The 115,343-nt window shown below is 63.3% G+C and carries 101 protein-coding genes, 1 tRNA gene and 1 riboswitch (2 of these 103 cut by a window edge); of the genes, 32 read left to right on the forward strand and 70 right to left on the reverse strand.

The genetic code is table 11. The annotated features are described in order from the left end of the window. Nucleotides 1-665, reverse strand: partial view of a serine hydrolase domain-containing protein gene (locus C8J98_RS10255; RefSeq protein WP_107913114.1) — the start only. 880 nt of this gene lie to the left of the window's left edge; only the first 665 of its 1,545 coding nucleotides appear in the window; the start codon lies at nt 663-665; its stop codon lies beyond the left edge, outside the window. A 463-nt stretch (nt 666-1,128) separates the two neighbouring features. Here C8J98_RS10255 and C8J98_RS10260 point away from each other — a divergent pair, with 463 nt between their 5' ends. From C8J98_RS10260 to C8J98_RS10270, 3 genes are all read left to right on the forward strand, one after another. Continuing rightward, nucleotides 1,129-1,665, forward strand: coding sequence for a hypothetical protein (locus C8J98_RS10260; protein ID WP_107913115.1), 537 nt, complete (start codon nt 1,129-1,131; stop codon nt 1,663-1,665). Between the two features lie 319 nt (nt 1,666-1,984). After that, on the forward strand, nt 1,985-2,656 hold the full coding sequence (locus C8J98_RS10265) for a dienelactone hydrolase family protein (protein WP_107913116.1): 672 nt from the start codon (nt 1,985-1,987) through the stop codon (nt 2,654-2,656). After that, nucleotides 2,653-3,063 (forward strand): HIT family protein, encoded by a 411-nt coding sequence (locus C8J98_RS10270; protein WP_107913117.1) that lies wholly within the window; start codon nt 2,653-2,655, stop codon nt 3,061-3,063. Before C8J98_RS10265 ends, C8J98_RS10270 begins: the two co-directional genes overlap by 4 nt. Before the next feature lie 272 nt (nt 3,064-3,335). On the opposite strand, the gene C8J98_RS10275 is transcribed toward C8J98_RS10270, so the two are convergent. The 3 genes from C8J98_RS10275 to apbC all read right to left on the reverse strand — a co-directional run bounded on the left by C8J98_RS10275 (nt 3,336) and on the right by apbC (nt 5,641). After that, nucleotides 3,336-3,845: a hypothetical protein gene (locus C8J98_RS10275; protein WP_107913118.1), complete on the reverse strand. Its 510-nt coding sequence runs from the start codon at nt 3,843-3,845 to the stop codon at nt 3,336-3,338. Between the two features lie 86 nt (nt 3,846-3,931). Next, nucleotides 3,932-4,498 (reverse strand): dCTP deaminase, encoded by a 567-nt coding sequence (gene dcd, locus C8J98_RS10280; protein WP_107913119.1) that lies wholly within the window; start codon nt 4,496-4,498, stop codon nt 3,932-3,934. A 57-nt stretch (nt 4,499-4,555) separates the two neighbouring features. Continuing rightward, a complete protein-coding gene (apbC, locus tag C8J98_RS10285) occupies nt 4,556-5,641 on the reverse strand; it encodes an iron-sulfur cluster carrier protein ApbC (protein ID WP_107913120.1) in 1,086 nt (361 codons plus the stop codon). A gap of 164 nt (nt 5,642-5,805) precedes the next feature. On the opposite strand from apbC, the gene C8J98_RS10290 reads away from it, so the two are divergent. From C8J98_RS10290 to nth, 4 genes are all read left to right on the forward strand, one after another. After that, entirely contained in the window at nt 5,806-6,258 is a 453-nt protein-coding gene (locus C8J98_RS10290) for a DUF2147 domain-containing protein (protein ID WP_107913121.1), read from the forward strand. Nucleotides 6,259-6,508: 250 nt separating this feature from the next. Next, the gene (gene metG / locus C8J98_RS10295; RefSeq protein ID WP_107913122.1) at nt 6,509-8,617 is read left to right on the forward strand and encodes a methionine--tRNA ligase; all 2,109 of its coding nucleotides are present in this window, start codon (nt 6,509-6,511) and stop codon (nt 8,615-8,617) included. A 25-nt stretch (nt 8,618-8,642) separates the two neighbouring features. Next, the gene (locus C8J98_RS10300; protein ID WP_107913123.1) at nt 8,643-9,251 is read left to right on the forward strand and encodes an RnfABCDGE type electron transport complex subunit B; all 609 of its coding nucleotides are present in this window, start codon (nt 8,643-8,645) and stop codon (nt 9,249-9,251) included. Continuing rightward, a complete protein-coding gene (gene nth / locus C8J98_RS10305; RefSeq protein WP_199229877.1) occupies nt 9,248-9,886 on the forward strand; it encodes an endonuclease III in 639 nt (212 codons plus the stop codon). Before C8J98_RS10300 ends, nth begins: the two co-directional genes overlap by 4 nt. Nucleotides 9,887-10,044: 158 nt before the next feature. Here nth and C8J98_RS10310 read toward each other — a convergent pair whose 3' ends face one another. The 4 genes from C8J98_RS10310 to C8J98_RS10325 form a co-directional block, all read right to left on the reverse strand. Beyond that, nucleotides 10,045-11,562 carry a SulP family inorganic anion transporter gene (locus tag C8J98_RS10310; protein ID WP_107913124.1) on the reverse strand — a complete coding sequence of 506 codons (1,518 nt, stop codon included), beginning with the start codon at nt 11,560-11,562 and terminating at the stop codon, nt 10,045-10,047. Between the two features lie 15 nt (nt 11,563-11,577). After that, complete coding sequence (locus tag C8J98_RS10315) at nt 11,578-12,267, reverse strand: carbonic anhydrase (protein WP_107913125.1); 690 nt, start codon at nt 12,265-12,267, stop codon at nt 11,578-11,580. A gap of 132 nt (nt 12,268-12,399) precedes the next feature. Next, nucleotides 12,400-12,753, reverse strand: a complete 354-nt coding sequence (locus tag C8J98_RS10320) for a hypothetical protein (protein WP_107913126.1) — start codon at nt 12,751-12,753, stop codon at nt 12,400-12,402. Nucleotides 12,754-13,013: 260 nt separating this feature from the next. Next, nucleotides 13,014-14,399 carry a porin gene (locus C8J98_RS10325; RefSeq protein ID WP_107913127.1) on the reverse strand — a complete coding sequence of 462 codons (1,386 nt, stop codon included), beginning with the start codon at nt 14,397-14,399 and terminating at the stop codon, nt 13,014-13,016. A gap of 208 nt (nt 14,400-14,607) precedes the next feature. On the opposite strand from C8J98_RS10325, the gene rnt reads away from it, so the two are divergent. The 6 genes from rnt (at nt 14,608) to phoU (ending at nt 20,000) form a co-directional block, all read left to right on the forward strand. After that, nucleotides 14,608-15,267, forward strand: a complete 660-nt coding sequence (gene rnt, locus C8J98_RS10330) for a ribonuclease T (RefSeq protein WP_107913128.1) — start codon at nt 14,608-14,610, stop codon at nt 15,265-15,267. Between the two features lie 146 nt (nt 15,268-15,413). Continuing rightward, complete coding sequence (pstS, locus tag C8J98_RS10335) at nt 15,414-16,430, forward strand: phosphate ABC transporter substrate-binding protein PstS (protein WP_255417735.1); 1,017 nt, start codon at nt 15,414-15,416, stop codon at nt 16,428-16,430. Nucleotides 16,431-16,544: 114 nt separating this feature from the next. Further along, nucleotides 16,545-17,576 (forward strand): phosphate ABC transporter permease subunit PstC, encoded by a 1,032-nt coding sequence (gene pstC, locus C8J98_RS10340; RefSeq protein WP_107913129.1) that lies wholly within the window; start codon nt 16,545-16,547, stop codon nt 17,574-17,576. Continuing rightward, nucleotides 17,576-18,445 (forward strand): phosphate ABC transporter permease PstA, encoded by an 870-nt coding sequence (pstA, locus tag C8J98_RS10345; RefSeq protein ID WP_107913130.1) that lies wholly within the window; start codon nt 17,576-17,578, stop codon nt 18,443-18,445. Before pstC ends, pstA begins: the two co-directional genes overlap by 1 nt. A gap of 82 nt (nt 18,446-18,527) precedes the next feature. Beyond that, nucleotides 18,528-19,271, forward strand: coding sequence for a phosphate ABC transporter ATP-binding protein PstB (gene pstB / locus C8J98_RS10350; RefSeq protein WP_233260206.1), 744 nt, complete (start codon nt 18,528-18,530; stop codon nt 19,269-19,271). 21 nt (nt 19,272-19,292) lie between these two features. After that, entirely contained in the window at nt 19,293-20,000 is a 708-nt protein-coding gene (phoU, locus tag C8J98_RS10355) for a phosphate signaling complex protein PhoU (RefSeq protein ID WP_107913132.1), read from the forward strand. A 209-nt stretch (nt 20,001-20,209) separates the two neighbouring features. Here phoU and sugE read toward each other — a convergent pair whose 3' ends face one another. The 4 genes from sugE to rnr form a co-directional block, all read right to left on the reverse strand. Next, a complete protein-coding gene (sugE, locus tag C8J98_RS10360) occupies nt 20,210-20,524 on the reverse strand; it encodes a quaternary ammonium compound efflux SMR transporter SugE (RefSeq protein WP_063571070.1) in 315 nt (104 codons plus the stop codon). A gap of 138 nt (nt 20,525-20,662) precedes the next feature. Continuing rightward, on the reverse strand, nt 20,663-20,947 hold the full coding sequence (locus C8J98_RS10365) for a hypothetical protein (RefSeq protein ID WP_107913133.1): 285 nt from the start codon (nt 20,945-20,947) through the stop codon (nt 20,663-20,665). Then, complete coding sequence (gene rlmB / locus C8J98_RS10370) at nt 20,944-21,690, reverse strand: 23S rRNA (guanosine(2251)-2'-O)-methyltransferase RlmB (protein ID WP_107913134.1); 747 nt, start codon at nt 21,688-21,690, stop codon at nt 20,944-20,946. Before rlmB ends, C8J98_RS10365 begins: the two co-directional genes overlap by 4 nt. Further along, a complete protein-coding gene (gene rnr / locus C8J98_RS10375) occupies nt 21,687-24,374 on the reverse strand; it encodes a ribonuclease R (protein ID WP_107913419.1) in 2,688 nt (895 codons plus the stop codon). The genes rlmB and rnr overlap by 4 nt, the downstream gene beginning before the upstream one ends. Nucleotides 24,375-24,560: 186 nt before the next feature. Between rnr and C8J98_RS10380 the strand changes: the two genes are divergently transcribed. Next, a tRNA-Leu gene (locus tag C8J98_RS10380) sits at nt 24,561-24,645 on the forward strand. A gap of 83 nt (nt 24,646-24,728) precedes the next feature. On the opposite strand, the gene C8J98_RS10385 is transcribed toward C8J98_RS10380, so the two are convergent. The 3 genes from C8J98_RS10385 to C8J98_RS10395 all read right to left on the reverse strand — a co-directional run bounded on the left by C8J98_RS10385 (nt 24,729) and on the right by C8J98_RS10395 (nt 26,531). Then, a complete protein-coding gene (locus C8J98_RS10385) occupies nt 24,729-25,034 on the reverse strand; it encodes a hypothetical protein (protein ID WP_107913135.1) in 306 nt (101 codons plus the stop codon). Between the two features lie 164 nt (nt 25,035-25,198). Further along, a complete protein-coding gene (locus C8J98_RS10390) occupies nt 25,199-25,840 on the reverse strand; it encodes a dihydrofolate reductase family protein (RefSeq protein WP_107913136.1) in 642 nt (213 codons plus the stop codon). Beyond that, complete coding sequence (locus C8J98_RS10395; RefSeq protein ID WP_107913137.1) at nt 25,833-26,531, reverse strand: aspartate/glutamate racemase family protein; 699 nt, start codon at nt 26,529-26,531, stop codon at nt 25,833-25,835. The genes C8J98_RS10390 and C8J98_RS10395 overlap by 8 nt, the downstream gene beginning before the upstream one ends. Nucleotides 26,532-26,672: 141 nt before the next feature. Here C8J98_RS10395 and C8J98_RS10400 point away from each other — a divergent pair, with 141 nt between their 5' ends. Then, the gene (locus C8J98_RS10400) at nt 26,673-27,101 is read left to right on the forward strand and encodes a hypothetical protein (protein WP_107913138.1); all 429 of its coding nucleotides are present in this window, start codon (nt 26,673-26,675) and stop codon (nt 27,099-27,101) included. 52 nt (nt 27,102-27,153) lie between these two features. Here the strand turns inward: C8J98_RS10400 and C8J98_RS10405 are convergent, their stop codons facing one another. After that, complete coding sequence (locus C8J98_RS10405; protein ID WP_107913420.1) at nt 27,154-27,831, reverse strand: NAD(P)H-binding protein; 678 nt, start codon at nt 27,829-27,831, stop codon at nt 27,154-27,156. Nucleotides 27,832-27,886: 55 nt separating this feature from the next. Beyond that, nucleotides 27,887-28,135: a hypothetical protein gene (locus C8J98_RS10410; RefSeq protein ID WP_107913139.1), complete on the reverse strand. Its 249-nt coding sequence runs from the start codon at nt 28,133-28,135 to the stop codon at nt 27,887-27,889. Nucleotides 28,136-28,323: 188 nt separating this feature from the next. Between C8J98_RS10410 and C8J98_RS10415 the strand changes: the two genes are divergently transcribed. The 4 genes from C8J98_RS10415 to C8J98_RS10435 all read left to right on the forward strand — a co-directional run bounded on the left by C8J98_RS10415 (nt 28,324) and on the right by C8J98_RS10435 (nt 31,231). Then, a complete protein-coding gene (locus tag C8J98_RS10415; RefSeq protein ID WP_107913140.1) occupies nt 28,324-28,902 on the forward strand; it encodes an isochorismatase family cysteine hydrolase in 579 nt (192 codons plus the stop codon). After that, complete coding sequence (locus tag C8J98_RS10420; protein ID WP_107913141.1) at nt 28,895-29,437, forward strand: hypothetical protein; 543 nt, start codon at nt 28,895-28,897, stop codon at nt 29,435-29,437. Before C8J98_RS10415 ends, C8J98_RS10420 begins: the two co-directional genes overlap by 8 nt. Nucleotides 29,438-29,848: 411 nt before the next feature. Continuing rightward, the gene (locus C8J98_RS10430; RefSeq protein WP_199229878.1) at nt 29,849-30,787 is read left to right on the forward strand and encodes an alpha/beta hydrolase; all 939 of its coding nucleotides are present in this window, start codon (nt 29,849-29,851) and stop codon (nt 30,785-30,787) included. A 63-nt stretch (nt 30,788-30,850) separates the two neighbouring features. Beyond that, nucleotides 30,851-31,231, forward strand: coding sequence for a VOC family protein (locus C8J98_RS10435; RefSeq protein WP_107913143.1), 381 nt, complete (start codon nt 30,851-30,853; stop codon nt 31,229-31,231). A 6-nt stretch (nt 31,232-31,237) separates the two neighbouring features. On the opposite strand, the gene C8J98_RS10440 is transcribed toward C8J98_RS10435, so the two are convergent. The 5 genes from C8J98_RS10440 to C8J98_RS10460 form a co-directional block, all read right to left on the reverse strand. Continuing rightward, nucleotides 31,238-31,888, reverse strand: a complete 651-nt coding sequence (locus C8J98_RS10440; RefSeq protein WP_107913144.1) for a TetR family transcriptional regulator — start codon at nt 31,886-31,888, stop codon at nt 31,238-31,240. Nucleotides 31,889-31,905: 17 nt separating this feature from the next. Continuing rightward, entirely contained in the window at nt 31,906-32,685 is a 780-nt protein-coding gene (locus C8J98_RS10445; RefSeq protein WP_107913145.1) for an SDR family oxidoreductase, read from the reverse strand. Nucleotides 32,686-32,781: 96 nt separating this feature from the next. Next, nucleotides 32,782-33,306, reverse strand: coding sequence for an HPP family protein (locus tag C8J98_RS10450; protein WP_199229879.1), 525 nt, complete (start codon nt 33,304-33,306; stop codon nt 32,782-32,784). An 11-nt stretch (nt 33,307-33,317) separates the two neighbouring features. Beyond that, entirely contained in the window at nt 33,318-34,478 is a 1,161-nt protein-coding gene (locus C8J98_RS10455; protein ID WP_107913147.1) for an NAD-dependent formate dehydrogenase, read from the reverse strand. 145 nt (nt 34,479-34,623) lie between these two features. Continuing rightward, nucleotides 34,624-35,553 carry a LysR family transcriptional regulator gene (locus C8J98_RS10460; RefSeq protein WP_107913148.1) on the reverse strand — a complete coding sequence of 310 codons (930 nt, stop codon included), beginning with the start codon at nt 35,551-35,553 and terminating at the stop codon, nt 34,624-34,626. Between the two features lie 280 nt (nt 35,554-35,833). Here C8J98_RS10460 and C8J98_RS10465 point away from each other — a divergent pair, with 280 nt between their 5' ends. Beyond that, the gene (locus C8J98_RS10465) at nt 35,834-36,247 is read left to right on the forward strand and encodes a transcriptional regulator (RefSeq protein ID WP_107913149.1); all 414 of its coding nucleotides are present in this window, start codon (nt 35,834-35,836) and stop codon (nt 36,245-36,247) included. Here the strand turns inward: C8J98_RS10465 and C8J98_RS10470 are convergent. Beyond that, the gene (locus C8J98_RS10470; protein ID WP_233260188.1) at nt 36,244-37,014 is read right to left on the reverse strand and encodes a LysR substrate-binding domain-containing protein; all 771 of its coding nucleotides are present in this window, start codon (nt 37,012-37,014) and stop codon (nt 36,244-36,246) included. The two genes, C8J98_RS10465 and C8J98_RS10470, sit on opposite strands and share 4 nt — an antisense overlap. Nucleotides 37,015-37,038: 24 nt before the next feature. Here C8J98_RS10470 and C8J98_RS10475 point away from each other — a divergent pair, with 24 nt between their 5' ends. Further along, nucleotides 37,039-37,698 carry an SDR family NAD(P)-dependent oxidoreductase gene (locus tag C8J98_RS10475; protein WP_107913151.1) on the forward strand — a complete coding sequence of 220 codons (660 nt, stop codon included), beginning with the start codon at nt 37,039-37,041 and terminating at the stop codon, nt 37,696-37,698. 47 nt (nt 37,699-37,745) lie between these two features. Here the strand turns inward: C8J98_RS10475 and C8J98_RS10480 are convergent, their stop codons facing one another. Continuing rightward, nucleotides 37,746-40,010: an RICIN domain-containing protein gene (locus C8J98_RS10480; RefSeq protein ID WP_146171621.1), complete on the reverse strand. Its 2,265-nt coding sequence runs from the start codon at nt 40,008-40,010 to the stop codon at nt 37,746-37,748. Nucleotides 40,011-40,292: 282 nt separating this feature from the next. Next, nucleotides 40,293-40,388: riboswitch (glycine riboswitch) on the forward strand. Between the two features lie 41 nt (nt 40,389-40,429). On the opposite strand from C8J98_RS10480, the gene gcvP reads away from it, so the two are divergent. The 4 genes from gcvP (at nt 40,430) to C8J98_RS10500 (ending at nt 47,590) form a co-directional block, all read left to right on the forward strand. Further along, entirely contained in the window at nt 40,430-43,300 is a 2,871-nt protein-coding gene (gene gcvP, locus C8J98_RS10485) for an aminomethyl-transferring glycine dehydrogenase (RefSeq protein ID WP_107913153.1), read from the forward strand. A gap of 227 nt (nt 43,301-43,527) precedes the next feature. Further along, entirely contained in the window at nt 43,528-44,199 is a 672-nt protein-coding gene (locus C8J98_RS10490; protein ID WP_107913154.1) for a carbonic anhydrase, read from the forward strand. Continuing rightward, on the forward strand, nt 44,196-45,074 hold the full coding sequence (locus C8J98_RS10495) for a bestrophin family ion channel (RefSeq protein ID WP_107913155.1): 879 nt from the start codon (nt 44,196-44,198) through the stop codon (nt 45,072-45,074). Before C8J98_RS10490 ends, C8J98_RS10495 begins: the two co-directional genes overlap by 4 nt. A 113-nt stretch (nt 45,075-45,187) precedes the next feature. Then, nucleotides 45,188-47,590: a GH92 family glycosyl hydrolase gene (locus tag C8J98_RS10500; protein ID WP_233260189.1), complete on the forward strand. Its 2,403-nt coding sequence runs from the start codon at nt 45,188-45,190 to the stop codon at nt 47,588-47,590. A gap of 93 nt (nt 47,591-47,683) precedes the next feature. On the opposite strand, the gene C8J98_RS10505 is transcribed toward C8J98_RS10500, so the two are convergent. From C8J98_RS10505 to C8J98_RS10550, 8 genes are all read right to left on the reverse strand, one after another. Further along, on the reverse strand, nt 47,684-49,861 hold the full coding sequence (locus tag C8J98_RS10505) for a copper-translocating P-type ATPase (RefSeq protein WP_107913156.1): 2,178 nt from the start codon (nt 49,859-49,861) through the stop codon (nt 47,684-47,686). Beyond that, on the reverse strand, nt 49,858-50,274 hold the full coding sequence (locus tag C8J98_RS10510) for a heavy metal-responsive transcriptional regulator (RefSeq protein ID WP_107913157.1): 417 nt from the start codon (nt 50,272-50,274) through the stop codon (nt 49,858-49,860). The genes C8J98_RS10505 and C8J98_RS10510 overlap by 4 nt, the downstream gene beginning before the upstream one ends. A gap of 595 nt (nt 50,275-50,869) precedes the next feature. After that, nucleotides 50,870-51,745 (reverse strand): RHS repeat-associated core domain-containing protein, encoded by an 876-nt coding sequence (locus C8J98_RS10520; RefSeq protein ID WP_158272672.1) that lies wholly within the window; start codon nt 51,743-51,745, stop codon nt 50,870-50,872. Between the two features lie 163 nt (nt 51,746-51,908). Next, nucleotides 51,909-52,253 (reverse strand): hypothetical protein, encoded by a 345-nt coding sequence (locus tag C8J98_RS10525; protein ID WP_107913160.1) that lies wholly within the window; start codon nt 52,251-52,253, stop codon nt 51,909-51,911. 27 nt (nt 52,254-52,280) lie between these two features. Further along, nucleotides 52,281-53,186 carry an RHS repeat-associated core domain-containing protein gene (locus tag C8J98_RS10530; RefSeq protein WP_107913161.1) on the reverse strand — a complete coding sequence of 302 codons (906 nt, stop codon included), beginning with the start codon at nt 53,184-53,186 and terminating at the stop codon, nt 52,281-52,283. 4 nt (nt 53,187-53,190) lie between these two features. After that, on the reverse strand, nt 53,191-58,935 hold the full coding sequence (locus tag C8J98_RS10535) for a hypothetical protein (protein ID WP_158272673.1): 5,745 nt from the start codon (nt 58,933-58,935) through the stop codon (nt 53,191-53,193). Between the two features lie 970 nt (nt 58,936-59,905). Next, nucleotides 59,906-60,964: a nuclear transport factor 2 family protein gene (locus tag C8J98_RS22295; protein ID WP_233260190.1), complete on the reverse strand. Its 1,059-nt coding sequence runs from the start codon at nt 60,962-60,964 to the stop codon at nt 59,906-59,908. A 20-nt stretch (nt 60,965-60,984) separates the two neighbouring features. After that, a complete protein-coding gene (locus tag C8J98_RS10550; RefSeq protein WP_107913424.1) occupies nt 60,985-61,719 on the reverse strand; it encodes an SDR family oxidoreductase in 735 nt (244 codons plus the stop codon). A gap of 111 nt (nt 61,720-61,830) precedes the next feature. Between C8J98_RS10550 and C8J98_RS10555 the strand changes: the two genes are divergently transcribed. After that, a complete protein-coding gene (locus C8J98_RS10555; protein ID WP_107913163.1) occupies nt 61,831-62,193 on the forward strand; it encodes a helix-turn-helix domain-containing protein in 363 nt (120 codons plus the stop codon). 34 nt (nt 62,194-62,227) lie between these two features. Here C8J98_RS10555 and C8J98_RS10560 read toward each other — a convergent pair whose 3' ends face one another. The 4 genes from C8J98_RS10560 to C8J98_RS10575 form a co-directional block, all read right to left on the reverse strand. Then, complete coding sequence (locus C8J98_RS10560) at nt 62,228-62,593, reverse strand: cupin domain-containing protein (RefSeq protein ID WP_107913164.1); 366 nt, start codon at nt 62,591-62,593, stop codon at nt 62,228-62,230. An 88-nt stretch (nt 62,594-62,681) separates the two neighbouring features. Next, on the reverse strand, nt 62,682-63,824 hold the full coding sequence (locus C8J98_RS10565) for an acyltransferase (RefSeq protein WP_107913165.1): 1,143 nt from the start codon (nt 63,822-63,824) through the stop codon (nt 62,682-62,684). Nucleotides 63,825-63,964: 140 nt separating this feature from the next. After that, nucleotides 63,965-64,615 (reverse strand): alpha/beta hydrolase, encoded by a 651-nt coding sequence (locus tag C8J98_RS10570; RefSeq protein WP_158272674.1) that lies wholly within the window; start codon nt 64,613-64,615, stop codon nt 63,965-63,967. A gap of 122 nt (nt 64,616-64,737) precedes the next feature. Next, the gene (locus C8J98_RS10575) at nt 64,738-65,340 is read right to left on the reverse strand and encodes an EAL domain-containing protein (protein WP_107913167.1); all 603 of its coding nucleotides are present in this window, start codon (nt 65,338-65,340) and stop codon (nt 64,738-64,740) included. Between the two features lie 294 nt (nt 65,341-65,634). Between C8J98_RS10575 and sthA the strand changes: the two genes are divergently transcribed. Then, entirely contained in the window at nt 65,635-67,155 is a 1,521-nt protein-coding gene (gene sthA, locus C8J98_RS10580; protein WP_199229880.1) for a Si-specific NAD(P)(+) transhydrogenase, read from the forward strand. A 922-nt stretch (nt 67,156-68,077) separates the two neighbouring features. Here the strand turns inward: sthA and C8J98_RS10590 are convergent. From C8J98_RS10590 to C8J98_RS10620, 7 genes are all read right to left on the reverse strand, one after another. Further along, nucleotides 68,078-68,356, reverse strand: coding sequence for a hypothetical protein (locus C8J98_RS10590; RefSeq protein ID WP_107913170.1), 279 nt, complete (start codon nt 68,354-68,356; stop codon nt 68,078-68,080). A gap of 514 nt (nt 68,357-68,870) precedes the next feature. Continuing rightward, nucleotides 68,871-70,613: a sugar-binding domain-containing protein gene (locus C8J98_RS10595; RefSeq protein ID WP_158272675.1), complete on the reverse strand. Its 1,743-nt coding sequence runs from the start codon at nt 70,611-70,613 to the stop codon at nt 68,871-68,873. A gap of 189 nt (nt 70,614-70,802) precedes the next feature. After that, complete coding sequence (locus tag C8J98_RS10600) at nt 70,803-73,187, reverse strand: GH92 family glycosyl hydrolase (RefSeq protein WP_107913172.1); 2,385 nt, start codon at nt 73,185-73,187, stop codon at nt 70,803-70,805. Between the two features lie 66 nt (nt 73,188-73,253). Continuing rightward, the gene (locus C8J98_RS10605) at nt 73,254-76,445 is read right to left on the reverse strand and encodes a TonB-dependent receptor (protein WP_107913173.1); all 3,192 of its coding nucleotides are present in this window, start codon (nt 76,443-76,445) and stop codon (nt 73,254-73,256) included. A gap of 809 nt (nt 76,446-77,254) precedes the next feature. Next, the gene (locus C8J98_RS10610) at nt 77,255-78,100 is read right to left on the reverse strand and encodes an SAM-dependent methyltransferase (RefSeq protein ID WP_107913174.1); all 846 of its coding nucleotides are present in this window, start codon (nt 78,098-78,100) and stop codon (nt 77,255-77,257) included. Continuing rightward, nucleotides 78,097-79,911 (reverse strand): GGDEF domain-containing protein, encoded by a 1,815-nt coding sequence (locus tag C8J98_RS10615; RefSeq protein WP_107913175.1) that lies wholly within the window; start codon nt 79,909-79,911, stop codon nt 78,097-78,099. The genes C8J98_RS10610 and C8J98_RS10615 overlap by 4 nt, the downstream gene beginning before the upstream one ends. A 12-nt stretch (nt 79,912-79,923) precedes the next feature. Continuing rightward, nucleotides 79,924-80,253 (reverse strand): hypothetical protein, encoded by a 330-nt coding sequence (locus C8J98_RS10620; protein WP_107913176.1) that lies wholly within the window; start codon nt 80,251-80,253, stop codon nt 79,924-79,926. Between the two features lie 253 nt (nt 80,254-80,506). Between C8J98_RS10620 and C8J98_RS10625 the strand changes: the two genes are divergently transcribed. Next, the gene (locus C8J98_RS10625; protein ID WP_107913177.1) at nt 80,507-81,094 is read left to right on the forward strand and encodes a nucleotidyltransferase family protein; all 588 of its coding nucleotides are present in this window, start codon (nt 80,507-80,509) and stop codon (nt 81,092-81,094) included. A gap of 12 nt (nt 81,095-81,106) precedes the next feature. On the opposite strand, the gene C8J98_RS10630 is transcribed toward C8J98_RS10625, so the two are convergent. From C8J98_RS10630 to C8J98_RS10670, 9 genes are all read right to left on the reverse strand, one after another. Then, nucleotides 81,107-82,414 (reverse strand): DUF58 domain-containing protein, encoded by a 1,308-nt coding sequence (locus C8J98_RS10630; protein ID WP_107913425.1) that lies wholly within the window; start codon nt 82,412-82,414, stop codon nt 81,107-81,109. Then, entirely contained in the window at nt 82,414-83,421 is a 1,008-nt protein-coding gene (locus tag C8J98_RS10635) for a MoxR family ATPase (RefSeq protein WP_107913178.1), read from the reverse strand. The genes C8J98_RS10630 and C8J98_RS10635 overlap by 1 nt, the downstream gene beginning before the upstream one ends. Continuing rightward, on the reverse strand, nt 83,418-84,503 hold the full coding sequence (locus tag C8J98_RS10640) for a hypothetical protein (RefSeq protein WP_107913179.1): 1,086 nt from the start codon (nt 84,501-84,503) through the stop codon (nt 83,418-83,420). Before C8J98_RS10640 ends, C8J98_RS10635 begins: the two co-directional genes overlap by 4 nt. Beyond that, complete coding sequence (locus C8J98_RS10645; RefSeq protein WP_107913180.1) at nt 84,500-86,014, reverse strand: DUF4129 domain-containing protein; 1,515 nt, start codon at nt 86,012-86,014, stop codon at nt 84,500-84,502. The genes C8J98_RS10640 and C8J98_RS10645 overlap by 4 nt, the downstream gene beginning before the upstream one ends. After that, nucleotides 86,004-86,981 carry a stage II sporulation protein M gene (locus tag C8J98_RS10650; protein ID WP_107913181.1) on the reverse strand — a complete coding sequence of 326 codons (978 nt, stop codon included), beginning with the start codon at nt 86,979-86,981 and terminating at the stop codon, nt 86,004-86,006. The genes C8J98_RS10645 and C8J98_RS10650 overlap by 11 nt, the downstream gene beginning before the upstream one ends. Beyond that, nucleotides 86,978-87,658, reverse strand: a complete 681-nt coding sequence (locus tag C8J98_RS10655) for an RDD family protein (RefSeq protein WP_107913182.1) — start codon at nt 87,656-87,658, stop codon at nt 86,978-86,980. Before C8J98_RS10655 ends, C8J98_RS10650 begins: the two co-directional genes overlap by 4 nt. Next, nucleotides 87,658-88,143 (reverse strand): RDD family protein, encoded by a 486-nt coding sequence (locus tag C8J98_RS10660; protein WP_158272676.1) that lies wholly within the window; start codon nt 88,141-88,143, stop codon nt 87,658-87,660. The genes C8J98_RS10655 and C8J98_RS10660 overlap by 1 nt, the downstream gene beginning before the upstream one ends. A gap of 26 nt (nt 88,144-88,169) precedes the next feature. Next, nucleotides 88,170-88,676, reverse strand: coding sequence for an RDD family protein (locus C8J98_RS10665; RefSeq protein ID WP_107913184.1), 507 nt, complete (start codon nt 88,674-88,676; stop codon nt 88,170-88,172). 88 nt (nt 88,677-88,764) lie between these two features. Further along, a complete protein-coding gene (locus C8J98_RS10670) occupies nt 88,765-89,418 on the reverse strand; it encodes an SMEK domain-containing protein (RefSeq protein WP_107913185.1) in 654 nt (217 codons plus the stop codon). Between the two features lie 129 nt (nt 89,419-89,547). Between C8J98_RS10670 and C8J98_RS10675 the strand changes: the two genes are divergently transcribed. Next, complete coding sequence (locus tag C8J98_RS10675) at nt 89,548-90,426, forward strand: NmrA family NAD(P)-binding protein (RefSeq protein ID WP_107913186.1); 879 nt, start codon at nt 89,548-89,550, stop codon at nt 90,424-90,426. 31 nt (nt 90,427-90,457) lie between these two features. Then, complete coding sequence (locus C8J98_RS10680; protein WP_107913187.1) at nt 90,458-90,985, forward strand: carbonic anhydrase; 528 nt, start codon at nt 90,458-90,460, stop codon at nt 90,983-90,985. A 37-nt stretch (nt 90,986-91,022) separates the two neighbouring features. Here C8J98_RS10680 and C8J98_RS10685 read toward each other — a convergent pair whose 3' ends face one another. The 18 genes from C8J98_RS10685 to C8J98_RS10770 form a co-directional block, all read right to left on the reverse strand. Then, a complete protein-coding gene (locus tag C8J98_RS10685; protein WP_107913188.1) occupies nt 91,023-92,894 on the reverse strand; it encodes a cation-translocating P-type ATPase in 1,872 nt (623 codons plus the stop codon). Then, entirely contained in the window at nt 92,891-93,931 is a 1,041-nt protein-coding gene (locus tag C8J98_RS10690; protein ID WP_107913189.1) for an SPFH domain-containing protein, read from the reverse strand. The genes C8J98_RS10685 and C8J98_RS10690 overlap by 4 nt, the downstream gene beginning before the upstream one ends. Then, on the reverse strand, nt 93,928-94,872 hold the full coding sequence (locus tag C8J98_RS10695) for an SPFH domain-containing protein (protein WP_199229883.1): 945 nt from the start codon (nt 94,870-94,872) through the stop codon (nt 93,928-93,930). Before C8J98_RS10695 ends, C8J98_RS10690 begins: the two co-directional genes overlap by 4 nt. Further along, nucleotides 94,869-96,746 (reverse strand): SPFH domain-containing protein, encoded by a 1,878-nt coding sequence (locus tag C8J98_RS10700; RefSeq protein WP_107913191.1) that lies wholly within the window; start codon nt 96,744-96,746, stop codon nt 94,869-94,871. Before C8J98_RS10700 ends, C8J98_RS10695 begins: the two co-directional genes overlap by 4 nt. Next, a complete protein-coding gene (locus C8J98_RS10705; RefSeq protein ID WP_107913192.1) occupies nt 96,743-97,492 on the reverse strand; it encodes a ZIP family metal transporter in 750 nt (249 codons plus the stop codon). Before C8J98_RS10705 ends, C8J98_RS10700 begins: the two co-directional genes overlap by 4 nt. Then, complete coding sequence (locus tag C8J98_RS10710) at nt 97,489-99,417, reverse strand: CocE/NonD family hydrolase (protein ID WP_233260191.1); 1,929 nt, start codon at nt 99,415-99,417, stop codon at nt 97,489-97,491. Before C8J98_RS10710 ends, C8J98_RS10705 begins: the two co-directional genes overlap by 4 nt. Nucleotides 99,418-99,457: 40 nt before the next feature. Continuing rightward, on the reverse strand, nt 99,458-100,222 hold the full coding sequence (locus C8J98_RS10715) for a hypothetical protein (protein ID WP_146171622.1): 765 nt from the start codon (nt 100,220-100,222) through the stop codon (nt 99,458-99,460). A 6-nt stretch (nt 100,223-100,228) separates the two neighbouring features. Next, the gene (locus C8J98_RS10720; RefSeq protein ID WP_107913194.1) at nt 100,229-101,512 is read right to left on the reverse strand and encodes a GTP-binding protein; all 1,284 of its coding nucleotides are present in this window, start codon (nt 101,510-101,512) and stop codon (nt 100,229-100,231) included. Between the two features lie 24 nt (nt 101,513-101,536). After that, nucleotides 101,537-102,277 carry a DUF3299 domain-containing protein gene (locus tag C8J98_RS22300; RefSeq protein ID WP_233260192.1) on the reverse strand — a complete coding sequence of 247 codons (741 nt, stop codon included), beginning with the start codon at nt 102,275-102,277 and terminating at the stop codon, nt 101,537-101,539. Continuing rightward, a complete protein-coding gene (locus tag C8J98_RS10730) occupies nt 102,274-103,530 on the reverse strand; it encodes an ABC transporter permease (RefSeq protein ID WP_107913195.1) in 1,257 nt (418 codons plus the stop codon). The genes C8J98_RS22300 and C8J98_RS10730 overlap by 4 nt, the downstream gene beginning before the upstream one ends. Nucleotides 103,531-103,532: 2 nt before the next feature. Continuing rightward, entirely contained in the window at nt 103,533-104,168 is a 636-nt protein-coding gene (locus tag C8J98_RS10735; RefSeq protein WP_233260193.1) for an ABC transporter ATP-binding protein, read from the reverse strand. 77 nt (nt 104,169-104,245) lie between these two features. Beyond that, the gene (locus C8J98_RS10740) at nt 104,246-104,770 is read right to left on the reverse strand and encodes a DUF2796 domain-containing protein (protein ID WP_107913197.1); all 525 of its coding nucleotides are present in this window, start codon (nt 104,768-104,770) and stop codon (nt 104,246-104,248) included. A gap of 72 nt (nt 104,771-104,842) precedes the next feature. Then, the gene (locus C8J98_RS10745) at nt 104,843-106,135 is read right to left on the reverse strand and encodes a phospholipase D-like domain-containing protein (protein ID WP_233260194.1); all 1,293 of its coding nucleotides are present in this window, start codon (nt 106,133-106,135) and stop codon (nt 104,843-104,845) included. A 43-nt stretch (nt 106,136-106,178) separates the two neighbouring features. Further along, on the reverse strand, nt 106,179-107,693 hold the full coding sequence (locus tag C8J98_RS10750) for an efflux transporter outer membrane subunit (protein ID WP_199229885.1): 1,515 nt from the start codon (nt 107,691-107,693) through the stop codon (nt 106,179-106,181). A gap of 14 nt (nt 107,694-107,707) precedes the next feature. Further along, the gene (locus tag C8J98_RS10755) at nt 107,708-108,826 is read right to left on the reverse strand and encodes an ABC transporter permease (RefSeq protein WP_107913430.1); all 1,119 of its coding nucleotides are present in this window, start codon (nt 108,824-108,826) and stop codon (nt 107,708-107,710) included. Between the two features lie 5 nt (nt 108,827-108,831). Next, complete coding sequence (locus C8J98_RS10760; protein WP_107913198.1) at nt 108,832-109,962, reverse strand: ABC transporter permease; 1,131 nt, start codon at nt 109,960-109,962, stop codon at nt 108,832-108,834. Beyond that, complete coding sequence (locus C8J98_RS10765; protein ID WP_107913199.1) at nt 109,959-111,755, reverse strand: ATP-binding cassette domain-containing protein; 1,797 nt, start codon at nt 111,753-111,755, stop codon at nt 109,959-109,961. The genes C8J98_RS10760 and C8J98_RS10765 overlap by 4 nt, the downstream gene beginning before the upstream one ends. Continuing rightward, entirely contained in the window at nt 111,752-112,765 is a 1,014-nt protein-coding gene (locus C8J98_RS10770; RefSeq protein ID WP_107913200.1) for an efflux RND transporter periplasmic adaptor subunit, read from the reverse strand. Before C8J98_RS10770 ends, C8J98_RS10765 begins: the two co-directional genes overlap by 4 nt. Nucleotides 112,766-112,871: 106 nt before the next feature. Here C8J98_RS10770 and C8J98_RS22525 point away from each other — a divergent pair, with 106 nt between their 5' ends. Then, nucleotides 112,872-113,546 (forward strand): CerR family C-terminal domain-containing protein, encoded by a 675-nt coding sequence (locus C8J98_RS22525; protein WP_107913201.1) that lies wholly within the window; start codon nt 112,872-112,874, stop codon nt 113,544-113,546. A 104-nt stretch (nt 113,547-113,650) separates the two neighbouring features. Next, on the forward strand, nt 113,651-115,343 hold the 5' portion of the coding sequence (locus tag C8J98_RS10780; protein ID WP_107913202.1) for an excinuclease ABC subunit UvrA. Its footprint extends 944 nt past the window's final position; the window shows 1,693 of its 2,637 coding nt (coding positions 1-1,693); its start codon is at nt 113,651-113,653; its stop codon lies beyond the right edge, outside the window.

Here is a 115,343-nt window from a genome sequence, read left to right on the forward strand (position 1 = left end):
TGCTGCTCCACCTCGATGCCTCCTCCCGAATAGGCGTAGCGCGAGCCTGGCGAGTAGATAAGTCGAACGGCATGGTGTTTCGCAGGCGGCAGACCATCCAGCGTTTGCAGCAAGGTTGGCACTTGCTCCTGAGGCAGGAAATCAGGAAAGCCGCCCACGTTGAACCCGGAGGTATGCGACATCAGCATGCGCAGGGTTACGTCGGGATGGGGCGTGTCCTTGGTGGCCGGAACATGCCAGCTCGTCAGGTAGGTATCGATGTTGCGGTCAAGGTCCAGCTTCCCTGCCCGCACCATGCGCAGGATCATCATGGCCGTCGCTACCTTACTGATCGAGCCAGCCGAAAACAGCGTATCGCCATCGACTTTGTCATTCGTGCCAGCTTCCCGGAGCCCGTACCCCTTCACCTGCCAAACCTTGCCATTGCGCAGCACCGCGACGGCAACGCCGGGAATGTGGTAGTACGCCATCCGATCGTGAAGCGACCAGTGCGGAACGGGCCGACCGGCCTCCACGATCGCGGGGCGAAGGTTGTTTTCCCAAGAAGAATTATCGGTAGCTGACTCAGCAGCCGAAACGAGCGGAATCGAAAAAGAAACGAACGCAAGGACCGCCAGTTTCCCGAAGAAGCGAGGTGTCTGACGCTGCACAAACTTGATCGACATGTGGCAATTCTCCAGTCATCCATGAACGCCGGCGCAGTACGCCGACAGGTGGCTACCCTCTGCAAAAGGCAGGTAGATCATCACAAAAGAACGCGCTGAAGTGCTAGGCCTTGGATCGTGAATCGCAAGACCATCCACGAGGCCAAATTTGCTTAAGTAGCTCCGGCAATTGGACATGTCGGCAGGCGGCAGATTGGAAATATGGCCGACATCCTGGCGGCCAAAAACCAGCGCCCATTTCTGGCAAAGTCATGTCCGCTTTGGGTTGAAAGCGAACATGACCGAACAACGTAAACCTAACCGTAAAGCGCACGTCCGGGTATGGTACTCAGCTAAGATCAGTTCTACGCGCAAGAAAGCTCAAAAGCTCACCGGTGGTCAGATTGAACTGGGACGCCACTGACTTGTCCTCTATTCAGGTCAAGTCTCAGTGGGAGGCTTCCTTGTCAAGGAAGGGGATCGTATGAAATTCATTGCATCAATAATGCTTATTCTTGTGGGTATCGCTGCGCAGGCACAAGACTCCGCGCCTATCAGGCAGAACTCTGATCCATCTATCAGCGCTAAGGGAACGCATGACGTGGGGCCATCGGATGCTATTGCTCAGCTAAGGGAGTTGGCAGTTGCCTACAACCAGGCAATGGTCAAGAAGGACACAGCCAAGCTGCTCAGCTTTTATTACGACGGAAACGTCCCCGTGGTGGGAGCAGTAGGTTCAACCTCTTTCGCCAGAATGACTGCTGCCAGCGGCGGCAAAGCACCGAAGATTTACGCTAACTCGGCAGCCAAGCAGTCAGTCGGCGACACAGCAGCGCAGACTACGGCGGAAAAAATTTCCAATCTGACTGTGCATACTGACGGCGCCGCTGCCTCTATCGAGTACGACTATGAGATTCCCCAAGGATATGGGCATACGTACTGGACATTGGTCGCAACTAAGGACGCTTGGAAGATTACCTCTATTGCTTATTCGATCAACATAAGACCGTCAGCGAAGTAGTCCTTATTGAAGATCGCAGGGGCTTGATTAGTCCCAAAGGGGTCGTCGTGGCCTATGAACATGAACAGCGCCTCGATGGCCCAAATATCTCCTGCGCCCCATGACGAACCAAGCGATCTGTCAGTAGACAGCCCTGTATATATACAGTGCATTAGGCGCAGCCGAGGCTGACGAAACCGACTTTGGGTGCGGCCTGGGACATTGCCGTGGGTACCGGGGATGGGAAACCGGGCATTATAGCCCCCTCGCCGCCACACCATGGACACTCTCTGCCGGTTACGCTTGGGAACCTTTCTCACAGCCACGGAGATCCACCCTCATGGGCCGCACGCTTATCCTCGACACCTCCCGCCCACACGAGAGCATCGATGCCTATCTGGCCGAGCCGGTGGGCACGCCCAAGGGCGGCATCGTGGTCATTCAGGAGATTTTTGGCGTCAACGCCCACATCCGCAGCGTGGCCGACCGTTTCGCCGCCGAGGGCTATGTCGCCATCGCTCCTGCGCTCTTCGACCCCGTGCAGAAGGGCGTGGAGCTGGGCTACGACCAGGACGGCATGCAGAAAGGCGTGAAGTACATCGGCGAACTCGGCCTCCTGCGCCCCCTCCAAGACGTGGGCATCGCAGCCGCGCTCATCGCCGACCAGTACAAGGTCAAGGTGGGTACGGTCGGTTACTGCTGGGGCGGCACCGTGGCTGCGCTGGCCGCCCTGCGGCTCGGCCTGCCCTCCTCCAGCTACTACGGCTCGCGCAACCTGCCCTTCCTGACCGAACCGGCCAGAGCCAACGTGATCTTCCACTTCGGCGAACGCGACCACTCGATCCCGCCGGAGATGGTGGAAAAGCACCGCGAGCTGAAGCCGGAGATGGACACCTGGGTGTATCCCGCCGACCACGGCTTCAACTGCGATGTGCGCGGCAGCTATGACGAGCCCAGCGCGAAGCTGGCCTGGGAGCGCACCCTGTCGTTCTTCGCGCGCGAACTGGCGTGAGCGCGCCGTTCGAACTCGATGCCCGCCTCGCCGGTGACACCCTTGTCGTCGGCGACCTGGCGCTGTGCCGTGTGCTGCTGATGCGGGACAGCCGGTTCGCCTGGCTGGTCCTGGTGCCGCGCGGTTCCGCGCTGGTCGAGGTGTCAGACCTGGCGGAGGACGAGCGGGCGTTGCTCTGGCGGGAAGTCGATGCCGCTGGCCGCGCCCTGCGGGCCCTCGCACCGTGCGACAAGCTCAATATCGGTGCGCTGGGCAATATCGTGCGGCAGTTGCACGTCCACGTCGTGGCGCGCCGCGTTGACGATGCCGCGTGGCCGGGGCCGGTGTGGGGGTCGGGAAAGGCTGAGGCCTATGCCGAGGGCGAGGCCGAGCGTCTAGTCGAGGCGCTGCGGCGGAAGCTTTTGTAGGAGCCGATTCATCGGCGATGTGGGAGCCGATTCATCGGCGATGTGGGAGCCGATTCATCGGCGATGTGGGAGCCGATTCATCGGCGATGTGGGAGCCGATTCATCGGCGAAAGGCGATACGGCTATACCGCTCCGTTGGCTTTTCGCCGCTGAAGCGGCTCCCACATGTACCTTTTCGCCGCTGAAGCGGCTCCCACATGTCCTTTTCGCCGCTGAAGCGGCTCCCACATGTACCTATTCGCCGATGAATCGGCTCCTACAATTCCGAGGGTTTAGCGCTGGCCGGCCTGACCGCCGCCGTTCTGGGTGTCGTACGGGCTGCTGGACGCTTCCTTACCCTGCATGCGGTCGGGCAGCGTGCCCTTCTGCGGCGTGTCTTCCAGCTGGCGGGCGTCGGATTCGACGGCGTTCAGGCGAACCAGTTCGCCCTTCTTGTCGTAGTACACGGCAAAGTTGTAATCCAGCGCCATGCGGGCCATGAAGCCGAGATGGTTGTCACGGATTTTCGAGTCGTCGCTGGGCAGCACGAGCACGGTCTTCGGCAACTTGCCCTGGTCCTTCAGGTAGGCGAAGTGGCTGCCGGTATCGGCGGCCGACAGCACGGCACCGTCGACGATGAACTGGCCGCTCTTATACGCCTTGATGGTGTAGTCGAACTGACCCTGCGTCGTGGCGATGTGGTCGTTCTTCGAGACGCCACTGTGGCAGCCGGCAAGCACGAGCATGCTGGCGAGGAGAATCGCCGCGGCGGCGCGGGCCATCAGGGTGGGAACTCGGATCATGCGTGTCTCCGTGCATTCAGTAGGGCGTGGAAGGGGCGAGTTTAACCCGCGCCCGTGTCGGGCGCGTCTGCGACGTGAAGAGCCGTTCAGGTGCTCGGGAGCGTGACGCCGCGCTGTCCCTGGTACTTGCCACCGCGGTCGGCGTAAGAAACTTCGCATTCCTCGTCGGACTCGAGGAAAAGCATCTGGGCGACGCCCTCGTTAGCGTAGATCTTGGCGGGCAGCGGCGTGGTATTGGAGAACTCCAGCGTGACATGGCCCTCCCACTCCGGCTCCAGCGGCGTTACGTTGACGATGATGCCGCAGCGGGCATACGTGCTCTTGCCCAGGCAGATCGTGAGCACCTGACGCGGAATGCGGAAGTACTCAACGGTGCGCGCCAGTGCGAAGGAATTCGGCGGGATGATGCAGACATCCGAATGCACGTCGACGAAGCTGCGCTCATCGAAGGCTTTCGGATCCACGATGGTCGAGTTGATGTTCGTGAACACCTTGAATTCGGCGGCGCAGCGGACGTCGTAGCCGTAGCTCGAGGTGCCGTAGGACACCAGACGGTGGCCGTCGCGCTCCTTGACCTGGCCAGGGGCGAACGGCTCGATCATGCCGTGCTCCGCAGCCATGCGGCGGATCCACTTGTCGGACTTGATGCTCACTAACTGATCTCCCTCGCTGGAGCCGGAAAGGTATAGGAACGCCGTCGAACACGCTACTTACGTGTTCTGGATGACGATCTTGGGGAAGGAAATGGCCTTGTTGCGGGCCTGCAGCGACAGTCGGGCCGCGGTCGAGCGCGCAATAGCCCGGTAGCGGGCGGTCAGGTCGGAATCCGGGATGGCGGCCACGGTGGGCTTTCCCTCGTCCGACTGCTGGCGGATGCGGATATCCAGCGGCAGGTCGCCGAGGTAGGCGATACCGGCTTCCGCCGCCATGCGCGCCCCGCCACCCTGACCGAAGATGTGCTCTTCATGGCCGCAGTTCGAGCAGATGTGCGTCGCCATGTTCTCGACCACGCCGAGCACCGGCACCTCCACCTTGCGGAACATGCCCAGCGCCTTGCGGGCATCGAGTAGCGCGATGTCCTGCGGGGTGGTGACGATGACAGCACCGGAAACCGGCACTTTCTGCGAGAGCGTCAGCTGGATGTCACCGGTGCCCGGAGGCAGGTCGATGATCAGGTAATCGAGTTCTTCCCAGCGGGTGTCGGTCAGCAGCTGCATGAGTGCCTGGGTGACCATCGGGCCGCGCCAGATCATCGGCGTGTCCTCCTCGATCAGCACCCCGATGGACATGGCCTGCAGGCCATGGGCACGCATCGGCACGATGCTTTTACCGTCCGGCGAGCTCGGCTTGCCGGTGAGGCCAAGCATGCGCGGTTGGCTGGGGCCGTAGATGTCGGCATCCAGGATGCCTACCGTGGCGCCTTCGGCGACCAGGGCCAGCGCCAGGTTTACCGAGACAGTGGACTTACCCACCCCGCCCTTGCCTGAGGCGACGGCGATGATGTTCTTGACGCCCGGCAGGGGCGCCAGCTGGCCCTGAACCTTATGCGCGTGGACGCGCCACGTGACCGAGACGGCAGCCGTCTCGATGGCCGGATCGGCTTCCAGCGCAGCTTTCGCCTCGGCGGCAGCCCGCTCCACGTAGCCCACCGCGGGGTAACCGAGCTGGATGTCGACCGACACGCGGCTGCCGTCGACGCCCACGGCGCGGACCGCGGCGCTCAGGGCCTGGCCGGAATGAGGATCGATGACACGATCGAGCAGACCGCGTACGAGGGTTTCGGTGGGCTGGGTCATGGGGAGATTTGGGCAAAATCGGAGATCACCCATTATGCCAGTGCGTGCCCTCTCCCGCCGGGCTTGCCCATCGGGGCCGCCCTCTGGCGCGATGCAGCTTGACGCCCGCGATGGTCCTCGTCAGGCTCCGGCCATACCTGACCGTATGGGGAGTCCCGCAAGACATGAAGCCGCTGATCCGCGCCACCTTCGCCCTCGCCTTCGCCGCGAGCGCCCTCCCCGCCCTGGCTGCCAACGACACGCCGGTCGGCAAGTGGAAGACCATCGACGACGAAACCAAGCAAGTGAAGTCCATCGTGGAGATCACCGAAGAGGGTGGCCTGCTCCAGGGCAAGGTGCTCCAGGTACTCAAGCCGGACGACCCCAATGAGCCCCACCCTGTTTGCAAAAAATGCGACGGCGAGCGCAAGAACAAGCCCATCGAAGGCATGACCATCATGTGGGGCCTGAAGAAGGACGGCGACGAATGGTCCGGCGGCCAGATCCTGGATCCGGCCAAGGGCAAGATCTACAAGGTCACGCTCAAGCTCGAGGACAGCGGCAAGAAGCTCGACGTCCACGGCTACATCGGCTTCTCGCTGATGGGCCGCAGCCAGGAATGGGTGCGGGCCGAATAAGCCAGGCGTTCCACTCGTTGTAGGAGCCGATTCATCGGCGAACGGTGCTCGCGATAACTGTGGGAGCCGATTTATCGGCGATTAGGGGCTGCTGCATCTCCGCTCCGTTGGTTTCTCGCCGCTGAAGCGGCTCCCACATTGCCTCGATCGCCGCTGAAGCGGCTCCCACATTGCCTCGATCGCCGCTGAAGCGGCTCCCACATTACCCTCCATGCCATAATCCCCGGTCCATCAGCCGACCGCGCGAATCATGGCCCGCCGCATACTCGTAACGAACGCCCTCCCCTACGCGAATGGCCCGCTCCACCTGGGCCACATGCTCGGCTATATCCAGGCCGACATCTGGGCGGGTGCGCAGCGAATGCAGGGTAACGAGGTCTGGTATGTCGCCGGCGAAGACGCCCACGGCACCCCGATCATGCTCGCGGCCGAGAAAGTCGGTAAGACGCCCGAAGACTACATCGCGGACATCCGCGCGGGTCACGAAGCGGATTTCACTGACTTCCACTTCAGCTACGACCAGTACCACACGACGCATTCGCCGGAGAATCGCGAACTCGCGACTTCGATCTACACGCGCCTGCGCGACGCCGGTTATATCGCCCGCCGCGACATCCAGCAGCTATACGATCCCGAGCGCGACATGTTCCTGCCGGACCGCTACATCAAGGGCACCTGCCCGAACTGTGGCACGCCCGACCAGTACGGCGACAACTGCGAAAACTGCGGCGCCACTTATGCGCCCACCGACCTCATCAATCCCTATTCGGTGATGTCTGGTGCCACGCCCATCCTGCGCGACTCCGAGCACTACTTCTTCGAACTGGGCAAGTTCGAGCAGCTGCTGCGCGACTGGTTCGCCGGCAAGCTCACTGGCGGCAAATCTGTCGCCCACAGCAGCGTTTCGGCCAAGCTCGCCGAGTGGCTCGATGGCGGCCTGCGCGACTGGGATATCTCCCGCGACGCGCCCTACTTCGGCTTCCCGATTCCCGATGCGCCGGGCAAGTTCTTCTACGTCTGGCTCGATGCGCCGGTGGGTTATCTCGCCTCGTTCAAGGCCCTGTGCGACCGAACCGACCTGCGCTTCGACGACTTCCTCGGCCCTGACAGCACGGCTGAGATGCACCACTTCATCGGCAAGGACATCATCAACTTCCACGGCCTGTTCTGGCCAGCGATGTTGCATGGCGCGAAGATGCGCGTGCCGACGGCGCTGCACGTCAATGGTTACCTGACGGTAAACGGCGCGAAGATGTCGAAGTCGCGCGGCACCTTCATCCAGGCGCGAACCTACCTTGCATCGGGCCTGGATCCGGAAGCCCTGCGTTACTACTTCGCCACGATGCTCAGCGCCACGCCGGTCGACGTCGACCTCGACCTCAAGTCCTTCGAGGAGCGTGTCAACTCGCACCTGGTCGGCAAGTGGGCCAACATCGCCAGCCGCACCGCCGGGTTCCTGCACACGTATTTCGCCGGCAAACTGGCCGATGGTTTCGATGCCGAAGCCCAGGCGATCTGGCACGACCTCCTCGCGCAGTACGAAGGCATCGAAGCGGTCTACGAAGCGGACGACTTCGCCGAAGTGTCGCGCCGCTTCGTTGCCATGTCCGATGCCGTCAATGGGTATATCGCTGCCAAGGCGCCGTGGGTCATCGCCAAGGACGAAGCACGCCGTGACGAACTGCAGCAGGTCTGCTCGTTCGCGATCAACGCCTTCCGCCTGTTGTCCGGCCTGCTCAAGCCGATCCTGCCGACCACGGTCGCCGCTGCCGAGGCGTTCCTGGGTGCGCCGATCGGCGACTTCGCCGACGCGCGCCGCGAACTGCACGGCCATACCGTCAACGCGTTCTCCCCGCTGTTCGGCCGTCTCGATCCGAAGAAGATCGAAGCCATGGTCGAAGGATCGAAAGAATCGCTGACGCCTGCCGAGCAGGCCAAAGCCAATGCGCCAGCCGCCAAGAAACCGTTCAAGTCCAAAGAAGCCGCCAAGCCCATGACCGATACCGCTCCCGCCGCCGATACCGCCGCCACCATTTCGATCGACGACTTCGCCAAGCTCGACCTGCGCATCGGCAAGGTGCTGGCCTGCGAGTTCGTCGAAGGTTCCGACAAGCTCCTGCGCTTCGAGCTGGACGGCGGTCCGCTGGGCAAGCGCCAGATCTTCTCCGGTATCCGCGCCGCCTATGGCGAGCCGGAAACGCTGGTCGGTCGCAACGTGGTCTTCATCGCCAACCTCGCGCCGCGCAAGATGCGCTTCGGCTTGTCCGAAGGCATGATCCTTTCCGCGGGCGACGGTGGCGCGGACCTGTTCCTGCTCGATGCCGACCAGGGCGCGGCACCGGGCGCCACTGTCCGCTGATTCGCCGTTCGGCAACGCGCCAGCCATGACGCCAACGCTCGCCGACCGGATCGACGCACTGCTTCCGCAGACCCAATGCGAGCAGTGCGGCTTCCATGGGTGCCGCCCTTACGCGGACGCCATCGCCAAGGGCGAAGCAGGCATCGACCGTTGCCCTCCCGGTGGTCATGTCGGCATCGAGCGTCTTGCCGCCATGCTGGACCGCCCCGTCGTTCCGCTGGACACATCCCGCGGCATCGAGAAGCCGCGTACGCTGGCTCGCGTCGTCGAAGCGGATTGCATCGGTTGCACGAAGTGCATCCAGGCCTGCCCGGTCGACGCCATCGTTGGCGCAGCAAAGATGATGCACGCGGTAATCGACGACCTCTGCACGGGCTGCGAACTCTGCGTTCCCGCTTGTCCCGTCGACTGCATCACGCTGGACCCGATGCCGCTCGCACAGGCGGACGACCGCGGCCATGCCGATGCCGCGCGCATTCGCTTCGTGCGTCGTGAAGCGCGTCTCGGCCGCGAGCGCGCCGCACGCGAAGCACAACTTGCCACGAGCAAGACGGATGTCGCAGCCCCCACCGCGCGCAACGCCGTGCTCGAAGCCCTCGCGCGCGCCAAGGCGCGAAAAAAGGACAGCCCGTGAAGAAGGCCAATGTCGTCGAGATGTTCAGCCGTCTTCGCGAGCTGAATCCGCATCCGAAAACCGAACTCGAATACACCACCCCGTTCGAACTGCTCTCCGCCGTGGCGCTCTCGGCCCAGGCCACGGACGTCGGCGTGAACAAGGCCACGCGTAAGCTGTTCCCCGTGGCGAACACGGCACAGAAAATCCTCGATCTCGGCCTCGACAAGCTCAAGACCTATATCAGCAGCATCGGGCTCTACAACAACAAGGCGAAGAACCTCATCGCCATGAGCCAGATCCTGGTCGACCGCTACAACGGCGAGGTCCCGCAGTCACGCGAAGCCCTGGAAGAGCTGCCTGGCGTAGGAAGAAAAACCGCCAACGTCGTGCTCAACACCGCCTTCGGCCAGCCCACCATCGCGGTCGACACGCATATCTTCCGCGTCGCCAACCGCACCGGCCTGGCACCTGGGGCCGATGTGCGCAAGGTCGAGGACAAGCTGGAAAAGGTGATCCCCAAGGAATTCATCCAGGACGCACATCACTGGCTGATCCTGCACGGGCGCTACGTGTGCAAGGCGCGCAAACCGGAATGCCCGAACTGCGCGATCATCGATCTTTGTGCGTACAAGCAAAAAACAAAACCGGACTGAGGCCGGCTTGTCGATTCTTGTGGGAGCCGGCTATGCCGGCGATGTGGGAGCCGCTTCAGCGGCGATCCCGCGGCAGCGGCCAGGATGTCGCGAGCACCCATCGCCGCTGAAGCGGCTCCCACATATCGCCGATGAATCGGCTCCTACAACGGCTGGCGCTAGGCCGCTTGCCTGGAACCTTCAACGCGCCGGTTCAGCTCCTTCCAGTCGACCACCAGCTCGCAGCCGCGCTTGGACGCGTTCTGGCCCCATTCGCGCAGCAATTCCAGCGATGCCTGGTCCACGTGGTGAAGGCGATCCATCACCACACTCAGGCGCGTATTCGGCGGCACCGTTGCCAGCGTGCGCGCCATCCTAGGTACCTTCAGGAACGTGGCCGAGCCTTCGATGTGCAGCGTGGCGTTACCAGGCTCCTCATGATGTTCCACGTCCATACGCATTTTCGAAGAAAGCAGTGCAAGGCGGAACAGCGACAGGCCGAAGCCGACGATCACACCGGTGAGCAGATCGGTCGCGACGATAGCCACCGTGGTCGCCACATAGACCGCCGCGGTGCCCTTGCCGTAGGCGGCGAGATCCTTGATCTGCTTCGGGTTGACCATCTTCACGCCGGTATAGACGAGGATGCCGGCCAGGCATGACACGGGGGTCATCTGCATCAGCCACGGCAGCAGCATGACGAAGGCCAGCAACCAGGCACCGTGCATGATCGCCGCCATGCGGGTGGCCGAGCCAGCCTGCACATTCGCCGCGCTACGCACGATCACGCCGGTCATCGGCAAGGCACCAAGGACGCCGCAGATCATGTTACCCACGCCCTGGGCGGTCAATTCACGATCGTAGTTGGTGCGAGCACCGTTGTGCATGCGATCGACCGCCGCCGCTGAGAGCAACGTTTCCGCACTGGCGATGAAAGCGAACGTGACCGCTGCGACCAACAACGACGAGTCGAACAGGCCGAACAGGCTGCCCATGCTCGGCAGGGTCACCGCTGCGAACAGGTTGGCCGGAACATCCACACGCTTGACGTCGAAACCACCGAACTGCGCCGCCGCCGTCATGGCCACCACGGCGAGCAACGCGCCCGGAACGAAGCGCAACTTCGCAGGCCGCAATTTTTCCCAGAACAGCATGATCGCAATGGTGCCCAGCCCAATCATCAGGGCGGCAGGTGCCTGCCCTTCGGCCGCGCCCGTCACCGACTCCCACGCCGCGGCGGGGAGCGCGGCGAAGTTCTCCAGGCCGCGCGCCTTGGGAATGGCGTCGAGAAGTACATGCGACTGCGACGCCACGATGAGGATACCGATACCGGACAACATGCCGGCGACGACGGCCGGCGAGGTCATGCGAAACCACACACCCACCTTGCACAGGCCGGCGACGACCTGGATCAGGCCGGCCAGCAGCACGACGGGGCCGAGGGCGGCCACGCCGTGCTCACGCACCAGTTCGAAGACCAGGACCGCGAGGCCCGCCGCCGGCCCACTGACCTGCAGCGGCGAGCCGGCGATGGCGCCGACGATAAGACCACCAACGATGCCGGATATCAGCCCCGCGCTGGGCGGCATGCCCGACGCGATCGCGATACCCATGCACAACGGCAGGGCGACAAGAAAAACGACCACCGATCCGAGGAGGTCGCGGCCAAACAGGCCCTGGGAAAAATAAGCGCGCATGAAAAGCTTCCTGGGTTAAGCGGCAGACGCGATCGGCAGCGGGGTCGAGAAACGCGCGTGCGGGGTGGCATCCGGCACGTTCGAATCTTTCGAGTCCAGCGGACGGAAGCGTCCCTCGATCGGGTCGAAGGCGGTGATCTCCGTCTGCGCGATGTCGTAGATCCAGCCGTGGATACGCAGGCTGCCATTGGCCATGGCGGCCGCAACGGCCGGCAAGGTACGCATGTTTTCCAGCTGGCCCACGACGTTCTCCTCGGTGAGGTACCGCAGGCCTTCGGCGCCATGGATAGTCGGACGGTTCTTCTCGACCACATAGCGGGCGACATCGGCGTGCTTCAGCCACTGCTCGACGGACGGCTTGCCCTTGAGCGCGGCGGGATTCTGCAGGGCCTTCATCGCACCGCAGTCGGAATGGCCGCAGATGACGATGTGCTGCACGTTGAGTGCGGTGACCGCGTACTCGATGGCGGCGACGACGCCGCTCACATGCTGTGCATACGGGGGAACGATGTTCCCCACGTTGCGGTAGACGAAGAGGTCACCCGGCTGAGCGTTGAACATCAGCTCCGGCATGATGCGCGAGTCCGCGCAGGTGATGAACATGGTGTGCGGGGTCTGGCCCGAAGCAAGGCGCGCGAACAGTTCGCGGTGCTCCGAGGTCATGTCACGACGAAACTCTTCAAAACCCTGGATGAGACGTTCCATGGCAATTCTCTCTCTTTAGCGAGGATAAGGGGGCGAGCGCGCACGCTCGCTGGCGGCCGACTCATGTCGGCACGCGGGGGGAAAGGGGTTCGGTGTTACGAGGCGCACGCTGGATGCGCACGCGGCCTTCGATCAGGCGATGGGAGGACGCAGGTCGAGGCTGGGGTGATGCGCGTGCGGGGCCGGAACCACATGGAGATGGCCGGCGGCGACAAGGCGCGGCACGCTCATGGCGTGCTCGGTAGGCACGTCGAAGGTGTCATCGAGGCCGCCGCTGTTGTCTTCGAGCGACGGCAAGGTGTCATCTTCGGTCGACTGGGAGCCATCGTCGGCCACCAGTGCCGCGACATACCCGGCGACACTGTCGTGGCCCGTGTCGCGGTCGCAAGGTACGGCCTGGACACCCATGCAAGCGACGAACAACGCGATGAACACGAAGAACGTGCTCGCGAAGCGGCGCAGGGAGGATGTCGTTGACGTAACCATGTCGCCGAACCTACGCGAGGCATTGTGACAATCGCAAGTGCGGCGACGCAGCAAATTCAGACTTCTGCCTATTGCAATCCTGAAGGCATTGGGCCGCAAGGGGTTGCACCGCTTCCCGGAGGAGAACACGGCGTCCGCGATTCAGGAAATAGACGTCCAGACGGATCACACGTCTCTGAGACGATTCGCAGACAAAAGAAAACGGCGGGCTCGCGCCCGCCGTTTGATCGTCCTTGAGGAGAACTCCGTTCCGATGCTCGTTAGAAGGTCAGCATGCCCCAGAAACCCACTTCGTCGGTCTTGTAGTGGTACGGGGTTGCGAACGGGCCGTCCAGCTTGTTGTGCTTATAGACGAGCGCCAGCTTCAGGTTCTTCAGCACGTCGTACGAGACGCCGGCGTTGTAGTACTTGTCCTTGATCTTCTCTTCGACCTGGACGAGGTTGTTGTACTTGTAATCGAGGTTGTCGTAGCGAGCGAAGACAGCCCACTGGTCGTAGAAGTGCCAGTCAGCCCACGCCGAGTAACCGTCGGCCTTGTCCTTGGTCGTGCCCGCCGCAGCGCCCACGCCCGGACCGGTGCCGGCGTACTTCAGGATGTCGTCCCAGTTCTGCGAGTGGAAATACTCCACACCCGCGCCGAAGTTCGAGTCACGCCAGGCAACGAGCGCGTCGCCGCGGGTCGCCGTGCGGGTCGGAGCACCACCTTCGGTTTCGTTGCCGCGCTTGCCGGAGTAACCACCGACGGCGATGACCATCTGCTCGATCGGCGAGTAGCCGAAGCGGGCTTCCGTATCGACGCTCTTCGAGCGGCTCAGGTTGCGGTAACCACGGCCGTTGACCACGGACACCTGGTAGTTGACCGAGTTGTCGCCGGTCGTCGCGCCCAGGGCGTGGACACCCCAATCGGACGAGTTGCCGAAGGCGCCAACGCCGCCGGCGGTTGCGGTACCACCGCTACGACCACCTTCGAACGAACGGTCGGTGATGGTGTTCTCGACATAGCGGTAGCCGTACCACTTCTCGACGAACGGGATCCAGGGCATGTCGGCCGCACCGAAGCGGACCGTGAAGAGCGGATCGAACTTGCCCTGCACGTAGGCCTTCTTCACGAACAGGCTGGTGGACGCAATCGCCGACTGGTAGCTGAAGTCGGTGGTCAGGTTGGCCGACCAGGTGTCGTTGAACTTGTGGTCGACGGTCAGGTAGAAGCGCTTGACGTCGAAGCCGGTGCCGTTCGTGGAACCGTGGCCGTCCTTCTTGGCCGAGCTGTTGATGCCCGTCGCTTCCTTGTGGTCCTGGTTGGTCGCATCGAAGAACATCGTGCCGCCGATCTTCGTGTTGTCGACGATCTTGTTCAGCGCATCGAGCTTCTTCGAGAGGTCTTCGGTCGGCTTGGTAGCAGCAACCTGGACGTCATTGACGGCCTTGGCCGTCTCGACCTGCGCGTCAGCCTGGGCTTCCTGCTTGGACTGCAGGTCGGCGACCTGGGCCTGGAGCGCGGCCAGCTGCGCCTGCAGCTGCTGAAGGGTGGCGGCGTCGACCGTGACACGAGCCGGCGGCTGCGACTTGGAAGTCGCGGCGATGGCCGAGAAGCTCGTCACGCCCAGACCGGCAGCGATGGCCACCGTGAGCAACTTGGAACGCATGGGATTTCTCCGCTAGGTATGGATTAAGTGTTTTCCCCTGTCCCCCTCCTGAGATCTTTCTGTCCGAAAAACCTCAAGCGGGGCCAACGGCGCGAAGGATGAGCCGTGGCCTTTACCGTTCCATGCCTTTTTTGTTACAGAACGACGACACGAGTACATCCGCTTAACGCGAGCGCCTCATAAGGCCCCGGGCTGATATCCTTCGCGTATGGATACGACGAGTAACAGCACCGCTACGGCGATCGCCGGGCGGTTCAGGGGCTTCCTTCCCGTGATCGTGGATGTCGAGACCGGTGGTTTCGACTCCGAACGGGACGCGCTCCTGGAAATCGCCGTGGTCGCGGTAAAGATGGAGCCTTCGGGCCTTCTTGTGCCCCAGCCGGCGGTGGCGGCGAACGTGGAACCCTTTCCGGGCGCCAATATCGACCCCCGCTCCCTGGAAGTGACCGGCATCGACCCCGACCACCCGTTTCGTGGTGCCCTGCCCGAGCGCCAGGCGCTGGACCACATCTTCAATGCGGTGCGTGAGGCGGTGAAGGCCGCTGAGTGCCAGCGCGCCGTGCTGGTCGGCCATAACGCGGCCTTCGACCTCGCCTTCCTTAATGCGGCGGTGCGCCGGGTGGGCCACAAGCGCAACCCGTTCCACCCCTTCAGCTGCTTCGACACCGCCACCCTCGGCGGCCTGGCCTACGGCCAGACCGTGCTGAGCAAGGCCGTGATCGCCGCCGGGCTCGCCTTCGACACCCGCGAAGCCCATTCGGCCATTTACGACGCCGAGCGCACCGCTGAGCTGTTCTGCGAAATCGTGAACCGCTGGCGCCGGCTGGAGCTCTTCGAGCGCGACCAGGCGACCCCGATCGCCGTTTGAGGCGTTTCGTAAGTTCCTGAATATGACAGCAAAAAGGCGGCTGTCATCGCGTTGAAACATTCAGTACGTCTCATTGCAACACGGCAGGGCTGGAATACAGCCCCGGGCGGGCTTCGCCTGACACTCATTCTTCCGAGGACTACACCGTGTTCACTCGTAAACTCTGCATCGCCGCGTTGGTTGCTGCTTCGCTGTTCGGCATGTCCGCGCAGGCCACCGACATCACGGGCGCCGGCTCGAGCTTCGTTTACCCCGTTCTGTCGAAGTGGTCCGCCACGTACGCCGAGAAGACCGGCAACAAGCTGAACTACCAGTCCGTCGGCTCGGGCGCCGGTATCGCCCAGATCAAGGAAGGCACCATCGACTTCGGCGCCTCCGACGCTCCGATGAGCGCCGAAGACCTCACCAAGTTCGGCCTGGGCCAGTTCCCCTCGGTCGTCGGTGGCATCGTGCCGGTCGTCAACCTGCAGGGTATCGCTGCCGGCCAGCTCAAGCTGGACGGCAAGATCCTCGCCGACATCTACCTGGGCAAGGTCGCCCGCTGGAGCGATCCGGCCATCGCCGCCCTGAACCCGGGCGTGAAGATTCCCGATGTGAAGATCACCGTCGTGCATCGCTCGGATGGTTCGGGCACCTCGTTCAACTTCACCAACTACCTTTCGAAGGTCAGCCCGGAGTGGGCGTCGAAGGTGAAGTTCGGCACGGCCGTCGAATGGCCGGCCGGCGTGGGCGGCAAGGGTAACGAAGGCGTCTCGCAGTACGTTCGCCAGATCCCGGGCTCGATCGGTTACGTCGAATACGCCTACGCGAAGAAGAACGCCATCTCCTACGCGCAGATGCAGAACGCTGCCGGCAAGTGGGTCGAGCCGAGCGCCGAGACCTTTGCCGCCGCCGCGGCCACGGCCGACTGGAAGTCGGCCAAGGACTTCAACCTGATCATGACCAATGCCCCGGGCGACCAGGCATGGCCGATCACGGCGACGACCTGGATCATCATGTACAAGAAGTCCAAGAATGCCTCGCACACCAAGGTGGCTTTCGACTTCTTCAAGTGGTCGCTTGAGAACGGCCAGCCGCAGGCTGCCTCGCTCGACTACGTCCCCCTGCCGGCGCCGCTGGTCCAGCAGATCGAAGCCTACTGGGCTGCCGAGTACAAGAACTGATCCTTCTCGACAGGCCGGCTGACATATAAGCGGGCCAGAGTAGGAAACCGGGTTGCCGCTCCCTCGGGAGCGGTGACCCACAACTTTGCATAGGCCCGGGGAAACGCACTCATCATGCATGCGACCGTCAGCAGCAACGTTCCCACCACCGCACGTGCGGAGGAAGCGGCACGCAACGCGAGGGACACGCGCAATGACCGCCTGTTCGCCGGGCTGCTCAAGGCCTGCGCACTGCTCGTCCTGATTGCCCTGATCGGCGCCGCGACGTCCACCCTGTGGCTGGGTCGTGATGCGTTCGCCACCTTCGGCTGGGGTTTCCTTACCAGTTCCGCGTGGGATCCGACCAACAACCAGTACGGCGCGCTCGTGCCGGTCATGGGCACCGTGCTCACCGCGCTCATCGCGCTGGTTTTCGCCGTGCCGGTCAGCTTCGGCATCGCCCTCTTCCTTACCGAGATCGCACCCAACTGGTTGCGCGGTCCGGTCAGCTCCGCTATCGAACTGCTCGCCGGCATCCCGTCGATCATCTACGGCATGTGGGGCCTCTTCATCTTCGCTCCGTTCGTGGCCACCACGATCAAGCCGTGGCTGATGAACCACTTCAGCGCGGACCCGCCGGATGGCCAGGTTTCGTGGCTGGTGCAGCACGTGCCGTTCATCGCGAAGTTCTTCTCCAGCGAATACCCGTTCTTCGGCGCCGGCATTTTCACCGCAGGCCTGGTGCTCGCGGTGATGATCATCCCGTTCATTTCTTCGGTGATGCGCGAAGTGTTCCAGACCGTACCGACCCGTCTGAAGGAATCCGCGTACGCGCTGGGCTCCAGCACGTGGGAAGTGGTCTGGGACATCGTCGTGCCCTACACCCGCACGGCCGTGATCGGCGGGATTTTCCTCGGCCTGGGCCGCGCGCTCGGCGAGACGATGGCGGTCGCCTTCGTCATAGGTAATACCTTCAAGTTCACGCCGTCGATTCTCGAAACCGGCAGCACCATCGCATCGACCATCGCCAACCAGTTCGGTGAAGCCGAGGGCCTGCAGAAGTCGGCGCTCATGGCGATCGCGTTCCTGCTCTTCGTGGTGACCTTCATCGTGCTGCTGATCGCTCGCCTCATGCTCCGCCGCCTGGCGACGAAGGAGGGCTCCTGATGTCCGCCTCGCTGTATACAACGCGCCGCATCAAGAACGTCCTGGCCATGATCCTCAGCGTGGCCGCCACCGGCATCGGCCTGCTCTTCCTGGCCTGGATCCTGTGGGAGACGCTCAGCCAGGGCATTGCCGGCCTCAAGCCTGCCCTGTTCACCAAGATCACCGCGTACCGCGAGGAAGGCGGCCTGGCCAATGCGATGGTCGGCAGCCTGATCCTCAACGTGATCGGTATTCTCATCGCCACGCCGATCGGCGTGATGGCGGGTACATGGCTGGCTGAGTATTCACGCCGCTCGCGGCTCGGGCCCACCATCCGCTTTCTCAACGACATCCTGCTGTCGGCGCCGTCGATCGTGTTGGGCCTGTTCGTCTATACGATCATCGTGCTGCCCTCGCAGTGGCTGACGAATGGCGACGTGACGTTCTCCGGCATCGCCGGCGGTATCGCGCTGGCCCTGATCGCCCTGCCCGTCATCGTCCGCACCACCGACGAGATGCTGCGGCTGGTGCCCGGTACGCTGCGCGAAGCCGCACTGTCGCTCGGTGTGCCGCAGTGGAAGCTCACGGTGCAGATCCTGATCCGCGCCGCGCGTTCGGGCATCGTCACCGGTGTGCTGCTGGCCCTTGCACGCATCAGCGGTGAGACCGCGCCGCTGCTGCTCACGGCCTTCGGCAACAACTTCATGACATTCAATCCGCTCGACAAGATGCCGAGCCTGCCCCAGGTCATTTACGACTACACGAAGGACCCGAGCCCGGACATCAATACCCTCGCCTGGGCCGGCGCGTTCGTCCTGACCATGTTCGTGCTGGCGCTCAGCCTCGTCGCCCGCTTTGTATTCTCGCGCTCCAAGGTGTCCCATGACTAACATGAACGAAGTCGCCTCCAAGCCGGGTTTCGGAACCTCGCCGCATGAGTCGGGCGTCGATCTCGGCCAGGTGCCGGCGAAGATGACCGTGCGCGACCTCAACTTCCATTACGGCGAATTCCACGCGCTGAAAAGCATCGCGATGGATGTGCCGGAGAAGAAGGTCACCGCCATCATTGGTCCGTCCGGCTGCGGCAAGTCCACCCTGCTGCGCATCTTCAACCGTATCTATGCGATCTATCCGAGCCTGCGCGCCAGCGGCGAGATCGTACTCGACGGCGAGAACATCCTCGACCCGAAGTACTCGCTCAATCGCCTGCGCAGCAAGGTCGGCATGGTGTTCCAGAAGCCGGTGCCGTTCCCGATGACCATTTTCGAGAACGTGGCTTACGGCATTCGCCACCACGAGAAGCTCAACCGCACGGACATGGAAGGCCGCGTGGAACAGGCCCTGCGTGGCGCCGCGCTTTGGGATGAAGTCAAGGACAAGCTCAAGCAGAGCGCGCTAGGTCTCTCCGGCGGTCAGCAGCAGCGTCTGTGCATCGCGCGCGGTATCGCGCTGAAGCCGGAAGTGCTCCTGCTCGATGAGCCGACCTCGGCGCTCGACCCGATCGCCACGAGCCGTATCGAGCAGCTGGTGGAAGAGCTCAAGAGCCAGTTCACCATCGTCATCGTCACCCACAACATGCAGCAGGCCGCACGCTGCTCGGATATGACCGCCTTCATGTACATGGGTGAGCTGATCGAGTTCGACCGGACCGAGAAGATCTTCACCAAGCCGAACAAAAAGCAGACCGAAGATTACATTACCGGCCGTTTCGGCTAAGCCCCCCATTCGAGGCATGCGATGAACACTCCGCACCAGCACATCATCAAGAGCTATGACGACGAACTGAAGCGCCTCACCGGCGAAATCGTCAAGATGGGCGAGCTCGCCGTTGCCCAGCTCGAAGCCGCCATCGACGTGGTCCAGCGTCGTGACGAGCGCGCCGCCCAGCGCGTCGTCGACAACGACGAAGCCATCGACGCGCTCGAGCAGGAAATCAGCCAGGACGTCGTCCGCCTGCTCGCCCTGCGCGCACCGATCGCCGGCGATCTTCGCAACGTGTTCGCCGCGCTGCGTATTGCCGCGGATATCGAGCGCATTGGCGACTATGCCGCCAACGTGGCGAAGCGTTCCATTCCGCTCAGCCGCGTGGCGCCGATCGCCGTTGTCGGTGGCTTGGCGAATCTCGCCGAGCTCGCTATAGAAGAGCTGCGCGATGTGCTCAAGGCGTACCACGAGCAGGACGCCGAGGCCGCTTACGAGGTGTGGAAAGCCGACGCGCGCCTGGATGAGGAATACACCCTGGTCTTCCGCGCCCTGCTTACCTACATGATGGAAGATCCGCGCAACATCACGCCGTGCACCCACCTGTTGTTCATGGCGAAGAACATCGAACGCATTGGTGACCATGCGACGAACATCGCCGAGAACGTGTGGTTCGTGGTGAATGGCGAGCCGTTGGTGGCGCCGCGGGTCAAGAAGGATACGACGGCCAATCCGGAGTTTTGATTGGCTGGCGGGTGCCTTGATCACCCGTGGGTTTACGCGAGCACCTTTCGCCGATGAATCGGCTCCCACATACAGCCGAAATGTGGGAGCCGGCTATGCCGGCGATGCTCCGTGTAGGAGCCGATTCATCGGCGATGCTCCATGTAGGAGCCGATTCATCGGCGATGCTCCGAGTAGGAGCCGCTTCAGCGGCGATGCTCTTGCCAGGCTCAAGCAGTCAGCTTCAACCCCAGAATCCCCACCACGATCAACCCAACGCAAAGCAGTCGCAACGGCTGCGCGGACTCACCGAACAGGATGATCCCGAGCGTAACGGCACCGACCGCGCCAATGCCGGTCCATACCGCGTAAGCGGTACCCAGAGGTAGTTTCTTAGTCGCATACGCCAGCAACACGATGCTGATAAGCATGGCGGTGCCCGTCAGTACGCTGGGAATGAGCTTCGTAAAGCCCTCGGTGTATTTCAGGCCAACGGCCCAGGCGATCTCGAACAGACCCGCCAGAACAAGCACGAACCAGTACATGGTGTGGCTCCGCAGAAGCGGGGTCGTCCCCGCGGAGATACTGCGCACCATGGGGTCGTCCCCACGGGCAGACCGGCCTTGCGCCGATCTGCCCTCATTATACCGAGGCTGTGTAACCCCTCGCTGACCCGCTGCTCGTCAGGGCAGGCTGTCCGGGGTGATCACCGCGGCCTTCCTCGCCCGCACGCCACGGACAATGCCGTAGACGCTGATCAGGAACCAGGCCATTTCCTGCAGGAAGGCCGGCAGGTTGAACATGCCGAAGATGAGCGACAGCAGGATGCCGAAGGCACCGACCAGGTTCATCACCTGATACGTATAGCCCTGCCCCGAGAGCTTGTGGGCCTGGAGCAGGAAGAACGCGATCAACACCAGCGCCACGCCGACCAGGCCGGTCCAGTCATGCCACAACATGCTGCTCATCGCTTCGTTCCTCGTTGCCTCAGCGCCTCGAACAGAACCACGCCGGTGGCGACGGAGACATTCAGGCTCTCCATACCGCCGGGCATCGGGATTTTCGCCACGAAGTCGCAGGTATCGCGCGTAAGACGGCGCATGCCGTCGCCTTCGCTACCCATGACCAGTGCGACCGGCCCCTTCAGGTCGATGTCGTAAATCGACTTGTCGGTGTCGCCATCCAGACCGGTGATCCACACGCCGGCATCCTTGAGCATGCGCAGGGCACGCGCCAGGTTGGTCACGGCGATCAGCGGGATCAGGTCCGCACCGCCGGCGGAAGCGCGCCGAACGGTCGGCGTGATGCCGACTGCGCGATCTTTCGGCACCACGACAGCGGTGACGTTCGCCGCCGCGGCGCTACGCAGGCAGGCACCGAGGTTGTGCGGATCGGTCACGCCATCGAGCACCAGCACGAAAGCATTCCCACCCGCCGCTTCGAGCAGCGCCGGGAGGTGGGTCTCGTCACGTAACGGCGGCGTTTGATAGAGAGCGATGACGCCCTGGTGGCGCGCTTCGCCACCGAGCTTCTCCAACTGCTCCTTGCTCACCGTTTTCAGAATGAGACCAAGCTTGCGCGCCAGCGCGGCGATCTCGACCACACGCGCATTCTTGGAGTTCTGTTCAACCAGAACTTCACGGACACGATCCGGGTCGTTAGCGAGGGCGCCTTCGACCGGATTGATTCCTACGATCCACGACTCACTCATGCTTCTGGCTTGCTCCTGGGTTTACGCGACCGACGCCTGGCCGATTTCTTGGCCGGTGCCGGTGTTTCCGAAGTCGCGACCGGCGCTTGACGGGTCGGCTGCTTCGTCACGGCGGTCTTCTTCGCTGCGGTCTTCTTGGTGGTGGCCTTTCTCGGCGACGGCTCGTTGCGTGCCTGTTGCTCGTTACGTCCCGACCGCTCGCCGCGAACGGGCCGCTCGCCACGTGCCGACGGCCCGGAAGCCGGTGCCTCGGAACGACGACGCGGCGGCCGCGACGACGGCTGCTCATTCGCCGCCGGCTCCGCCGCACGGCGGCGCGAGGTCGGCGCGGGGGCCGGAGTCGGAGCCGGATGACGCGCTGCAGGCGCTGCGGCCGCAGCCGGAGCCTTGGTCTTCTTGCCGAAGAGGCTGTCCATGGCCTTCTTCGCCGCGCGGCCAATGGCCTTGCCAGCCTTGGCCATGCCCGAACTCGGTGCGACCGGTGCGGCCACCTCGACCTTCGGCGCCGGCTTCGGCAACTGGGCCAGGCGTGCGACCAGACGGAAGTCGATCTTGCGATCTTCCATGCTGGCGCGAAGCACCTGCACGCTCACGTAGTCGCCAAGGCGATACGTGGAACCCGTACGCTCGCCACTGAGCAGGTGACGGATCGGATCGAACTTGTAGTAGTCGTTCGGCAGCTGCGAGACGTGCACCAGACCGGAGACGCGCGACGCCGCCAGTTCGACGAACAGACCGAACGAGGTGACACCGGTGATCGTGCCGGCGAATTCCGAGCCGACATGCTTCTCCATCCAGGCGCACTTGAAGCGCTCGTCCACATCGCGCTCGGCCTCTTCGGCACGACGCTCGCGCTGCGAACAATGCACGGCCATGGCCGCCATCTGCGTTTCGCTGTAGACGTAATCGGCCGGTTTCCCCTTGGTCAGCGCATAGCGGATGGCGCGATGCACGAGCAGATCGGGATAGCGACGGATCGGCGAGGTGAAGTGGGCGTACGCGTCCAGCGCCAGGCCGAAGTGGCCCTGGTTCTCCGCGTGGTAAATCGCCATGCTCTGCGAACGCAGCAGCACCGACTGGATGAGCTCGGCCTCGGGACGATCGTGCACGCGCTTGAGCAGTGCCGAGAAATCCGCAGGCGTGACTTCGTCCGCCGGCGGCATCTTCAGCTTGAACTCCTTGAGGAAACGCAGGAGGTCTTCGTACTTTTCGGCCGGGGGCGGCGCATGCACGCGATACAGCGCGGGAATCTTGCGCTTGGTGAGGTAGCGGGCCGCCTGCACGTTCGCGGCGATCATGCATTCCTCGATCATCTTGTGCGCGTCGTTGCGATCGGACGCACCCATCGATTCGACGTCGCCCGACGGACCGATGCGGAACTTCACTTCCGGCGTTTCGAAATCGATCGCGCCACGACGCTTACGCGCCTTGGCCATCACCTTGTACAGGCGATGCAGGGATTCGATGTGCGGGAGCACGTCGGAGATTTCTTGGCGGACATCGGCGTTGCGCTCGCCAACGGCCTGCCACACCTTGTTATAGGTAAGGCGTGCGTGCGAGTACATCACCGCGTCGTAGAACTTGGAGCGCGTGACATCACCGTCCTCGTCGATCTCCATGTCGCAGACCATGCACAGGCGTTCCACCTTGGGCATGAGCGAGCAGATGCCGTTCGACAGCGTCTCCGGCAGCATGGGGACGACGAAACCGGGGAAGTACGTAGACGTGCTGCGGTTGTAACCTTCCACGTCCAGCGGCGTGCCCACGGGCACGTAGTGCGAGACGTCGGCGATGGCCACGACGAGACGGAAACCGCCATCCTTCAGCGGCTCGGCATAGACGGCGTCGTCGAAGTCGCGCGCGTCGTCACCATCGATGGTGACCAGCGGCAACTTGCGGAGGTCCGTACGGCCCTTGCGCTCCTCGGAGGTGACCTTCGGCTCGACTTCCTCGGCCTGGCGGACCACCTGGACGGGGAATTCGTGCGGCAGGTCATGGCTGGCGATCGCCATTTCGACGACCAGCGACGGTTGCAGGCGCTGACCGAGGACGGCGCGGATCGTACCCATTGGGCCCCGGTGCGGGGTCGGCGGGTCGGTGATCTCAACGACGACGATCTCGCCGGAGTTGGCGCCGGCCTCACGGCCCGCGGGAATCATGATGTTCTGGTGCAGGCGACGATCGTCCGGCTCGACCAGGGTCACGCCGTTCTCGATAACCACCCGGCCGACCAGGCGCGGCGAGCGGCGCTCGAGCACTTCGACGATCGCACCCTGCTGGCGGCCGCGGCGGTCGATACCGACCACGCTGGCGAGCACGCGGTCGCCGTGCAGCACGCTGCGCATCTGCGCCGGCGACAGGTACAGGTCTTCCCCACCCTCGTCGGGACGGAGGAAGCCGTAGCCTTCGGCATTGGCGATGACACGACCCGGGATCAGGCTGAGCTTCTGGGCCGGGGCGTAGTCGCCCTTGCGGTTCCGCAGCAGCTGGCCGTCGCGGACCATCGCACCCAGGCGCTTGCCCAGGGCATTGATCTCGTAATCGGTGAACAGGCGCAGCGCATGGGCGATGCTCTCTTCCGAGAGCAACTCGCCGCGGTCGTCGAGCAGCGCGAGGATGGCCTCGCGGCTGGGGATCGGCTGGTCGTACAGCGCGGCTTCCCGGTCGGCATGGGGATCGACGATGGGGCGGCTGGCCTTGGGTTTACGGGGGCCGCGACTGGCTCCCGAACCTGAGTTTTTCTTCGTCACGTAAGGACCTTTGAAGGTGGATGCGAAATAGTTTCACATCCTGTGTGCAAAATCGTTGACAAGTTTCCCGGACCTACCTAATCTACGCGGCTCACGGGGCAGCGATGCTTCGGGGCACCTGCCCAGGTGGCGGAATTGGTAGACGCACTAGTTTCAGGTACTAGCGGGTAAAACCGTGGAGGTTCGAGTCCTCTCTTGGGCACCAATTATAGACGAAGCCTCGCAGCGATGCGGGGCTTTGTTGTTTCTGGGCATAAGAAAGCGGTGCCTGGTCCACGTTTGGCGCTATCACTGCTCCCCGGGATCTTCCGAGACGGCCCCGCTCTCATCGAAGAACTGCCAATCGCCGACCTCTTCCCCATTCTCGTATGCGCCGGTCGCTGCGAGCTGCCCGTTCGGGTGATAGTCGCGCCACTCGCCCTGCTCCACCCCGTGGACGAACGTCCCTTCCGACGCGATAGTGCCATTGACGTGATACGCCTCGAAGCGGCCGTGGCGTATCCATCGAGTCCCGTCCTCAGATAGGTAGCGCGCATACCGAAAGCGCACGCGGCCGTCCTCGGACAGGATCTCCGCGATGTTCAGGTCTTCCATGCACACTCCGCCGTTACAGAGAAATACCAACTTAAGACCCGGTCGGGCTGGCCAATAGCTCAGCAGCGCCTGGTCGTGGTTGAAACGCTCGGCGCGGGATTAGGAATACAGACACCCGACACGGCGGCCCGTCACCAGCACTCCCTTGAAGAGGCGCTCGCCACTTACTTCGCGAGGACGATGTGCGTCGCCCTGTCCGTCGGAACATGCTCGACCGTCCTGTACCCGAGGGCGTGAAGATCCAGACCATTGAAGAGCGGCTCGCCCTGGCCAAGCACCACGGGAGCCAAAGCGAGGTGGATTTCATCCACGTGGCCGGCCTGGATATATTGCCTCACCGTCTCCGTGCCACCACCGATTTTGATGTCCTTTGCGCCTGCCGCTTCGCGAGCCCTTTGCAACGCGACCTCAATGCCTTCAGTGACAAAGTGAAACGTCGTCCCACCCAGCATCTCGATGGATGGCCGCGGGTAATGCGTCAGTACGAACGTCGGTGCGTGATAAGGCGGGTTGTCGCCCCACCAGCCTTTCCATTCGTCGTCCGGCCATTCGCCACGAATCGGTCCGAACATGTTTCGGCCGAGGATGAAGGCGCCGAAACCTTCCATCGCGCGTCTTGCGAATTCGTCGTCGAGTCCGGTTTCTCCGTCTTCTTTTCCCTGCATCTGACGAAACGTCCGCGTTGGGAAGAACCACTGGAAGAGCTCCGGGCCCCGCAATCCAAGCGGGTTCTCTAAACTCTGTGCGGCTCCCGCAGCGAAACCATCCAGCGAGACGCCGAACCCGGCAACTTTTACTTTAGTCATTGGTTACTCCAGCGAAATCCAAAGCAGCCTCGCAATGAATCAGTGTCGTGTCGAACACGGGCACCGATACATTCCCCTGGTTGAGCAGCATACCTACCTCAGTGCATCCCAAAATCACACCATCCGCGCCCCGCTCCACCAGCCGGGCAGCAATAGCAACGAATCGAGCTTTGCTCTCGGGCGTCTTGACGCCGCGGCAAAGCTCCTCGTAGATGATCCGGTGTGCATCGGTACGATCCGTTGCTTCGGGGACGATGGGATCGAGACCTGCAGCTATCAGGCGGTCCAGGTAGAACGGCTGCTCCATCGTGAACGCGGTGGCGATCAGCCCGGGCCGACGTAGCTCCCTGCTCCGTACAGCTGCCGCCGTGGCGTCGGCAATGTGCAGCAAGGGAATCGACACGCCCTGCATCATCCGGCCCACCAGTTTATGCATCGTGTTCGTGGCCAGGATCAGGAACTCCGCGCCTCCGCGTTCAAGGGCGAGCGCCTCCGCGTTGAGGATGTCTCCGGCCTTATCCCAGTTGCCCACTGCCTGAAGCGCTTCGATGCCCGCAAAGTCGAGCGAGCGGATAAGCAGTTCCGGCGAATGAAGACCGCCGAGCCGCTCACTCGTGAGCCGGCACAATTCGCGATAGTAGATTTGCGTGGAGGCGGCGGACATGCCGCCAAGCATCCCAATCGTTTTCAACGGACCGTCTCCACAAAAGCCGCTGGATGCCGAAGGGTAGCAGCGCCAGCGCGCCTCTGGCCATTATCCGGTATCGCTCATCTTGTAAGGGCGGCAGCGCGTTGTTATCGTCGCCGGGCCAAATTGTTCAGGGGAGAACGCATGGACCACGCCAACGAAGACGAAATGCAAGCCGGACGCAGCAAAGGAATAGAAAGACTCTCGAAGAGCGACCGTTTCTACGTCCCGATACTGTACGTGACGTTCGCTGTCCTGATCGTCGCCAACGCCAGGAATGCCGCCAACGGTCTGTGGATGGCGTACTGGTCTATCGCGCTCCTCGCCGCAGTCGTCTTAGCCGTGGTTAGCCGCATGCCTTGGGCGCACATTATTGTGCAGATCTGGGCATTCATTTGCATCCTCGGAAACGGGGCGTTGCTGTTCTCGATCCTGCACCGTGGATCGACGGCCGCGTCTATCGGCGTGGGTGCAACCCTCGTGGCGGTGATGCTGTTTTCCGCCTACTTCCTGATCCGCGCAAAAGCCGTGCTCGTGCCGCGGAGCGGGAGCCGGGAAACGCAGGTGCGCTGAAGGAGTTCCTCACCGCAAGGCCTTACAGCAATCACGCTAAGGCGCCCATTGCCTATTTTAGTGCACGGGATCTCTGCCTCATCGCTTTGTTTTCGAGGTACACCACCCCGTTTGCGGTCAAGTGGTTGACGAATTCCGCGACAAGCGCCCGCCCGATATCCTCCTGTTCAATCGCGCCAAACCGACCCGGAATCAAACGCCCCAACCAGGCTACATAGCCCGGCGTATGGGCATTGCCTGCGATGATCCCAGGACGAAAAATCGCGAGACGCTGGAATCCAATCGCTTCAATGGCTGCTTCCTTCAACCCCATGACCCGCACATAACGAAACCTGCTTTTCGGCGTGCTGCCTACCGCGGAGAGAAGCGAGAAATGAGTGATTCCCGCTGCATGGCAACCTCGGGCAAACCCGCCGACCACGCCAACCTCGAGGGCCTTCAACTCCTCCTCGCTCCACTTCATGCTCCCCGCACCGACGCCAACGCAGGATGCCGCGTAGACAGGATCGCCCTGGGCCACCAGGCCACGGACGAGTTCGGTCACTTCAGCCGGAAACTGGGCCGCCGATGTATCCAGGATCACCTGCCTCACGCGAGGATCAGCGGGCGGGGAAACCTCCCTGCGATTGAGCATGACGATTTCGACACAGGACGGCTCGGCAGCCAGGTTGCGCACCACGGCAGCACCCACTTGCCCGGTGCCGCCAATGATCAAGACACGAAATGTCATGTCACGCCTCGCTTTTACGGGTTGGGCCTTCATCGTACGCGGGAATGGCCATCGTTTACGGCTCGCTCTCTCTTTCCTCCAGCCGATACTCAACCGCACTCCGCTCGATCACTACCTCCAGCTCGAAGTGCTTCACAGGCCCGGCCTCAAGGCGATCCGCAATGGCCTTCGCCATAGCCTCAGTGTTGAGGGGCGTGACGGGAAAATGATGGGAGCGCAGGTAAAAGAAAATGTAGTTTTGCATTCCCCAGGGCACGCGTTTCCAGGCTGGGCTCGTCCTCGCCGTGTCCGAATGGTTGGCCATCTTGCATCTCCCTGATACCAACCGATGGGTAAGCAATTACCAGACCAGCGGCTCAGATACGCCACATGACATGGCTGCATGGTGTCCGCGGACGTTTCTTGGCGGACGTTCGGACATCCGCCCGATGCCCACCGCTAGCGCCCCGGAGTACATTCGCGAGCATGGCCCTTTCCTCCTGAGGTGCGATCGTGACGACCGTTGCCCTTCTCATCGATATGCAGGCTGACTTCTTCGGCCATCAGCGGCTCACCCTGCTCCGTCCTGCCCTTGCGGCCCACACCAATACCCTCACCGCCATGGCACGCAGTGCGGCCATTCCCATCGTCTGGGTGCGGCAAGAATTCGCGCCCGACCTGAGCGATGCGTCCTTGGAGGTCCGGCGGACGCAGCGCATGGTCGTCATCGCAGGTACCCCAGGAGCAGACCTCTTGCCCGAACTGGATGTTCACGTGTCCGACCATTTCGTTCTGAAGAAACGCTATAGCGCATTCTTCGGCACAAATCTCGACGATCTTCTCAGGCAGTTGGATTGCGATCAGCTGATCGTTGCTGGCGTGAACACCCACGCGTGCGTGCGCACTACCGTCGTGGATGCCTATCAGAGGGACTATGAGGTCATCCTCGCGAAGGATTGCATCGACTCGCTGGATCGGGAGCACCACGAAGTGACTTGGAGGTACATGGACGGGAAGCTGGGGAGGGGGATGACGAACGAGGAGATTCGTGCCTGGATTCCCTTGCTTGCTCGGGGTACCCGCAATGCCTGAGCAATCCATCCTGGATCCAAATCAGCGAGTTGTCTACGCTGTCGGCGCCATCGTGCTGTGTAGTCAAGAGATTGAACGTCTCTTTAAGTTCGTCGCGCCTTTCATGCGAGAGCATGACGGGGCGCTCGGGACGATCTTGAAGGAACATCAAGCGCTGGCGAAGAAAACACTGGGAGTCGTGGCTGGGCAATTCGTCGAGGCGATGTCGGGCGAGACGGAGCTGTTCAAACAATACATCCAGGAACTAGTCACCGAGAGGAATAAGATCGTGCATCACTTCGGTGAAAACTACGGTGCCCTTTTGGCCGCTGAGAAGCACGCGGAAGTGATGGCGGGCCTACGAAAGCAGCATGAGCGCTCGTTGTCCCTCCTCCGACTGTTACAGGAACTAGCGCTTGCGATCGCAGTAGCACTGCGCGACACGATCTACTGGAATACTGCCGAGGAAGCGGATTTCGCAGCAGTCTGCGAGTCTTTTCGAGATTCTCTTGCGTCGCCCAAAGGCAAACGCCGCCCTGGGACAGATGTTGGTTGATGATGGATACGCGGACTGCGTGCGACTCTGGTAGTACCATCGCCACAGCCAACGCGAGGTACTTAGGATGACCGCCCGCCTTTCCACCCGACTTGCCCTTTGGCGCGCAGGCGCTTTCTTTGGGATTCTGGCCACGTTCGCCGCCGTGGTCCTTGTACCGGCCGGTTTGCAGGAGGCCGGCTTCCACATCGCTAAAGCGTGGGGTCTCGGTGCGCTTGCCGCACCTCTCAGTTGTCTCGGGGCAATCCCCGGCGCCTTCGTAGCCGACCGCATGCGGCCGACTACGACGCAGGTCGCGCCACGAGCGTGATCGACTCCGAGTTTCACCGTTAGCCGCTGTGCCAGCGCATCGCCATAAAAAAGCCCGTTGCGCGGGCTAGCCTCGTCCTCTCATAGGAGGGGAAGATGTCGATGAATCAGAAATGGCGCCATGCCGCGATGCTCGCCGGTCTGTGGGGCGCAAGTGCAAACGCGTCTTCGTCACCTACGGCTCCGGTCACGTGGGAACCACCCGCACCCCTCACCCAGGTCGCGCTGTGGCCCGAGGGACACGCCATAGCACGCCCACCGGTGACCGGCCCGGAGTCCGTCAAGGACGGTGCGATCGTCGAGAACGTCACCCGGCCTACCATGACGGTCTTCCCACCCAAGGGAAGCAATACGGGCACGACGGTCGTGGTGTTTCCGGGCGGAGGCTACCGTGTCGTTGCCATGGAAGGGGAAGGCACGGAGATCTGCGACTGGCTCACTGGCAACGGCATCACGTGCGTGTTGCTGAAGTACCGCGTACCGACGAGCGGCCCTCAATGGGACGGATCGTGCGACTGCCGCAGGGAGCCGAAGGTGAACATGGCGCTGCAGGATGCCCAGCGCACCATTCGCCTTGTGCGCCAGCAAGCGACCAGCCTTCATATCGACCCGGACAAGATCGGCGTGATCGGCTTTTCTGCAGGCGGCAATATGGTCGCCAATGTGAGCAACGCGCCCGAGCACAGCTACAAGCCGGTCGATGATGCTGACAAGCTGAGTGCCCGCCCGAACTTCGCCATGGCGCTTTACCCGGGACGCCTATGGGAAGGAAAGGGTGTGGTTTTCAATCCGACGATCCACGTGACAGCGAAAACCCCGCCGACGTTTATCGTCCAGGCCGAAGACGATCCGGTTGACGATGTCCGCAACTCGATCACCTACTTCCTTGCCCTGAAGCAGGCTGGCGCGCCCGTGGAGATGCATCTTTACGCGAACGGCGGCCATGCTTTCGGCCTGCGCAAAAAGGACCAGCCGATCGGTGCCTGGCCTCGACTGGCCGAGAAATGGATGCAATCCCTCGACATGCTTCCTGCCGATTGAGTCACGCGCGCGCCGGGGCTGAAACGCCTATATTCAGGTCCTGCCGTTTGACCGGAGATCTCCATGCATCACTCAAGACTGTGCGCGGTATTGATCGACTGCCATACCGACGACGTGGACAAGGCCGCCCGGTTCTGGGCCGATGCACTGGGCCGGCCGGTCGACCTCGACCATCCAGGCTCGCGCGACAACTACCGCATGCTGGCTACGCCGCCCGACGAACCCATCGTGCAGATCCAGCAAGTGACTCACGGAAGCCGGGTCCACCTCGACATCGAGACTGACGACATTCCGGCTGAAGTGGCTCGACTGGAAGGGTTAGGCGCGGCCGTGGTCGGTCGGCCCGAGCGGTGGGTGGTGATGCAGGCGCCGACCGGGCAGCGCTTTTGTGTCGTACGCGTCCAGCGGCCCGGATTTCCCAAGAATGCGAACCGCTGGGACTGACGATGGCTACCCCTGGCTTCGCAGCCCCCGCCAATAACGATCCAGCGACACCTTCAGTTCGCTAGCGAAATCGAGACTGGTAAACGCCACAGCCGCATCGCCCATCATCTCAAGGCAATCGGGCGGAATATCCAGTGCCTGCCACAACCCTTGCGTCAGCGCATAGTTGTGCACCAGCACGCGCGCGCCCTCGCCTTCGGCCAATCCAAGCGCCGCCTCGACCACGGTGCCTGCGTCGACCAGGGCTGTGCCGAGCTCCTGCTTATAGGCGCGCAGTCTTTCCTGCTCGATGTTCCGCTCGAGCACGCTGTAACCCAGTGATTCGAGTTTCAGGATGTCCGGTTGCGCGGTGACATGCGCGACGTAAGCGGAGAGAAAAGTCGCGACCTTCTCGTCTACCGACCGACTGTCCGGCGCGAACGCCTCGCGGATGCGGCTCATCAACGCCACACGCTCGACGTGGAGGAGATCCATGAAGATCTCCTCCTTGGTCGCGAAGTACAGGTACACGGTGCCTTTGGCCAGCCCCGCCTCGGTGGCGATGGCGGCGGCGGATGGGAGCTTCTCCGGATCGCGGAGGAACAGCGTGCGTGCGGCGGCCAGGATCGCATCGCGACGCGCTTCCTTATCCTCGGCCGCCAGGGCGTATCGAACCATGCACGCTCAGTCCATCATCAGGTAGTGGCCATTCTATAGGTGATACGCGAGAGCTGCTGTCGCGAGAAAAGGCGGGACAGGAAGGCCATCACGCGATTGATGCGGCCTGCCACGACCGCCGACTTGCCGGCCGCCATGGCAGCAAGGCCGATGTCGACAACGGGGCGCGACTTCATCATCATTCTTTTCATCGCCGCGTTCGGCGCCTCGCCGGCGGCATCGAAGAACGAGGTCTCAGTAACGCCAGGCGAGAGCACGGTGACCACCACGCTCTTCGCTTTCAGCTCGGTGTGCAGTGCTTCGCCCAGCGACAACACGTAGGCCTTGCTGGCCGCGTACGCCGCGAAATGGGGACAGGGTTGGAATGCCGCGACGCTTGCCACAAGCATGATGCTGCCGCCGCCGCGCTTCGCCATGTCGCCGGCGAACACGTGGGTCAGATCGGTCAGGCCGAGCACGTTCAGTCGAAGCATGGCGTTGATGCGCTCGACCGGAGCATCCAGAAACTCAGCGGTGATGCCGTGGCCGGCGTTGTTGATCAGGGTGCCGACCACGATGCCGTCCGCATCCAGACGTGCTTTCAATGACGCGGCAGCGCCTTCGGCCGACAGGTCCAACGCGATGACACGTGCCTTCACGCCATAACGCGAGCGCAGCTCCTCGGCCAGTCTCTCCATCGGCTCTTCGCGACGTGCCGCCAATACGACGTCGCTGCCCTTCTCGGCCAACGCATGGGCGAAGTCCCGCCCCAACCCACTCGATGCGCCGGTGACCAGCGCCCAACCTTGCGATGCCATGGGATACCCTCGGAAATGACCAGTGGTCATAACGTAAATGACCACTGGTCATTTTACAAGTGTCCTACCGCGCGACACGGCAACCCTGAAGATCACTCACCGCCAGCGCAGGGGCCACCGCCGTGGCCCGACGTTGTTGATCGCAAGGGCGAGAAGCAGAAGGATCGCCACGCCCAGCAGGATCGGGGCCAGCAGGAAAGCCAGGCTTGTCTTGCCTGCCAGCATGATCACGATGGGATTGGCGCCCGCCGGCGGATGGACCGTACCGGTCTGTTCCATCAGCGCGATCACAAGGCCGACGGCAAGTCCGGTGCTGAGGATGCCGTTACCGGCGATCCAGAGCATGGCCATGCCGACGCTGGCGGTCAGCAGATGACCGCCGACGAGATTGCGCGGCTGGGCAAAAGGACTTTCAGGCGCGGCAAACAGCAGGACGCAAGATGCACCGAAAGGCGCGATCAGCAGCGTCTGCTGAATGCCCTGTCCAACCAACGCCAGCATTGCAATGGTGATCGTGCCGCCGATGAGCCCGCGAAGGGCGAAGTTCGCCTTGCCCAGTCGCGGCCCGGACGGCGATGGCTCCGGGGCTGTCGCCCCGGAGGTGGATCCGCTCCCTGTCACGCCCCGCCCCGTCAGGTCAGCTTGTACGAAGCGGCGCCGGTACCGGCAAGGTTGCCGCCGTCCACGATGAGGTATTCGGGACGGATGGGCTTATTCTCGAAGAAGTTCTGCAGGATCTCCAGCGTGCCCGCGGCATAGCGTGTCTGTGCGGACAACGACGTACCCGAGATATGTGGCGTCATGCCCTGGTGCGGCATGCGGCGCCACGGATGGTCGATCGGCGCCGGCTGCGGGTACCAAACGTCGCCGGCGTAACCGGCGAGCTGACCGGATTCCAGGGCACGTACCACGGCATCGCGATCACACAGTGCGCCGCGTGCGGTGTTGATCAGGTACGAGCCCCGCTTCATCAGCGCGAACTTCTTTCCATCGAACATGCCTTGGGTGGACGGGTACAGCGGCATCTGCAGGTTGACGATATCGCACACCTTCAACAGCGACTCCGGCGTCTCGTGGAAGGTGGCATTGAGCTCCTTCTCGATCTCCGGCGAAAGGCGGTGCGGGTCGTAGTAATGCAGGTGCACGTCGAACGCCTTCATGCGTCGGAGCACGGCCAGGCCAATGCGGCCCGCGGCGAGCGTACCGAAATGCATGCCTTCGACGTCGTAGCTGCGACTGACACAGTCGGCGATGTTCCAGCCGCCGTTGTTGGCGATCTGATGGGACGGGAGGTAATTGCGTACCAGCGTCAACGCCATCATGACGACGTGCTCGGACACGCTGATGCTGTTGGAGAAGGTCACTTCGGCGACGGTAAGGCCGTGCTCGCTGGCGGCCTTCAGATCCACGTGGTCCGAACCGATACCGGCGGTGATCGCAAGCTTCAGGTTCTTTGCCTTGGCAATGCGCTCGGCCGTGAGGTACGCCGGCCAGAATGGCTGTGAGATAACGACATCTGCGGTCGGCAGGTGCTTGTCGAGCACGGAGTCCGCGCCCTCCTTGTCACTGGTGACGATGAGTTCGTGACCGTTGGCTTCCAGGTATTTACGCAGGCCCAGTTCGCCGGACACGCAGCCGATCAGGTCGCCCGGTTTGAAACCGAGTTCGCCGGCAGGAGATGGCACCGTCTGGCCGTTCGGATATCCCTTGATGACCGGAATATCGTCGCGGGCGTATTCGGGCGGGTAGCCGGTGACGGGATCGGGATAAAGGACGCAGACGACCTTGGCCATGGAGCTCTCCTGTGCGGGATGGACGTGCTGGACACGTTTTCCGCCGGAGTCTGCAACCGCGTTGGAGAGGGCCGCCAATCGTTTGTAGGTATGCGGTGATAAAGAGCGCTTATCAAACGTTGTTGCGCTGCACCAGTCGCGGTTATCAGCGAACGTGCGGCGTCGCCGCCTCCAACACGCCGTCGAGTCGTCCCTGAAGATCCATCATGGGCGCCATGTCCCACGCCGCGCTGACCACGGCCGGCGAAGATTCCTGACGCAACCGCAGCAAGCTCATCGGCGACAGCTGCTGGGGCTCGATCGGTCGGATGCTTATGCCGCTGGCCAGGAGGTAATCCGGTAACGCGCTGACCGGCGCGATACTGCAGACCTCGCCCGTTCGCACCTCTTCGTACAACACGGTCAATGTGTTCGTTTCGACGACCACGTTCGGCGCCACGCCGGCCTGACGGAACGCCGCGTCGACGATTTTCCGGTTCTGCATTTCGTGGTTGAACAGGCACAGCGGAAAGCGCGCGGCTTCGGCCCAGCTGTACGACGCCTTGGTCGGCAGGCCGGCCTTGTCGCTGGACAGAAGAACGAAACGCTCGGAATAAAGCACGACGCTCTCGAACACCGTCGGATCGCAGCCATCGGCGTAGGCCAGTCCGAGGTGCACTTCCTTATTTTTCAGCCGATGCAGGATGTCACGCGTACTCAGCGAGAAGACTTCGAGCGTGAGCTTCGGTATGGCCCGGCGGTATTCGCTGGCGAGCATCGACACCGCACGCAATGCTGAAGGCACGGTACCGATAGCCAGATGGCCGCCAGCCACCGCCTGGGCAAGAGCAGCCTCCTGTCGCAGGCCTTCAAGCGAAGCCAGCGTCTGCCGCGCCCAGACCAGCACACGTTCGCCCTCCGGCGTGAAGCCCTGGAAGCGCCGGTCTCGGAGAATGATCATGATGCCGAGTTCGCGCTCAAGCTGCCGGATGCCTGCAGACAAGGCCGGCTGCGATACCCAGCAGGCCTCCGCCGCATGGGCGAAGTGTTTGTGTTCGGCCAGGGCGACGAGGTAATGCAGCTGCCTTACGAACATGGCGTCCCTTGCGGATGCATGGCGGTGTGGACTATCGCGCTAGAAATGTCCGTCCGAAGGTACGCACTATAAAGGAAGCTCTGTTTGGGCGACGCAAGCGACCACGCCGCAAGGCGGATCAGGACGACAGTTGATGTTATCGCAATTTGCGATAGTATCCCCTTCGCCACTCATGGAAAAGTGACATGCGGGTCATCAGCAACCGCCGAGATTACCGCGCCCAGCACTGCTATATCGCGGCCGTCCTGACGCACGCCCAGTACGAAAGAGGAGACTGGAAATGAGGATAAAACGATCTCTTGAAGCGATCTTCGCTCAGTGGGGCGAGTTCCAGAAAATTTCTGGGGTCTGCCACGTCGAAAATGATCGGGACTATGACAAAGTCGTCGGCCTCACCGACGCACTCGTCGATACCGGTGCCATGGAACCGCGGCACCCTCAGCATTCCTTGTACATGGTCCTGGCGGATCTGATCTACGCCTACGACCAGCAACACTACCCACAAGCCAAAATCCACGGCACGGATCTCCTACGCTTCCTCATGGAGCAACATGGGCTGCGACAGAGCCAACTGCCCGAGATCGGCACGCAAAGCGTCGTCTCCGAAATCCTTGCCGGTAAGCGCGAACTCACGACGAATCACATCCGCGCTTTGTCGAAGCGCTTCGCGTTGAGCCCTGCCGCATTCTTCTAAGTCGCGGCTGCTTCCGTCTTCTCGCGCACCAGATCGATGAAGGCGCGCAGTCCCGCCGACATGTGCCGGTGCGCCGGGTAGTAAACACTCAGGCCATCGAAGTACGGACACCAGTCTTCGAGCACAGGCACCAGGCGGCCGTCAGCGAGGTAAGACGCGACGTTCCATTCACTGGTCCATATCAACCCCATGCCATCCAGTGCAGCAGCGACCATCAGGTGATGATTATCGAGACCGAGCGGCCCGTCGACGTCAATGCGGCGTTCCTGCCCGCGCTTCTCAAACTCCCAGCGATACCAGGTGCCGCTGGGAAGGCGGCTACGAATGCAGGTGTGGGCAAGAAGGTCCTCAGGCATCTTGGGCTTGCGGCGGTTCGCGAAGTACGCCGGCGAGCCAACGACAACGAAACGCAAGCGACCGGTGCAACGCACACCGACCATGTCCTGCGGCACGTCTCCTGCGCTTCGCACGCCCGCATCGAAGCCCTCGGCGACGATGTCGACGAAGCGGCCTTCGGTAACTATGTCCAGGCGCATTTCGGGAAAGCGGCGCACGTACTCGATTAACATCGGCTCGAGAATCATCGAAGCCGCGCCCTCGGACGTGTTGATGCGCAGGGTGCCGGTCGGGCTGTCGCGGAAGGCATTGGCAGCTTCCATCGCCGCGGATATCTCACCGAGCGCGGGGCGGATGCGCGCGACGAACTGCTCGCCAGCCTCGGACAGGGACACGCTGCGCGTCGTGCGATTGAACAGACGTACGCCCATGCGTTGCTCGAGGGCAGCGACGGCATGGCTCAGCGCCGAGGGCGACATGCCTATGGCGACGGCATCGACCGCTTCGGCGGCATCGACGCCGTGGTCAACAACGCCGGCTTCGGCCTCTTCGGCATCTTTGAAGGCGCCAGCCGCGAGAAGATCCAGGAACAGTTCGACGTGAACGTCTTCGGCGTGATGGACGTGACCCGCGCCATCCTCGCGCATTTCCGCGCCCGTCGTAGCGGCACCATCGTCAACGTGAGCTCAGGTGCCGGCGTTTTCGGCCTGCCGATGATCTCGCTCTATAACGCGAGCAAGTTCGCCCTGGAAGGATTTTCCGAGTCACTGTCATACGAGCTCGCCTCGCAAGGCATCACAGTGAAGATCGTCGAGCCCGGCGGTGTGCTCGACACGAAGTTCGGCGCGCGGTCTTCGGACGAGTTCGGTAATGCTTCCGTACCGGCGGGCTACGAAGACTTCGTGGTTGCCACGGGCAAAGTGTTCGAAGGATTGCGCGCAAGCCGCCATGCCAGCTCCGAAGACGTCGCAAAGGTGATCTTCGAGGCGACGACCGATGGAACCGACCGGTTGCGTTATGTCGCCACGGAAGATATCCAACCGTTGGTGCGGGCGCGGCGGGAATCCTCGGAAGAGGCCTATATGGGCCTCATGCGCGAGCGGTTTCGGAACTAGCGAACAGCCCCCCGCCACGGCCGGGGGGCCTCCTCACGCGTCAATCGCTATAGCCCCTGGCGTAGCACCTCAACGCGCCAGCGCTGGTCGGCGGTCACCGCCGGCAATCCTGCATGTTCCGGCTTCAGGTCCAGTGTTCTGGAACCGGCGGGTCCGGTGATGTGGTCGAGGCCGAGGCGCGGGGCGGCAGGATAGTTGCTCCAGGGTTCCAGAGGCGCCCCGTACGGATTCACCGGAAAATCCGGAAAGCGGCCCTTGGGAGCCAGATAACGCACCTGGCCACCTTCGACGTACAAGCGGTATTGGCCGTGATCGACGAGGGAATGCAAGCGGTCGGCGCGCCACTGCCATTGTTTCTCATAGGTGATGTTCTTGCAGGAATCGGTGACGACCGAAGCGGTCAGCGGCTGCACGGCAAGGCACCGACCGGATCCCCGGTTTACGTAGCGACTGGCCGTATCCAGGCCCCACATCTGGCTGCGTTCGGTGGAGATGCAAGGCATCAGATCGACGGTGCCCCCCTTGTCCTGGAGGCAGGCGCCAGAGCCTGTCGCCGACCGGAGCAACACCGTGATCTCCGCGGACAGATACGGATCGGTCAGATCGATGACGTAGTCCAGCATGACTTCGCGCGGCACACGCACATTGCTGTGCTCGACCCTCGTGCGATTCCACCACCACTTTTTTCTATCCAGGTCGTATCCGGCCGTTACCGTCACATTAGCCAGGCCGGCATACGCTGACGGCACCTTCCAGTGCGACAGGGTCTCGAACGTCATGCTACGCATCATTGGCGTCATCCGGTCTTCGCTAAGGACCGGCATGTCCGCTCCCCAACGCTTGACGAGCACGTTCTTGAGTTTGGGCGCAATGAGCGCCTTCCATGAAACGCTGCCAGAAGCTTCGGGCGTCGCCTGGATGGAATAGTCCTGAAACGTGGTAGTCAGACTCGATTGCCACTTGTATTCGTAGCTGGCCGACAGGTCGAACGGATATTTTGCCGCGAGGGGCGAGTTGTCGTTGCCGTCGTGGCTGTACTCGGAACCCGTGGAACCTCCGATCGTGAACCCACGGGTCTCCGTATCCGTCTGTGTGAAGTCGGTTTTTCCATCGGTCACGGGAAAATGGTCGAGATAGGTCACTTCTGCGTCGCCCGCCGTCACAGCGTGCCTCACGCGGTACTCCAGGGGAAGATCCGCGGTCCACGCGTTCGTGCCGGTCTTCGAGCCGTCGCTCACCCCGTTGTTCGCCGTTTTTATCGTCGCCTTCGATGTGACTGTCAGCATCTTGAAGTCGGACGCAACGGTGCGGCTGCGGACGATGTCGATCCCAGTCACACCGGATATCTCTCCAAGCGCGTCGACGATCTTGACGTCAAAATGCCGCCCGAGGCGACCTGCCGCGGGAGCTGGGTCGTCCGCTTCGGCGGCGGGGGCACTCTGCAAACGGGCGAACGACGCTTCCGCTGGCGCTTCCGGCTCAGCTGACGCGACCAGAGCATGAAGGAGGGCCGACGTATCCGCGCCGCCCTCGGGCGACGGGGCGAACACCTCGACCGTATCCCCGTCATTTCGAACGATCGCGTCACCCTTCGTCGGCGCGATGCCGAACAGTTCACTTACCCGGGCGAGGTCGTCCGGCGTGCGGGCATCCATGTGGACGAGTACAGGTGACCCTTGGTCGAACAGGCGGCTGAGCGTCGCGGCCTCGCCCGCTGCCAGCGGAAGTGAGCTGGCATCGACCATGCTGAGCAGGTGCCTCGACGCCTCGGGACCGAGGCGGTCTACATCAGCCGGACGAACAACAGGAATGCGCCCCGCTGGCGAGGGCTCGGCATGGTCTGAGCCTGGCCCCGAATGGGCGCCAAATGCTACAACCGCCGTCATGGTGTCGGTCGCGATACTTGATACCGGAAAGGACGCGGCAAGAACGGCAGCCACGGCGAGGGCGAGACGATTAGAAGAGAATGCGGGCTGTTTCATGGGATCGGACCTCCTTGTTCGTAGTCCGGTACCGACGTTAGCGCCGATGGGACCGACGCAACGATGTGCCACCCGCGTTTCATCCTGTCGCTTCGGCGCCCTTCCACCGATTTTTCGCAGCTGCCTGGCAACACGATCGGCGAAAATGGCAACCCCCTTGCGGCGCCACATGGAGCGCGCCACGAGCCGGACACCGCTTGGACTGACACGAATGTCATCCAAAGCCGTAGCCCCTAAGCGGCATTCGGCTACACCATTTGCCGAACGCGCATAGTGAAACGGACAGGTTGACCTGTCCGCAGACTGATGGCACGGAAGTTGGACGCCCACTGCAACGGTACCGAGCCCGCTGCCCTGCGGTAAGGCCCTCGGCTAGCCCGACCATGGGGAAAGAACCGCATCGTGCGGATTCACCGGCACGGGGCCCGGAACGGCCTCCGCCTAGGCGCGAGAGGGTCTGCGCCGCCGGATGAGCCACCCTTCCCCTACACGACCCACGCCGCCCCACCCACTGTATAATCCCGGTCAGCAACACCCGGTGGGAGAAGCGGATGGACCCGCTGCCGAAGGCGCAACGCCCGTAATCGCTCAGGCCCCATGACCACCGGCGTGCTTCATCACTCTGGAGAGACCGGTTAAATCCGGCGCCGAAGGTGCAAGAGGCTTACCCGCCTCCAAACTCTCAGGCAAAAGGACAGAGGGGCGCCCCACGTGCCGGCACGGCACGTTCTTTCGGATGCCTCCAAGTCATGAGCCAGAAAAACTCTCCTTCGCTGCGTGAGCTCGAGAACCACGGCGCGTTCATCGAACGCCATATCGGTCCGAACGATGCCGAGATCGCCGCGATGCTGCACATCGTCGGCCACAACACGCTGGATGCGCTGACCGACGCCATTGTCCCCGGCTCGATCAAGTCGCCCGCGCCGCTCGCTCTGCCCGCCGCAGTGACCGAGGAAGAAGCGCTGGCCAAGATCCGCGCCATCGCCGACCGCAACACCGTCTTCCGCAGCTTCATCGGCCAGGGCTACTACGGCACGCTCACGCCAAACGTCATCCTGCGCAACGTGCTCGAGAACCCGGCGTGGTACACGGCATATACGCCGTACCAGGCGGAGATCTCGCAGGGCCGCATGGAAGCGCTGATCAACTTCCAGACCATGGTCACCGACCTCACGGGCATGGATATCTCCAATGCCTCGCTGCTCGACGAAGCCACCGCCGCCGCCGAGGCGATGACGCTGGCGAAGCGTTCGGCCAAATCGAAGTCCAACGTGTTCTTCGTCTCGAAGGACGTACACCCGCAGACGCTGGAAGTGCTGCGTACGCGCGCTGACGGCATCGGTATCGAGCTGCACATCGGTGACGACGCCGAAGGCGCCACGGTCGACAGCTTCGGCGTGCTGCTGCAGTACCCGAACACCTTCGGTCGCGTAAACAACTACAAGGCGCTGGCCGACGCGACCCATGCGCGCGGCGGCATCGTCTGCGTCGCCACCGACCTGCTCGCGCTGACCCTGATCGCTTCGCCGGGTAGCTGGGGTGCGGACATCGTCGTCGGCAACACGCAGCGTTTCGGCGTGCCGTACGGCTTTGGTGGCCCGCATGCCGCCTATCTCGCCTGCCGCGATGCGTACAAGCGCTCGATGCCGGGCCGCCTGATCGGCGTCTCCGTCGACACCGAAGGCAAGCCGGCTTACCGCCTCACCCTGCAGACCCGCGAGCAGCACATCCGCCGCGAGAAGGCCACGTCCAACATCTGTACCGCGCAGGTGCTGCTTGCCGTCATGGCCAGCATGTACGCCGTGTATCACGGCCCGGAAGGCCTTACCCGCATCGCGCGCCGCACGCATCGCCTCACCGCGATCCTTGCCGGCGCGCTGGGCAAGGCCGGCGTCTCGGTCGGTGGTGACTACTTCGATACCCTGCATGTCACCGGTATCGACGCGAAAGCCATGCACGCCAAGGCCGCCGCCGCCAACGTCAACGTGCGCGCGATCGACGCCTCCAGCGTCGGCATCAGCCTCGATGAAACCACCACGCGTGCGGATATCGCCACGCTGGCCGGCGTCTTCGGTGCGAACGCGAACGACATCGACGCGCTGGATGCCGCCACGGCCGATGCGCTGCCGTCGGGCCTCCTGCGCAACACCGACTTCCTGCAGCACCCGGTATTCAACACGCACCACAGCGAGCACGAACTGCTTCGCTACCTGCGTGGCCTTGCCGACAAGGACCTCGCGCTCGACCGCACGATGATTCCGCTCGGCTCGTGCACCATGAAGCTCAACGCGACCGCCGAAATGATCCCGGTGACGTGGCCGGAATTCGCCAACATCCATCCGCTCGCTCCGGCCAGCCAGGCCCAGGGCTACAAGCAGCTGATCGATGAACTCGAAGCGATGCTGGTCGAATGCACCGGCTACGACTCAGTAAGCCTGCAGCCCAATTCGGGTGCCCAGGGTGAATACGCCGGCCTGCTCGCCATCCGCGCCTACCATCGCTCGCGCAACGAAGGCCATCGCGACATCTGCCTGATCCCGGAATCCGCGCATGGCACCAACCCGGCGTCGGCGCAGATGTGCGGCATGACCGTCGTGGTCACGCGCTGCGATGCCAACGGCAACGTGGACGTCGACGACATCCGCGAGAAGGCCGAGAAGTATTCCGACCGCCTCGCCGCGATCATGATCACGTACCCGTCCACCCACGGCGTGTTCGAGGAAGACGTGGTCGCCATCTGCGACATCGTGCACAAGCACGGCGGCCAGGTGTACACCGACGGCGCCAACATGAACGCGCTGGTCGGCGTGGCCAAGCCGGGCAAGTGGGGTTCGGACGTCTCGCACCTCAATCTGCACAAGACCTTCTGCATTCCGCATGGCGGTGGCGGCCCGGGCGTCGGCCCGTGCGCGGTCAAGTCGCACCTCGCCCCGTTCCTGCCGCGCACCTTCGGTGGTGAAGGCGATGTGGGCATGGTCAGCGCCGCCAGCTTCGGTTCGGCCTCGATCCTGCCGATCTCCTGGATGTACATCACGCTGATGGGCACCGAAGGGCTGCGCAAGGCGACCCAGGTCGCGCTGCTCAATGCCAATTACATTGCCAAGCGCCTGGCGCCGCATTACGACACGCTCTACACCGGCCGTAACGGCCTGGTCGCCCACGAGTGCATCCTCGACCTTCGCCCGCTCAAGGACGCTACCGGCGTCGGTGCGGAAGATGTCGCCAAGCGCCTGATCGACTTCGGCTTTCACGCCCCGACCCTGAGCTTCCCGGTCGCCGGCACGCTGATGGTCGAACCGACCGAAAGCGAGTCGCAGCACGAACTGGACCGCTTCATCGACGCCATGATCCAGATCCGCGATGAGATCCGTGCGGTAGAGGACGGCCGCCTTGACCGCGAGGACAACCCGCTGCGCAACGCCCCGCACACGGCCACCATGGTCACGGGCACCGAGTGGACCCACGCCTACCCGCGTGAACTTGCGGCCTTCCCGCTGCCCTCGCTCCGGCTCTCGAAGTACTGGCCGCCGGTATCCCGCGTGGACAACGTCTACGGCGACAAGAACGTGATGTGCGCCTGCATCCCGATCGATGCGTACAAGGAAGACGCCGAGGCCTAAGCCTCGGCGGCAAATAAGAAATGTGGGAGCCGATTCATCGGCGATGCTTTGTGTGGGAGCCGATTCATCGGCGATCCCGCGGCAGCGGGCCACCCCATCGCCGCTGAAGCGGCTCCCACAAGTTTCCATCGCCGCTGAAGCGGCTCCCACAGGTTTCCATCGCCGCTGAAGCGGCTCCCACAGGTTTGTCATAAACTGTTCGCCTAAGCTTTCCCAAGGCAACGCTGATGACTCAGGAAACCCCGCGCGACGATAGCCTCCTCGGCCTGCTCAAGGGCGTCCAGGATTTCAGCCACAAGGTTTTCCGCGAGCCGGAGAACCGCAAGCTGTTCAGCGAGCTGGCCGAAGGCCAGACCCCGCATACCCTCTTCATCACCTGCGCGGACTCCCGCGTGGTGCCGGAGATGATCACCCAGACCCAGCCTGGCGAGCTCTTCGTCTGCCGCAATATCGGCAACATCGTGCCGGGTTACGGCGAGATGCTCGGCGGCGTGTCCGCCGTGGTCGAGTACGCCGTGATGGTGCTTGGCGTGCAGCACGTCGTGGTCTGCGGCCATACCGACTGCGGCGCCATGAAGGGCCTGCTAAATCCGGATTCCACCAAAGACCTCCCCACGGTCGAAGCCTGGCTGCGCAATGCGCAGGCGGCCAAGAGCGCTGTGTTCGCGCGCAAGCTCGAAGGTGCCGATGCCATGCAGGCGGTGATCGAGGAGAACATACGTCTCCAGCTCACCCACCTCCGATCGCATCCGGCGGTCGCCGCTGCGCTGGCCAACGACGCGATCAACCTGCTCGGCTGGGTCTACGACATCGGCGACGGCAAGATCACCGTGCTCGACGAAACGGACAACACGTTCATCCCCCTGGCCGAAGCGATCAAGCGCGAGCATAAGGCGTGATCCTTCCCGGCCGCGCGCATCTGGGCCACATTCTGCGTTACGTGGGCAAGCCGCTGATCTGGCTGCTCGCGTGGGATGTCGCGGTTACCGCCTTCTGGTACGTGATGCATCCGAGATGGACGGCCGAGTTCCCCGCCCTGCCCCTCACGCTGCTCGGCTCGGCCGTGGCCGTGTACCTCAGCTTCCGCAACACCACCGCCTATGCGCGTTGGTGGGAGGCCCGCACGCTGTGGGGCGCCATGGTCAACGCCTCGCGCACCCTTGCGCGTGAAGCGCTGACGATGCTGCCCGAACGCGCCAGCGGCATCGACGTGGCGCACCGGCAGATCGCCTATGTGCACGCCTTACGGCTGCACCTGCGTCGGCAGGCTCCCTGGGACGAACTGACCGCGCGGCTGCCCGCCGACGAAGTGGAAAGGCTGCGTGGCGTCACCAACGTGCCTAACGCGATCCACGCCCGCACCGGCACGCTGGTGGCCGATGCCAAACCCGATCCGATCCTGCTGAACGCCCTCGCGCGCACGCTCTCCGACATCTCCAACGCCCAGGGCGGCATGGAGCGGATCAAGAACACGCCGCTGCCCCAGCAGTACGCCACCTATCCGGCCATCTTCACCCATGGCTTCTGCATCCTGCTTCCGCTCGGCCTCGTCGAGACGCTGGGCCTGTATACGCCACTGGGTTCCACGGTCGCCGGCTTCCTCTTCCTCGCGCTGCTGCAGATCGGCAACGACATGCAGAACCCCTTCGAGAACCTCGAAGACGACGTGCCGCTCACGACGCTCACCCGCGGCATCGAGATCGACCTGCGCGACGCGCTCGGCGAAACGCATGGCCTGGAGCCGGCCAAGCCGATTGACGGGATCCTCTGGTAGCACCCACTCCCGGCCGACGGCATGGTGCAGCGCATCCATGACCGTTGGCACACGACCCGGGCGCCAAATCGGATTTCAATCGATATAAATACCGGTCCCACGGAGATCTGCCCTTGCGCGCGATTCACCCGTTCGTCCTCGCCGCCGCCCTGTTGCCTGCGGCTGTCGCCGCCGCCTCCGGTCCCGCCGCCCTCGTCAATCCGCTGATCGGCACCGCCAACGGGGGCAATGTGTTCCCCGGTGCCGTGGTGCCCTTCGGCATGCTGCAGTTCTCCCCGGAAGCCTCACCGCTCCCCGGCAAGAAGTCGCCGATCGCCGCACCGGGCGGCTACGAATACCGCGCCGATACGATTCGCGGTTTCAGCCTGACCAATGTCGAAGGCTGGGGTTGTGCCGGCGGTTCGGGCGACGTCCCAATCATGCCGATCAGCGAAGACGTCACGACCTCTCCGTCGACGGACTTCCGTCACGCGTACGCGTCGAAGTTCTCGCATGCGAACGAAGTAACCAAGGCCGGTCACTACCATGTGACCCTCGACAACGGCGTCACCACCGACCTGACCGCTGCGCTGCATTCGGGCGCCGCTCGCTTCTCCTTCCCTGCGGGCAAGCCGGTCAACGTGCTCGTGCGTGCTTCGGATTCCGAGTCGGGCTCCGAGAAGGCGACGGTCGCTATCGACGCGGCGCACCAGCGCATCAGCGGTGAGGTCACCAGCGGCAATTTCTGCGGGTATATCAACGAAGCGGATCGTCGCAGCTATTACACGGTTCACTACGTGATCGAGTTCGACCAGCCCTTCGCCACTACGGGCACCTGGCAGGACACCACGGTCACCAAGGGCGGCAAGCAGGCCCAGGGCGGCACGGGATACGGTGAAAAGGGCTTCCCGGACACGGGCAAGGGCTCGGGCGCGTGGGTCGGCTTTGCGAAGGGGACGAGCGCGGTCAACGTGCGCGTGGGCATTTCGTATGTGAGCACCGCGAACGCGCAGGCCAACCTCGACGCGGAGAACCCGAAGGGAACAACGTTCGAAGTGCTTCGAGACAAAGCGGTCGACGCCTGGAACACGCGCCTTTCACACATCGACATCGAAGGCGGCACGCCCGACCAGCGCACCGTGTTCTACACCGCGCTCTACCACTCACTGATGACGCCGAACGTGTTCAGCGACGTCAATGGCGAGTACACCGGATTCGACAACAAGGTGCATAAGGTCACCGGTAGCCAGAAAGCGCAGTACGCGAATTTCTCCGGTTGGGACGTGTATCGCTCCCAGCTGCCGATGGTCGCGTGGCTCGAGCCGAAGACGGCAAGCGACATTGCCCAAAGCCTTTACAACCAGGCCCAGCAGAACAACGGCGTGTGGGACCGCTGGACGCACAACAACGGCGGCACCCACGTGATGAACGGCGACCCCGCCGCCGCGGCGATTGCCGGCATCTACGCCTTCGGTGGCCGCGACTTCGACGCCAGGGGTGCTCTCGCCTCGCTCGTCCATGCCGCGGATAACCCGACCGCGCTTGATCTCTCGCACGATGGCTGCGAAGTCGAATGCGTCGGCCAGCGCCCTGGCCTCGATGCCTGGCTCAAGCTGCACTACATTCCCGTCGGCGCACCCGCATGGGGACCTGCCGCCGACACGCTGGAAACCGTCGCAGCCGAATTCGGTATCAGCGCGCTAGCGGCTCGCCTCGGTGACACCGCCACGTCGCAGCGTTTCCTCGGCCGCGCCCAGTACTGGCGCAACCTGTTCGACCCCAAGGCCACCCCCGAAGGCGGCTATATCCGCAATCGCAACGCGGACGGCAGCTGGGCGCTGATCAAGGACGACGACAAGGAGGTACCGCATGCCTTCACGCCGTCGACTGAAGACGGCTTCGTCGAAGGCAGCGCGGCGCAGTACGTGTGGATGGTGCCGTTCAATGTCGGCGGCCTCTTCGATGCCATGGGTGGACGCGAAAAAGCACGCAAGCGACTCGATACGTTCTTCTATCAGCCCGATGGCACGTTCGCCGTCACCAAGTCCGGCCCGCTTCATGCGGAGCTCGACAATGAGCCGTCCATCGGCACGCCGTGGCTCTACAACTTCGCTGGCCAGCCGTGGAAGACACAGGAGCTGGTGCGCCGTGTACTCGACACGATCTGGGCGAACGCGCCGAACGGCATCCCGGGTAACGACGATCTTGGCGAGATGTCGTCGTGGTACGTGTTCGCGGCGCTGGGCGTGTATCCGTCCATTCCGGGTCGTGCGGAAATGGTCGTAGGTAGCCCGTTGTTTACGAAGGCTACGGTGCACCGTCCGGACGGTGATGTCGTGATCGAGGCGCCACATGCCGGTATGGGCAAGCCGTATGTCACAGCGCTGAAAGTCGACGGCAAGGCCACTACCAAGTCCTGGCTGCCAGAGTCCTTCGCCCTCAAGGGCGGCAAGCTGGAGTTCGATCTGTCGGACAAGCCGAACAAGGCCTGGGCAACCAAGGCCGCAGACGCTCCGCCATCGTTCGACAAGAAGTAAGCTCGTTGTGGGAGCCGCTTCAGCGGCGATTGGGTGCTTGCGGCGAGACCCAATCGCCGCTGAAGCGGCTCCCACAAAAGAGCATCACCCAGATCAGATCGCGGCGCGCCGCAGGCGCAATGCATTCCCCACCACCGACACCGAACTCAGACTCATCGCCACTGCCGCGATCATCGGCGACAGCGTGATGCCGAACACCGGGTACAACACTCCCGCCGCCAACGGCACGCCCACGGCGTTGTAAACGAACGCGAAGAACAGGTTCTGCCGGATGTTCTTCACCGTCGCCTCGGAAAGCGCACGAGCCCGCGCGATTCCTGCGAGGTCGCCCTTCAACAGGGTGACCGACGCGTTCTGTATGGCGATATCGCTGCCGTTACCCATGCCGATCCCGATGTCCGCCACGGCCAGCGCCGGCGCATCGTTCACGCCATCGCCCGCCATGGCCACCTTCGCACCACCCGCCTTCAATGCGTTGACGATGTTCGCCTTGTCCTCGGGTGACGCACCTGCGTGCACCTCGTCGATAGGCAGCGACGACGCCACGGCCTTGGCCGTCGCCTCGTTATCGCCCGTGAGCATGACCAGCTTCACGCCGGCGGCGTGCAGGGCATCCAGCGCAGGCTTCGTCGAGGGCTTCACCGCGTCCGCCAGGGCGAGCACGGCGGCGAGCCGGCCGTCGATCGCCATGAACATCGCCGTTGCACCCTTCGAGCGTGCCTTGTCGGCGACGTCGCGGCCCGCAGCGATGTCGACGCGCTCGTCCTCCATGAGGTCCGCATTACCCAACGCAATATCGTGACCATCGACGCGACCGCTGACACCTCGACCGACGACCGCCTGGAAGCCCGTGATCTTCGGGATCGTGAGCCCTTCGCCTTCCGCCGCGGACACGATGGCGGCGGCGAGCGGATGTTCGCTCGGCTGCTCGACCGATGCAGCCAGTGCCAATACCTCGGCGCGTTCCCGACCGAAGACGCGAAGCTCCACAAGGGTCGGTTTGCCTTCGGTAAGTGTGCCGGTCTTGTCGAAGACCAGCGTATCGACCTCGCGAAGCGTCTCGATAGCGGCGGCATCGCGGAACAGCACGCCCGCCTGCGCACCGCGACCGCTGGCCACCATGATCGACATCGGCGTGGCCAGACCCAGCGCGCAAGGGCAAGCGATGATCAGCACCGAAACGGCGGCGACCAGCGCATGCGCAAACGCAGGTGTCGGACCTACCATCCACCACACTACGAAGGCGAGCAGCGCCACGACTACCACGGCCGGGACAAACCATGCGGCGACACGATCGGCAACGCGCTGTAGCGGTGCACGAGAGCGCTGTGCCTCGGCCACCAGGGTGACGATGCGCGAGAGCACTGTGTCCTGACCGACATGGTCAACGCGTACCACCAATGCGCCGTGCTGGTTCTGCGTACCGCCGGTTACCTTGTCGTGCACCGTCTTCGCCACCGGCACGGGTTCGCCGGTGAGCATCGATTCATCGATATAGCTTTGGCCCTCGATCACGCTGCCGTCGGCCGGGACTTTCTCACCCGGACGCACGCGCACGTGGTCACCGACGCGGAGCGACTCCAGCGACACATCTTCCTCGGTACCGTCCTTGCCTATCCGTCGCGCCGTTTTCGGCACCAGGCCCAGCAAGCCGCGCAAGGCCTCGCCGGTCTGGCGGCGTGCGCGCAGCTCGAGGAAGTCGCCAAGCGTCACCAGTGTGACGATCACCGCGGCCGATTCGAAATAGACGGCTACCTGACCATGCATGTCCCGCATTGCCGGCGGAAACAGGGACGGCAACGCAAAGGCGACGACGCTGTACAACCACGCCACGCCGGTGCCCAACGCGATCAGCGTGTACATGTTCGGCGACCACGGCAGCAGCGAACGCCAGCCGCGCGCGAAGAACGGCGCGCCGCCCCACAACACGACGACCGTCGCCAACACCGCTTCCACCCAGGCAATACCCGCGGCCCAAGGCTCATGCCACATACGCCCGGTGACGTGCGGCACCATAGCGATCAGGAAAACAGGCACCGTCAGGGCAACGAGACTTCCGAGGCGGCGGCCGAGCGAACGGACCTCGCCATCATCGTCATCGAGAGAAGGCATGGCGGGCTCGAGGGCCATGCCGCACTTCGGGCATGAGCCGGGACCTTCCTGGCGCACTTCCGGATGCATCGGGCAGGTATAGATCGTACCCGCCGGCATCGGTGCAAGATCGATCGCGGCCTCGGCGGCTACGCCGTGCGAGCAGCAGGCGTGAGTCATGTGTTCGGCTCCGCCAGGGCCTTAAGGATCGGGCAGTCTTCAGGCGCCCCGTGACCCGGGCATGCATCGACCAACTCCGACAAGCCGTCGCGGACGCGCTGCAGCTCGGCGATCCGCTCGTCGATGGCCAGCAAGCGTGCCGCGGCGCGCTCTCGCACGCCCTCCACTCCGACGTGACGGTCGGCAGAGAGGGCCAACAGCTCGCGAATCTCATCGAGCGTGAAACCGAGATCCTTGGCCCGACGGATGAAGCGCAAGCGCGACACCGTGGCCTGGTCGTATTCGCGGTAACCCGAGGGCCGGCGCCGCGGGGCGGGCAGCAGCCCTTCCCGCTCGTAGAACCGGATCGTATCGATGGCGACGCCCGCGGACTGGGCGATGCGGCCGATGGTGAGGGAGGCTTGAGTAGTCATGGGACAAGTCTAGACCCTTGATCTAGGTCTAGAGTCAAGTGCCGGCCACAAGTAAGGTTGTCGAGTTCCCTTTACCGCGTCACTCAGGTCTGTAACCGTGTCATTGACCCTTAACCCTGACACTGCTTCTGAATAACTCGCCTGATGAAGGCATCCGGCTCGGCTTCTCGACTACGTCCGAGCGGTCAAATGGTTCGGGGTCGCCACTGTGTTCTCTGGTATCGACGGCGGCAACAACAGGCCGTGGGACGTGATTGGCGACTAGTTCAACCGCACACACCTTCGCAAGCACTGCCAAATTCTCTTGCCGTCAAAACCGTTCCATTCGTTCGGCACACTTTTGCCATCGCTGCCGAGCGCGCAGCTCTCAGCGCAATCGATTACGCCGAGCCTGCGCGATATCCTTCCGATACGTCCAGGCAAGAGCAGATTGCCCAACGACGATGAAGACCAGGTAGACCTTTAACCCCGTCCACCAGCCTGCGGCATATACGTATGCTGCCGCCGGAACAAGGGAAATCAGGGCAAACCTCCACGCGAGGTATTTGTAGGCGTGCAATCGCATTCTCCGTTCGGAGCGTTGAGTATCAAGATGCTAAGGATTAGCCTTTTTCTCGGCGTAGTTTGAAGTTGCGTCTGGAACCAGCTCCGCCGCCTTGCCGACCAAAGATGGTGCATTCTCTGTAATTTTCCCACCCTGCTGCACCGCATCTTGGGTGGTGCGACCAATTGACCCTGTAAGTGTTGACTGTGCTGCCATGCTCTCTAGCTTCGCAGTTGTCGCGAGGGCGATCTTAGATCCTGCGCCCGAACCTACCATGCCAGCTGCCGCGGAAATGGCGACCTCCTTGGAAGAAGCTGGCTTATTGTTGACCTCGCCTTCAACGACCTTACCAACAGCGTTTGCAGCACCCCCCGCAAGCGCAGTAGTGGTTGCCGCACGCGCGACAGTGATACTCCCGCTTATCGCAGCGCGTCCCGCGATAGCGCCCACACCACCTGTAATCGCGCCTACCCCGCCCGACACCGCGACCGCCGTCCAGTTGTCTACCTTGCCGGTCGTCGCCCACTGCATACCTATCTCGATTCCAGCGCCAATCAAGAAGCCAATACACATCGGACAGCGACCGTCCGGATCGGTGTATCGATAAGGATTGGAGTACGCGTAATTATAGCGATTGAAGTGCGCTCCGCTGTTTGCATCCGGCCCCACGGGGTCCCGGGATAGAAATATTGCGGTGTCGGGGTCGTAATACCGCTGCTGCATATACACCAACGCTATCTCGGAATCGGCAACGTGACCGGTATACCCAATCGGCTCGCTGCTTCCCATGACTTCCCGGCCGTACGGACTATAGTCGTTCGACGCAAGGACCTGCCCCGCGGCGTCCATGGTGGCCAGAGGAGTTCCCTGAGGATCCACCAGATAGTAGGTAACTTGCCTTGTGGCCGAGGCCCCGAGCGTGGTCACGCCCACTATCAAGCACACCATCAATCTTCCCCACATCCTCATTCTCATCCTCCCAAGCAAGACCAACGTGATCGACGTACCAGGAGCCCACGCCGAGCTTCCGACGGCGTTACGCGCGAGCACTTTGCAATTCAGTGAACCAGATCCAAGCACAACTACTGCATCAGGGAGAGTTCCATTTTCCCTTGCCGATGACGCGGCCCCCCTTGTCAAGATCAAACGACCACGCCTCGATGTCCATTGACAGTATGTTTTCGAACCACAGTCGTTCCACGCAGGGGCTCTGGCATCCGCCGGTGTCGTACTTCGTGTAGGCAACTCCCGATGGCTTACTAACGAACTTCGCGTCAAATGCGTCGATGACCTTGTCTTTGGTATCGCCTATCTGGACTGAGTTAAAAGCCGCGTTACGCTCATGCGAGATGTAACTGCATGATGCAAACGGTGATATCAAGACGATCACTGCGATGAACCAGATCGGCCTTCGTGCTTTCCTTGTTTTTTTCATTCGTTGGCTTCCCTGTGCAGGCCTATGTCATCCATTTGATGCATCCCCGAGCTGGGAGTTCGGATCGGGCGGCGGGGGTGGCGGGGGTGGCGGCTGAGATTTGGGATCAAAGTTGGGCAAGATAGCCCGTAGCTCCTGGGGAATCTGACTGTTCTGCGGAATAAGATAGGACTTTGTTCCGGGCTGCGACGCGATATCCCTCGATGTGCCTCCGGGGAAAGGGATGCCACTTGTATTTACCCCCGCCGCGTTGACGATCAAGTTCGTCTTAACGGCACAATTGTCAATGAGCTCTACTGTGTTCTTGCTTTCGCTCGTCGTAATGAAGTTAATGGCTTTCGCGTCCTGAGAAGCCGTGGTTGTAATAACCGTGACGACTTGGGCTCGCACGGCGCTTTGGCTTTCGATGTACTGGGTGGTGGAGCTGCCAAGGGCTGTATCCGTGCCATAACTCGCTATGCCGTAACCCTCAACCGAAGTAGCAATGTGGCCGAAGAAATTGATGCTTCCCTCCCTCCGCCCGCCAGCGATGACAAGAATGTCCCTTCCATCCGGATCGATGTTTCCCGCAGGATTGTTGTTCGCGTACGCGTACCGGCTGAACTTGAAGACATCCCCACCTGTGGGGCCCTTGGCGTCCACGCTGAGGAAACGGCCGGCCGAGGGTTCGTAGTAGCGCGCCTGCATATAGACGAGGCCCGTGTCTGGATCGTTCACATGCCCCGTATAGCCCGGACCGTTAGGCGCAGAGCCCATCGCAGAAACGCCATAAGGGGCATAATCGAACCTCACCGTCGTATTGCCTTGCGGATCCGCCTCGGCAAGAGGCGTCCCCGAAGAAGGATCCGTGTATACATACGTTACGATTCTGGCCTGCGCGACGCTGCAATAGAGCAAGTCCAGGACGCACAGCCACTTGATAGACCTTCGCATGGCATCAGTCCCCACCCGTCCCGGATACCAGATTCACCGAAGCAGACGGCCCATAAGCCGAACAGCCCACCGCATTGCATGCACGGACGCTGTAGTACAACGACCCGGTGTACAGCGTAAGCCCACGCATGGTCAGGTCCGGTCCGTTATAAATAGTTTCCGCGTATCCGTATTGATTCGTCTTCAGCACCTCATAGCGCGCTGCATACGCCGTTGCCGACCAGGTCACGATGACGACGGGTTTGGCGGATGAGCCTGTCTGCGAAATCCTCGGCTGCGCTGGGACCAAGGGCAGAAGTGTCACGTTAACCGTGGTGACACCGCTCCACGGACCGCAGCCACCGGCGTTGCATGCCTGTACTTGATAGGCGTAGGACGCATTCCCCATCCCTGACGTCGACCAGCTCGTCGCGCCGTTGTACTGCACACCCTGCAGACCACCGCCGTTGACGGACACACCCAGGTTGTAACCGGTCGCACCGGCAACGCCTGTCCAGCTGATCGTGTAGGCACCGCTGGTGCTCGTGCCGCCGCCGGCGATGCCCGGCGCCGAAGCAGGAGGCAAGGTGATCCCCACCGCGTTCGATCCGGTGAAGCCACTGCAGCCGGACGCATTGCATGCTTGCAGGCGGTACGCATAAGTGCCACTGCTCGACACGCCGGTGGACCAGCTCGTCCCGCCCACGTTACCGAGTGTTACCCAACCGCCACCGTTGAACTGCGACTGGAGCACGTAGTACGTCGCCGTCGAACTCCCGGACCAGGTCAAGGTGATTGGCCCGGGAATGGGTGCTGTCGCCGTCACCGATGCCGGTGCCGGAGGCGGAAGAAGCACGTTGACGACGAACGACGGGCTCCATGTGGAACACCCGGTAGCACATGCCTGCACCTGGTAGCTGTACGAGCCCGTAACACGCCCACCTCCTGACCATGACGTGGCAGACGACGCGGAAACGGTCGTCCAGACACCGCCATTGAGGCTTTCGCGCAGGTTGTAAGTGGTGGCACCGGGCATGGCGCCCCACGACAGAGCGACCGCGCCATTGGCACTCGCGTTGGAACCGGCCAGCTTCGCGTACGGTCCGGCATTGAGCGTGGCCACGCCCATGCCGTCAAGCCAGGCGATCATCTCCTGTACCGGAACGAAGCGAAGGGTGCGCCCGGTGCCCACGACCTGCGATGAGGGAACCAGGATCGTTACCGCGGCATGGGTGCCCGGCGCGATCTCGGGAAGGGTCGCGCGAACCGTTCCCACGGTCGACTCGCTCCCGCTGGCTTCCATGAGGTGGTAGCCGAGGTTGATCGGATGGGAACCGCCCGGGGCCAGGGTGACGGTCCCGTTGTTGGCTACATCGATGGTCGCGGTGACGTTCTGACCGTCTGCGGTGAGCTGAGGTGCAGAAACGAACGCCATTGCGATCCCCAACTGCGACGGGATCAATCCGGTTTCGTTGTTGCAGAGGTTGCCGGTGCCAGCGGTTGGGCAGGTCGAATAGGGACCGATCTCGAGCGGCCTCGTTCCCCAGCCCTCGAACCAACTGACACCTTCCTGCACCAGGTCGATGCGGAAGCGGCGGCCATTGCCCAGGACAGCGGCCGAGGCCATGTGAATGGTCGTCGTGCCATGGGCACCCGGAGCGATGTCGGGGATGTTGAAGCGTTCCACGTCGCCTTTGATCATGTTGCCCGATCCATCGTAGACATGGTTGCCCAGATGCACGGGGTACTGCGTGGATGAGGTCAGTGTGCGCGAGCCGCTGTTTCCGATGTCGATCGTGACATCGATCGTCGTGCCATCCACCGAAAGGTGAGGGACCCCGACGATGGCCAGCGTGGCACTGACCTCGCGTGACTGCAGCTTGTCGATGCTATCGCTCGATTTAGCTACAAGTTTCTTGCCCAGGTAAACATAGTCGGTTCCGATGCGACTGCCCGTGTCGACATCCCACATGAGCTGACCCGCGCTGTTGTACGCGTAGTACGTGGTACCGGACGGCGTCACCTTCTTGGCACGCCGACCTGCGGCGTCGTACATGTATTCGCCACTTCCCGTGATGGACAGGAGGCGGTTGGCCTTGTCGAAGTTGAGTATCTGGCTGCCCCTGGCAACGGTGTTGCCGCGTTCGTCATAGGCGAACGCGATATTGGTGCCCGTGCCGGTAATCGATGCCAGCAGGTTGTTGCCGTTGTAGTTATAGGTACGGGCGACACCGTTGTTGCTCAGCGCACGAATGTTGTTGAGCGTGTCATAGGTGTAGTTCTCGGTGCCCCAGAGCTGTGAGGCCGATGCCGAGGTCAATCGATTAAGACCGTCATAGGACATGGATCGACTGCGCTGTCCGCTGCCCACCCGATCGGAGATGCTGGTGACGTTGCCGACCTTGTCGTAACTGTAATCCTGGCTCACCACCAGGTTGGACGCGGTGCCGTAGGTAAAGTTTGAAAGAGCACCGCGGGTGTTCTTGTCCGCCGAATACAGCAAGCCATTACCCAGGGCATGCGACTTGAGCGCACCGTCCGGAAAGTACTGGGCGGCACTGGCATAGGGACTTGCGACGGTGGCCTGTCCCAGCGCATTGGGACCGTAGGGCACAATCTGGCCGTCCGGATACTGCGTGGATCGCAGGTTGCCGTTGGTGTCGTAATCGTACGTCAGCGGCCAGGACCAGCCATCGATAGCCAGCACCTCGGCGGTCAGAAGGCCTCGCTTGTTGCGACCGTAGGTCCAGGTAACCACCCCGGAGTTCCCGGCGCTGCCGGTAGACGTCAACGACACGGCGGACTGTGGATTGCCCGTGCCGTCGTACGCGAACGTCGTCGCCAGCGCGCCGTTCGGGTATGACACGGCCGTGACGCGATTCATCGCATCGTAGCTCCGGGTAGTTCTTGGCGCAGCGGCTATGTTCGCGTCGTCGTAACCGCATCCGGCGCCATTGAACGGCTGCCCGGATACGCTCCATGCGAGGTTGCCTGCACCGTCATATCCCATCACCTCGCTACCCGTCTCCGGCTCCCAGCTTCGGCATAGACGATGCTCACTGTCGTAAGCCATGGTCTTGGTAATGCCGCCCTGAGACAGGGAAAGAGGATTGCCGTAAGTGTCCCGCACGATGATCTGTGTTGCGCCTTCTGGAGCATCCACACGTACCACGCTGTCGTAAGACGGCTCATCGAACATCTGGAAGCGGCTCGATGTCGTGTTGCCCTTGGCGTCCGTCGCGTTGAGCGTTCCGCCGGGCAGGTATTGCGTCGTGGTAACAAGGTTCCCCAGCTCCGATGCCTGAGTCGTCGATACGGCACGACCCAGGGCGTCGTACGCGGTGGCTACACCGAGTCCGATCGACCCGCGGTCCTGCGCACCATCGACCGGATACGACTCGAAGGTCTTGCGTCCCTTCCAGTCGTACTCCGTGCGGGCGCTCACATAGAGTGCGCCGCTATTGGCTTCCGCTTTGCCTGACATGACCGGACGAAGCAGAGCGTCAAAATCCGTCCGCTGGGAATAGGTTCCCTGGGTGATGAGTCGAACCCAGTGGTTTCCGCCCATGCCGCGAGCGTCGCCGCTATAGCTGTAGCTGAAGATCCTGGGTGTCCAGGCCACCGTGTCCCCAGTGGGATAGTCGATCCGGGCAACTCGCCCGATTCCGTCATAAGAATACGAGGTGGTGGCGCCTACCTGGTTGGTGATGGATGCAATCTGGCCGAAGTCATCGACCGCGATCGTCTCGCCCGTATGGTCCGGAAAGACGATGGAGCCAGGGATGCCGCGCTTGTAGGCGCCGAGCTGGGTTACGTTGTTGTTTCCGTCGGTAAAGCTGGCGAGCTCGCCCCGCTCATTGAACGTGTAGGCCATGACTCTGCGGCCGAAGCGATAGCGCTCTGACAAGGTCATGTTCGCCATGTTGTAGACGTTCCGGCTGACGGTCTCGCCGCTGGTCAGGTTGTAGGACGTGTCGGGAAGGCCAAGCACCCAGTGGGCTGCGTCGTCCACGAACGACGTGCGTTCCGATATGGCGTAACCCATGCTGCTCGAGCGCTGGACATCGGTGGGGCGGGCAAAGGCGTCGAAAGCCGATGCGTTCCACGTAAACGTGTCCGGGGATGGATTCGCCGGATCCAGAACGGTTACGCGGCGCGCCATCGGTATCTGCTCGTTGACCAGCGTTGTGTTGGCGCGATACTGAAAGCCGTCTCCCCATGAATGCAGATAGGCACTCGCCCGTCCGTCGGAATTGACGTCGGGATTCACATAACCGTAGCTCGTGCGTCGCCTTACCGCTGTTCCGGGCTGGCCGTCGAAGACTTCTTCACTCAGAAGCTGGGTTTCGGTCCAGTCGTAGCGGTTGCTGAAGGTACTCCGCTCGGCATGGCCGTCCGGATAGGTTACGTCGGTGTAAACCGTGCTCACACACCCGGCGGCGCAGTCATTGCTCCAGCTGGCATTGGGCGCGGAGTAGGCATAGTTCCAAACCAGTCCCGACGACGGTAGCCCCGTACCCGAAAGCACTCGTTGGGTAATAGCCAAATTGAAAGACGCATTCGGAATATCGGCCCAGGTGCCTGCCGTGGTGGGACCCGATGGTTGACCCGGGCCGGCATTGCAGGCCTTCGGCACGTAGGAACGCCCGCGCTTGAGCGGCGTGACGGTGTAACGCGCCGACAAACCGGAAGGGTGCGTTATCGAACCCGAGTAGCTGGCACCCATATTCGTGGGTATGCCGATGTCGGTGCAGCTTCCAACCGTGGTACTCGTGTCGACCACGGCGCGGCTGATCGGATCGAGGCTGTAGTTCCAGCTGCTGCCATCCGGCTGGCGAACGGAGGTCAGCGTGTAACCCAGGCCGGCCGACCTCGCATAGCCGTAGGTCCACGTGCGCGAACCCGAGGCGCCGCCTTGCACGGTAACTGTACTGATCCGCGACGTTCCCGACTCATAGCCGATGGCAACGTGGCGATCCTCCGAGTCGATATTAGTGACGAGATCGCCGCCAGCGTTGTACGTGTACGTGATTGCGTTGCCGAACCGGTCCTCGATGCGCGTGACGAGCATCCTGCCCTCGCGCCGGCTGACGATGTCCTCGGGTCCAGCCGATCCGCCCGCCCGCGTGCTCGCCGGCATGTAGCGATAGGACACATGATCCAGCCAGTACTTGGTGCCGTCAGGCGAGACGGCCAGGAAGCCCTCGAGCTTCGAGTCGTTGCTTGCATGGGCCAGGCATCCGATCGTCCAGTTGCCCTTGGTAAAGATGTTGTAGACGAGACCGTTCACGGTCGGCGTTAGCGCGCCGGTCGTATAGCGTCGAAGTAGGTCCTGGTTACCCTGGCCTGGAATACGCAGTTGATAACCCTGCCACCAGGTAACCGCATCCCAAGACTGATAGCCCTTCGTAGAGCTGACGACGGGCGGCTCACGAAAGTTCGTGCAGATGGCGTTCTGGTTGTCGGCCGCCACCTGCCAGCCGCGTACGTTGGTTTGATTGGCCGTAACGGTCGCTATCTCGGGGAGACTCATGTCCCAGTCCGCGAAGGCGCGATTCTGAAGGTCGGGACGATCCTCCGCGCCGTGCATGAAGAGCTCGCGGCCGACCGTGATTGTCGGCCCACGCCCGCTGACGGAGACGTCGACCTGCTCGAATGAGAGGGAACCATCGTGGAGTCCAATCCGCTCGCCGAAGGGTGTATCACCTAGCGGCTGGATGTCCTCGTTGACCTTGATGAGTTTCTTGTAATCCTCCTCGGGGGTTGCCATGGTCTGCGCCAGAGCGACGGAGGGTAGTAATGGGGCAACCAGGGCTCCGAGCAGGAACAAGGAGGCCAGACGAACGCCGAACCGGCGGCGCCCCCCCTCCGTGCACCGAACACTTCCCGTGATTCCCTGATTCGTTTCATGCCCGGACGGCACGTTGCAGCTCAAATTACGGGCGCCATAAATCTCCGCGCCATGCACGTCCAAACTCATTCCGTGATCCCCTGTGCGCCGGTGCTGGCCGGTACTCGCAATAACTTGCGACACCTTTTCACAAAAGTCAATGAGTCTAGTTCCGAGACCAATGTGGCTCGACGCTTGGTCTAGTGTCCCGCACGGATCGCGCTTAAGCCGCGCCCGCGCGGGCTCTTCCTAAGAGAGTTTTCGCATTAGCAATAACTTACAACTCAGGGATCACACGACCAACGATCGCCTTGGCACAGACGTGTTGCTAGGCGTCGTTATTCGCCCTATCAACCAGAAGTGTTCACCCCAACAGCCTGCACCTCCCCCACTCGTCATGCCGTCGACGATATGGGGAGGACGGCGGCGACCGGATACTTCGGCTCATTGGGATCTCCTCGTGGGAGGCGTAGTGCCCTTTGACGTAATCCAGGTTGCCGACGAAGCGTCAGGAGCAGTCGCCGGAACCCATGAGGCAAGACACCTTCGACGTCTTGCCTCAGGATCCCCGAAGCAGGACATCTTCGATGACGAAGATGTCGTCTGAACCGGACTCTCTCCCCAGTGGCTACGGCGCAGGCGCGACATACTTCGTGTGCAGTCTCGGCTATGTCCGTCGAATAAACCACGCATCACTGCCGTTAAGCCTTACTGCCGGATACGACGTCACTGCGTTGCTTTACGACGCGTAGCAATGTCACTGCGGTGATGTGTTCCGCGATTAGCGGGAAATAGCCCCAAAGAATCAAGTAGCTATCTCAGTGCCAGAGTTAACGTTGCCCGACAGCCGTCAGGGCCTCACGAACCGATAAACGAAGCGATCGGTCTCGCCCTTGATCGAGGGGTCGAAAACCTTGATCGAGTGCGCATCGTCTTCGTTCGCGAGCATGGTGCTCTCCGCGTCGAACACGAAGCCAGCCGCTTCGACCTCCTCGCGGACGGACGCGGGGTCGATCCGATGCATCGACTGGGTATCACTCGTGCCAGCCCCTGAGGTGGCGGCGTGGTCGACAATGACGTAGAACCCACCGGGCTTAAGCTGCTCGTAGACCGCCCGGTTGAACTCAGCCGCCGTCGCGCCCCTCTTCTGCATCAGCGGCGTGTGGAGATCGTGGTAGAACAGGTGCAGCCACAGGACATCCGCTGGTTGCGTTGCGTCCGGCATCGCGACGAGATCCGCCGAGACGGCCTGGACATTCGCCCGGCCCGGCTCCTCCGCCAGCGTCCGCATGCGGTCGACCTGATCCGCTTTTATGTCGACGATTTCAGTCGGCACGAAGCTGTAGACCCGTCCTTCGGGTCCCACGACTTCGGAGAAGATACGCGTCCAGTCGCCGTCGCCTGGGTAAACGTCGATGACAGTGGAGCCCGCATCTACGCGTGCGAACCGGATCAAGTCAGATAGCCTGGATTTGTCGTACATCGGGATCTCCGTTGTCGGCCCGGAAGTGTCCGTCCACGCGGCCCGCGCCATGGCCTGCGTATCAATGTACTCCCGGATGCTCGTCAGTTTGCCGTCCCGGACCGTAATGGCGAAGATCCAGTTGTCCTCGAACGACTTGTTCGTGGCTTTGATCTTTCCCCTGGCAACGCCGACGACGAGGACCCGGTCTCCCTGCGCTACGAATTCTCGCGGCTCAGAGATCTTCATCTCGATCGTCTCTGATTCCTTCTTTACCAGGTCCGCCAGCCCCGCGTGTCCGCGGTACGTTCCGGCAAGCGGCCAGTCTTTGCCCGGGAGGATCCACTCGACGTCTTCGGCGGCCAGCGCCAGCAAGCCCTTCTTGTCGCCGCTACCGATCGCTGCAAAAAAATCCTTCACGACCTGAACATTTTCTTCGATGCTCATCGACTCTCTCCGTTAGCGCGTCAGAGCTGCGCAAGGCCGCCGTCGACGGCGACTTCGCTGGCGGTCATGAAGCTGCTGTCCGACGACGCGAGGAAGGCAGCGGCTGCAGCGATCTCCGACGGGTCGGCCATGCGTAGGAGCGGAGTCATCGAGGCGTAGACCTTCTGGCCCTCCTCGCCTAGCGCCTCCTTCGCGAGATCAGTCGCCGTCGCCCCGGGCGAAAGCACGTTTACCCGGATGCCAGTGCCCTTAAGATCCTCCGCCCACGTGCGCGCGAGGTTGCGCACCGCCGCCTTGCTAGCGCTGTATGCGCTCATGCCCGGGGCCCCCGTCGTACCTGCGCTCGATCCGGTGAGGATGATCGAGCCGCCCTTACCCATCAGCGACAGCGCCTTCTGCACCGTGAAGATCGTGCCCTTCACATTGGTGTCGAAGGCCTCATCAATGTGTTCAGCAGTGATCTTGCCGAGCGCAAGCTGGCTTCCCGCGCCGGCGTTGGCGAAGACGATGTCGAGGGTTCCGCGCTCGGCTTTTACCGCCGCGTAGAGGCGATCGAGGTCGGCTTCATCCGAGACCGAGCCTTTCACCGCGCGGGCATTCGGGCCAAGGTCGGCCACAGCGGCATCGAGCGCTTCCTGACGCCGACCGAAGATGAAGACGAAGGCACCTTCCTCGATGAAGCGCTTTGCCGCGGCGCGGCCGATGCCGGTAGCGCCGCCGGTAATCACAGCGGTCTTTCCGTTGAGTCTGGTCATGATGTGCATCCTTCATTGAAGTCGTATGCAAGCAGGGAATTGCTTGCCTGACGAAAAGAATGCGGGCCTGATAACCTAACGACAAGTATGCACTTTTAGGTAAGTACCAAAATGACAACGCCTACTGAAATCTGCGATTCCGGCTGCGGGCTCAATGCCACGCTCCGCATCATCTCAGGCAAATGGAAACCGCTGGTCCTGTTTTTCCTGCGTGACGGACCAAAGCGTTACGGCGAACTCAAGCGCTTAATTCCGGGTGTGAGCGACAAGGTGCTGATCCAGCAACTGAAGGATCTGGAAGCCGATCAGGTGCTGGCGCGGACCAGCTACAACGAGGTGCCGCCGCGCGTGGATTACGCACTGACGCCGCTCGGTCGCAGCCTTGCCGACGCGATCATGCCACTGTGTGCCTGGGGAACCGAGAACGCGGCAGAAATGGCAGGCATCTTCGCCAAGCGCGACGCTTTGCCCTAGCAGGCTACTGAAAAACGGGTGAGTCGGACCACCCTCAACTCATTTGCTCAGCCAGGCTACGCGTGCGAGAGGTCACTTCATCCCCCGTGTGCAACGTACTCGCAGGCTCGATCAGCAACACCCAGCACTCTTCCTCCGCGACCGGGTTGTGGCGAACACCGCTGGGCACGGTCAGGAAGTCGCCTTCCTTCAGATCGACAGCGCCATCCTCGAACTCCATGCGCAGCGATCCCTTCACGATGTAGAAGAGCTCGTCCTGACCGTTGTGTGCGTGCCAGACGAGTTCGCCCTTGATCTTTGCCGCCTTGAGTAACTGGTCGTTCACCTGACCAATCACCTTGGGCGACCAGTAGTCGTGGATACGATCGAAGGAGGCGGCAAGTGCGGTGGGAGAAAACATGGTGAATGCCTGCGAATAGTCCGGTGATGTGTGCCTAGACTCGCACACTGCCGTCCCGCTCTGCGACACCGATTCGTTTGGCTGTTTTCTACGGCACAGGAGCGACACGGGGCCGTGCGTAACTATCGCCATCCAGCGAATGCGACGAAACGCCTCCACCCAAGAAACGCTGCCCAAGAACCCTCAGCAACGGCCTCTCCAGCGCGTGGAAGCTGAGCAACCCACAACCCAGGCCTATCGCGACCATGAGGACGGTGAGCGCGGCCGAATTCACGACGCCCACCCAACCGAAGCGCGCGAACGTTTCCGCTACGGCACGGAACACGACGACATGCCACAGGTAGATGGAGAACGATGCGTTCCCGAGGTACTGCAGCACGCGCGGCATGATCCATCGTTGGCGAAGCTCAAGCACGACCAGCCCGTAGATGAGGATCGCCGCCGGGATTCCCAGACAGATCACGTGGCCAGTGAAGGAACGCGACACGGCCACCAGTCTGCCGAGCTGAGCCTCATTCATGGCGAACAGGCTGGGCCGCTGAAACCATGTGCCGATAGCCATCCAGATGACAGCGCTTACCAACAACGCACCGTGAAATCGGCGGAAACCGCGGTCGACGAGCTTGGCGACGGCGATACCCAGCAGAAACTCCAGCAACAACGGGGAAAACAGGAAGTCCAGCGGTTTCGCCCATGGCACCCACCAGCCCAACACACTCGCACAGCCAACCAGGGCGAACCAGATCGCCATACCGACCATGGCCCGCCTCGCGAACAGCGTCAGGCTAAGCGCGACCATGGCGTAGAAGTAGACTTCAAAGGTCAGTGTCCAGGCGACGGAGACGCGAGCGTTAGGCAGGTTGTCCATGAGCGTGAGTAACGGGAACAGCGGCTCGGGCCGCGGCGCCATGGGCAACGCCCAGGCCATGATCAGGCACGACGCGCCGAAGACAATCCAATAGAGCGGGTAGATGCGGATGAACCGCTTCATCGCGAACGCATAGATTGCTGGTCCCCTCCCGACGATGTCCATGCTGGAGATCGACCGTTGCATCACGTGGTAGATGATGAACCCGGAGATCACGAAGAAGATATCGACGCCCACTCCTCCGACAAAGGAGAACGGCTTTGTCCATGGCGTGCGCGTCGGCTCGAGATTCTGGAAGATATGGCACGAAACGACCATCAGCGCAGCGAGAGCGCGCATGCCCTGGATATTGCGAAAACTCATGCCTGGCGATGCCTGTCGATGGGTGAAACCCGTCGCAAGGGACGCGGGGTTTCACCCAATCTAAGCGCGCAGGGAAGCCTTGGTCAATGAACTGGTTTCGGCATCTAACCATCCGAGAAATACAGGTATTCGATGCAACCTCAAGGCGCCGAACAGGCACCCACGTCACGGCTCATTGTCTCCCGGTCGATGTCAGCAAAGACCTGGGAAGCGAGCGGCGTCCAGGACGTCCATTCGTGGATACCGGGTCCGGTGATGACATGTTTCGGCGGAACGGCGGGTGTCAACAGCGCCATGTTCGGCGCAAATTTGTCCCTGTCACCGTACGCCAGCCATACACGCTGGTCTCCGCCAGGGTGGCTCGACCAGGCTTTTGCCCGGCGCCACATCTGAGACTGCCAATTGTCAGGCCCCGGCGTGGCGGCCGGCGGTGCTTGCCAATGGCTCAATCCGCCTGCCTTGCGCACCTCGTCAAGCACGCGGCGATCTCCAAGGAAGGGAGCGAGCAGCACGATCCCGTCGACTTCGCACGGAAAGGTCGCGTCGTAAAGAAGGGCTCCCATGCCGCCAAGCGACGCGCCGACAATCCACACCTGCCGGTAGCCCTTCTCACGCGCGGCCCGGACAATCTCGTGCAGCTCGGGCATCGCTCGACCATCTTTGTAGTAACCGATCGTCATCTCGATCAGAGCCACGTCCGCGTCCGGCCATTCCTCACGAATGGCCCGCCCGATTCCTCCAGCCTCCAGCGACTGAAGGTTGTCGGCTATACCGGGAAGCACCAGCACCATGCGTTGCGATGCCTGTGGGGCCGTCACGAGACGTACCGCCGGAGGACGCGACGTGTCGCGCACGGGATAGCACGCGGTGAGCGCCAGTGCGACCGCGACCACGGCAATGCGACCGAAACGCTTCATCGGGCAGGAAAGCCGGGAACGGTGGCTTTACCGGTAGCGGGCCTGGCGAACAGAAAACCCTGCTGCAGCACGATCCCCAGGTCCACCAACGCCGATGACTCATCGGCAGTCTCGACTCCCTCGCCAATCACGCGCACGTCAAGGTCATCGCATAGCTGGCTTACGTGCCGCACGATGCGTTGACGCACCTTGTCCGTATCGATCGAACGAATAAGGCCTATATCCAACTTCAGCAGGTCAGGCTGGAAATCCGCCAGCAGGTTCAGCCGTTGCGCCGCGGCCAAGGTCGTGCGCAGGCAATGCTCGGGGTTGTAGACGGCATTGGGAAGAAAGTTGATCGAGACCATGGCGGGTAGCTGAGCCTCAACGGCACACTCCAGGGCCCTCACCCTGCACTTTTGGTCGAAGGCATATTGGTTGTTCGCATCGACCGAGGCGAGGACATCCGCAGCGGACGCGCCGTCCGCCCCACGAACCAGTGCCTCATGCGCGAAAACCGTTTGCCCGACGGCGTCCACGATGGGCTGGAACGCCATCGTGATGGCACCGGCGAAGGCTTCGCCATTTCGACACGCACCGCACGAGTCCCGCTCACCCATCGCACCCTCCAACGTCTCACGAGTCTGGGCCCATCATGCCGACTTTGCCGTGGGGCGGCGTGACGAGCGCCTAGACGTTTCGACTCGTTACTTTTTATGTCTCGCCAGTGGCAGAACCTTCTCGCGGAGCACCTTGTACTCAGCGTCCACGACTTCCTGGTCCTGCAGGCGCATCCGTGGAAATCGAGAGCGGTGCCCACAGAATAGCTGCCAGCCCAAGAGCCAGCGCGATGAATCTCGTCACAGTACATTCCCCCTGTCATGGCGGATACGCCATCTGGCAGGAAATATAGCGTGAACCGTAAGCTGCCATCGGTACCTTTACTCTGTGGACCGAACCACCCGCGCGAGTATCATCGAAGGAACTCCGTCTACGCACCGGTGAAGACGCTCGTGGAAACCTTCGATGTAGTGGTGATTGGAGCCGGTCCCGCCGGTATCAGCGGTGCGGTGGCCGCCGGATTCATGGGCGCGCGTACCCTCCTGATCGAGCGGGAGGCACAGATCGGCGGTGCGGGCATCAACACCGGCACGATCCCGAGCAAGACCTTGCGCGAAACCGCCCTGGCGTTATCGGGCATCCGTTCCCGCCGCCTCTATGGCGTCGATCTGTCGCTCCGGCGCGAAGCCACGATCGCGGATTTCACGCACCATCGCGATAACGTGATGCTCGGCGAGCACAGGCGCGTGGGTCACCGCCTGGACGGCCTGGCCGTCCAGCGACGCGTCGGATCGGGCGCCTTCGTCGATGCGAACAAGGTTTGCATAACAGGCCCGGGGAATGAAACCGAACGGGTGCGCGGCGACATTATCCTCATCGCCACGGGCTCGTCACCGTTTCGGCCTGCCGAATTTCCTTTCGAACATCCCCACGTGCACGACTCCGACGAGATCCTCAACATCGAGTCGGTGCCACGCGTGCTGGTGATCGTCGGCGCCGGCGTCATCGGATGTGAATATGCCTCGACATTCTGCGCCCTCGGCACCACCGTGCATCTCGTCGACGGAAGGTCGTCACTGCTACCCTTCATTGACGCCGAGATCTCCAGCGCCCTCACGACGGCCCTGACCGCGCTGGGTGTACACCTGCATCTGGGCGAACGTGTCGCGCAATGCGTCACCCATGACGATGGCAAGGTCGAGGTGATACTGGCATCGGGTGAGTCACTGGCCTGCGACGATGTACTGGTCTGTTCCGGGCGGACCAGCAACACCGAACGATTGAACCTTGGCGCCGCAGGCATCGCCCCTGGGCACCGTGGCCTGATCGATGTCGACGAGAATTTCCGCACCACGGTGCCCCATATCTACGCCGCAGGCGATGTGATCGGCGCACCGGCTCTCGCCGCGACGGGTATGGAGCAGGCCCGTGCCGCCATGAACCGCGCCCTCGGATCGGACCTCAAACGCGACGTCGCCTCGCTACTGCCCACGGGCATTTATACGATTCCCGAGATCGGCTCCATCGGCGCGACGGAAGAATCGCTTCGCGCGGCAGGCGTCGACTACATCGTGGGCCGCTGGCGGGCCGCCGACACACCGAGGGGATGCATCCTCGGCGACGACCACGGCATGATCAAACTACTGTTCCGGCGTGACGACATGAAGCTCCTCGGAGCGCACGTGATCGGTGAACACGCCACCGAGACCGTGCACATCGGCATGATCGCCATGCTTCTCGACGCCGGCGCCGACCTCTTCAACCGCGCCTGCTTCAACTATCCGACGCTTGGAGACCTTTACAAGTACGCGACTTACGATGCGTTGATCCAGACGCGAACATCGCGGGAAGTCGTGGTGCAACCGGCAAAGTAGCCGGAAAGCATGGCGCGCCCAAGATCCACAGGGCGCCCAACGCGCGCTGTTGGCCGCTCGCCGCCTTAGTCGAGATTCATCGTCACCGAATCAGCGGCAATTACTACGCCTCCCCCAAGGAGCCCATTCGTCGTAAGACGGAGGGTTGTTTCGCTACTTGACGCACGACGTGATCGATGCGGTCGAATCCAGCGGCCGTAGCGGCTGAGACCAGGCTCCCCCTGCCTCAGCCATCGATGCGAGCGTCGCCTTCCCCACCACGCCGTCGGGACGCAGCCCGTGATCGTGCTGAAAGGTCTTCACAGCGAAATCGGTACCGGGACCAAACGCCAACGGCATCACCTCTATCCCCCAAGCGAACAACCCCGTTGTGCTCCTTGTCATGAGCCTACGGAGACTTGCCTTCGGCCAGTGCGATCCCGGCTCGCAGTGTAGGACCGTGACCCGTCTGGATGAGCTTATCGGCATACGACCTGTCGGTGGCATATCCCGCTTTCGCCATAGCCGCGGCCTCCTTTTCCAGATCCCCCTTCACACCCGGGTCGAAGAGACCCGCTTTCGCGTACCGAGGATTATCGGCCAGGAAGTTTCCTCGATCCGCCACCGAGTCCGCGTACGACTAGTGTGAAATCGCTACCGGAACGCTGGTCTTGAATGGCGTGCGTGTGTCGGCTGCGTCACCCCTCGTTGCCCATTCTCCGGTTACAACGATTTTTCCGTCTTCAATCGGACTGGACGAGGGCATAGATAGACTCGCCGGCTGCTACGCAGTGCGACGCACGATTCTGGTACCAACCGGGACGCACAGGAATCGGTGTACTCCAGCGTATTTTGTGTGATGCCAACCTTACCGGCGACGGAAGTTCTTCGGGCCGTGGCCATATCAGCTAGCACGCAGCCGCACCATTCTTCGCCGCCAAAGTCATCTGTCCATCCCCTTCTCCCAACACATCCGAGCATGCGCCTGCGCCGTGCACTGCACGCCCATATGCATCAGCGCGCCGATCGCCTCCATGCCATGCGCCACACGTTGGCAGTCCAACGTATCAGCTTCATGGATGAAGTCGGCAAGTAGCCGCGTGAGGCTGCGGGCGTATTGAAGCCATTCGGTGGCTTCGTTCATCAGGTCGTGTGACGTGGCTTCGGGGTCAATGTGGTAGTGGAATCCGGGGTGGGTGCTGTGACGTTTTGTTGTGGCCATGACGTTCTCCTTGCCTGCCGCCCCCGTATCCAGGTGCGACACGCCACGCATCGCGCAGCGTGCCGCGGATCTAACGGATTCGCGGGTTCATCGGCTGCCCGTGTCCGGACGCCGTGCGGCTTGATTGACGAAGTGTGTTGCGACGGAAAGCAGCGCCTGTTCTCGGGTCCACACGGCGGCGCGCCGTGTTGCTCGGCCGAGAAAAAACTCAGGGTTGCGGCTGCCGCCGCGGTTCTTCAACCGTGTCTGCGGGGAATGCAGAGCGCCCGGTGACCGATGGGGGTGTCGCCGGGGGGATCCGGCGGGCGAGCGGGTACCGTATGATCGGTGTTAGCCATATCAACTTATATCCAGTTGGTTTTGGTTAGCGGTCCAGGGGTGCGCTAACACCTCTGGGCCGCGCTTCTCACCGCATAGAGCGATGGTTGCCTGCGCAGCATTCACAGCGACGACGCAGGCAACGGAATCACCGTATCAAAACAACTTGAAGTTGTCTGTAGGCGTCGCTACCGATTCAGGGCTGACCGTTTGCTCGAATCGTCGCTTCGTTGATCGCCCGCACCCTGCCCTCATCCACCTTCTCGACCTTGCGATCGTAGGTGTAGAGACCATTGTGCTCACCTTCGACATCGGTGATCTGCGTATAGACGCTGCCCGACACACCGATGCCCGGGCCCTTGTCACGCAACACGGCGGTGTTGGCGACGTAGCCATCGTTTAATGCGGCGTTGTCTTTCACGTCGCCATACGGATTGATCGCGGTGTTTGGCCAGATGTGGCCGGGAACGCCGAGTGTCAGGCCACCGTGCTCGCCATCCATCGAGGCTCGCGTCGCATCAGGAGCGGGCAGACCCGGGCCCTGGTAGTCATGGATGTCGATGAGATCGCCCGCGTGTGGATCGCCCTTGGTGTCGCAGCAATTGGCACCGCTACGCGCATTGACCAGGCGTGAGGGGTCGAGCTTCTTGATCTGCGCGGCGAGTTCGGCGGCGGCGGGAATGCTCCACTGCCCCCACCCCTCGTTGAACGGAATCCAGCCGATGATCGACGTCTCGCCCTTGAGTTGCTCGACAATGGCAGAGACGTCCTTGCGGAAGCCCGCCTTGTCGGCGTCGCTGAGCTTCTCGTTATGCCCGTTCGGCAGCGCCGGCATGTCCTGCCATACCATCAGGCCAATGCGATCGGCCCAGTAGTACCAGCGTGCCGGTTCCACCTTGATGTGCTTGCGAATGGTGTTGAAACCCAGGTCCTTGGTTTTCTGGATGTCGAACTTCAGTGCCTCGTCGGTGGGTGCGGTATGGATGCCGTCCGGCCAGTAGCCCTGGTCCAGGGTGGCCAGCAGGAAGGTCGGCTTGCCGTTCAACACGATCCGGTTGAGGCCGCCCACCTTCGCGATACCGATGGTGCGCAGGCCGGCGTAGCTGGTCACCTCGTCGCGTTGCTTGTCCTGCTCGAGCGTGGCCTTGAAGGTGTAGAGGAAAGGATCCTGCGGGCTCCAGAGCCGCGGATGCGCAATCGTCAGCCGCAGCGGCGTGCCGACCGGGCCTTTCGCTTCGCCCACCGGCTTGCCGTCCGCATAGGCGGTCACTCGGAGAGTGGCGCCAGCGTCGCTGCCCTGTAGCTTCGATGTCACCGTGAAGCCATCCAGGCTCGCCACTGGCGTGAAGTCCAGTTGCGCCAGGCTGGTCGCCGCCACGGGCTCGAGCCACACCGACTGCCAGATGCCGGAAGCTGCGGTGTAGAAGATGCCCTCCGGCTTCAGCCGCTGCTTGCCGACCATCACGTTGGCGCTATCCACGGGTGCGTGGACAGCGACGACGATTTCCTGCGAGCCACTGGGACGAAGTGCCTGTGTGATGTCCGCACCGAAGGACGTGTAGCCGCCTGTATGCCGCGCTACTTCCTTGCCGTTGACGTAGACCGTCGCGTCCTGCGCTACCGCGCCGAAGTTCAGGCGCACGTGTTTGCCTTGCGCGGTATACGACGCCGGGATGTCCACCAGACGGCGGTAGACCATGAAGTCGGCGTGCTTCTGCACGCCGGAAAGCACGGACTCGATCGGGTACGGCACGAGCACCTGATCGTTCAACGATTTGCCGAACGACGGTGTGCCCTGCCCGTCTGTGGCGGCGTACTGCCACAGGCCGTTGAGGCTCATCCATTGGGGGTGGTCGAGGGATGGGCGGGCCAGTTGGGGGCGGGGGTATTCGGGCAAGGCGTTGGTCGGCGAAACCGCTGAGGTCCATGGTGTTGCCAAGGGGGCCGACTTGCCGTTCCAGACTGCTGAATTGTCTGACGCTGCCATGGCTGTGGGAGCGGTGCCCAGGGCGATGGCGATGGCGAGCCAGGTTTGTGGGTTGGCTACTTTGGGCCATCGCCGCTGAAGCGGCTCCCACAGATTACGCTGCTCCGACGCTGTTTTTGCGGTGTTCTTCATTCGTGGTCCTTAATGCGTTGCGCTCGACATGGAGGCCGGCGCGTCGTGCGGGTCGGTGCCCCAGGTCTTGCTGGGCTCGGGGCCCATGGTCAATTCAAGGGTAGCGCCGTTGGCGATGTCGGCATGGCTGAACCAGGGTTTGGTCCAGGGCTTGCCGTTGAGCGTGGCGGACTGGATGTACATGTTCCGCTCGGAGTTGTTGCGCGCGACGATCTCGAAGACCTTGCCGTTGCCCAACCGCAGGCGGACGCGGTCGAAGATGGGGCTGCCGATGATGTAATCGGGCGTGGCGGGATCGACCGGGTAGAAGCCCATGGCGCTGAGCACATACCACGATGATGTCGAGCCCTGGTCGTCCATGCCGGGGTAACCGTAGCCGGTGGCGTCGCTACCGTACAGATCGGCGAGGATGCGGCGTGTCAGTGCCTGCGTCTTCCAGGGCTGGCCGCTCCACGCGTATAGATACGCGGCCTGCTGGTCCGGCTGGTTGCCCTGCACGTACTGACCGATCACGCCCGTGCAATCGCGGCAGATGCCCTTGGGCGCGTAGGGGGTACTGAAGAACGTGTCGAGCTTGGCATTGAAGGCGTCGCGTCCGCCGAGCAGGTTCATCAGGCCCTGCACGTCGTGCGGCACCAGCCAGAGCGTGGACCAGCCCGAGCCTTCCTTCATCATGAAGTTGTAGTACGGCTCAGCGGGGTCAAACGGCGAGATCCACTTGCCGTCCTCGGTGCGGCCACGGAAGAAGCCTACCGAGGGATCGAACACGTTGCGGTAGTTCGCGGCGCGGCGCTGGAACATCTCGGCATCGTCTTTCTTGCCGACGCGCCGGGCGAGATCGGCGAGCGCGTGATCGTCCCAGGAATACTCCAGCGTCGTGGCGACGCCGGCCTTGCCGCCGGCATAGGGCGGGCTCGGATTGCCCGGGGGAACGATGTCGGAGATCCAGCCGTTCTTGTCGTATTCGGCGAGGTAACCGCGCGGTCCCTTCGGATCCGTCGCGTTCTTGCGCAACACCTCGTACGCGCCGGCGTAGTCGAACGGTATACCGCGCTGCATGGCGCCGTCGTAGAGGAACACGGCGTGGTCGCCATGGAACGAGGTGTTCATGTACCCGTGTTCGCGCGCCCGCTCCAGCTCGGAACGCATGATGTCCTGCACGACCTTCGGCTGGAGCAGCATCAGCAACGCGATCTGGTTGCGGCCGGTGTCCCAGTACGGCACGGGGCTGTAGAGATCGTACGCGGCAACTTTGAGCTGGCCCTTGGCATCCGTGTACTGCTCGCCCTTGCGCGCGACAACGCGCGGGCTGGCAAAGGAGTGATAAAGCGTCGAGTAGAACAACGTGCGCTGCTTCGGCGTGCCACCGGTGACCTCGACACGATCGAACAGCTGGGCCCACGCGGCGCGCGCCTTGGCGTGCACGCTATCGAAGTCCCCGTCCGCCGCATGCAGCCGCTGATCGGCTTCGTCGGCACTGTGGCCGTGGGCGATCCTCACCAGTACCTGGTCGCCGTCCTTGGTATCGAAGGTGACATAGGCACCCGCATAGTTGCCCGATACCTTGCGCTGACCGGTCTGGATGTCCTCGTGACCGAGACCCTCTCCCTTGTCGCTGACATTGGCGTGGAACGTGCCAAAGGCGGCGAAAGGACGCGAGAACTCCGCGACGAAGTACGGGCCGTCCGCGTCGTGGTTGCCGTGGCTTCCCGTATCGACACCGCGGATCGTGCGATCGCCGACGACTTCCACGTCACCACCCGCGCGACGAAGGTTGACCACCACGTTCGAGCGGTGGCTGGCCGGGAAGGTGAAGCGCATCAGGCTGGTCCACTGCGTTACCGTCAGTTCGGCGCGGGTGTGGAACGTGGCGAGATCGACAGCGTAGTAACCCGGCGATGCCTTCTCGGTCGATTTGTCGTAGTACGACGCGGCGTAATCCGGCGGCACGGTCCAGTCGCCCACCACCGGCATGATCATCGGCGCGGCGCGTGCACCATACGTCGAGCCACCACCGGTGAAACCGATCATCGCCGGGCGCCCATAGGCGTAGGCCACGGGAACACCCGTGGCGAAGCTCAGGTCGGCATTGATGTTGACCGGCGCCGCATCGGTCGAGCTCTGCGGCAGGCTCGCACCTGGCGAGGTCATGCCCGAGTACAGCGGCTCGCCCGGCGGCGGTGCGTTGCCGATGAACTCTTGCTTATCCAGTGGTGCGGTGCCGACCAGCGGGTTGGCTTCGTCGACAGCCGCGGTGGCGGCGACGGCTTGTTTGTCCTTTGCGGCATGGACGGCGCCGACGGCGCCGACGGCGCCGACGGCGCCGAGCGCAACGACAGAAAGGGCCACCGCGAGCGCGCGGTGGCGGTAGATACGTAGCTGAGGGGGATTCATCATGTTTTCCTGGGGACGGAAACGAAAGCGGGGTCGGGCTTGTCGCCCGACCCCGCTGGACTTTCTTTAACCACCATCACCGAACTTGTACGTGATCCCTACGTAGTACTGGCGTCCTGCATATTCGAGGCTGACCAGTCGTGCCGTCGTGTCGCTGCCCAGGTACTGGTGCGGCGTCGACTTCGACAGGTTGATCACCGATGCGGTCACCACGAAGTGCTTGTTGAACTCGTAGTCACCGTTCAGGTCGATCTGGTGATACGGCGCCGAATAAATCGGCAGGCCGGCCGCCAGACCCTGCATGGTCCGTCCGGTGAAGTTGTCACTGGCGCGAAGCAGCAGGCCGTTCTTTTCATAGAACACCGACACATTGGCTGCGTACTTCGCGCTACCGATCAGCTCGGACTTGCCGACCTGCGTGTCGCCCAGGGAAACCGGGGTTTCCGTGGTGTGATTGAGCGTGTAGTTGGCGATGTAACCGAAGCCATTGTCCCAGGTGTGCTGGGTGTAGAACTCAATGCCCTTGGACGTGCCCGAGCGGCCATTGGCATTGGTGCTGTACTGCATGAAGTTCGTCGGCGTACCGTTAACGTCGACACTGATGTTGTTGACGGTGACCGGTACGACGAAGTTCTTCACCTTCTTCTGGAACAGATCGATACCAACCACCGAATGCGGTGCGTAGTACCACTCGGTCGCCAGGTCGAACTGGGTCGCTGTGAACGGCTTCAGGTCTGCATTGGCGCCGCTGCCGTACCAACCCGGCAAGGGGGCACCGAACTGCTTGCGATCGTTGTAGTACTCCTGGGTGTTGTTGGTGAGGCTGCCCAACTGGGCCAGGTCGGTGTAGTTGGCGCGAGCCAGCGCCTGCGAGCCCGCGGCGCGGACCACGACGTCATCCAGGACGTTCCACGCGATATTGAAGCTCGGCAACGCCTTGTTGTAGCGCTTGCGCGTGGAGCTGTTCTCGAACGTCTGCACGACCGCCTGCTCGCGCGGCTGGTACTGGAAGTCGCCCGGTGCGCAGGCACCGCCGGCAATATTCTGGCCGGTGGTCGGGCAGATCAGGATGTTGCCACCGCCGTCGTGGTAGTACACCGCGTTGTTGGTGGTGATCTCGTTGGCGACGGTCAGGTCCTGCCCCGTGCTGACAAAGCGCAGGCCCACGTTGCCGCGGATCGTACCGGTGTCGAAGTTAGCCTGCACATAAGCCGCGGCGATCTTTTCCTGGATCGACGACTTGTCATCGGGGTGGTTGTAGAGCACCCGGTCGTAGGTCTGGTTGAGATAGTTGTAGTACGCCGGGTAATTGATCGCCGGGAAGGTGCTGTCGCTGTAGGCCTCGTTGGTCCCGTCGAGCGAGTTCGCCTGGAGGAAGCCCGCCGGCAACTGGCCGGCATTGGGATCGCAGGTCTGAAACTGCAGCGTCGTGCCCTTGCAGTACCAGCGCTGCTCGTTGTTCGTCTGCTCAGCGTGATTGTCGCGGTACTTGAACCCGAACTGCAGCGACTGGAACCAGGTGGAATCGAAGGCCCAGGTGAGATCGGCCTGGGCGAAGTTCTGCGAGTTGCTGGTATTGACCATGTTCGAACCGGTCGAGCCCAGATCCACCTGCCCCGCGCCAGCCAGCATGTTCTGCAGTACATCGGGCGAGGCCGTGAGTGTCGGCTTGCCACCCAGCGTCCATGCGGCACCATCGCTACCATCCACCCACTGGCCGTTGACGAAGTTGCGCGGCTTCGCCGCCATGGACAACTGCACCGACGGGCCGCCCGTGGCCCAGGTACGGCCGACGTTGAACGAGCCGCTGAGACTGCCGCCGTTGTCCCACTCACCTTCGAGGTTGAGGGTCTGCGAGGTGGCCTTCTCGACGTTGTAGCTGCCATTCAGCCACGGAATCTCCGTGGAGCAGGTATCGACGGCCTGTCGCGCCGCACCGGTGACCGGGTTGGTCAGCGAGTTACAGCCCACGCCGGCGGGCGGCAGCACATAATTCGCGCCGGTGACAATGGTGTGCGACGGATCGAACGTCAGGCCGTTGGGTGCGAGCAACCTGCCCTGCTGATCCGCGTAATTGCTGTTGCTCGGCAGGCCCCACTCGGGCACTTCCAGCGTGTTGGTGATCTGGGTCTGCTGGCGCTGGAAGCGGAAGTAGTTACCCGTCAACAGCAAATGGTCGCTGGGCTTGAACTGCATGGTCGCCTGGGCGCCCTTGGTCTTCAGGTCCAGCTCGTTGCGACTCGTGGAAAACTGCTGCGGCATCCAGTAGCCCGAATCGACGTTGCCAGCCTGATCGACGACACCGCCGCCCGACCACAGGTCGAGATTGGGCGCCACGTCGGGACCGTACGGCCGGCCATGCACGTCCGTCGGCGGCGCGGTACACGTGGCCTGGCTGGTACAGTCATTGCTCCACCAGTGCCAGCTGTCGGCCTTGGCGGTGTAATCGATATCGCGACGCTTCTGGTACGAACCGGCGACGAGGAAGCCAAACGTCTCGTCCTTGTTCTTCCACGACCACAGGGCCGAGGTCTGCGGCGTCTTCTTGCTGCTGTTGTCCGAGCCCGCTCCATTGAGGGACACGAAGCCGTCGTTCGCCTTCATTTCCAGCGGACGGCGCGTGTGCAGGTCCACATTACCGCCGATGCCGCCTTCGTCCAGGCGTGCCTCGAGGCTCTTGTAGAGCTTGATCTCGGAGAACATGTTCGCCGGCATCAGCGTGTAGTTGAACGAGCGCGTCAGGCCGGCCGAGGTATCGGCCGAGGCTACGTAGTTGCCGTTCAATTCGGTCAGCGTCAGCTCGGGCGCCAGGCCACGAATGCTGACCGTCTTGCCTTCGCCCGATTCGCGGCTGATGACCACGCCAGGCACGTGCGCCAGCGCATCGGCGATGTTCTTGGCGGGGAACTGCGCGATGTTCTGCGCGTTGATGACTTCGACGATGGAATTGGCGTCACGCTTGTCCAGCACGTTCTGGTCGATGGACTGGCGGTACGTCGTGACGACGACGGCGTCCATGTTGGTCGTACCAGCCGCCGTATCGTTGGCCTGCTTATCTGCCTTCTTGTCCTTGTCGTCTTTCTTTACCGTTGAGCTAGTGGTCGTTTGTGCCGGCGCAGACGCTGTCGTGGTGACGGGCGTGGATGTTTGCGCGAAGGCTGCCGTTGGTACCCCCAGATACCCGACGAACGACAAGGTGGCTGTGGCGAGCGCGGCACAAAGCGGCTTGCGCTTAAGCATATGTGGCAGATAAGTCATTTCTTTTTATTTCCCTCAGTGGTGTGCGCCCTTATGGATCCGGCGCGATGGTCCCCCGTTACATCACTGCTGCAGATGTGCGCTATTGCTGCATGCGTCCTCCCTATACCTGCATTTCAATCGATCTAAACTTTGACCGGTCAACGGGCGCGTAGCTCATTGACGATGGATGTTTCACTTCCCCGGATGCGCCGCGGGGAGGCTCGCTACACGAAACTCAAGGCAGCGCTAGCCGTTGCTGCCTGCGTCGATTGACGAGAGGCAACGTAGTGATGGAAAGCGGTGTTCCCCGCCTACTGACTACTAGGGGGAATTCGGCGGCAACTCTCCGGGCCGCGGAAAACAGTCTCCATGGGCAAGGTCTCGCGCGCTTCGCGCGGGCTTGTGCTCATGGACGTACAGGTGGTGCTTGGTTTCATGTGGCGGCTTCCCCTTCCCCTAGACAGGCCCGGCAGGAAGCAGCAATGTCCCGGGCGGCGCATGACGCGCACATCCCTCTGCCCTCCCCACCCCAGTCCAAACCGTTGGCATCTTTCGCGGCTTGGATCGATCTAAATCCCCTGGGGACAGATTAAGACGCTAAAGCGGGAAGGTGTCACGCTGCGGTGCAAAAATCTTAAGCCGGCTGGTTATATTCGCAACGACAGGCTGGGCCGCCGTTGCGGCGACCGATGTTGACCGGGAAGGGAAATCACGACGTCGTCCATTACCAGAGACGACGCGTGCGCGTGATCGAGCGAGCGATCACGCGCACGCGCACGCGGAGCGAACCCTGAGACCTGCGCGCAGGAAGTCGTTAGGGGGAACGGTTACGCTGTAACTGTGGGTTCAACACCCGAGCCATAGATCGCATCGAGTTCGTCGAGGCGCGCGCGCCAGACGGCATTCGGTTTAAGGGCCTGCGCGGGCGGAATCACAAGCGTTTCCTGTCCGGTGTACTCAGCGGAGGTGAAATCACGCAGTGCCACGCGCTGGATGTGCGGCCCTTCAACCGGCAGTGTCGGCGCGCGATAGACGATGACCTCGTGGTCGGGCGAATAGTCCTGGCATAACCTTTCAACCAACAGTTCCCGATACGCGTCCGGCGTTTTGAATCGGCCAAGGGAGCGATCACCGACGACACCGAGCTGCCAGAGGATCACGTGGCTCGTCGTATCCAGGTTGCGCTCGAAGAACAGTAGCTGGCTGGCCTCGAGATGCTGGCAGCCGAAGCGGGCCGGATCGATGCCGAGATCGGCATACAGGCAGTCTTCGGCGGATATGCCAGGCTCCATATAAGCCTCGTAGCCTTCAGCGCGGGCGACCTCGATCACCTTATGCGGCGACCAGGCGAAAATGCCCGGGTGACCGTAGAACACGGCGCAGACCCGCTTCCCGGCACGCACTTCAGCCATCATCACCTCGACCCATTCACGATAGGTCTTCATGCGTGACTTGCCCGGACGGTAGTACGGCTGGAGACTGCGGACCTCCGGATTCAGGCGTTGTAGCCAGAGCTCCACGACGTGGTCCGAGAGTGCAGCGAAGACGACGTCCGCGGTCTCGATATAGCTGCGCGCAATCGGCGTCAGGTGGGAACCCAAGGTAATGCCCATGCCAACGGAAGTGATGCTGCCGCGGCGGGCTTCAGTCGATACCGGATCAGATGTATTCATAGACTCATAGTATGCAAAGGTAATTGTGACGAACGCGCACCGTCGTCCCCGTCGCCATCGATGACGACGCGGTTACGCCCCATGTGTTTCGCCTGATATAGCGCGGCATCCGAGGCACGGCACAGTCGCTGTAAGTCGTAGCCTGCGCTGTCGGTACTGGCCAGACCGATGCTGGCCGAGACGGAAATCACCAGGCCGTCCATAACCAGCGGTGATGCCGTGAGCGCCAACCGGATTCTCTCGGCGACCACGCTACCCTGCAATCGCGGCGTATCCACCAGCAACATGCCGAACTCCTCGCCACCGAGGCGCCCGAGCAGATCGGCACGGCGCAACTGTCCTTTGCAGATCGCGACAGCGTGCTTCAGCACAGCATCGCCCAGGGCGTGCCCGTGCGTATCGTTAACCTGCTTGAAATGATCCAGGTCAAGAAAGACAAGGCAGCCGTCGCCGGATCGCTTTTCAAGGACCTGGAGTGCGCGAACGGATTCGCTCATGAAATGCTGATGATTGAAAATTCCAGTGAGTCCATCGCACGACGACAACCACTTGAAACGAAGCTGTGAACGCTTGATGCGTACCATCCAGAAGACGATCGAAAGAAGAACGAGGAACATCACCACGATATAGAGACGACTCGTCTCCACGGCCTTGGCATCCAACGCCTGCTGGAGCCGCAGAATGCGATTTTCCTTGCTCAGGCCCTCGGTTTCGAGCTTCTCGGCGCGAAAGTGCTGATTGGCCGCCTCATAGGCCGCATTCCTGACGTTCGCATCGCGCAGGTAGCCTTGGTCCTGGACGACGTAGTGTTCGTAGTAATCCAGCGCGCTGGCATCGTGCCCCTGTGCCTTCTCAATCGAGTACAGCACCCGGTAAGCGAAGCGCAGCGCCTCGTTGACGTCACCAACGTGGTTCATGGCAACGACCTCAAGCGCGGCTCTGCGTGCTTCGCTGGCGTTGCCCATTTGCTCGTAGATTCGGGCGCGTGCACTGGCCAGATCGATGAGATGTGGAAAGTACTTGCTTGCCTGGATGGCAGGCGTGAGCCGACGGACGGTCGCCAGCGCCTCGATCAGCTTGTGTTCGCTCAGCAACCGATCCACCAGGATGAGTGAGGCGGCATTGGCGAAAATCGGCTGGCGGTCCGCAGTGCAGGCGTCTATTGTCGCCATCAACTCCGGGCTGCTAGCTGTCAGCTGGCGGGACCCCTCGAGCGCGACGACTTTCTGCGCCATGCCCGGGCAGGGAGATTGGCCGGCCGGCGTCGCGCTCAACATCATATCGGCATACTTCAGTGCCTGCTCCGGCTGGCCCGCATACGCAAGCATCTGCGACAGGTTTGCCAACAATATGAATCGGGCCTGCGGATCAGTCACCACATCCAGGGTGTCCGCCGCGCGGGTCGTCATGGCGTAAGCCTCCGCGTACTTCCCCCGGCCGGTCAGGTTGTTCATCAGCATGGCGCTCGCGCGAACGCCTACCGGATCATCGTCCGACTCCCCCATGACTTCCTGGAAAGCCGTGGCCGCTTCAGGATAGCGTCCCTCGTAATTGGCCTCCCAGCCATCGAGGTAGCGCAGATACCGCTTTTCGGACTTCGTCAGTGAGCCCACGTCGCCATGGAGTTCGGCCAGCTTCTCAACGAAGCCGGCGTGATCCGTCGTGCGTATAGCATCGACCTGCGCGAGCCGATCCGCGCTCGGCGCTGCCGACCGCGCGGAATCGGCATGAGCCCCCTGGACTTGCATCCACACTGCCAGCCCCACCAGGACCGGCCAGGGTCGCATGTAGCGACGACAGCGGAGGGCCATGCCGATATTCCCTCAGGTCGAGGGTGTGTCGCCGTCAGCATCGTCCGGACGCTGCTTCGGCTCGTCGTCCTTGCCGTCGCCATGGTCGTCATCATGATGATGGTGATGATGGTCGTCGTGACCGTCGCCCTCATGCCCGCCCGTCTGGGTCATGTGTTCGACGTGCATCTGCTTCAGACCCAGTTCTTTCGTCAGGCCCGCACTGTCGCCATTGGCAACCAGCTCGCGCAGGCCTTCCGAGGCTTCGCTCGCTTCCAGCACTTGTGCCAATGCTTCGGGCGAGGCGCGCCGCAAAGCTGCATCGCGGCCAATGGCTTCCAGTAGTTCGACGGTGTCGCGCATGATCTTCCCCTGAGGTTGGTTGCAATGACGGACCGCTACGAGGCTGTATCGGCAGGTTGCCCGATTTCTTTAGTCGCTTGGTCCGGAATAGCTGGCTGGACATCCGAAGCATCCGCCGTCTGGATATAGTTGCGTGCGGCGAGTGTCCGGCAGGCTTCGGTCGACGATAATGCTGGCATAGCCATCCGCCAATAATGCGACAAAACTCACGGTTTCGGCAGGGACCATCGTGTAGCAAGTTCTTGGAGTCGATATGTGGGGACGTGGAGGACATGACGCCGTGGTACTCGCGGCGGGTGGTAGCGCCAGCCTGGGGAAGCCCAAGCAACTGTTGACCATTTCGGGGGAAACCCTGCTGCAGCGCGCGGTGCGCCTGGCGAAGGCGACCTGTCCGACCCGCCTTCTGGTGGTACTGGGCGCCCACGCCGAACAGCTGGCGCCCTTGGTCACCGGCACGACCATCGTCTTCAACCCCACCTGGGAAACCGGCATCGCTTCCTCATTGACCCGGGCCGCCACCGCGCTCGCCGGCCGGACGTACCCGGTGCTGGTCACTGTGGTGGACCAGCCGTGCCTGGATCCGGATCACCTTCAGAAACTCTTCGCCGCCTTCGACGGCAGCTGCGACGTTGTCTCTGCCTACGGTGATGCGTTGGGGCCGCCGGCCCTTCTCCGTCCCGAAACTATGGCTCTTGCCGGCACGCTTCAGGGCGACGCCGCCTTCCGGCGTCTGTGGGCGGGCGGTCACCCGGCGGCGGTGCGTCGCGATGCGCTGGGCCGGAAACTGGATACCCCGGAGGACGTGGCGGACGCTGTTCGCGCAGGCTTGCTGGACGGCTAGGCGGCCGACGCCTCAGAGTCGCCCTGCCCGCTTGATCGCCAGGTAGCGCTCCACCAATCGCCCGGACAGCTCGCTGGCAAGCACATCCAGCGTGGCAATACCTTCCCGCCGCAAGCGCGCGTGCACCGCGTCCCGCTGGTCCAGGTAGCGCAGGGCGCCGGCGGTGCGGATAGCGGCTTCCAGACTCTCCGTACCGCTCGTCGCGGCACGATCCAGCGCCAGTTCGCGCAGGCTTACCACCAGCACGAGATGCCGGCGCGACATCATCTTTACCGCTGCGCGCAGCTCCTCGTCGTCTTCGTCGCGCACATTGGTCACCAGCACCACCAGCGCGCGCCGTCGCTGGCGCGTCTGCAGCTCGCTGGCCGCGTGGAGGTAATCGGTGGGCGTGGATTCGGCGCGCAGGTCATAGCCAGCACCCAGCAGCATGTCCATGCCACCGGCACCCTGTTGGGGCGCCAACCAGCGCGTGTTCTGGCCGGCGCATGCGAGCAATCCGACGCTATCGCCCTGGCGCAGCGCGATGTAGGCCAGCGCGAGCGAAGCGTTCAGTACATGGTCGAAGTGGCCCACGCCCTCGTCTTCGGCCAGCATGCGGCGGCCGCAGTCAAGCATCAGCACGACCTGCTGATGGCTCTCATCGCGGTACTGGCGGGACATCAGCCGGCCGGCGCGCGCCGTGGCTTTCCAGTCGACCTTGCGCAGGCTGTCGCCGACGCGGTAATCACGCAGTTCCTGGAATTCCGTACCTTCGCCGCGCCGGCGTTGCAGCCGCGCGCCTACGGAGCGCGAGGCCAGTTCGACGCTCAGCCCGGCCATGCGCGCGAGCGGTGCAAAGTTGGGAAACACGCGTACATCCGCCGCGACGTCCAGCGTGCGGCGTTGGTGCCAGAAACGCCAGGGCGAGGTCAGTTCCACCTGGCAACCCGCAAAGGCGAACTTGCCTCGCGAGGCCGGCCACAGCGCATACGAGAACCCGAGCTCGCGCGAAGGTGCGAGGTCGACCGTGCGCGGCAGGCCCTCGACGCGCCAGCCGCCAGGATGCATATCGTGGATGCGTACGCGACGTTTATGCGTGCCCGCGTGGCGCAGGCGCAACGTCACATCGAGGCGCTCGCCCAATGGCAGCACGGCGTCGAGTTCGCGCGTCAGTTCGGGCGAGGCCTGCCGGCCCAGGCGAAATACGTCGCACACGAGGGCGACGGCGCACAACGCACCAAGCAGGCACCACCATGACAGCGGAAGCAGCTCGAACGACACGAGTACGCCCACGGCGAACCAGGCGCCGATGAGTGACAGCATGGCGGCGGCGGGACGGATCATCGGCGCGGCGCGGCCACTTTGTGCAGCAGGCCCTTGAGGATGTCTTCGGCGTGCTGGCCGTCGATCAGCGCCTCGGGCGCCAGTAGCAAACGATGGCGAAGCGCGGGAATCGCCACGCTGCGCACGTCGTCGGGCGTGACGAAGTCGCGGCCGTCCACCAGAGCAGCGGCTCGCGCGAGGCGCACCAGCGCCAGACCACCACGGGGACCTGCGCCGGCGAGCACGCCTGCCCACTCGCGGGTGGCGCGCGCGATTCGCACGGCGTAATCGACCACCTCATGATCCACGCGCAAGGTCGCCACCATGCGCTGGATGGCCATCAGCTCCGCCTCGTTCATTACGGGCGATACGCGGGACACGTCGAGGTCCGCAGCCACCTGCCCGTCCAGGACCTCGGTCACCATACGTGTCTCGTCGGCGAGCGTCGGGTATTCGATCTGCACTTTCACCAGGAAGCGATCCAGCTGCGCCTCGGGCAGCGCATAGGTGCCTTCTTGTTCAATGGGGTTCTGCGTAGCGACCACCATGAACGGCTGCGGCAACGGGAAACGCCGGCCTTCGATCGTGACCTGGTTTTCCTGCATGGCTTCCAGCAACGCCGCCTGCGTCTTGGCCGGTGCACGATTGATTTCATCGGCCAGCAGCAGGTTGGCGAACACCGGCCCACGACGGATCTGGAAACGCTCCGCCTTCATGTCGTACACCGCATGCCCGGTGACGTCGGTGGGCATCAGGTCGGGGGTGAACTGCACGCGGCCGAAGGTGCAACCCACGGCGCTGGCAAGCGCGCGCACCAGCAAGGTCTTGCCCAGGCCCGGTACGCCCTCGATCAGCACGTGGCCGGCAGCGAGCAAGGCCATCAGCACCTGCTCGAAGACCGGTTGCTGGCCGATGAACGCGCGACCGACCTGGCTGCGCAGCGCAGCGATGCGTGCGGCGACTTCCGCCGGGGTAAAGGTGATCGGGGCCGCGACTTCGCGCGGGGTGTCGACGGACGTGTTCATGGGTGTCTCCGCAATCGGGAAAGAATGGCGACGCTGTCGCGAAACGCGTTGGCGTCGACGGGAGGCCGGAAAGCGAGCGCGACGTCGGCGGGGGCCTCGTCGAAACGTTCGGCCAGGCGAGCGTGGAGCGACTCGCCTTCGAGGTCGTCAGCACCAGGGTCCAGGCGCCGCGCGCGGGCAAGTACGCCAGCGCAGACACGTGCATGTAAACCGCGGCCACGGTCGCGCCGATAAAGGAACTCGCCCGCGGCCTGCACGTGCTCCACCAGCGCGCGGCGATCCGCGCGCCGGGTGTCCAGAAGCGGACCCAGACGTACGGCGCGCGACACGGCCCACGCCGCCAGCAACAGCGTAAACGCAAGCATGGCCGGCCAGCCACGCGTGAACAGCAGGCTCCAGATGCGATCGCCTTCCACACGGTAAACCAGCGCGGCAGATTGTTCGTGGTCGTCCAGATGCAGCACCCGCACGACGAGGCGGCGTGCCACGGGGTCTTCGATGCCGCGACCGCTGAAGGGTTCCAGGGAGGGTACAAGGGTGATCGTGCCTTCGCCGTAGTGGAACGTCACCATCAGGTCGCCCTTGGTGTCGCTGATCCCATCGATGCGGGCGGCGGCGCGCAGCTTCACGCGCGTACCGCACCACTCGTAGGATTTCTCAGCTGCCTGCCCCTGCAGCTCCACGCAGCCGGGGCCTGCCGACGCGAGGCCAACCGCCTTGCCCAGGTTCTTCCAGAAAAAAGCGCGGGTCATCTCCGCTTCCGAACCCGTGCGCAGCACTACCCTGCCCCCGTCATCCGCGAGCGCAAGCAGGTCGACCGCGTCATCGCGATCCAGGTTGGCGGGATTCACGCCGAACACCACCAGCGACTCATCCCCCACGGGAATACCACTGACAGAATGGGCCGGAATACCCATGCCACGCATCGCGCGCTCCAGCGCGTAGAAGCGATCCGTGGCCGCCTTGCCGGAGGGCGGCACGTCGACATCGACTTCCTTGCGTTCGAACGTGCTGAAGAACGCGCCGACGCACAGCAGCACGAGTGCCCCGATGGCCAGTGCCCATGCATTGCCCCTGCTCATGCGCGCTCCACCGGCCAGCCGCCGAGCAAGACGGCCAACTCCTCGTCGGAGGGATATCGATCCGCGTAGGCCGCGTACTGCCACGTGCGCACGATGCGAATGGCGCGACGACCGGCGTCGTCGTCATCGAGGCGGCGCGCGCCGGCGATGGCGTCGGCCTCCGTGGCGTCCGGATGCACCGGTTCGTCCAGCCGCACGGCCATGCGCTCCACGGTGCCGCGATAAAGCAGGGCCAGCGCTTCGCGTCGCGAGCCCGACCGCCACAGGACGTGTACCTGCTCGCCGAAGCCCTTCGGCACGGCGACCTCCACGGCCGTTTCCTGCACGGCGCTGGGCACGGTTGTGCGAGCCACCGCGGGATCGCCCCGGCGCGAGGGCCAGCGTCGCAGGGCGAACCATGCGAGCCAGGCGACCGCCGCCACCAACAGCGCCAGGAGAAGGCCTTTCAATGCCAGGCCGACGCCGGCGAAGTCGCCTTGTTCGATCGACTTCTCGGGGGTGATTTCCTCGGGCTTGGGGGCCCTCGGGTGTTTCGGCACCCAGTGCCAGGCGCGTGTCTTGCCACCGAGCAAGGGATCGGCCAGCACCTTGGCCGAGACATCATTCATTCGCTGGTCGGCGCCCGGCTTTGGCACGGGGAATGCCGATTCCACGGACACCTTGACGGCATCGGGCTTGCCGCCACGCGGCGCGTCGGCGGCGTGCGCCGTCGACGTGGCGAAACACGTGGCGATCAACAGAATCGCGGTGGTCGCGGTGGTCAGCAGACGGTTACGCAGGCGCCGGAACGCGAGGTCTACATCCCACGCTTCGAGTTCGGTGCGGCGGCCGAGATAGAGCGCGAAGCCACCCGTCGTGCACAACGGCTCCGCGACCGACATGCCAAGGTAGTAAGCCACGATGAGCGGCACCGAAAGCCAGTGCGGCATGGCGCGCAGAAATCCTGCATTGAACCAGTACGACTCCCACAACTCGGCGGGCACGAACATCGGCAGGAACAGCAACAGGCTCAGCGCCAGCACTAACTCGAACATCGTGCAGGTCAGTGTCAGTCCCGTCCCGGGGCCCTCCACGCCTCGTCCGAACACACGCCAGCGCCGGGAACGCTCGCCGCGATCCAGTCCTTCGAGGTAAACGATGGGTTGCAACACGCAGCGGCGCGGATCGAACCGACGAATCGTCAACCACGCCGGCAGTCCCTTCAGCCCCCACGCAAGCGTACCGCGCAACGCGCCGCGCCAATCGGGCGCCTCCGCGAACACCGCACGCGACACCACATAGAGCGGGATACGCGCGAACACCGGCTTCAGCCACCACAGAAACAGCAATGGCAGCCACGGCTTGCCCAGCCACTGTTCCAGGGCGATGGCCATCGCCAGGAAGGGCAACGAAGCGATGAACCACGCCGTAAAGATCGGCCGCGCGTGGCGACGGAGCATCGCCGCGCCGAGGTCTACGGACTCGCGTGCGCTGCGCACGCGTAGCACCACGGAGATACGCTCAATCTCCACTGCGCCTCCCGCGGCCGCCGAACATCAGCCAGACAATCACCAGCAACCAAAGCAGCGCGGCGCTGCCGAACTTCACCACGTCCGGGAAGGCAGCCACGGACGACCAGAAGGCCTCGATGAACGCGGCGATCACCAGCATCAGGAAGGCGCCAAGCACCAGCTGTGCACCGACACCGCCCGCCTCGCGCAGGGCATCGCCGCGGCGCATTCGACCGGGCGCCAGCAGCGTATAACCCAGGCGCAGGCCTGCGCCTCCGGCGATGACGATGGCCGTCAGTTCAAACGACGAATGCGCGGCGACGAAGCGCCAGAACGGACCGCCATATCCGATGGCGTCCAGGTGGCCGGCGATACCGCCGAACATGATCCCGTTGGTCACCAACACGTAGATCGCGCCAATGCCAAAGAACAGGCCTGCCGCGAATGTGCGGAAGGCGATACCGACGTTGTTGAGCACGTAGAAGCCGAACATCGCCACGTCCGTGCCGCTGGTACGGCCGATCTTGTCCCGCGCGGGGTTGTACATCTGCTCGAAGCGATCCAGTGCCTGTCCGCTGAAAATCATGCTGGCCACATCGGGCCGGAAGTGGATCATCACCAGGCACGCTATGGTCGGCACGTACAGCAGCGCCGCGGCAATGGCCATGGCCTTCCACTCGCGGCGGACAAGGCGTGGAAATCCCGCCACGATGAACTCGCCGACGCGGTGCCAGCGCGGCGCAGGCGGGCGGTAAAGCAGGCGATGGCCCTGGTCGACGATACGCTGCAAACGGTCGGTCACTTCGTGGCTGTAGCCGCGTGCGCGAGCCATGGCCAGGTGCTGGCAGATGCGCCGGTACTGACTGGGAAAATCCAGCCCTCGCTCGGCCAGGGCCGACGACCACGCCTTGCGACCGCTACCGCGCATCCAGCCCTCTACTTCCGACCACCCCGCATCGTGCAGGGCCACGAACCGCTCCTGCTTCATGTGCGCCCCAGCAACCAGTTGGCGTGCGCCAGCAACTTGCGCAGTCCCGCATTGCCCATTCGGCCGGTGAGCGGTTCCAGCAGATCGCCCAGTTCGCGCTGCCGTGCTTCGTGCAGGTTGCGGCCGCGCTCGGCGAAGGCCACGAGCGCCTCCTGTTCTTCCAGGCGCAGCGGCGTGGACGGCGGCTCGGGTGCCTCGTTCGGCACCTGGGCCAGGGCACCACGCTGCAGCACGTGGACCACCATCGTACCGGCGACGATATCCCCGATGCGGCGACTGTGAGGATCGATCAGGCAACAGACCAGGCCGATGCCGTAAATGCCCGGCAGGCCATCGACCGTACGCAGCAGGTTGCGAATGACCGAGGGCAGCAAGGTCACGGGCGTGCCGTCGGCATTGACCACGCGCAGGTTCATCACGCGCTTGCCCACCGTCTGCCCATCCATCCAGACCTCGCAAACGACGCCGTAGATCCAGTACGCCGCGAACAGCACGAGCATGCCGATACCGGCGCCAGCCGCACCCAGCATGCCGAGCACGGCCAGCAGGAGGCACGCCGCCACCGCACGCAGCCCGAAGTCGATAAGCCATGCATGCGCACGCACCGTCGCCCCGGCTGCGTGCAAGCGGAGCGAGACACCTTCAGGCGTCTCGATCTGGCGAACCGTATCGAGCATCAGGCGTCGACGACAATGGTGCCGGCGACGTAGTCGTGGCCGCAGCGGCGCTCGCTGGCGAAGATGACGCAGGCATCGATCAACGCCACGACCGCGCCCACCTTGGGAATCACCGTCACCGCGGTAAGCGGCAACCAACGCAGGAGCACGATGCGCCACAGCGGAGCTGGCGAACCATCGGCCATGACGACCTTGGTGCCGACGATTTTCTTGCCCAGTGTCTGGCCGTTTTTGCTTAGCAGCACCAGGTTGATGATGCCGAGCACGAGCATGAAGCCAAAGCCAAGCACGGCCGCAATGGGCGTCATGCCTCCGCTCTTCATGGAATAGGTCCAGGGAGCGAGGCAGATGGTGCTGAAAATGCCGTCGAGGAAGGCCGCGCCGAAGCGCTGGCCGCGCGTGGCCTTGGCACGTTCGAGACTGGCTGGGCTGACAACGAAGGTTTCGAGCTCTGCCTGGGGTGCGGCGTACGGATTGCTGTCCATGTGCATGTGTCCTGCCGGGTGGGGAATCAGGTGTGGACGACGATCGTGTCGGCCATGTAATCGTGTATGCAGCGCCGCTCTTCGCCGAAGATCACCAGCATGTCCACAAGGGAAAAAATTACCCCGACAAAGGGGACGAAGGCGATGACGCGCACCAGGAAGATCCGCAGTACCAGGATGCGCCACAGGTCGCATCGGCTACCGTCCGTGCGGACGATCGCGATACCCATCGCGCGCTTGCCCAGGGTCTGACCGAAACGGGAAAGCAGAACGATATTGCCGATGAGCAATGCCAGGCCGAAGATGCCGAAGACGATGACGCCCGGAAGCGCGGGGACCAACCCCTTTCCGACACCACGGCCCAGACCCGCAGCCAGTGCGGTGACCAGCACGAGCGCGAACAGGATGACGCTATCGATAAGCACGGCGCCAAGGCGCGACCCACGCGTGGCCTTGTTCGATCGCAGATCCGCCGGCAGGCGCGGCGGCAGCTCCAGCTCCGCCTGCGGAGCGGCGTAGAAATTGTCGGTCATTCCCTTTAACCCCCTGAGCGCCCCCCGGCGCCGAGGCGAGTATAGGCACGGCACAGGCCGGCCGCAAAGAGGGGGCACCGACCCGTGGTCAGGAGGCGTACGGTCGCGTGGACGACCCCAGCTCGTGCTGGAGCCTGTTTGCGAATGCCTCTAACTTTGCCGGATCGGCCTTGAATACCAAAATGCCGAACAAGTCATCCAGATCGTAAATGTCACGATCGGGGTCAAAGGTGAAAGCGCCACGCGAGCGGACGATTCGCTGGCTATCGTAGGTCGCCTGCTTTTCGCCAAGGATGATAACGATCAGCCGAGAGTAGATACCGTCGAGGCCATGCGCGAAGAGCTTCTCCTGCGTCTCGACGATCTTGTCAGTAGTCCCCGAGATGGTGACCTGAATCGCACAAGCCTCCGCCGATGAGCCAAGGCCGACGGCAGGGAAGCTCGTCTCCAGGTTCAGATTGACGAGGTCCGTATAGCCGAAAACGATCGCCGTGATATCCCTGGCCAGTGCCTCGTCGAAGATGGCAACGTCCAGCAGTCCAGCCTGCGAGTAGATCTCTACGTAATGCTTGTACGCGGCCACATAGGTCGCAAGGCGACCAGCGAGCGCCTGATTCGAATCGTTCAAGACCAGACGCTCCATGGGGTGCTCTTCATGCACGACATGGTGTTGCAGCTGCGGTATCGCGTCAATGCGAATCCCCGTGAACGATGCCAGGCCATGGGCTTCGCGGCCAGCCATGCTGGAACTGGATAGGTCTTAGCCAGAACCGACGGCTACCGGGCCTGTGGGGCCGGGAGGATAGTCACTCCATCGGAACGGAGCTCTGAATTCGTGTCCTCCTCTCTCGTCTGCCTCAGGAATACCGTCATGTCCAAGAAAGTACTGATCACGGGTGCCACCGGTGACACCGGCCGTGCCGCGGTCCGCGAAGCCCTGGCCCTCGGCCTGGAAGTCCGCGCCATGGTCCGCCGCCACGATGACCGCTCCGCTGCGCTTGCTGCCCTGGGCGCGGAAGTCGTCCTCGGCGACCTGCAGGAGGTAAACACCCTGCGCGATGCCATGCGGGGTATCGAGTCGGCCTACTTCGTCTATCCGGTGGCACCGGGCCTTCTTGCCGCCACGGTCAATTTCGCTCAAGCGGCGAAGGAGACCGGCGTGAAGACGATCATCAACCTGTCTCAGCGCTCGGCCGACCGTGAGTCCAGCAGCAACTCTTGCCGCGACACCTACATCTCGGAAGAGGTCTTTAACTGGTCCGGCGTGCCGGTAGTGCACCTGCGTCCGACTTACTTCCTCGAATGGCTGCTCTATCCCTGGCAGCTGCCGTACCTGCAGAAAGGCATCCTGCGCATGCCGGTCGGCAAGGGTCGCCACTCGCCGATCGCCGCAGACGACCAGGGACGCGCCATTGCCGCCCTGCTGAAGAACGCGGATGGCTATATCGGCAAGATCGTTCCGCTCTCTGGCCCGACTGAGATGGACCATGAGCAAATGGCTTCGGAACTGACCGAAGCACTCGGACGCAAGATCGTCTTCCAGGATCTTCCGGTCGGGGAGTACGCCGAATCGCTGACCGCGATGGGTGTACCGGCATACATCGTCCAGCATCTCAGCGGCGCCATGGTCGACTACCAGCACGGTCACATGGCCGGTGCCGACAACAACGTCGAGCAGATCACCGGCCGCCGTTCAATGACCGTAGGCGAGTTCGCTCGCTTGCATGCCGACCAGATCAACGGCAACTGATCTCCACCCCCATCATCGCTTCGAGGTAGTTATGGACGTCATCACCCAGTTCGTTCAACGCAACGCCGAATTCGCCCAGCACGGTTTCCACGAAGAGCTGAAGATCATCCCGACGCTGAAGACGCTGATCCTCGGTTGCGTCGACCCACGCGTCGATCCCATGGACATACTGAAGCTCGAACCGGGCGAAGCGGCGATCATCCGCAACGTCGGCGGCCGCGTGAACCCGTCGCTGTTCGAGACCATGAAGATCCTGAGCACGGTATCCAAAGCAGGCGGCGTGGAAGTGGGCAAGGACTGGAACCTGGTCGTTCTCCAGCACACCCAGTGCGGCATCAACGGTTGCTATCACAACGCGCCGGAACTGCTCGCACCGTACATGGGCGTGCCACTGGAACAGCTCGATACGCTGGCGATCACCGATCCGTACAAGGCGGTTGCCATCGATGTCGCCGCGCTGAGGGCCCACCCGGTACTGGGCAAGAACTTCACCATCTCGGGTCTCGTGTACGACGTGACTACCGGCCTCATCGAGACGATCGTTCCGCCGGAAGCCTGAGGCTCGTCCTCAGCATTCAGCACCATCGCCCCTACCCTCACCTCTCATCGAACTTCAACAGACGCCCGGCACTGGCTAACACGACGAAGGCGGCGCAGTTCTGCAGAACGGCCGCCGTCAACGCCCCGCCACTGCGACCGCCGCTGGCCAACGCGAGTGCGATGAGCACGACGGTCCAGACGGCGCTCAACGCAAGATTGAGCTGAAGCGTGCGGCGCGCGCGGCGACCGAGACGAACACAGGTGGCGACGCGGGAAAACTCGTGTCCGGTGAGTACGACATCCGCCGATGCGATGGCGATGTCGCTGCCCTGGCCGCCCATGGCTATGCCCACCGCGCCGGCCCTGAGTGCCAGTGCGTCGTTGATGCCGTCGCCAACCACGATCGGTCGTTGTCCCGCATCGACCATGCCCCTGACGAAGGCCATCTTGTCGTGCGGCAGTGCGCCCGATATCACCTCGTCGAGGCCGACGAGAGCCGCGACGCGGTGGGCTTCGACGTCGCGGTCGCCCGTGAGCAGTGCCTGCCGGTCGATGCCGAGCTCGCGCATCGCCTCCAGCGTCGCCGCCACGCCGTGACGAACTTCATCCGCCAGCAGGACCCAGCCAAGAAATCGTGCCCCTTCGGAGACGCCTGCGACGGGCCCCGCATGCGCCGGGGCCGGGTTGAACGCCACGCCATGGGTGGCGAACAACTCTTCGCGGCCGAGTAGCACCTGTCCCTGCGTCGTCACGGCAGCCATGCCGAATCCAGCCTGTTCATGCACGTCCGTAAGGGCCACGTCGTCGTCACCGGCAAGATGCGCCAGCGCACGACCGACCGGATGACTGCTGACGCGCCCGAGTGCGCGGGCGACCGCGCCAAGATGCGCGGATTCGACACCTGCTTCACACCGAACCGCAACGACGCGAAGGTGACCCGTCGTCACCGTGCCCGTCTTGTCGACCACGAGCGCATCCGCATCGGCGAGACGCTCGAGGAAGATGCTGCTCTTGAGGAGGATGCCGTGGCGCGCGGCGACACTGACCGCGGCAAGCGCCATCGACGGCGCGGCAAGCACCATGGCGGAGGGGCATGCGGCGACGAGGAGTGCGAGGACCGCGGCCGAGTTGAGCGTCGTGAACCAGACCATGGCGGCGAGCAGGATGACCAGCAACAGGTATTTGCCCGCATAACGTTCCAGCAAGCGCGTGACGGCTGGCTTGCTTCGTTCGGCTTCCTGCATAAGGGCCACCACCCTGCCCAGCGCGCTATCCTCGCCGATGCGTGTGACGCGCACGAGGAGCACGCCATTCAGGCTCACTGAACCACCCAGCACGGTTTGCCCGACCATCGCTTCCACCGGCAAGGACTCGCCCGTCAGCGAGGCGGTGTCCAGACTCGCCATGCCATCGACGACCACGCCATCGGCCGGCACTTTGTCACCAGCTCGCACTTCCACGATGTCATCCGGCCGAAGCCTCGCAACATCGATTGATTCGACCAGGCCATCGGCGCCGACGCGGCGAGCCACGGCCGTGGTGAGGTTCGACAGGGCTTCCACCGCCTCGCGTGAGCCGAGCAGGGAACGATCCTCCAGCACGCGTCCGACCATCATCACCACCGGCAGCAGGGTGGCCGTCACGAAATCCGCCGAGACCCAGCACGCAATCACCGCAAGGGCGACCAGCTGGTCGACCACACCGTGGAGGTCCGGATGCCGGAGGCTGCGAAAGGCGGCCACCATGACCGGACCACCCATCAGGACCGCCGCGATCGCGGTGAGAAGTTGTCGCTCGACGGTCATGGTGTCGGACGCCACCCCGACCAGCCACGCCAGCCCGAGCAAGCCCAGCGACCACAGGACAAGAACGATACGCAGGCGCCAGCCGCGGCGCTCGCGACTCGTGAGCAGTGCATTCCCGTTCACTGACCCACCCCCGGTACGATGACGTGACCGCTATCGCCGGCCGGGACGGTATCGACGCGCTCGGCCACGTCGAAAAGTGATTTGATCCGCTCCCGATATACCTGGTCGAGCACCGTCGAATGACTCATGGTTGTGTTCTTGCCAAGTGCGAGCACCAGGGCGGAGTTCGCCTCGGCCGCACTCACGGTTTCCTGCGCCTTCGCGCGCGCTTCGTCGAGGGTTTGCGCACGGGTCTGCTCCGCTGTCTGCCGCCGGATTTCCGCCGTGGTACGCGCCTGCGCAAGGGCACGCTCGACCTGTTGCGACACCTGGAGAACGTTGTCGAACGACGCCTTGGCGCCGGCGGGGATACTGGCGACGACATCGGTGCGCGCAACGTGGATTCCGAGGCCGTTCCGGGCGCGCCCCATGGCATCCAGACGCTGGTTGATAAGCGCAACGAGGTCGGTGCGAAAACGCTCCCGGCGCGCGGCATAGGAGGGGTCGTCAGCGCGCTCCGGGCGAGCGACGAGAATGGAATCCAGGTCCCGACTCGCACAGACCCGCACCGCGGCAGCGATCACGGCACGACGGAGCGCCGGCTCGACATGCTCGGCAGAGATCACGTACGCCGTCGGGTCCGTGATCTGATAGAACACCGTCACTCTCAGGTGCACGATGCCGCCGTCGCCAGTCAGGAAGAACCAGGTGTTTTCACGTGCCTCGTCGTTGACGATGTAGCCGGTCGACAACTCATCTCCCGGCGGCGGCAATGAACCGCCGATCTCCAGTGTCTCGGGAGAAAACTGTACCTGCCGGCCCGGCGAAGGCAGCACGGTGATGCGATCGATGGGAGCCGGCCATGTCACCAGGAGTCCAGGCCCACTTTCACGAATGACCTGCCCGAAGCGGGTGACGACCGCCTGGTTGTCCGGAGTGATGCGGGAAATCCCCGTCACCGCCCATGCCATGGCGAGCAGCCCGACGAGACCGAAGAGCAGGCGAAAGGACCACTTGAGCGCATCGCCAAGAAGGGACGTTGCTGGGATCGCGCTCATGGCCGGGCTTTCGCGGGCGCTGCGGCGCGCGGCACCGGTCCGTCGACCAGCAGGCGAAAGGGTGCCGCATCCGTGCGCAGGACCAGGCGCGTGCTGGGCGTGATCGTGGCATCGAGCGTATCGAACGATCGCAACAAGGTGTACAGCGCCGGATCGGATGTATACGCCTGCTGGTAAACCGTGGCGGACTTCACCTGCGCATCCGCCTCGATGGACGAGGCCTCGGCCTTGGCGCCGGCGATTGCGATGCGCGCGTCACGCTCCGCTTCGGAGACGACCTGGGCTGCCTCGCGCTGGCCTTCTGCCGAGCGCTGCGCGGATGCCGTGTCACGCTCCGCCTTCATCCGCTCGATGGTTGCCTGCAGCGCTTCGGTCGACAGTGTGAGACGCTCGATCCCCGCCTGCTCGACGTCCACCCCATAAACCGCTCGCGCCTGTTGGCCCACCAGGGTTTTCAGGCGTTCCTCGAAGGCCGCCAGCCGGACTTTGTCAGGGTCGGTGTTCACCAGTTGGGCGAGATCGAAACTGCTGGCCGTGATTTCAAGTGACGACGCCATGAGGCTCCTGAGCTGCGAAGCGGCGATATCCGGCTGGTTCTGCACTGCGCGCAGATAGCGCTCGATCGCATCCGCATCCTGGGGAACGCGCCAGACCACGTACGCCTGGACGAGCACGCGGAGGCCGTCACGGGTTCCCACGTCCTGCAGACCGCTGGAGGTGGTTCGAAGACGCAGGTCGATATCCGTGGTCGCCTCGATCGGCGCTGGCCATTTCAGCGCACCGCCAGCGGTAACGAGCACGCGCACCGGCTTGCCAAGGCGCGTGATGACGACGCCCTGCCCCGGGCTCACCACGACGAAGGAGGCTGCCGCCACGGCAAGGCCGACAATGGCTGTGGCGACGATCCACCGTGCGCTTTGCCGCATGTTGGAAGCGTTCAAAGTGTTCCCCCTGTGGATCCGGCGAACGGCCGCAGGTCCAGCGTGGTTTGAGTACCGTCGATGCGATGGTCGACGACGGTGAGGTGGGCCTTGCTCAGGTCATTGCGAAGGTGGGTCAGCCAGCTCTCGAAAACAAAGACATCGCGTCCGGCAGCGTGGCTTCGCGTATCGGCTTCGAACGTCGTCCTGGTCGCGGTCGCCGACGCCAGCTGCTCCGCCGCCCCGGCTTTCGCGAGGTCCACCGTGCGCAAGGCGTCCTGACTGGCCGAACCGCGCAGCGCGAAGGCGCGCGCACGGCTGTCGAAACGCATGGCATCGGCACGGATCGCCGATGCCTGGACGTTGTGGTACGCGACCGCCGCCGCGGGAGGCGGATGAATGGCTTCCACCACCACGCCGACGATCGCAATACCTGCGTGGAAGGCGCCGACCTCGGCCTGCAGGTCACGCCTGAACCGTTCGACGAAGACACTACGGTTCTCGCCCAGAAGCTGATCGAGGGTGGACGTCGCAAAGTGCGAGACGAGAAGGCGGCCCGCCGATACACGTATCAATCCTGTCGCGTCGGATGTCCCATAAACGGAGTCGAGCACCTCGTCGTGGGTGTCGGGAACGCGGAAGATCACGCGAAGGTCGACGTTGACGATCTGGAAGCCTTCCCGTCCTCCCGCGCTGCTTGCGATGAGATAACTCGCCTCGCCAGGATGACTCGCATCCCACAGTCGGTCTGCAGGCGGCTCGGGAATGGCTTCGGCGTCCATGCCGGCATCGACATCCGCACGGCCTGCACTGGCGAGCTCGGCAAGCAACCGGCCCCCGGGCCGCGCCGAGAAGACGATCGGCATCTGGTGAACGACACCCAGCTCGATGGTTCGCGTGCGTGACAGGGGCCACGGCGGGTGGATATGCAACCCCGGACCGATGAGCGCGACCGGACGGCCCATGCGTTCGACCACCGCACGCTGGTCGACACCCAGCACCGTCACGCCGGTGGCGAGCCAGGCGAACGCCGCGAGCGCCGCGGCGACGGGCAGCGATGCGCGCAACGCATACGCGAGCACCCAACTCTGCGACAGATCGATGCCATAGGCCTGCCGCAGCCAGTCACCTCCACGTGACAGGCTCGGCCATCGCAAACGTAGCAGGCTGGCCGTCCATGTCAGTGCCGCCGAGGTCCGTTCGGTGAAGGGGCGTGCCGGGGCGAACAGGAGTGCGGTCGCGCGAATCATCGCCTCAGTGGCCGCGAGCGAAACCAGCCCGAGCGGCACGAAGGCCAACCACTCCGCCCAGAGGTAACCGAGCGAAGCAAAGAGCGTCGCCGCACCAAGGATCAGGGTGGATACGAGCGGAATGCGCACCACCGTCTCAACCGGCGGTCCCGAGTCGGTCGAACGCAGCGCGAGAAAGCGCTGCAGGACGAGTAGCGGCATGCCGGCAACGAGGAGGATCGCCGCCGGATACGTGGCCGGTGCGCCCACGGCCTGGCCAACGGCCTTGAACAGGCCCGCAGCGACGATCAGACACACGCCACCGCCGCCGAAGGCGATGGAACCCGGAAGCCAGTCGCCTACCCAGTCGATGCCGTCGAAACGGCGGCGAGCCTCACGAACGGACAGCACACCTCGCCGAAGCACGGTGTTGGCGGGAAGTCGCCGGTAAACCATGGCGCGGAAAGGTCCGACCCATGCCTCTGGCCGGCCTCGTACTTGCACCGTAACGCCTTCGCTGAAGAAGCCGGTGGCAGCGAACAGTAAGGTAAGCCCCATGACGCGTACCGGCACGCTTGCCGATGCAAGACAGGCGATGGCGCCAACAAAAAGGACCGCGGCCAGCGCGTGGAGCGCCGATGCCGGCAGCGAGCGTTCGATGGTCATCCCTGCTCCATGCGCGCTGCCAGCCACATGACCAATAACCCCGCCGATGCCCCTATGACCGGAGCCGCGCGCTGATTAGGTGCCAGCCTTGCCCATATACCGGGAAGAATGTCCGCCAGCGCGACATAGAGGACCGTGCCTGATGCCGCCGCCAGCGCCAGCGCCAGGCGACCCGGTGACAACGGAACAAGGTGCATGAGCAGAGCCCCGGCTGGCACGCCCAGTGCCATCAAGACCGAGAGCGCGAACGCACGACGTGGCGGATACCCGCCCGCCACCAGCACGCTCGCACTGCTGAGTTCGCGCGGCACCTCGTGAAGGGCTATCGCCAGCATGACCGCGATACCCGCGGACTCTCCGGCGAGGAAGGCCGCGGCCACGATGATGCCGTCCACCAGGTGATGCACGAAGTCCCCGGCAAGGTTCATGCGTGCAAACGGCGTACGTTGCGTGCCATCCAACATCGGCACGAGCGGCGCGCGCCGAACCCAGCTCTCGACCACGACAAGGGCCAGCGCACCCGCGGCGAGCGCCAGCATGACATGGTCGAAGGGCTGCCCTGTCTCCAATGCCTCTGGCAGGACATGGAGCAAGGCGTCGCCGACGAGAAGACCGACGGCAAGGGACTGCAACCACACCAGCCAGGGCGACAAGGCGCCGCCCGGCAGCCAGGCGACGAGGCGCGAAACCAGTGACGTGGCGCCCAGAAAACAGGCAGCCAGCAATACTTCATGGACAGGAATCATCCCTTCACGACCGGCAACGCGATGAACGTCGCATCACCGCCACGAAACACCTGCTGCGTCGCCGGCTGGAAGTCGGCGGGCGTCGCAAAGAAGATGTTCGGTACGAACTTCTGCGGATTGCGATCGTAGAGGGGGAACCAGCTCGACTGGATCTGCACCATGACCCGATGCCCGGGCAGGAATACGTGGTTGGCATTCGGCAGGCTGAAGTCGTACGGCAGCGCGGCACCCGCGGTCAGCGCCGTGGGCTTGTCGAATCCCGTACGGTAACGGCCACGGAAGATGTCCATGGCGATACCCAGTTCGTAGCCACCCATCTCCGGCTGCTCAGGAACCTGGTCCGGATACACGTCGATCAGCTTGACTACCCAGTCGCTATCGGTGCCCGATGTGCTGGCCACCAGGTGAACCTGTGGCGGACCACTGATACGCAGCGGCTCGGTGAGCACGGCGCTGGTATAGGTCAGTACGTCCGGGCGCGTGGCGGCGGCACGCTGGTCGTCGGTCAGCCAATGCTGCCATCCCTTGCCGGCCATCGGTCCGACGGGCCGCGGACGGTACGGCACCGGATGGTTCGGGTCGGAGACGAAGCTATCGGACCCGCTCTCCGCGAGGGCGCCCAGCTGCAGCTTGCCATCTGCATCCGGGCGAATGGCGAGCGTCGAGGGAACGCCGTTCGTCTCGGGCCACGCCTTCGACGTCGTCCAGACATTCTGGCCGGTCATAAAGGCGTTGACCGGTGCGGGTACGTCCGGCGCATCCTTGAGATAGTGCGCGAGGAAGGGCCTGAGGATGTGCTGGCGGAAGTAGAGACTGGTATCACTGCCAAAGCGCACGGCACCCAGGCTGCTGCCGTCGCCGACTTCCTGGCCGTGGAACCACGGACCGACGGCGAGAAACAAGCGCTGGTCGCTGTCATGGGGCTTCATCGCGTGATAGACCGCCATCGCGCCGTAGATGTCTTCCTGGTCCCAGAGGCTGGCGACCAGCATGGTCGGTACCGAGACGGGCTCGTTGCCGAGCACCTTGTCGACGGCCTGGTCGCGCCAGAACGCATCGTAGGCGGGATGCTGCGTCAGCTTGTTCCAGAAACCGAGCTGTTCCATGCCGTAGGCCCTGGCCACCGCGCCCGCAGATACGCCTTCGAGGAAGAACTGGTAGTCGTCGGCATAGTTCGACCACCACTTGAGCGTGTTCTTCCTCGAAGCGGTCTGCTCGTAGATGTATTCGAGGCCTTGCTGACGGAAGGCGCCGTGGTGGAACCAGTCGTCGCCCATCCATCCGTCGACCATCGGATTCATCGGCACCGCAGCCTTCAATGCCGGGTGCGGATGAATGATCGCCATCAACGGCTCGAAGCCGTCGTAGGAAATGCCGAGAATGGCCACGCGGCCGTTACTCTCCGGCACGTGTTTCACCAACCAGTCGATGGTGTCGTAAGCGTCGGTGGAATCGTCGACGGGTGTCGGGTTGAGCGGGCCATGGAGCGGCCGATTCATGACGTAGTCGCCCTGGGAACCGTACTTGCCGCGGACGTCCTGAACCACACGGATGTAACCGTCCTGGATGAGGACATCGCTTGCGTCGTCGTCATGACTTACCGCCACGCCGAGGTGACCGCTCTCGACGGCGCTGGTCATTTCCGTTGCGTTGTAGGGCGTGCGTGTCAGCAGGATGCCGGCGTTCTTCGCATGCTTTGGCACAAGAATGACGGTGTGGAGCTTCGCGCCGTCCCGCATGGGAATCATGACGTCGCGCGTTTCGTAGTCGAAGGCGTCGTGCACCGGTTTGAAATGCTCGGGCGTCTCGCTCGGATACGACGCGTACACGCCCTTCGCGGGGGGTTCCGCGCTTGCCACGGGCGACAGGGCTACCGCGAGCGCGGCGGCAAGCAAGGAGCGGGAGAACGTCATGATCAGGTTCAAGGAGAGGTGTCCTGGTGTTTAACGGAGTGTGCTGACGGGCTCATTGGCACGTCGAAGGAAGGCGCATCACGACATCGCGAATCTGCTGGGCGGCGGCGTCGGCCGTACCGCTGCATAACCCGGTCACGCGCCTGCGCGCTTGCGCACGCAAAGCCGTGCACTGCCACGCTCGCGGTGCGTCGAGCGGCAGGACGGCATAGGCCACGCCGTTACACGTATCGGTGGCGCGCTCGGCCAGCGAGCGACCTGCGAATTCGGCCGACGCCGATGTCAGTGAGGGATCGAAGTAGCTATCTGGAAATGCCGCCACGTAACCCGAAAGTGTCACGCGCTGCCGAAAGGACCCGATCGACAGATCGACCGGTCCGTCGCAGGGCAAGCGGGCGGCCAGCTCGCGGATGCCCGCAAGCCATGCCGAACGGCTGCCCGTATGTGGTCCCAGTACGCTTGTCAGTCCGGCGAGCACCGGTAATCGGGCACGCGCCGCCATGACGCCGAGTTCATGGGCATGAGCCGGCGCACAGCGGCCGTAGGCTGCCGCCACCGTGAGGAAAACAACGTCATTGGCCGCCTCAGGCGTCGAGACGAGCGACGGTCCAATAAGGGACAACGCCTGGCCGGCTTCGACCTCCTTCAATGCCGCGCGGGCGTGCCCTTGCGGTGGCGCCGAAGTCGGCGCTCCGGCCACGCCGCCTGCGTGGTCGCCGTGGTTCGCGCCCCGCTTTGCGACAAGCACGGAAAGATACGCAGTAAATACGCCCGCGACGATAAGGAGGAAGCGCGGACGGGTCAGTAGAGCTCGCACTGGCGCTCAATGCTCCGTCAGCGTCCACGAGGGAAACGGATCGAACATCCGAAGCCACGCTTCCGGTCCACGCGCGAACTCATCGTCCTGCAACAGGCAAGCGTCGAGCGCCTGCCGGATATCGGCCTCCGGCATGTCTACGCCGATGAGCACCAACTCCTGACGTCGGTCACCGAACCTCGGATGCCAGATATCGATCAGCGCGCGACGTTCGGCCTCGTGCGGCAGCTCGTTCTCGTCCGGCGCGGACACACCGAGGTCTTTCAGGCCAAACGGTTCCCTTAGTCCCGCATCCACACGCATGCGGCTAGCCCACCAATGCCCACCCGCCAACGACTCCGTCGACCCCCCGGCGACGGCAAGGCTTCCCACCCAGTCCATGCGACTGGCTAGCCAGAAATAGCCCTTGGCACGCAAAACACCGGGGATCCCCGCGTTGAGCATGTCCATGAACCGCGCGGGATGGAACGGCCGGGCGTTCCGATAGACGAAGCTCGTGATGCCGTACGCCTCGGTCTCGGGCGTGTGCTCGCCCATCAGTTCTTTCACCCAGCCCGGCGCCTTCTGGGCACGTTCGTAATCGAAGCTTCCCGTATTGAGAATGTCCAGAAGGTCGACCTCGCCGTGGGCCGCGTCGACCAGCCGTGCGTCGCGGTTGAGCGCGCGGAGCACACGCCGCACCTCCTGCCTTGCGCTCTCGTCGAGCTGGTCACACTTGTTGACGACGATGACATCCGCGAACTCGACCTGCTCGGTCAGCAAGGTCACCAGCGAACGCTCGTCATCTTCGCCAGCGGCCTCGCCGCGTTGCTCGAGGCTATCGCTCGAACAGAAGTCTCTTACGAAACTCCTGCCATCGACCACGGTAACCATGGTGTCCAGCCGGGCGACATCGGACAGGGAAAAGCCGGCTTCGTCGCGTACGTGGAACGTCGCAGCCACGGGCAACGGTTCGGATATGCCGGTCGATTCGATAAGCAGGTAGTCGAACCGGCCCTCGGCGGCGAGACGCTTTACCTCTTGCATGAGATCGTCGCGAAGCGTGCAGCAAATGCAGCCGTTGGAGAATTCGACCAGCTTCTCGTCCGTGCGACTGAGCTCAGCCCCACCGTTCCGTACCAGGCCGGCGTCGATATTGACCTCGCTCATGTCGTTAACGATGACGGCGACACGCAAGCCCTGGCGGTTACGAAGAACGTGGTTGAGCAGCGTGGTCTTTCCGGCGCCAAGGAAGCCGGAAAGAACGGTGACCGGCAACGTGGGAGCGCTGGCGGATACGAGGTTTTTCATGGGATATCCTGCGAGTCTTCGGTGTTACTCGAATGCACGACGAAGTCTGTCGTCGTCGCTGCTGCTGTAGGTCTCGAGCGTGCCGTTATCCACGGCGTAGGCCGAGGCGGCGAGCGCGTTCTCGGTCACCTGCGTGTGAAGCACGCCCTTGAGTGTCAGGGGGTCATAGAGGCTCGGCGTGGGTATGCCGTGGGATAGCCGCACGTGCACCAGCATGTTCGGTGGCGGCGGGGGCACGTGGATGCACGCGCCATAGAACGGCACGAAGAAGAACTCGACCATGTTGCCGTCACCATCGGACTCCAGCGGCACGACGTAACCCGATAGCCGCACCTTGGCGCCATTGAGCGCCTCGACGGTGTGCAGCGTGCCTATCTGCTTCATGCGCTGGTTGCCGACGTGCAGCACCGGCGGTGCATTCTCGAGGGCCTTGAAGTCCTCCGGGGGCACCATCTTCGTCCAGTCCAGATCCGCGAAGCCGTTCTCGTCCGGAGGCCCGAGCACATCCGAACCTGGCTTGGGCGCTGCCTTCGCCACGCCGTGCGCCGCGGCGTAGGCATTGGCGGCGGCAATTCCGGCGGCGCCCGGCGCAGCACGCCGCGCGCGCCCGGTATCGGCTTCCGCCTGCGCCTGGGCAAGCGCGCTCGTGGCAGGGGAAGCCGGGCCGTCTGCAACGCTGTCTCCGGAGGGCCCGGAACACCCCGCGAAAAGAGCAGCCAGCGCGGCGGCCGCACCTACCCGAGCAAGCAACGTAACGCGCTTCACTGGCGCACCTGCAGGCCATCGATCAACGAACGTCGGTAGGCAATCGCGCCGGGAATGGCACCCGCGAAGGCCCCCAGAACGATGACGGCGGCCAGCAGCCACCACTCGGTGGCGGACGGTGCGAGCTCCAGCACCAGGCCGGCGTTGGCCAGCAGATAATCGTGTCCGATGGCGACGACAGCGAAAAGAAACAGGCACCCGAGCAGTGCACCGAACATCGTCAGCAACGTGCTTTCGATGACCAGAAGCGCAAAGACAGTTCGGGCGGATGCGCCGACTGCCCTGAGAATGGCCATCTCACGGCGACGCTCGTTCAACATGGCCAGGAGCGCGGTCAACATGCCTGACATGCCAACCAGAACGACCATCGCGCTCACGGCCCGAAGCGCATTCTCGGCGGTGCCAATGAGGTGCCAGAGTTCGCCGAGAGCGACGCCGGGGAGTACCGCGAGCAAGGCTTCTTCCGGGTACTCGTTGATCGCCCGTTGCACGGCAAACGACGACAGGCGTGACTTCAGGCCGACCAGGCAAGCGGTAATAGCCTTCGGCGTCAGATCCATATGGCGCGTGCTCTCCGCGCTTACTTCCAACCCCGGCAGGCGCATGCCGCCGCGCCAGTCGACATGGATGGCCTCGATGGCCTCGAGGCTCACCGCGATCGTCGCGTCCACCGGCGTGCCGGTTGGCGCGAGGATACCCTTGATGCGGAAAGGCTTATCCGCGTGCAGCGACGTGGCCGGCCCACCGAGTCCATGCGCGAGCACGATGGTGTCGCCTACGTTGTAATGGAGCTGGCGAGCGACCTCCGCGCCGATGACGGCGTCGTAGAGGTCCGCGAAGGGGGCGCCACTGGTGAAAGACAAGGCCTGCTTCGCTCCGTAGTGGTAATGGACAAAGAAATCCGTCGTGGTGCCGACGACGCGAAAGCCGCGATGCGAATCACCCAGGGACAGCGGTACGGTCCAGGAGACCTCCGGCATGGCCCGGATGTCTTCGTAGGTTTTCCAGGTGATGTTGTTGGTCGCCTCTCCCACGTGGAAGATCGCGTACAGCAGCAGGTTCACCGGCCCCGAGCGGGCACCGACGACAAGGTCGGTGCCCGACACGGTGCTGGAAAAGCCGCGTCGTGCGTCGACACGGACGCGTTCCACGCCAAGGAGAAGAAAGACGCTGAGTGCGATGGTGACGACCGTCAGGAGCACGCCCGTACGACGTTGGCGAAGACTCTTCAGTGCAAGCGAGATGAGGTTCACGGTCAGGCCACCATCTGCGAACGCGGACGGTCGCCGAGACTCACGGCGCGATCGAAGTGACGGGCGAGATTCATGTCGTGGCTCACGAAAACAACGCCGGTGCCGTGCCGTGTGCATTCGGCGAGCAGGAGGCGAAGGAAGGCGTCGCGGTTGTCCGCATCGAGCGCCGACGTGGGCTCGTCGGCGATGAGAAGCTGCGGACCGCCGATAAGGGCACGGGCGACCGCCACGCGTTGTTGTTGACCGACACTGAGGTTGCCCGTGCGTGCGCGCTCGACGAGCTGCGCCACCAGCCCCAGCGACTCGAGAAGTCGGACCGCTTCGGTGCGTTGCGCGTGATGCGTGGCACCCGCGCGTGTCGCGCGAGCACGGGACCACGCGCAACCGAGCAACACATTCTCGACCGGGCTGAGGAAGGGCAACAGGTTGAACTGTTGAAAGACGTATCCGAGGTGCTCGGCGCGAAAATGGTCCCGCTGCGACGCGGATAACGTGGAATACGGAACGCCAAGCACGGTGACTTCCCCGTTGGACGCCCGCAGCACTCCCGAGAGCAATCCCAGCAGCGTGCTCTTGCCGCTGCCACTGGGTCCGCACAGAAACATGCGCTCGCCCGGCGCAACCGCGAAGTCATCCATCGTCAATATCGCGTCCGACCCGGGCCACGTGAACCGCAGCCCGCGGCACGACACCAGCGGAGCGTCGCCATAGGGAATCATGGGGACAACGTCACATGCGTCATGGGGCGGTCCAGCACCTGCTGCGTCGCGCCGTTGGCGGTCACGATGTCGACGACCACGCGCTGCAACGCAGGGAACGCCGCGAACAGGCCGACTTCAATGGCATCGAGCTGTGCGGGAGCCGCACACGTGAACTGATAGGTCACGTCGAAATCACCGTGGCCGCCCGGCTTTGCGTTGGCGTCGAACCCGTCGGCGACGACCTTCGCGGGAGGCGCCGTGCAGTTGGCCCCGCCGGCAGGTACGAGCCATTTACCTACCCGAAGCGTCTCCCTGGCCTTGGCGAGTGCTTGCGCCTGTTCAGTGGTGGCCGGTGGATGCTCGAACCCCACGGCGTCGTGGCCAGGAATGCTCAAGGCGACCACCAGCGTCGGGCCTTCCGACGACACCTGGAGCGTTGCCTGTCCGTGGACATGAGGACCCAGGTGACGCTCTTCGGCGGGTAAGCGCCCTGCCGCCAGGGCCAGGACCAGCAGAAACGGGACTGTTCGTAAGTTCATGTGCGCACCGGCCTGTGTATGTTATAACATAACGTACACGAGAACCTCGGCGGCGCGCTAGTCTTTTCATCGTCAGTGCGTTGTCGCCTCGACGTAGGTTTTGCCCGCCTCCACCGTCGTAACGTACGGGCCCGACCAGTCACGCTCGAAGATGCGCGTGAGTGTCGCCGCGGGACCCGCCCCACGAACGAAGACCGATGCATCTACCGACGTATGGAAATAGCTGGACTCCCAGTTTCCCGTACCGATGTAGACACCGCGATCGTCGACCACCGCGTACTTCGCGTGTTCGACACGCGCATAGGGAATGAAGCCCGTCGGTGACGGCGGAACGCGACTGAACTTGACCGTGATGTTCGGCATCAGGCTGAGGCTCTTCAGATAGCCCTGCATGGGTTCATGAAGTGCCCAATCAGCCACGATGATCCGGACATCGACCCCGCGCGCCGCGGCATCGCGCAGCGCCGCATCGACCGGAGTCCACCAGCCCTTCTCACCATAGCCACGCAGCGCCGAGAGCGTCATCACCTGCACGCGAACGATGTGCTGCGAACTATTGATGAGATCGACCAGGGCAGGCTCCTCGGCCGTTACCCAGTCGGGCATGAGCGGGGCGGGACTGAACGCCGGATAGGAAACCACGTTGCCTTCGCCCGGCACGCCCAGGATCTCAGGGTCGGTCACCGTGACCGGGGCGAACGTGAGCGCCGCCGCGGCATGTTTTCCCGGTGTCGGCGACGCTGGACTTCCGGCCAGTTGCCAGTCGAAGTCGAACGTCGCGCCGAACGTCTGCGCAAAGCGCCGATTGCGTATGCGAGCCCCTATTTCATGGATCTCGTTCAAGGCGCGCCAGTCCCAGTTCTGGCTGCCGACAAAGACATCCGCGTGGTCGACCACCATGTACTTGGCGTGTAACACACCGCCGGTCAGCGTCTTGACCGGCAGCACGCGAATCTCGAAGCCAGGCAAGGCACGGAAGCGGTCGATGCTTTCATGGTTGTCCGCAAGGAACGTCTGGTCGACCAGGATGCGCAGCTTGATGCCTGAGCGAGCACGTTCGACCAGCGCATCGAGGACCGGCGCCAATGGGCCACCGGGTTTGTCGGCAATGTAGAAAGCGGCGATATCGATGCTGGTCTTCGCGCTGCGAATCATCTCCAGCCAGACGGTCTGCGTGCGTCGAACACCCGGCTCACCGTAGATGGACGCGTCGGGCACGCTTTCGACCAACTCGAAATCCGGCGGCGGAGGCATCTTTTCCCGGGCTGCCAGCGCGCTGGCAGACAGTCCCATGACAAGCAGCGAAGCGATGGCGACCCAGCGCCGTAGAGCGGGAGTAACGACGGGGTGCGGGAGGGGTGACATGGGCGTCCGGTTCGGTTGAATGTTATAAAATAACACTCCTTTTTTACCGTATGACTGCGGCGGCCGGCACGTCCCCGCCGCCGATGGCCTTGTAGATCGCTACCAGCCTGATGGCGAGCTGCGCATCGCTATCGGCGCGGTCACGCTGGGCGGCGAGCAGTGTCCGCTCGGCATCGAGCGCCTCTATGAAGGTGGTTCGTCCGTTCCGGTAGCGAACGTCGGCGAGCGAATAAGCGTCGCGAGACAGACGCTCGCGCTCGGCGAGCTGCGCATTGCGCTGGCGTTCCGCCGAGTAAGCGTTCAGTGCCGTGTCGATATCCGACCAGGCCTGCAACACGCTCTTCTGCCAGGTCACGGCTGCCTCCTGCTGCTGCAACTTGCGCAGTGTCACCACACTGCGGCGGCGGCCCATGTCGAAGATGGGCAGGTCCAGGCTTGGTCCGATCGACCAGTGTCGGCTACCCCAGTCACCGAAGTCCCCCGACTGCAACGATTCAAAGGCAAAGCTGCCGCCCAGCGTGATGCGCGGGTAGAGGTCGGCTACCGCCACACCGGTATTCGCTGTGGCTTCGTGCAGCTGCGCTTCGGCCTGGCGGATGTCCGGTCGGCGGCGCACGACATCCGACGGGATGCCCAGCGCCAGGCTCGGGAGAACCGGCTTTGTATCGGCATCCGCGAGCGGCGCCAGCCTTGCCTGCAGGCTGCCCGGCGTCTGGCCGATCAGTACCGAAAGTTGATCAAGTGCATTCGCCTCCTCCGCGAGCAGCGCAGGCAGTCGCGCCCGAAGGTCGGCGAGCAGCGCCTGCTGCTGCGTGGTGTCGAGGTCGCTGGCCATGCCCCCGTCCGCCCTCGCCTTCATGAGCGTGAAATGGTCCTGGGCCGCGTCGAGGTCGGCACGCGTCAACGCGATCTGCCGCTGCGTGCCACGCAATGCGAAGTACACACGCGCCACGTCGGCGGCAACATCCAGCCGCGCGCCATCGAACAGTGCACCCGATGACGATACCTGGGCATCGGCCGCTTCCACTGACCGTCGCACGCGACCCCAGAAGTCCGGTTCCCACGAGGCGTCGAAGCCACCCTGATAGACGGTGTACGGCTGGCTCAGCAACTTCACCAGGGTGTCGCGTTGATCGGCAGGTGCGAGTACATCGATCGTGCGGCTGGTCGCACCATTCTCACTGGGGCGCTGACGTTGGGCGCTAGCCGCCATGTCGACCTGCGGACCGCGCTGCGCCGCCGCCGTCTGGCGTTGCGCGCGACTCTCGGCGAAGCGCAACGCGGCTGTCTGTAGGTCGGGGTTAGCCGTGGCGGCATCCGCTTCCAGTCCGTCGAGCACGGGATCACCGAAAGGCTTCCACCACTCGGCCGAAGCGATCGCGGCGCCCGTCGGCGGGACGGCATCGTGCAGCGAGGCATCGCCGGCACGCAGCGACGACCAGTCGGCCGGCACCTGCGCCTGGGGCTTCTTGAAGTCCGGCCCGACGGCGCAACCGCTCAACACGGTGATGGTCGCCATCGTCAGCAAGGACAGGGAAAGAGAAGACAGGGTGCGCATGGGGAGTACCGAAGTCAGACGAGACGATGACGGAAGAGCCACGCCGAGAACGGCAGGGTCACGGCGGCGATGATGAGCAGCGGCACGATGTCGCCGATGACGGTTCCCAGGCCGACGCCTTCCAGGTACACCCGCTGGACGAGGTGGATGGCGTAGCGTGCCGGGTTGATGGTGGTGAGCCACTGCATGGCGATGGGCATGTTCGCGACCGGCGTCGTCATGCCCGACAGCAGCACCAGCGGCATCATCAGCACGAAGGTGTAGAGCATGGCCTGCTGCATGTTCACGGCCAGTGCGGAAATCGCCAGACCGATACCGACGCACGCCACGGTAAAAACCAGCAGCCCGATGTACAGCGTAACCAGCGAACCGGCCAGGGGAATGTGGAACCACAGCGTCGCGATCAGAAGGACCAGCGTGGACTGGACCAGGCCGACGAAAATCGACGGCACGGATTTGCCGATCATGATTTCCGCTGGCGTGCATGGGGTCACGAGCAACTGGTCGAAGGTGCCCTGCTCCCGCTCGCGCGCCACGGAGAGCGCGGTGAGCATGAGCGTCTGCAACATGCTCAGTACCGCGATCATGGACGACATCATGAACCAGCGTGTCTCGAGGTTCGGGTTGTACCAGGCGCGCACGTCCACCGTGAGCGGTGAGGTGCCGCCGCCGTGGCTCTGCCGCCAGTCCGCATTGAAGCGAGACACGATAGCGCCCAGATAGCCGGAAGCCGTGCCCGCTGTCGTCGAGTTTCGGGCGTCGAGGATAAGCTGCACGGGTGTGGTTTCACCCGCGCTGAGCCTTTGCTCGAAACGAGGCGCGATGTGAAGCACGAAAAGGACTTTGCCGGCGTCGACGATGGGGGCGATGTCATTCTCGTTGTGCAGCGTCGCGACGCGACGGAAGACGCCGGATCCTTCGACATTCGCGATCAGTTGCACGGCCGCCGGGCCGTGGTCCTGGTCGAGCAGCGCGTAAGGCGCCTCGCGCAGATCCAGCGTGGCCGCGTAACCGAACATGAGCGACTGCAGCAAGGCCGGCACGAACAACAGCACGCGGCTGGCCGGATCCTTCAGGATGACCAGCAGCTCCTTGCGGCAGAGATTGGCCACGCGGCGGAGGAAAGCGAGCATGGCATTCATCCGATCAGCTTCCGTGTCTTCATGCGTGCGGCCGCGAGCACCACCACGGCGTAACCGATGAGGATGACGCAATTCTTCAGGATCACCGGCCACAGGTTGCCGGCGAGGAACAGGCTCTTCAGCACTTCCATGTAGTGGGTGGCGGGAAGAATCCGACCCACCGCCTCCACGGCCAGCGGCATGTTACGCAGGTCGTAGATGAAGCCCGAGAGCATGAGGGCCGGCATGAAGCTGGTGACCAGGGCAAGCTGACTCGCGGTGAACTGATTCTTCGTCACCGCCGAGATCAACAGGCCGATGCCGAGCGCCACGAACAGGTAGAAGACCGACACCAGCAGGATCAGCCACAGCGAACCGTAGATCGGCACGTCGAAAAGGAAACGCGCCGCCAACAGGCACATCAGCAACCCGATCATGCCGACACCGAAATACGGGATGATCTTGGCAAGCAGGATCTCGAGCGGCCTCACCGGCGTCACGAACAGAGCCTCCAGCGTGCCGCGTTCCCATTCGCGTGCCATCACCAGCGCGGTGAGGAAGGCGCCGACCAGGGTGGTGATGAGCACGATGAGGCCCGGCACGAGGAACCAGGTACTCGTGTTGGCTTCGTTGAACCACAGGCGCTGCTCGAGGTACACGCTCCCCACCGACGCTCCCGGCGAGGCGCCGGAGCGGTCACCCTGAAGCACGGTTGATTGCGCCAACGCACTCTGCACATAGCCTTCAATCGTGCGTGCCGTATTGGCGTCGGCGCCGTGCAGGATCAGCTGCGCGTGGGCATCGCCCAGACCCAGGCGTCGGGAAAAGTCGGACGGTAAGCGCAGGATGGCGTCGACCTTCCGGTCCAGCATGAGAGCCTCGGCGTCATGCATGCTGTTGACCACCCTCGGCGCCAGATAGGGCGACAGCCGCAGGCCGGCGATCATGTCGTTGGCGGTCACGGAATGGTCTTCCATGACAACGGCGACCGGTGCGTTCTTCACGTCGAAGGAGAGTCCATAGCCGAAGATCAGGATCAGGACGGCCGGAAGCGCAATGCCCATCATGAGGTTGCTGCGATCGCGCAGCAGCTGTTTCACTTCCTTACGGGTCAGCGCCAGGAGACGCTGCCAGAAGCCGCCGTTCATGCCGCCTCCCGCGCACCGCCGCGTGACGCCTTGCGGTTCTGTTCGACGATGCCGATAAAGGCCTGCTCCATGTCGAAGGTGCGCGCGTCGGTTTCACCGGCCTGACGACGGATCTCCGCCGGCGTGCCGAGAGCGAGCACTTTGCCGGCATCCTGGATCACCACGCGATCGCAATATTCGGCTTCTTCCATGAAATGCGTGGTGATGACGACCGTCGTCCCGGCCTCGGCCAGGGCGGTGATGCGTCGCCAGAACTCGCGTCGCGCCAGCGGATCCGCGCCGCTGGTGGGTTCATCGAGAAAGAGGATGTCCGGCGCATGCAGCAGGCCCGTGGCCATGGCCAGGCGTTGCTTGAACCCGCCGGGCAGCAAACCCGCCTGGGCATGCCCTGCATCGTCCAGTTCGAACTGCGACTTCACCGCGGCCATGCGTTCACGCAGGCGCGTGCCGGACAGGCCATAGGCTCCGCCGAAGAACGTCAGGTTCTCGTCGACCGTGAGGTTGCCGTAGAGCGCGAACTTCTGTGAGACATAACCGATCTGCTGGCGGGCATGGGCGCGTGCCTTGCGCAGGTCGTGGCCGGCGACGCGCAACGTGCCGCTGCTGGCGGGAAGCAGGCCGCACAGCATGCGAAACGTGGTGGTCTTTCCCGCACCGTTCGGGCCGAGCAGGCCAAAGATCTCGCCGCGGCTGACGGAGAAACTCGTGCGATCCACCGCGGTGAAATCGCCGAAGGTGCGGACCAGATCCTTTACCTCGATGACGGACTGATCGGTCTTCGCCGAGGCAGGCTTCGATGTCGATGTCGACGTTGCAACGGCCGCCGCTGATGAAAGGTCGCGCTGTACTTTGGACCGCAACGCCAGCATGAATCCGTCTTCGAGCGTCGGCGGCATCGGCTCAGCCCGCGATGCCCCCAGAACGCGCGCCAGGTCGGGATCGCCCTGCTCCACCGTCGCCCGGGTCCGGACGAAGTGCACCTTGCCGCCACGCGGCACCGCATCGACGGTATCGTCGTCGTCGAGCAGGCGTGCCTGCAGGTGGCGCGGTGCTTCGTCGGCGGGTGGCGTCACCGCAAAACAGAGGTCTTCGGCGGTATCCCGTATCGACTCAGGGGTTCCCTGCGCCAGCACCTTGCCGTCATGCAAGATGGCCACGTGCGCGCAGCGCGCCGCCTCATCCATGTACGACGTACTGACGAGCACGCTGAGGTTTTCTTCTCCCACCAGCTGTTCGAGGATCTCCCACAGCTCACGGCGCGACAGCGGATCGACGCCCACCGTAGGTTCGTCGAGGAGCAGAAGTTCAGGCGACCGCACCAGGGTGCAGGCCAGGCCGAGCTTCTGTTTCATGCCGCCGGAGAGCTTTCCCGCGGGGCGGCTCGTAAAACGCCCCAGGTCGGTCATCTCCATCAGGCGCTGGTAGCGCTTGCCGCGTACGTCCTGCGGTACCCCGTGGAGGTCGGCATAGAGGTCCAGATTCTCCTGCACGCTCAGGTCGTCATACAGCCCGAAGCGTTGCGGCATGTAGCTGATCCGGTTCTGGATCGCCTGCGGGTCGGTAGCCGCGTCGATGCCAAGCACGGTCATCGTTCCCGTGTCGGCAACCATCAAGCCGGCGGCCAGTCGCAACAAGGTGGTCTTGCCTGCACCATCGGGGCCGACCAGCGCGGTGAGCGCCGCGCTCTTCACTTCGATGGAAACATCGTCAAGGGCGACGACGGTGCGGCCCGCCTTCTTGATGACGAAGCGTTTGCCGACCCCCTGCGCAACGAGTGCCACCGGCGTGTTCATGGCTGCGCCGCGACCGTACCCGGCAGCTCCACGGTGGCCGGCATGCCCATGCGCAGGCGGTCATCCGGATCCTCGACATTGATGCGCACTTCGTAGACCAGGCTGGTCCGCAGCTCGTTGGTCTCCACGTTCTTCGGCGTGAACTCGGCCACCGACGAGATGTAGCCGATGCGACCGTCGACCGGATGCCCGGGTGCGCTATCGGTCGTCACGCGAGCTGACTGCCCCGGCTTGATCAAACTGAGGTTGGTTTCGGACACATAGGCACGCACCCACTTCGGATGGACCAGGGCCAGGGCATAGGCCGGCCGCTGCGGCGATGCCATGTCGCCCGGCTCGAGCAAGCGGCTGCGCACCACGGCGTCGGAAGGCGCCTTGAGCACCGCGTCGTCGAGCTGCTGCTTCGTTACCGCGCTGTCGGCCATGGCGGCATCGCGCTGGGCGCGCGCTTCGTCGATGTCTTCCTTGCGCGGGCCGGCCACGGAGAGATCCTGGGCCTTGCGCTGGGCATCCAGCTTCGCATCGGCCGAGCCGGCGGCTGCGACGGCATCGTCGAGCTCTTCACGACTCACGGCGCGACCGGCCGTGCCCTGGCTGATCGCCCGAAGGCGGTCGAGCGTCTGGTGCGCCTTGCGTGCGTCGGCGACAGCGGCACGTACATTGGCGTCGGCCTGGGCGATCTCCTGCGGCCGATTGCCCGCCTCCATCCGGCGAAGCACTTCGTCCTGCACAGCAAGCTGGGCCTGCGATCTGGCCAGTCGCAATGTCAGCGTGGTCGTGTCCAGGGTGGCGAGCACCTGCCCGGCGGTGACCCGGTCCCCTTCGTTCACCCGCATCTGCAGGATCCGCTCGTTGGCGTTGAAGGCCAGCGAGACCTGACGGATGTCCACGTTGCCATGCAGAACGATGGCCTCGGGTGCCTTGGGACGCATGAGCCACCAGATCGCAGCGCCTACGGCGACAACGAGGACGACAGCGGCGACAACGATGCCTGGCTTGGGTTTGGGCATGGGATGGGCGCTCGACCTGGGGAATGCCGGCAGTCTAGGCCGACTTTTTCAATAAATCAAATGCAAATTTGAATTATATCTTTGCCGATTCCTCTACAATGGACCCATGGCCGACCAGCATCTTCCAAAATCGCACGCCGCGAAACGGGCCCCCCGGCAGGACGGCGAGAACACCCGCTTCCACCTCCTGGACGTGGCCGGCCGGCTCTTCGCCGAGCACGGCTACCTGGGCACCTCCAGCAAGGACATCTGCCTGCGCGCGGGGGTGAACATCGCCGCGGTGAACTACCACTTCGGCAGCCGCGATGGCCTGTATGGCGCTGTGCTGGTCGAAGCCCATCGACAGGTGGTCAGCCAGGAATCGCTGCTTGCCTTCGTGCAGTCGGACCTGGGCGCGCGGGACAAGCTTCGCGGACTTATCAGCCATTTCGTCGCGCAGGCCGGACAAGGCGAAAAATCGTGGGGCTTCCGTGTCGTGCTACGCGAGATGATGTCGCCCTCGCCCATGGCTTCCACGCTGATCAACGAGGCCATCGCGCCGAAGGCAGGCATCGTCGCCGGCCTGATGGCGGGCTATCTGAATCTGCCGATCAGCCATCCCGCCGTACAGCGCGGAATGATGATGACCATCGTGCCGTGCATCACCATGTTGCTCGGACCCGAAGGCCTGCGCACCACGGTGCTACCTGCATTGAATCCCACCTCGGAGGGACTGGTCGAGGACATGACGACCTTCGTGCTTGCCGGTCTCGATGCCCTTGCGGCGGCTCACGCCAGCTAGCGACCGATTGGCCGGCACGAGGTCGGCATCTTCGCGGGACGACGGTTCAGCCACTTATACCCCGATGCACGGCATCTCCACCGGTTCGGACGATAATCGTCGCCATGAAAAAGCGTCCTGCCCCCATGGCCTCCGTGCACGACAACGGCTTCGTCCGCGTCCGCGGCGCCCGCGAGCACAATCTGAAGAACATCGACGTAGCCGTGCCGCGCGATGCGCTGGTGGTGTTCTCGGGCGTCTCGGGATCCGGCAAGTCCTCGCTGGCCTTCGGCACGATGTACGCGGAAGCGCAACGCCGTTACTTCGAATCCGTCGCACCGTACGCGCGGCGCCTGATCGACCAGGTGGGTGTGCCCGACGTTGACGACATTGAAGGCCTGCCACCGGCCGTGGCGCTGCAGCAACAGCGCGGCACTCCCGGCACACGGTCTTCGGTCGGCAGCGTCACCACGCTCTCCAGCCTGGTACGCATGCTCTATTCGCGCGCAGGCAGCTATCCGGCGAAGCAGCCGATGCTTTTCGCCGAGGACTTTTCGCCGAACACGCCCCAGGGTGCCTGCCCGAACTGCCACGGTCTCGGCCGCGTGTACGAGGTGACCGAACAGACGATGGTTCCCGATCCGTCGCTGACCATCCGCGAACGTGCTATCGCTTCCTGGCCGCCCGCGTGGCACGGACAGAACCTGCGCGACATCCTGGTGACGCTGGGCTACGACGTGGACATCCCCTGGCGTGATCTGCCGAAGAAGCAGCGCGACTGGATCCTGTTCACCGAGGAGCAACCCGTAGCACCGGTGTACGCGGGATTCACGCCCGCCGAGACGCGCGCGGCACTGAAGCGCAAGACCGAACCGAGTTACATGGGCACCTACATGGGAGCCCGTCGTTACGTGCTGCACACCTTCGCGACAACGCAGAGCCCGTTGATGAAGAAGCGCGTGTCGCGATTCATGATCGGCAGCCTCTGTCCGGTTTGCGACGGCAAGCGCCTCAAGCGCGAGGCGCTGTCGGTCACGTTCGCTGGTGTCGACATTGGCACGTTGTCCGCCATGTCGTTCGACCAGCTGGTCGAGACGCTGCGTCCTGCGGCCGAAGGGCGCTTCGATGAGCTCGCTGCGGCGGGCAAGGCCACGCAGAGCCGCGCTGCCGGCAAGCGCGATATCGCCAGGCGTGTCGCTGCCGGTGGGCTGGGACACGAAGGTTCCTCGGACGTGCGTCGCACGCCGAATCTCTCGGAAGAGAAGCGCATTGCCGCACAACGCATCGCCCAGGACCTCGTCGCACGCATCGGCACGCTGCAGTCGCTCGGACTGGGCTATCTGTCGATGGACCGCAGTAGCCCTACCCTTTCGCCTGGAGAACTTCAGCGCTTGCGTCTTGCCACGCAGATACGCAGCAATCTGTTCGGCGTCGTATACGTGCTCGACGAGCCCTCCGCGGGACTGCACCCGGCAGACGGCGAAGCGCTGTTCACTGCACTGGGACAATTGAAGGCATCGGGAAACTCGATCTTCGTCGTCGAACACGACCTCGACATGATGCGTCGTGCCGACTGGCTGGTCGACGTGGGTCCGGATGCGGGTGAACGGGGTGGCGAGATTCTCTATAGCGGCCCACCTGCCGGATTGGCCAGGGTGACCGCTTCGCATACCGCGCGCTATCTGTTTGGCGACACGCGGGTCACCCGACGCGCCCCGCGTCAGCCAAGCGGCTGGCTCGAACTGCGTAATGTCACGCGGAACAACCTCAGCCGGCTGGCTGCACGCTTCCCGCTCGGTACATTCACCTCCGTGACGG

Origin of the sequence: Luteibacter sp. OK325, from assembly GCF_003050935.1 — a bacterium.
Classification (GTDB): Bacteria; Pseudomonadota; Gammaproteobacteria; order Xanthomonadales; family Rhodanobacteraceae; genus Luteibacter.

Coding starts and splice junctions, on each gene's coding strand:
- C8J98_RS10460 (WP_107913148.1), bottom strand. CDS start 35,553: ATGTTCGTAAGGCAGCTGCATTACCTCGTCGCCCTGGCCGAACACAAA.
- C8J98_RS10770 (WP_107913200.1), bottom strand. CDS start 112,765: ATGCCCAAACCCAAGCCAGGCATCGTTGTCGCCGCTGTCGTCCTCGTT.
- C8J98_RS10455 (WP_107913147.1), bottom strand. CDS start 34,478: ATGGCCAAGGTCGTCTGCGTCCTTTATCCCGATCCCGTCACCGGCTAC.
- C8J98_RS10440 (WP_107913144.1), bottom strand. CDS start 31,888: ATGGTTCGATACGCCCTGGCGGCCGAGGATAAGGAAGCGCGTCGCGAT.
- C8J98_RS10750 (WP_199229885.1), bottom strand. CDS start 107,693: ATGCGCACCCTGTCTTCTCTTTCCCTGTCCTTGCTGACGATGGCGACC.
- C8J98_RS10655 (WP_107913182.1), bottom strand. CDS start 87,658: ATGCTCGATACGGTTCGCCAGATCGAGACGCCTGAAGGTGTCTCGCTC.
- rlmB (WP_107913134.1), bottom strand. CDS start 21,690: ATGAGTGAGTCGTGGATCGTAGGAATCAATCCGGTCGAAGGCGCCCTC.
- C8J98_RS10505 (WP_107913156.1), bottom strand. CDS start 49,861: ATGACTCACGCCTGCTGCTCGCACGGCGTAGCCGCCGAGGCCGCGATC.
- C8J98_RS10700 (WP_107913191.1), bottom strand. CDS start 96,746: ATGACCATCGAACGCTCGCTGCCGGCATCGGCGCTCCACGCGCTGGCC.
- C8J98_RS10430 (WP_199229878.1), top strand. CDS start 29,849: ATGAATCAGAAATGGCGCCATGCCGCGATGCTCGCCGGTCTGTGGGGC.
- gcvP (WP_107913153.1), top strand. CDS start 40,430: ATGAGCCAGAAAAACTCTCCTTCGCTGCGTGAGCTCGAGAACCACGGC.
- C8J98_RS10525 (WP_107913160.1), bottom strand. CDS start 52,253: ATGAAAAAAACAAGGAAAGCACGAAGGCCGATCTGGTTCATCGCAGTG.
- C8J98_RS10315 (WP_107913125.1), bottom strand. CDS start 12,267: ATGGAACGTCTCATCCAGGGTTTTGAAGAGTTTCGTCGTGACATGACC.
- C8J98_RS10475 (WP_107913151.1), top strand. CDS start 37,039: ATGGCTCAGCGCCGAGGGCGACATGCCTATGGCGACGGCATCGACCGC.
- C8J98_RS10590 (WP_107913170.1), bottom strand. CDS start 68,356: ATGGCCACAACAAAACGTCACAGCACCCACCCCGGATTCCACTACCAC.
- C8J98_RS10600 (WP_107913172.1), bottom strand. CDS start 73,187: ATGAATCCCCCTCAGCTACGTATCTACCGCCACCGCGCGCTCGCGGTG.
- C8J98_RS10310 (WP_107913124.1), bottom strand. CDS start 11,562: ATGCGCGCTTATTTTTCCCAGGGCCTGTTTGGCCGCGACCTCCTCGGA.
- C8J98_RS10405 (WP_107913420.1), bottom strand. CDS start 27,831: ATGACATTTCGTGTCTTGATCATTGGCGGCACCGGGCAAGTGGGTGCT.
- C8J98_RS10275 (WP_107913118.1), bottom strand. CDS start 3,845: ATGATCCGAGTTCCCACCCTGATGGCCCGCGCCGCCGCGGCGATTCTC.
- C8J98_RS10470 (WP_233260188.1), bottom strand. CDS start 37,014: ATGGGCGTACGTCTGTTCAATCGCACGACGCGCAGCGTGTCCCTGTCC.
- C8J98_RS10575 (WP_107913167.1), bottom strand. CDS start 65,340: ATGGGTGAGCGGGACTCGTGCGGTGCGTGTCGAAATGGCGAAGCCTTC.
- C8J98_RS10390 (WP_107913136.1), bottom strand. CDS start 25,840: ATGACTAAAGTAAAAGTTGCCGGGTTCGGCGTCTCGCTGGATGGTTTC.
- C8J98_RS10365 (WP_107913133.1), bottom strand. CDS start 20,947: ATGAGCAGCATGTTGTGGCATGACTGGACCGGCCTGGTCGGCGTGGCG.
- C8J98_RS10265 (WP_107913116.1), top strand. CDS start 1,985: ATGGGCCGCACGCTTATCCTCGACACCTCCCGCCCACACGAGAGCATC.
- apbC (WP_107913120.1), bottom strand. CDS start 5,641: ATGACCCAGCCCACCGAAACCCTCGTACGCGGTCTGCTCGATCGTGTC.
- C8J98_RS10465 (WP_107913149.1), top strand. CDS start 35,834: ATGAGGATAAAACGATCTCTTGAAGCGATCTTCGCTCAGTGGGGCGAG.
- C8J98_RS10610 (WP_107913174.1), bottom strand. CDS start 78,100: ATGAATACATCTGATCCGGTATCGACTGAAGCCCGCCGCGGCAGCATC.
- metG (WP_107913122.1), top strand. CDS start 6,509: ATGGCCCGCCGCATACTCGTAACGAACGCCCTCCCCTACGCGAATGGC.
- phoU (WP_107913132.1), top strand. CDS start 19,293: ATGAACACTCCGCACCAGCACATCATCAAGAGCTATGACGACGAACTG.
- pstC (WP_107913129.1), top strand. CDS start 16,545: ATGCATGCGACCGTCAGCAGCAACGTTCCCACCACCGCACGTGCGGAG.
- C8J98_RS10565 (WP_107913165.1), bottom strand. CDS start 63,824: ATGAGTTTTCGCAATATCCAGGGCATGCGCGCTCTCGCTGCGCTGATG.
- C8J98_RS10445 (WP_107913145.1), bottom strand. CDS start 32,685: ATGGCATCGCAAGGTTGGGCGCTGGTCACCGGCGCATCGAGTGGGTTG.
- C8J98_RS10550 (WP_107913424.1), bottom strand. CDS start 61,719: ATGACCAGACTCAACGGAAAGACCGCTGTGATTACCGGCGGCGCTACC.
- C8J98_RS10535 (WP_158272673.1), bottom strand. CDS start 58,935: ATGGCAACCCCCGAGGAGGATTACAAGAAACTCATCAAGGTCAACGAG.
- C8J98_RS10665 (WP_107913184.1), bottom strand. CDS start 88,676: ATGACCGACAATTTCTACGCCGCTCCGCAGGCGGAGCTGGAGCTGCCG.
- C8J98_RS10615 (WP_107913175.1), bottom strand. CDS start 79,911: ATGGCCCTCCGCTGTCGTCGCTACATGCGACCCTGGCCGGTCCTGGTG.
- C8J98_RS10675 (WP_107913186.1), top strand. CDS start 89,548: ATGTCCAAGAAAGTACTGATCACGGGTGCCACCGGTGACACCGGCCGT.
- sugE (WP_063571070.1), bottom strand. CDS start 20,524: ATGTACTGGTTCGTGCTTGTTCTGGCGGGTCTGTTCGAGATCGCCTGG.
- pstA (WP_107913130.1), top strand. CDS start 17,576: ATGTCCGCCTCGCTGTATACAACGCGCCGCATCAAGAACGTCCTGGCC.
- rnt (WP_107913128.1), top strand. CDS start 14,608: ATGGATACGACGAGTAACAGCACCGCTACGGCGATCGCCGGGCGGTTC.
- C8J98_RS10740 (WP_107913197.1), bottom strand. CDS start 104,770: ATGAACTTACGAACAGTCCCGTTTCTGCTGGTCCTGGCCCTGGCGGCA.
- C8J98_RS10635 (WP_107913178.1), bottom strand. CDS start 83,421: ATGAACACGTCCGTCGACACCCCGCGCGAAGTCGCGGCCCCGATCACC.
- C8J98_RS10510 (WP_107913157.1), bottom strand. CDS start 50,274: ATGACTACTCAAGCCTCCCTCACCATCGGCCGCATCGCCCAGTCCGCG.
- C8J98_RS10385 (WP_107913135.1), bottom strand. CDS start 25,034: ATGGAAGACCTGAACATCGCGGAGATCCTGTCCGAGGACGGCCGCGTG.
- C8J98_RS10650 (WP_107913181.1), bottom strand. CDS start 86,981: ATGAAGCAGGAGCGGTTCGTGGCCCTGCACGATGCGGGGTGGTCGGAA.
- C8J98_RS10605 (WP_107913173.1), bottom strand. CDS start 76,445: ATGACTTATCTGCCACATATGCTTAAGCGCAAGCCGCTTTGTGCCGCG.
- C8J98_RS10690 (WP_107913189.1), bottom strand. CDS start 93,931: ATGAGCGCGATCCCAGCAACGTCCCTTCTTGGCGATGCGCTCAAGTGG.
- C8J98_RS10435 (WP_107913143.1), top strand. CDS start 30,851: ATGCATCACTCAAGACTGTGCGCGGTATTGATCGACTGCCATACCGAC.
- C8J98_RS10410 (WP_107913139.1), bottom strand. CDS start 28,135: ATGGCCAACCATTCGGACACGGCGAGGACGAGCCCAGCCTGGAAACGC.
- C8J98_RS10555 (WP_107913163.1), top strand. CDS start 61,831: ATGACAACGCCTACTGAAATCTGCGATTCCGGCTGCGGGCTCAATGCC.
- C8J98_RS10260 (WP_107913115.1), top strand. CDS start 1,129: ATGAAATTCATTGCATCAATAATGCTTATTCTTGTGGGTATCGCTGCG.
- C8J98_RS10320 (WP_107913126.1), bottom strand. CDS start 12,753: ATGGTTACGTCAACGACATCCTCCCTGCGCCGCTTCGCGAGCACGTTC.
- C8J98_RS10745 (WP_233260194.1), bottom strand. CDS start 106,135: ATGTCACCCCTCCCGCACCCCGTCGTTACTCCCGCTCTACGGCGCTGG.
- C8J98_RS22525 (WP_107913201.1), top strand. CDS start 112,872: ATGGCCGACCAGCATCTTCCAAAATCGCACGCCGCGAAACGGGCCCCC.
- C8J98_RS10720 (WP_107913194.1), bottom strand. CDS start 101,512: ATGAAAAACCTCGTATCCGCCAGCGCTCCCACGTTGCCGGTCACCGTT.
- C8J98_RS10625 (WP_107913177.1), top strand. CDS start 80,507: ATGTGGGGACGTGGAGGACATGACGCCGTGGTACTCGCGGCGGGTGGT.
- C8J98_RS10530 (WP_107913161.1), bottom strand. CDS start 53,186: ATGCGAAGGTCTATCAAGTGGCTGTGCGTCCTGGACTTGCTCTATTGC.
- C8J98_RS10705 (WP_107913192.1), bottom strand. CDS start 97,492: ATGATTCCTGTCCATGAAGTATTGCTGGCTGCCTGTTTTCTGGGCGCC.
- C8J98_RS10660 (WP_158272676.1), bottom strand. CDS start 88,143: ATGGACAGCAATCCGTACGCCGCACCCCAGGCAGAGCTCGAAACCTTC.
- C8J98_RS10760 (WP_107913198.1), bottom strand. CDS start 109,962: ATGAACGGCGGCTTCTGGCAGCGTCTCCTGGCGCTGACCCGTAAGGAA.
- C8J98_RS10325 (WP_107913127.1), bottom strand. CDS start 14,399: ATGCGTTCCAAGTTGCTCACGGTGGCCATCGCTGCCGGTCTGGGCGTG.
- C8J98_RS22295 (WP_233260190.1), bottom strand. CDS start 60,964: ATGAGCATCGAAGAAAATGTTCAGGTCGTGAAGGATTTTTTTGCAGCG.
- C8J98_RS10670 (WP_107913185.1), bottom strand. CDS start 89,418: ATGGCTGGCCGCGAAGCCCATGGCCTGGCATCGTTCACGGGGATTCGC.
- C8J98_RS10735 (WP_233260193.1), bottom strand. CDS start 104,168: ATGGATGACTTCGCGGTTGCGCCGGGCGAGCGCATGTTTCTGTGCGGA.
- C8J98_RS10300 (WP_107913123.1), top strand. CDS start 8,643: ATGACGCCAACGCTCGCCGACCGGATCGACGCACTGCTTCCGCAGACC.
- C8J98_RS10570 (WP_158272674.1), bottom strand. CDS start 64,615: ATGGTGCTGGTGCTTCCCGGTATAGCCGACAACCTTCAGTCGCTGGAG.
- C8J98_RS10490 (WP_107913154.1), top strand. CDS start 43,528: ATGACTCAGGAAACCCCGCGCGACGATAGCCTCCTCGGCCTGCTCAAG.
- C8J98_RS10680 (WP_107913187.1), top strand. CDS start 90,458: ATGGACGTCATCACCCAGTTCGTTCAACGCAACGCCGAATTCGCCCAG.
- C8J98_RS10755 (WP_107913430.1), bottom strand. CDS start 108,826: ATGCTCGCTTTCCTCCGCCGCGTGGCCAATCTCTGCCGCAAGGAGCTG.
- C8J98_RS10560 (WP_107913164.1), bottom strand. CDS start 62,593: ATGTTTTCTCCCACCGCACTTGCCGCCTCCTTCGATCGTATCCACGAC.
- C8J98_RS10420 (WP_107913141.1), top strand. CDS start 28,895: ATGCCTGAGCAATCCATCCTGGATCCAAATCAGCGAGTTGTCTACGCT.
- pstB (WP_233260206.1), top strand. CDS start 18,528: ATGACCGTGCGCGACCTCAACTTCCATTACGGCGAATTCCACGCGCTG.
- C8J98_RS10290 (WP_107913121.1), top strand. CDS start 5,806: ATGAAGCCGCTGATCCGCGCCACCTTCGCCCTCGCCTTCGCCGCGAGC.
- C8J98_RS10765 (WP_107913199.1), bottom strand. CDS start 111,755: ATGAACACGCCGGTGGCACTCGTTGCGCAGGGGGTCGGCAAACGCTTC.
- C8J98_RS10620 (WP_107913176.1), bottom strand. CDS start 80,253: ATGCGCGACACCGTCGAACTACTGGAAGCCATTGGCCGCGATGCAGCT.
- C8J98_RS10400 (WP_107913138.1), top strand. CDS start 26,673: ATGGACCACGCCAACGAAGACGAAATGCAAGCCGGACGCAGCAAAGGA.
- C8J98_RS10640 (WP_107913179.1), bottom strand. CDS start 84,503: ATGAGCAGGGGCAATGCATGGGCACTGGCCATCGGGGCACTCGTGCTG.